This is a genomic window from Rhizobium sp. KNZ14-9A (assembly GCF_056755015.1).
Genome location: NZ_JBPGXB010000001.1, coordinates 839,676 through 952,657 on the forward strand (window position 1 = coordinate 839,676; position 112,982 = coordinate 952,657).

The window sequence follows — 112,982 nt, forward strand, 5'->3', positions numbered from 1 at the left end:
CTCGCTGCAGTGGTACTACAAGATACTCCAGCCACAGCCTTGGATGTCGGCGCTGATGAATAGCCTTATCATCGGCGTAGGCGCGACCGTCGTCGCAAGTGTCCTCGGCACGATCGCGGCCCTCGGCCTGTCGAGAGGCTATCTGCCCGCCAGATCGGCGATTCTCGCCGTCGTCATCTCTCCGATGATCGTTCCCGTGGTCATCAGCGGGGTGGGGATGTACTTCTTCTTCGCAAAGCTCGGCTTGGTGGCGTCGTTCATCGGTCTGGTTCTGGCCCACGCGGTTCTAGCGGTTCCCTTTGTCGTGATCACGGTTACCGCCACCCTCAAGAACTTCGACACGAACCTCGTGCGCGCAGCGGCCAGTCTGGGCGCGACACCGTTTCACGCCTTCCGGACCGTGACCCTTCCGCTGATCGCTCCGGGCGTTATTTCGGGGGCGCTCTTCGCTTTCGTCTTTTCCTTCGACGAGGTGGTCGTGGCGCTGTTCATCAGCGGTCCCGGCCAGCGGACGCTGCCCCGTCAGATGTTCGACGGGCTCAGGGACAACATCGACCCCTCTATCCTCGCGATGTCGACTCTGCTCGTCATCGTGTCGGCTGCCCTCATGGGCTTCGGGGCATTCGTTCAACACCGCGCGGCCACCAACAAGGCCCCGGCCACGTAATCGGAGTATCTCAGGAATGATTATCGTTACAGGTGCTACACACGGCATTGGCCGCGCTTGCGTCGAGGCACTCGCCGCGGCCGGCAAGCAGGTCGTCGCCACCGGCAGAGACAGCGCGGCGGGAGAAGCACTGGCCGCCGGTCCAGGCGTCACCTTTGTTCCGGGCGACGTAAGCCGGGAGAGCGACTGCGAGCTCGTCGTAAAAAAGGCCTTGGAGCTGGGGGGCGGTCGGCTCTCCGGCCTCGTCAACAACGCGGGCATGTCCAAGCGAATCTCGTTCGCGGACGCCAGCCAGGCGGACTGGGACGAAGTCCTGGCTGTGAACGCCCGCAGCGCCTTCCTCTTCACTAGGCATGCCCTCGAGGGGTTGCGGAAAGGGCGCGGCTCTGTCGTTAACATCGCCAGCATTGCGGGGAAGACCGGTGAGGAGGGGCTGGCAGTCTATTGCGCGTCGAAAGCTGCCGTCATCGGAATGACCGAAGCGCTGGCTCTCGAGTTTGGGGAAGAAGTGCGGTTCAATGCCGTGTGCCCTGGGCAGATCGCAACGCGAATGATGAACAAGATCATCGCTGATCCACTGAAGAAAAAGCAGCTTGAACTCCGTATTCCGGCGAACCGTTTCGGAACGCCAGAAGAGGTCGCGGACGTGGTTGCATGGCTTCTCTCCGACCACTCCAGCTATGTGAATGGAACGGTCATCACCGTCGACGGTGGTGAGACGGCGGGCTTGCGCACGCCGCGTGTTGCTGAAGTTGCAAACTGAGGCCAAGTTAACGGGAGCTAGGCTAGCTCCCGTTCTTCGAAATATCGCAAAAAGCTCGTTGATGCTCGCGTAATATCATTCTCGATCGCCGCCCTGGCCTTCTTCTTGTTCTTCAATCGAAGAGCTTCCAAGAGATGTTCATGCTCTTCCGCCCCGACGTAATCGTGTGGGATCTCGCGATAATACACATTCAGGATAGGTCCCATCGACACCCACATTGTCTCGATTTGTGCGATGAGCATCGGCATTTTTGAAAGACGATAGACGCCAAAATGGAAAGACCTGTTTGCCGATCTCGCAAACTCGAAGTCATCGGACTTCTCGCTTGCGACAAAAAAGTCGTGGAAGTTCTTTAGCTGGTCGATATCTGCTGCTGACACGTTCTCTACCGCCAGTTCAGCAGCAAGACCCTCAAGGGCAGTGCGTATCACTTTTATCTGCACATAACGATCCTGACTGAGTTCCGGCACCACGACAAATCGACCCGAACGAAGTTCGAATGCCTGTTCGCTCACAAGCCGCAAGCACGCTTCACGCACAGGGGTGACACTTGTGCCGAGCCTCTCCGCGAGTTCCTGCATCAAGAGCCGCTCGCCGGGAGCAAAACTCCCCACAATCAGAGCCTCGCGCAGCTTGGTATAAATCCTCGCAGACAGGCTACCCATCTCCCCCGGCTGCATGTCCATCACGCTCATCGTCTCAACTCCTAGTCCCTACTGCTGCAAACCTGAACCGGATCCTGCAACCAACCCACTTATATCTTATAACCCCATCATGCGCCGTAACGTGACGAATTTTATTCCAAAGCAAACAACAACAGTTGCCAACGCCACCTGATAACTTATAAGTTATAAAATACAAGAACGCTTTGGAGGCTATCGTGCTTAATTCGCTCAGGTCACGCGATATGGCGTACCATTTCCACTCACAGACCAATCCCCGTCGCCACGAGCTCGACGGGCCCCTGATGATATCCAAGGGAGAGGGGTGTTACGTCCTCGACGAACTCGGGAACCGCTATCTCGAGGGTATGGGAGGGCTGTGGTGCGCTTCGCTCGGCTTCGAGAACGACCGTCTGGCGGAGGTGGCAGCCGCCCAGATGAAGAGGCTAGCCACCTACCACACCTTCAATCACCGCTCCAATGACCCGTGCGCGGACGTGGTCGAGCAGATCGCGGAATTGTCTCCGATCCCGGGCAGCAGGGTATTCCTTGTGAATTCAGGGTCGGAGGCCAACGACACGATGGTCAAGCTCGCCTGGTACTACAACATCGCGCGGGGCAAGCCGTCGAAACGGAAGATCATCAGCCGCAAAGGGGCCTTCCACGGCAGCACCGTGATGGGCGCGGCTCTGGGTGGCCTGCCGCATATGCACGAGAGCTTCAATCTTCCGGGTCTCAACGTCGTCTACGCCGAGAAGCCCCATTTCTACAAGAACGCTCTACCCGGTGAAACGGAGGAGGCTTACTGCGACCGGCTGATCGACGAACTTGAGATGCTGATCGCCACCGAAGGTGCCGACACCATCGCCGCGATGATCGCGGAGCCGATAATGGGAGCGGGCGGCGTCGTTTCACCTCCGGCGGGTTACTTTCCGCGTGTCCGGGAAATCCTGACCCGGAACGACATCCTGCTCCTTTCAGACGAAGTCGTCTGCGGGTTCGGCCGTAGCGGAAACTGGTTTGGATCCGAGACGTTCGGGTTCGTTCCGGACATGATGTCCATCGCCAAGGGGCTTTCGTCCGGCTACATGCCGATCGCCGCAGCGGTGATAGGAGACCACATTTATCAGACGATAGCCGACGAAGCGGACCGCATCGGTGTCTTCGGTCACGGCTTCACCTATTCGGGACACCCGGTGACGGCGGCCGTGGCTGCCGAAGTCCTCCGCACCTACCGTGAAATGGATATTCCCGCCCGCGCACGCGAGCTTGGCAGGCACCTGTTCGGCAATCTCAAAGCCTCTATCGCGGACCACCCTATGATCGGCGAAATCCGCGGCGCGGGTTTCCTCGCGGGCATAGAACTCGTTAAGGACAAGCCCACGAGGACCCCTTTCGATCCCGCCCGTAAGGTGGGCGCGCTTGTCGAACGGCGTTGCCGCGCACATGGGGTGATGATCCGCAACATGGGGGATGTGATCTCCATCTGCCCTCCGTTCGTCATGACGGAGTCCCAGGTCGAGGAGCTGGTCGACGGTATCGCCGCAGCTCTCGACGACGCTTCGGCCGAACTGGGGAAGTGAGCGATGGCCATGGACGAATTCGTAGACTTCGATCTGACCGCACAGGCCGCATTGGTCAAATCCGGAGAAGTAACCGCTTCGGAACTCCTTGAGGCGGCCATACGCCGCGCGGAGCTCGTGAACCCGCAGGTGAACGCCATCGTAAGGCCGCTCCACGAAGAGGCGCGGGCCGAGGCGGAGGATGCCTCCCCGGACACTGTCTTCGCCGGAGCGCCCTTTCTGGTGAAAGACCTCTACTGCCACATGGCCGGTATACCCACGTCGGGCGCGTCGGAAATTACCAAAGACTTCGTTCCGCAGCATGACAGCGAACTGATGCGCAGATACCGGAAGGCCGGTCTCAGCACGTTCGGTAAAACGAACCTCTGCGAGTTTGGCACGCTTGGAACCACGGAGCCCAAATTGTTCGGCGCCACGCTCAACCCCTGGGACACGTCCCGTTCGAGCGGAGGTTCGAGCGGCGGAGCGGGTGCAGCGGTGGCAGCAGGAATCGTCCCCGCCGCTCACGGTGGCGACGGTGCTGGATCGATCCGCATCCCCGCTTCATGCTGCGGGCTGTTCGGCCTCAAGCCCTCGAGGGGAAGAATAAGCCTCGGTCCGGACCTCGGTGACAGCACCGGTGGGATCGTGAACGAGCACGTGCTTTCGCTCACCGTGCGCGACAGCGCCGCCTTGCTCGACGCGACAAGGGGCCCGATGGCGGGGGACCCGTATACAGCTCCCCCTCCGGAGATGGACTACGCTCAGACCCTCCGATCCGCGCCGCGCAGACTCAGGATCGCCTTCACGACAGAGTCGCTTCTCGGAACCTACGTCGATCCTGATTGTGTCGCCGCGACGGTTGCGGCAGCCGAGCTTTGCGAAAGCCTTGGACACGACGTTGTCGAGGCCCGTCCTAGTCTGGATGCAGAAACCTATCGGACCTATTACAAGCGCTTTTGGGCGATGACTGCGACCCGCGCGATCACCGCTCTTGCCCGCGGCAGGAACGTTCCCGCCGAGACACTTGTCCGGCAGGTTGAGACCTTCAACCAGTACCTTTTCGAAGTGGGTTCGAGGATCACGGCGGCTGACTACCTCGTGGACCTCAACTGGTTCCATGGCGTCGGCCGGACGATCGCGAACTTCCTCGGGGAGTTCGATGTCTGGCTGACGCCGACGCTCGGTTCACCGCCACCCGTCCTGGGCCACTTCGATGCGGACCTACACGGCGGGGAGGAAGTGATGGATCGGTTCCTTCAGTTCCTGGCATTCACCACATTCGCCAACATGGCCGGTCTGCCGTCAATGAGCGTGCCTCTGTACTGGACACCGGCCGGACTTCCAGTCGGCACACAGTTTACCGGTCGCTTCAACGACGAGGGGACACTGTTTCAACTTGCCGCTCAGCTTGAGGAAGCTCGCCCGTGGTCGGGCAGACGACCTCCGGTCCATGCAACGGCATAAGCGCATTCATAAAACGGGGAACCGCTATGTCATCTTCAAACTACGTGGAATTCATCAATGTCGACAAAAGCTACGACGGGCGCAATCTCGTCGTCGACACCCTCAACCTATCCATCTCTCAAGGTGAGTTTCTGACGATGCTGGGACCGTCAGGTTCGGGCAAGACGACAAGTCTGATGATGCTCGCTGGGTTCGAGGCACCCAGTGGCGGCCACATCCGCATCGCCGGTCGCTCTTTGGAATCCGTACCACCGCATCGCCGAAACATCGGCATGGTGTTCCAGAATTACGCCCTCTTCCCGCACATGACCGTGGGGGAAAACCTGGACTATCCCTTGCGCGTCCGCAAGATAGTCAAAGCCGAACGTCATGATCGTGTCCGCAAGGTTCTAGATGTCGTCCAGATGGGAGCTTTTGCCGAGCGGAAGCCCGCGCAACTTTCGGGCGGGCAGCAGCAGCGCATAGCACTTGCTCGTGCGATCGTGTTCGAGCCAGACGTCGTCCTTATGGATGAGCCGCTCGGCGCTCTGGACAAGAACTTGCGCGAGCATCTCCAGCTGGAAATAAAACACCTGCACGAGCGTCTCGGGATCACCGTGGTATATGTCACCCACGACCAGTCGGAGGCCTTGACGATGTCCGACCGTATAGCAGTGTTCAACGCCGGCAAGATCGAACAACTGGCTCCGCCAGCTGAACTGTACGAGCGTCCTGCCACTCCCTTCGTTGCAGGCTTCATCGGGGAGAACAACCGCCTTGCGGGGGAGATTTCCGGGCGGAACGGCGATGAATATGCCGTCCAAACAGAGACCGGTCACAGAATGATCGTTCGAAGCCAAATGGACTTCTTAGAACGCCAACGGGTCATGATATCGGTGCGGCCCGAACGGGTGCGGCTTGATACCACTGAGGCGTGCCTCAACACCTTTGGCGGAACCGTCGAAGAGGTAATTTATCTTGGCGACCACAAGCGCGTGCATGTCAGGGTCAGCGAGGCTTCCACCCTCGTTGCAAAGGTCCCCAATGCAGGCACCAACATCGACATCAAGCCGTCTCAGGCGTTGTCCCTCGGATGGGACAGCGGCGATGCGGTACTGATCCCGGCTTGAACTTCAGGACAGACTAGTATGGCTACCTTCCGAGACCTCCACCTTCGCAACCCTGAACTGATGCGTGATCGAGCCTTCGTGGCAGGGAAATGGGTCGAAACACCTTCGGTTGATCGCATTACCGTGACCGATCCTTTTGATGGAAGCGCTATCGCAGACCTTCCCAGCCTTGGCATGGACGCCGTGCGGCATGCGATCGACATCGCAGACGAAACGCGGAAGGCATGGGCTGCACGTCCCGCTCGGGAGCGCGCTGTGGTGCTCAAACAGTGGTACGATCTGATCGTGGCTAACAGCGACGACCTCGCACTCATACTAACGCGCGAGCAGGGTAAACCGTTGAGCGAGGCAAAGGGGGAAATCCTCGCCAACGCCAACTATATCGAGTGGTTCGCGGAGGAGGCCAAACGGATTGAGGGCGATATCATCGCCGCTCCGGTTTCGGGCCAGCGCCTGATGGTTCTCAAGCAGCCCGTGGGCACTTGCGCCGCCATCACACCGTGGAATTTTCCAAACGGCATGATTACCCGAAAGGCCGGTCCAGCCTTTGCAGCGGGCTGCAGTATGGTTCTCAAACCAGCGTCGCAAACGCCCTTGTCGGCTTTGGCGCTCGCCTTTCTCGCACAGCAAGCTGGCATTCCGGATGGACTGTTTTCAGTCGTGACAGGACCTGCGAAAGCCATTGGCGAAGAATTTTGTATCAATTCCAAGATCGCGAAGATCAGCTTTACCGGTTCGACCGAAGTGGGGCGCTGGCTGATGGAGCGCGGAGCTGCGCAGATCAAGCGTCTATCGCTCGAACTCGGTGGGAATGCGCCCTTCATCGTTTTCGATGACGCTGATGTAGATATCGCCGTGGAAGGCGCGATCGCTTCGAAATTCCGGAATGCTGGCCAGACATGTGTCTGCGCTAACAGGTTTTACGTACAGGAAGGCATTCTACCTGAATTCTCCAGAGCGTTGTCGAAGCGGGTAGCTCAGCTAAAGCTCGGCAATGGCAGCAATCCTGAAACGAGCCAGGGGCCGCTCATCGACCAGAAGGCTGTCGCCAAGATCGAGGAGCACATTGAAGACGCCCTTTCCAAAGGCGCGACCGTGATTGCTGGTGGGCGCAGAAGCGAGTTGGGCGGAAACTTTTTCGAGCCGACAGTAATGACTGGCGTAACCCAGGGGATGAAGGTGGCGAAAGAGGAGACATTCGCTCCGCTGGCTCCGCTGATCGCGTTTCGCAGCGAGAGCGACGTCATCGCGATGGCCAATGACACGGAATACGGGCTCGCGTCCTATTTCTTCACCCGGGACTATGCCCGAATATGGAGGGTGGCCGAGGCACTTGAAGCAGGCATGGTAGGCGTCAACACCGGGCTCATCGGAAGCGAGGCCGCTCCGTTCGGAGGGGTGAAGCAGTCCGGTCTCGGGCGAGAAGGATCGAAGTACGGGATCAACGAGTACCTGGAGATCAAATACGTTTGCGTCGCCGGGATAGGGTCGGCCGCCTAAGATGAAGGTGGTCTATTCCGACCTCCACAGGTCACACCTTCCTGGCGAGGTGGTCGAGAACGGCGTGCCTCGCCCCAGCCGCGACGTCCCCGAACGACTGGATGCTCTGCTGCGAGCCGTCAGGGAAGCAGGCCTTGAAGTCGTGTGCGCATTAGACCATGGGAGTGAGGCGCTCTTTGCTGTCCACTCGAGCGAATACCTGTCCTTTCTGGCATTCGCTCACAGAGAATGGCAAAGATCAGGCTTGCGTGGTCGCGTCGTGCCCTCAGCCTTTGAGACGCGGCCTGAGACCTATCGGGATGATTGGTCGATCGTTGCCAAGGCGGGTTTTTATCTGCGCGACCAGATCACACCGGTGGGTGAAGGGACCTTGGACGCTGCTTACTGGGCAGCTCAGACGGCTATCACGGCAGCTGAACTCATCGCGAATGGAGAACAGCAGGTCTACGCTCTTTGCCGTCCATCAGGACACCACGCCGGGCCAGACTATGGCGGAGGTGCAACCTATCTGAACAATGCCGCAATTGCCGCTCGGCGACTGGCTGCGGAGGGCAAACGCGTCGCGATCGTCGACTTGGATGTCCACCATGGGAATGGCACGCAGGACATATTCTGGAACGATGCGAATATCTTTTTTGCCTCTATCCACCGCAGCCCGGCAGGCTATTACCCCCACTTCACGGGTTTTCGTGAAGAGAGGGGTGGCATGTCTGCCGAAGGTGCCAACATGAACCACCCCTTAGAAAAAGAGGCGGGCGACAAGGAGTTCCTTCTCGGCGTCGAGGACATCCTGACCGCAGCGCTTAAACAAAAACCCGCGGCTGTGGTCGTGTCGCTTGGTTTTGATGCACTCGCGAGCGATCCAGCAAAGGGGCTGTCCCTGACCGAAGATGCATTTGAAAAGCTGGGTACGCTGCTTGGAGGTATCTCGCTGCCCGCGCTGCTGGTGCAGGAGGGCGGCTACGACCTGAACAAGTTGCAGTACGTCGCGTCTCGCTTTCTTGATGGCTTTTGCTCTCTTCGTTAGCGGCGATGAGAAACTTCATTGGCTCGTATAGATAAGGCTGATCGGCCAGCGTGGTCTGCTTGCGATCTTGCGCAACGAAACAAACTGCCGACTTGTGCAGAATTGGAACTGCTTCTGTCGGCGTGACCCGTCTTTCGGCAGTTGTCGGCAAGAATGCGCGCGAGACGGTTGATCAGCTATGTTCCTAAAATTGCTAGATAATGTCATGCGAAGATAGCCGCGAAATTCGCGGCTATCGATCTGCTTCAGCCTGACTTGATTTCCCAGTACGAGCGCCGATCGCCAGCGGTTCTGCGAGCCGGGGGCTCTTAGCCCGACGCGGCGCTTCGGTTCCCAGTCGCGGATCCCCGAGCAGCAGGCCAAGGCGCGAAACGCCGAGATCTGCCAGATGCTCATCGGGAATGCGGTCAACGATGCGATACGCGAATGCACGATCCTACAAACCTGACAGGTGGTCGGTCTCAGAGGCTTCAGTCCCTCAGCAGGTTGAGCGCGACTAGTGGCTGCCCGAAATGCTGAAGTGAACCGGAGGCTTTAAAACTGCCCAGGTCGGACGGCGCAAAGCCCAAGCGCGCGATCAAATCTGCTACCTTCTTGCTGGCCTCCGGAAAGTTACCTGATAGGAAGAGAACGCGCTTTCCGCTCGCTTTCACCGGATCGGCAGCCAGGACGGCCGCCGGGAGGGTATTGAACGCTTTCACGAGCTGAGCGCCCGGGAAGAGATCGGAGACGATTTCCGAAGACAGCCGACCACCAAGGTCGCGCGGTTTGAAAGCAGGGAAGTCGATCGCATTTGTCGCGTCGACGATGGTACGACCATCCCACACTGCGTTTCTGCGGGCGACCTCTGGTACGGCGTCATAGGGCACGGCCAGGATGAGGACGTTCGACTGAAGAGCCTGATCGAGCTCGACCGCCTTCACTGTAGCGCCAAACTTGTCTGTGATTGTTTGAAGCGACGCCGGACCGCGGGTATTGGCGATAACGGCATCCACGCCTGCGGCATGAAAACGTTCAGCAAGTGCAGAGCCGATCGCGCCAGAACCGATGATTGCGTAGGTGGTCATGGTAGTTCTCCTTGATTGGATGGGATTTCAGTTGAAGTTGTCGGGGAGGGGAATGAATTCGTCGTCGCCTGGCACGCCGGGGAATTGTCGCTTGCGCCACAGGTCGGCAGCATGGCGAATGCGCTCCTGGTCAGTGGCCACGAAATTCCAGCGGATAAACCGCTTTTCAGGAAGCGGCTCGCCTCCGAAGGCAAGAAACCGCGCTGGTTCGTTAGCCTTCACGACGATCTCTGCGCCGGGCTTGAACACGATCAGACGATCCGGGCCATACGTACCGTCTTGCCCGATGATCTCGATCGTACCGGTGACGACGAAGATCGCTCGCTCGATATGCTCACCGTCGATCCTGTAGCGCGCTCCAGCCTCAAGCTGGATCTCTGCAGAGAAGAGATCAGAGAAGGTGCTGGCCGGTGATCGCCGTCCGTGCAGCGTGCCGGCGAGAAGCTTCATATTGATGCCTTCGCCATTGGTCGTTGGCAGTTCATCGGCGCCGATGTGCTGGAAGAGCGGTGCTGTCTCTTCTGATTGCTTGGGAAGAGCGATCCAGCTCTGCAGTCCCGTGAGCTTGCCTCCGTCCTTGCGGATATGTTCCGGGGTCCGCTCGGAGTGAACAATGCCGGAACCGGCGACCATCAGATTGACTTCCCCGGGGCTGATCGACTGCACGTAGCTTTCACTGTCACGATGCAGCAGCTCACCTTCGAGAAGGTAAGTGAGTGTCGAGAGACCAATATGCGGGTGAGGACGGGTGTCGATGCCTTCGCCAGCGCCGAAGCGAACCGGTCCGAAACTGTCGAGGAAAATAAATGGCCCGACCATCTGGCGCATAGTCGCGGGCAAGGCTCTTCGGACGGAGAAGCCTCCAAGGTCACGGGTCGAGGGCAGGATAACCTGTTCGATGTCAGCGTTAGACAAATAGGACATTTTCCGCTCCGGCGGTTAAATTCTATGGAATGAAGGTAGGCCCTCTAGACGTTTCGGAAAACTCAGATAATTTCGGCGAAAACGTTCGAGGAATTAGAAATGTCAGACCCCGGCCAACCGACGCTGGATCAGCTCAAAGTTTTGATCACAGTCGTCGAGACCGGCAGCTTTGCGGCCGCGTCCAGGAAGCTCAACCGCGCTACTTCAGTGATCAGCTACACGATCGCCAACCTCGAAGCGCAGTTGGGCGTTACGCTCTTCGACCGACTTTCCACGAAGAAGCCGCAGCTGACTTTGGAGGGAAGGACAGTCCTTGCCGAAGCCAAAAGCGTCGCCCACGGCATCGATAATCTTCGAGCCAAGGTGAAGAGCATGCTCCGCGGCGTAGAGCCGGAGGTGCACCTTGCGCTGGACGTCATGCTTCCTGCCGCCCGCGTCATGGACGCGCTGAAGGCGTTTCGGAAGGAATTTCCGAGCGTTTCCCTTCGCCTTTATGTCGAAGCTTTGGGTGCCGTGACACAGATCGTGCTCAATAGAACCGCCGCGATCGGCATTAGTGGCCCACTCGATGTTGAGATCGCGGGGTTGGAGCGGATTGGGGTGGGCTTCGTGAAGCTCATTCCTGTCGCTTCGCCGGACCATCCACTGGCGGGCGGATCGCATCCACCGGGCGCAGCTCGGGGCCATATCCAGCTAGTCCTGACAGACAGATCGCCTCTGACCCAAGGCCACGAGTTTGCTGTCGTCGGAAACCATACTTGGCGTCTAGCCGATCTTGGCGCCAAGCACATGCTGCTCAAGGAAGGCATCGGCTGGGGCAACATGCCGGAACCGATGGTGCGCGATGACATCGAATCAGGTCGCCTCGTCCAACTTGATCTTCCTGACTGCAAAGGCGGCCCTTACCGTCTTCAGGCTGTTTATAGAACGGACACACCTCCCGGACCGGCCGCTCGCTTTCTAATCGACCATTTCCAGAGCCAAGATATCGATGATCCGATAGCGGCCGGCTAAACAAATGCAGGATCAGGCAAGGCGCGGTAGCAACGGCCTACGGGCCCGTTCATCGTCCTGGATATTCAACGCTTGGTCAGTGGGTCGACGGTTCGTATTGGTTCAAGGCGACCATCCGACCGTCAACGCGCAAGCGCCGCGATAAATTCCTAGGATTTTTTGAGCAACTCCGCCGCTTCAACCTCCAAGACGGTTGCCAACCGATCCACCACTTCAATAGTCGGGCTGTATACGCTTCTCTCCAAAGAACTGATGTATGTCCTGTCGAGGTCCGCTCGATGGGCAAGTTCCTCCTGGGACAGGCCTTTGGCCTGTCGGAGCAGCCTAAGATTCCGAGCGAATGCTTCGCGTATATCCATAAGCTGAGCCAAGCAGCTTGTAGAGTATTCAACTACGGAGTATACTCTACAAACGACACGCGGCGGCCCGGTGCATCCGATCGTTTGCTGCGATTTACGGGGGGCATATCAACGAATGGAACTACGCCAGCTATCCTACTTCGTCGCGGTGGCCGAGGAGCTGCATTTCGGCAGGGCGGCTGCCAAGGTGCATATCGCCCAGCCGGCGCTGTCGAACCAGGTGATGGCGCTCGAGAAGGAACTCGGCGTGCAGCTCTTCATCCGCACCACACGGCGGGTGGAGCTGACGCGGGCAGGGGCGGCCTTCTACGAGCGATCGGTGAGGATCCTCAGCGAAGTAGACCTGTCAGCCGAGATCGCCCGGTCGGTTGCCGGCAAGACGGCGAAGAGGATTGCGATCGGCACCGTCTATCCCGCCACCATCGGCGTGCTGCCATCCTTCCTGTCGCGCATTGCCCGCAAATATCCCGATATCCGCCTACATATCGAAAGCGGCACCACCGATGACATCATCCGCCATATCGAGGCCGGCCGCATCAATCTCGGCTTCATCCGGCCGGTGGAGAATATCGGCTCATTACGCTTCTTCTCGATTGCCCATGAACGTTACCTGCTGGCTGTTGCCAAGGAGAGCCCACTATCGCTGAAGAGCGAGATCATTCTCGAGGATCTGCGCAGTGAGAAGATCATCTCGTTTTCCCGCCAGAACCTCTCCTACAGCGAAAGGTATTTCGCGGAGAAATTCGAGGAGCACGATCTGGCCGACAATGTCGCCTACACCTGCGACGACACCTTTTCGCTGGTGTCGCTGGTCTCAGCCGGACTTGGCATCGGCTTCGTGCCGGAATGGACGCAGGATCTGCCGAACCGCGGGTTTGAACTGAAGAAGGTGCGGGGGATCGATTTCAAGATCGGGCTCGGTGTCGCCTGGAACCGCGAGGATCCGACCGCCTCGCGCGACGACATCATCGATATCGCACGGTCGCTCGCGCGGCCGGGCAGGTGAGGGAAGGCAAACCTAGTTGCCTTCCCCGGTATTTACTGGCGCCTTTTGCGCCAGGGCGCGTTCTTCTGCCAGTCGCCGGCCATGATGCTCCCGTAGGGGATCACCTCGTCGACCATTCCGATGGATGATCGTCAGCGTTTGAAGTCAGCCAATTCGAATTTCGGTCCTTTAAGCTCGCCATTGCAGGCGAAAAATTGAACGTCGGCGGTCCACTGCTCCGCGCGGCTTGCGCATACAACAGCAAAGCCGTCCCCGGGAAAGAACCTTGCCTCGACCTCGCATGCATATTCGGGTCCGCTCGGATTAACAGGGTCGCAGAATGCGAAGACCTCGTTCGCAATGAAGTTTTCCGGCATGCTGTTGGCAAACGGATACGGCGCGTAGAGCGGTGAGCTATGCACAGAATGCAACACGCACTGCTTGAGGCCGTCCTGTCGCGTAACGGTTGCTCTGACAACATTGCTCAGATGATCATCGCCGGACATGAAGATCAGGCCCTTGATTTCATTGTCGCATGCGAACTTCAGCAATGAATACAGAGAGTTTGGGTATCCGTCCCACCGATCAGAATGGAGCGCGCTCGCTGGATACTCGGACACCCCTATGGTGCGGGGCAGAAGGGCGGATCCCGTGAGGACAAATTTCGGCAGATCGGCATAGCTCGGGGTCGTAAGCCAATCACAGACCTCGTTGAATTGCATGGTCGACATGATAGCGGCGGAGCGCCAATTGAGTACGTTTCGGCCATCTCGTTCCGTGCGCGTGTCGCCGATAAAGACAGGCAAACCTTCATGTTCGAATTTGTGCCAGGCGTTGCGAAGCGGTCGCTTCAAAGCGCGCTGATATTTGAAATAAGCCGCCTTGCCGAGCTCGATTGCTCCTTTGTCGCCGAACTCGAGGTCGATAGGGTCATTGGGAGCCCAGTTGTCACGGATCTCGTGGTCGTCCAGTATCATCTCCACTCGCGGACACGCCTGCTGCATGACGGCCTGGATGCCCCGGCTCTGAGCCCTCCGCTCATAGGGAACACGATATCTGCCGTCCTTCACTTTCGGATCGAACAGGCCAGCTGTCGCGTCGACATAGACCTGATCTCCCGCAAAGAGCAGAAGCGTCGGAGCTCCAGGCGCTACGAGAATTTCGTTCAATGCGAGCAGAGAGGCGTCTGCAGGGCTTTTTGTTGCAAAATCATCATCAGGCATTCGGTCGAAGATATCGGCGGGATACAGGCAGCTGGCAACCGCGACGGAAACATATTTCTCGCGATCGACAATATCCGGCTGGCTTTTCGTGATCGTACCGGTGATCAGTCCTCCCCTCATATCGGCGATCGTATCGTGCTTCAGCGCATGCGCCACGGCGTTGGCCACCTCATTTGCCAATGCGACTTCGTCACCATGCTGAGCGGCATCCGGAAACTTGCCCTCTTGGCGATAAATATTGACCGGCCGTGTCCTGCCACCGATACCGCGAGCCTGCAGGTACAGAAGGAGGACAAGGATCTTTGTCGTATCGTCTTTGGGCCAGTCCGCAATCGGAACGTCGAAAAAGTATGGAGAAACGCCGTGGACATCGCAAAGGTAGGAAAGAAAGATGCTGGCGTCGAACAGTCCCTGACCGTCGAATTCTCCCAGCGGTTTACCGCTTCGATCGAGGAGCCGCAACCGATCGCCGTTTTGCTCGACACGCACAATTACGACGGCGTGGGGGCTCCCCCGTCCGCCGCTATCGTGGACGAGCAGTCTTAAGAAAGAGCTCATTTCGATCGCCCAAACCCCATAGGCGGGTGGCCAGGCTTCAAACGGAATCGGTTCCATGTCCCGCTCCCACGGGTTCAACCTGGTGAGACTTTGTTATCGGCTTCTGAGGAATATTGTTCGGCGGAGGGTCGGCACGGCACAGATATCGGGCAATGACGCCACATATCCGATCCGCGTCTTTCCCGATCAGACAATCCTGATGGCCATGGCCTTTTATCCGCCAGGTTAGCAAGGAGGCTCGATCCGGCGCCAAGCATGCTTCGTCGATGATTTTTTCGATTTCATCGCGCGTCTGATGTGTTTCAACGGCATTCCAGTGACCGTTGAGATATTCAGCCTTCGGGTTGCCATCGTAAACGACCACGATGTTCCGCATGAGCGCCAAGGTCGCCACGTCTACGAGGCCATTGTCCTCTCCATGGATCGACATTATCGGAAATTTCATCCGCTCGCGGACACGCTTCGGGCTAACGTATTGGTTAACGCCAAAACGATCGGTGACGGTACTGAAGCCAGAGAAGTGTATGACTTGCGAGACCGTTTCGACGCTCAGTGGACCAAAGAAGTCGTCGATGTGAGCGAGGACTGACTTCGACAGGTTCTCAAGCGAGAAGGTGCGCGAATACAGAGCGTCCATACGATGCCGAGTAACGACCCACGGGGTTGCTTTGCCTGGAGGCCATAACGGATTCTCCCGCAGAAATTCTGCCCGGGGAACCGGTATTGCCGAAAGCGCACGGTCAAGCAGTTGCCCGACAAGCGTCTTTTCCCCCGCGGGCTGAATTCGTATCGCTCCAGTGGCAGGAAATTGCGCGTATAGCGCATGACATAGGCCGCCAGTACGTTGGCGGAACTCAGCATCATCACCGGGCCGACCTGCGAGAAAACAACGCGTCCGATCTTTTCGTGCAGTGTGTTTGGATGGCCGTTTCGATCTCGCTCGCTGAGGATCGCCATGCTGAACATAGCTCCGCCCATACAGTGCGTGACGACATCCACTTTCACGGCGTCGCTATAGGCGGCTCTGACATGTTTAATGGCCAGGGGAATATCATTCTGTGCCATCTGTTCGAACGCCCAGTCCGCGGTAGCGGTCTCAAGCCCAGTGCTGGAGCGCATATCCAGAACCCAGACGTCGCGGCCTGCTTCCACTAGTTTCTGGACAAGATTTCCCTTCACGGAATGGTGGGCGAATGTGGTGCCGCTGGCGCTATACCCGTGGATGAGCAAGACGGGTCGGTCAACGATGGAGGGTGATCCCGGCCGACGCCTGCCATCGTAGCGCGCCAAGCGAATGTAAACGGGTCGATCCTGCGCACGATCGACGACGATGTGATCGATCTGAGGGAGAGCTATGCCGGCAAGGATGCCTGGCAGACGGCGCGGTTCGCGTTCGGCTGGCGCGTCGGGCATGCGAAAACTGAGGGCATGTACCTGCAGGAGAACGCGAATAATATAAAGACCGAATGACGCCAGGTCGACCAAGGCCGCCATTCGATCCTGTTGCTCCACGATCCGGATGAGCGGCACCGTTTTACGGGCGATATATCTCGGATTGAAGGTCATAGTGGGCGCTTTGCACCACCCCAGAAACGAACCTGAAACCAGTCCCGGAAATCGCTCCAGCCTCATCTCCATCAACTGGGCCCACGGGCTTGAGCAGCGTGCATAGGTCAGCCGTTTCCGGCCGCTGATCGGCTGCTTGTCAAACGATGTCGGGTCGATCACGCTGCAAGCATTGGGTACCTGTACATCGTGAATTGTAAATTCGTATTCGATCGACCTGATTGATCCTGCACGGGAAAAGAGCCGGACGAAGTCGCGGATTTTGTCGGAGAAAGGCTGCCGCGGAAGATCGGCCTTCTCTACCATTGTGAGCTTCTGGCGGAGCACTTGAACCAAGGTCTGCGTAATATCGCGCAAACCGCGATTGCGCAGCCAAGCCCAGAAGGCTGTCAACACGCGGAAAGTCGGCCGCGAGATCACAAAGAGACGGATGTATCCGTCGATGTCGGCAATCAGAGCAACGTCTTGAGGATCGGCGTCATGGGAGATGGGGTCGAACGTCTTGTCCGGCAAGAGGATGCGCAAATGCCCTCCGGCTGGTTTGCCGCCGCTGGCTGGCGGTATTTTGAATAGTCGTCCGTTCGATGCGTTGAAATTAATAAGATCCGAAATGGCGACAGGTTCCGTGTTCAGAGTCAGTTCGACCTTGTGGGTCCGTATCTTCCCATCGGCACCTCGCATTTCGATGTCGCCACGCATTTGCTCGATGAGCTCAATCTTCGTCGGGACAGGATTGGCCAGATAGCGCGGAACGGAGAATATTGGTCTTTGGTCCGGCTGCTCGTCAGGGGGAGGTCGATCAAGTCGGCCACCGGCGAGGTTCCATTTTCTCTTTAGTTCGAGGATCGCCCTCAGCGAAAGCGCTCCGATCGTCAGCGCGGGATTGATGCCCAAAGATGTTGGGACGATCGAACCATCCAGAACAACGAGGCCGTCATAAGTACTGGTCGGTGAGGATCTCGAATTGTCGAACACGCGGCCGCAGTGATCCGTGACCCCTTTGCGGACGTCATCAGCCATGATGCAGCCGCCAAGCGGGTGGACCGTGACGAGAGGCCCCCGTTGTGCACCGAATACGCGTTCAAGGCGATCCGAAAGAGGGCTCCACATCGGATTCTTTACGACCCTGCCATCGAGGCCGGAATGCTTCAGAAGCTCGTCGAGCCGTTCGTGGTGCTTGGAAAACCTGGTGTCGCGACGCAGGTCGGGCCAGCGCACAGTGAGCAAGCCATCAGCATTGAGAGCTATCGGGGGATTTCCGGCGGTGAGCGTCCCCGACGCCGTATCCCTTCCGATCATTGCCAGCAGCAGAGACCTGCTGAACGCCGCGGAGTCCACCGCCGCATCGTCGGGCGATGGACTGGGTTGATCCGTCGACGTACTGGCCACCAGCCGATTGAGGACGTCCGTCGTCGTAAAGCTCTCTTCAAAGAGCCGCCTGAGCGGTCCCGGGACGGCCAAATCCTGGATCACCAGGTCGCTTTCGGGGTCACCCGTTCTCAGATCAATCATCCCCGTTATGGTCGGTCCGATTGCACGAACGCCTTCCGCTGGATCGATGGTCTCGTCGGCCACGCCCTTCGTATGGGCGGCGCGCAGGTCGTGAACAGCCGCGATCATGTCTCCGTTTGCCGAAAAATTGCGCCCGAGATGGCTCGACAATTCGAGCTTCACCGACCGCATTAGAATTTCGGTGGAGCCGAAGGTGCCGGCCGCCAGAATGACCCGCCGTGCCCGTACGACGAATGGTGTGATCTGGCGATCCCTTAGATGTGCATCGGTGTGATTAACGTTGACGCGCCAACCCTTTCCGTTTTCTGCCGGATCAACCGAAATCACTGTAGCACCTGTCACGATCCGGGCACCGTCCCTCCAGGCTAGCCGCAACAGATTGCGGTCAAGCGAGTCCTTGGCGTTGTGATTGCAACCGGTTGCGCAGTCGCCGCAGAGGTTACAAGCAGTCGTGAACACGCCTGCAGCGTTGTCGATTCCCTTTGGACGATCCGGTCCTTGGGGCGGAGCGAGCGAAACCTGTACGGGTCTGACGGGCTCTTTGCCAGATAAGCGATTGAGGACCGAATATTTGCTGAAATCGAGGGGATTCAATGCATTGGCACCCAACCAGAGCTGGAGGTTTTTCGCAAGTTCCGTCATGCCACCATCGGCGCGGAGCGCTTTCGGCCAGCGGGATTCTTTAAAAACGTCGGGATGCGGCATTTCCATTACGCCGGCATTGATCAGTGAGCCCCCGCCAACACCGGATGCAAGGACGGCAACAACATCATTGCCCCAGCGAATGTCGAATAAACCGTCATAGGCTCCGGTCTGACGTTGCGCGAATGGTGTTGCAAACCGGACATGCCCGGGCAAATCCGCAAGGCGCGAGGGGAACATGCCCGACAGATATTCCTTGCCTCGCTCAAGGACACAAATGTTCAGAGAAGCGCCATCCTCACTGCAGGCGCTCAATTCGGCGGCGGCGATCGAGCCACCATATCCGCTGCCAATGATGACCACATCGAAATCGTAGTCGCCGTCCGCCTTCAACTGTGGATCGCCCATCCACCGGTGCTCGTCTACTAGCGTCTCCAGGCCGTGCGACACCCATGTCGATGCGCGTTGCGACTTTATGATGTCCACAGAGCGCGCCCCTCTAGCATAGCTGGAACTTTACTATAAAAAAATGCTGCGGATAAGTGATTTTGTAGTATAAGTTGTAGGCTATTTTTAAATTATCGCGCACCTGCAAACTCGGAGGCACATCGTGAACTCGAGGGTGCTCTTCGAAAGCTTTCTTCCCTTGGAAATGCTCTGCCGGCTCCATGGAGGACATGGAGAACGACCCGGTTCCGTTGAGCTTTCGGCGGCAGTGATCTTCGTCGACGTGTCGCGATACACGAATCTGGTCGAACAACTTGCGCATCGAGGGCAGGAGGGACTTCACCAAATCCCCAACCTGTTAAATCGTTCATACTCCAGATGCGTGGATGAAGTTTGCGATCGCGGGGGAGAGATAGTCTACCTTGTGGGTGATGCGATGCTCGCTTATTGGCCGGCAGAGAACGATAACCTTGCAGCAGCGGTCAGTGCTGCAGTTACCTGTGCCGATGCGATTTGCAATGATCGAAGGGTGCTGCCTGATAGTGTCACGGAAGATGTCGGTCCCGCACTTCATATTGGTGTAGGCGCGGGCGCAATTTGGGCTGGTGCGATCGGCGGACCGTCCGTATGGAACCTTATCGTTGGTGGCGAGGCGATTTTGCAAGCGACCGGTTGCCAGGCTTTGGCAAGGCGATGGCAGTACGCGGTCTCGGAGCAGGCGCAGGCGGCGCTCAACGAGATAGGCTGGTTAGGAAAGCTGACAGAGAGTGGGCGAGTCGAGACGGTTGTGAACCGTCCAGGGGTGGATTGGCTGTCGGGTTTTCTCGCCCCTCAGCTTCGAGAAGCTGTCGTCGATTGGGAGACAAGTGATGATCTCTGGGCACGAACCGCTACGGACCTCACGTTTGCCCGGCGGTTGGACGACCTTACTGAGATTAGGCCTGTCACGGCGCTTCTGGCACGCATCGTCGGGCTTGATCACCGAAGTGCCCAGGCATTGGCTCAGTATCATACTCTATGCGAAGCACTTCAGACGGAACTGAATGCGCGCGAAGGTCCACCCGGCGCCTTGCACATTGATGACAAGGGTCTGGTCTACACGGCAATCTTCGGGTCGAGGGGAAGCTTTCATCGCGATGACCCCTACCGCGCGGTTGCCACAGCATGCGCAGTCACTCGCGCCACCGATGATCTGGGTTTGACGGCGTCGATTGGTGTTTCGACAGGAGAGGCCTTGTTCCGCGTCGTTGGGACCACGCGACGTCGCCAGCTTCTCGTTCTCGGTGCACCGCTCAATCGCGCGGCGCGGCTGATGACGGCCGCCTCTGGAGGTGTCTTGTGCGATTCACCGACGGAACGTGCCAGCCGCAGCCGATTTTCGTTCGAGCAGGAAGGCACCCTCCAGCTGGATGGGCTGGAGGATGTTGCAGCCGTTTTCCGTCCTTTGGAACCGCGCGCGGCCAAGTCAGCCAAGGGGAAGCTCATTGGCAGACGCGCTGAGTTGGATTTTCTCAGGCAGGCTTATGACGTGACCCGAGCTGGCGGAAAACAAATGGTCGTGATCTCCGGCGAGCCGGGGATCGGCAAAACGTCACTCGTCAGTGCATTCGTCGATGAGTTGCAGGAGACCGCCCCGGTTTGGGTCGTTCAAGCTGAACGCGACGACCGGAGACGGTCGTTCCTGCCTTGGCGGCGGCTGCTGGCCGTCCTTGTAGATCTGCCCCCTTATAGCGATGGTGCGACGTTGCTTGCAGCGATCTCCGAATCCTTCCAGCATCGCGAGGACGTCATAAAGAGGCTGCCCCTGTTGGGCTCGGTCCTCAGTGTGGAAATCGCTCAAGATCAAGTGACGCAGCACCTCCACGGAGCGCACCGCGCCGACGCCACTATGCGCTTGCTGCGAGATGTGTTCCTAGCCCTTCTCCCCCAGCCGTGCATTCTCGTGTTCGAGGATAGCCAGTGGTTTGATTCCGCATCCTGGCGGCTAGCCGAATGGATCTTTTCGGCGGAGCTCTCGATACTCGCTGTTTTTTGTGTCCGTGCCGAGGAGATCCCCCAAGAACTGCGAAAACTGCAACACCGCAAGAAGTCAGTGCAGACGAACCTGACCACCATCAGCCCGGATGACCCGGCGCGATTCTGCCGCTTTTTGGATCTCGATGAACTCAGTGACCCCTCCATTCGGGAGCTGGTCGCTCGAACGTTGGGCGATGCTCGTCCTGAACAGGCGCTCGCCGACCGTATCGTTCTGCTCGCCGGTGGCAATCCGCTTTTTGCCGAGGAAATAGCCCTGACATTGAAAGCCAACGGATTGATTTCCGTGCGGGAAGGATTATGGCGATCGCTTCGGCCTCTCGACAGCCTTCGCTATTTCGAAGCCGTCGAGCGCGCGGTTCGGGAGCGTCTGGATCGTCTGGAAACCGCAATTTCGGATGTCCTGAAGGCTGCCTCCGTGGTGGGACGCGCGTTCACGGGGGCCACCTTGAAGTCGCTTCTGAGGGAGAGCATGAACGACAACAAGGTGGAACGCGTGCTTGAGGCGCTTGTTGATGCGCGTTTCATCCGCCCTGGGACGGATCCGGGAAGCTTCGAGTTTCGCCATGAGCAAATCCGCGACGTGGTCTACAATTCGCTGCCGTCAAGCGCTCGCCGCAGACTCCACAAAAGCCTCGCGGACATGATCGAGATGAGCCATGCGTCCGGAACTGTATCTGACATCGCGGTGCTTGTTCAGCATTTCGAGGCGGCCGGGACCAGGGACAAGCTGGTAACCTACGCTGATCTGGCAGCGTCGAATGCACTGCAAAGCGGGGCGTATCGGGAAGCAGTCGCGTTTCTCGAAATCTGTCTGAGTCAGGAACCCCGCCAGAAACCTCGCTATGCCATCGAAACCTTGGAGGCGGTGCGACGTCGAAGACAACTTGCCGAAGCTCACTATGGTTGCGGTGATTTGCGAGCTCAGGGCGATGCAGTACGCGATGCGCTCTCCCTTGGAGGCTATCCAGCCCCTGCTTCCAGACGGGACGCGGTCTTTCGCCTGCTGAAGGTTGGATTGCGACTTGCAATTCAGCAAATGCTGTCTACGCCGCCTCGCAGAATGGAGCGTGAGGGGCGTTACGCATGGAATCAGGAAATCGCGCGATGCCTGAGCTTAGCTGCCGTTGTCGACTATTTCGAACTCAGATTTTCAAGTGGATTTTGCAATCTCGCTGCTGCCGTAACACATGCGGAGCGCACCGGCTCGACAATTGAAAACGCTGTCGCTTCAGCGCAACTCGCCTGCGGATTGGGCATCCTTGGTCGCAAGCGTGCCTGTGCTTATTTTATGGTAAGGGCGGAACGAACTGCGAAATTGATCGGGGATCCCGCTGCTCTTGCCTATATCTGCAATTTGGACGCTCTCTGGCGGATAGGGTATTGCGACTGGGAGGCCGTTGGCAGGCGTCTTGATCAATGCCAGCAGCTTTGTCTGGTAGCCGGGGACCAGCTTCGCTGGTGCAATGCCCAGGCGGTTCGCTTCTGGTCACTCTATTATCGGGGCGAGCGCGGCGGCGTGCTCGAGCAAACGGCACAAGAGCTTTTGTTGAGAGCGCAAAATAGCGGCAATCTCCAGCAGGAGGTCTGGGCGCTCCGGCACAAGGCGCTCTGCGTGATCGATGTGGATCATCCGCGTGAGGCGGTCGAAATCCTCGAATTCATCACGAAGGCGATGCGGGAATCGGGCGACGTGGGCGAGAATATCTGTACACAGGGAATGCTTGCCCTTGCCCTCGCTCGGATCGGCCGGAACGGCAAAAGCATCCGCGCCGCTGCGGAAACCTTGCGCTTATTGCGCAACACCAATCGGCCAACGGGACATGTCACGCTTGTGGGCATCTCAGGAGTTTGCGAAGTACTTTTGAGAGGGCGAGAGGCGGGCCTCTCAAACAGGTACGGTCAATGGCGCGAATGGGAGCGCCAAGCCCTGTACGAGCTCAAACGCTATCGCCGCGTATTTACAGTCGGCGAAGCGCAATACGGGCTTTGGAACGGTGTTTCCCATTGGCTCGACGGTCGAAATTCTCTTGCGATCTCAACTTGGAGCAACGCAATTGAGTCTGCTCGGCGATCATCTTTGAGACGAGACGAAGCGATGATCGCCGCCGAGATGCGGCGGCGCTCATAGCTCGGTCCGTTGTGAGAGGCAAACCAACTTGGGCATCCGGAAAGCCGTGACATGGGACAGCAACTTCCCGCGGATTGCGAACCGGCTGCTCTGCCAATTGCCGATGGCGCCAGTCCCCTTTCCGAACAGAATTCCCTGGGATAGCTAAGTTGGTGCAGTTGGGCAATTTGTGCGGGCCTGGCAACACGCAAAAGGCTGCCTTCGCCGCTGCCGCGTTGTGCGTTTTTGAGACTGGAAGTCATTCGTAGCAGCAGGGTCGTTGGTCCAGATCCCATATGTGGACGGCCCCCGACTCGCAAGATATTTCGAGATAATCTGATCGTATCGCTTGCGTCCATATGTCCGGCCTGTTGTTGCGTTCGCACATGAACGCTGGCCAAGATGGTTTCCGCAACACAGGTCCCAAGCATCAAGACGGCCTCTAGCTGCCAATGGGATCACCGGGGTATCCTGTGTTCCGGATCGATCGATCACACCATCTGCTCCTTATCCTGCAAGTGTTGACCTCGACAAAGGAGTAAGGATCACGGCCTCTTCGGTTCTTGCTCGCCGATCATCATGCCGCGCAGCCCTGTGGAGCAGACGCCGGTCTTGCGCTGTATGTCTCGCCGGAGACCATCAGCTTCCAGGCCATACGCGCCATCTTGTTGGCGAGTGCTACTGCTGCCACTTTAGGTGGCTTGCGCTTAAGCAATGCCGTAAGCCACCGAGAGGCATTACCAGATCGCCGTGCATGCTGAATGACAGCGGTTGCTCCAACCACCAAGGCTGCCCGCAGCGCTTCATCGCCGGCCCGCGTGATGCAACCAAGACGCAGCTTGCCGCCGGTCGAGTGATCCTTTGGCGTTAACCCTATCCAAGCTGCGAACTGGCGGCCAGATTTGAAGAGCTCTGGAGCAGGTGTCTTCATTATCAAAAGAGCCGAACTGATCGGGCCAATACCGGGAATGGTGTTGAGACGTATGCTGCGTTCGTCGTTACGCTGCCATGCCTTTAACTTCGCCTCCACGTCAGCAATGTTCTTTTCAAGTTGAGCGTATTCCTCGGCCTGGCTCATGAACAATTCCTGCGCGAGCTCTGGCACAGTTTTCTCAGCTTGCACCCTTTCGAGCAGCATCGGAATATGTGCCAGCCCCTTGGCTGCGGAGACACCAAACTCATTGGCGTAACCCCGTATAGCGTTGGCGAGTTGGGTGCGCTTGGCTATCAGGCGGGTACGGACGCTGATCAGCATGAGTGCCGCTTGTTCATCAACTGTCTTAACCGGAACGAACCGCATCGTTGGGCGGCTCATCGCCTCGCAGAGCCCTTCGGCATCGGCAGCGTCATTCTTGTTCCGCTTGACGTAGGGCTTGGCGAGTTGTGGCGCGATCATTTTTACCTCATGTCCAAATGAGGTGAGTAAGCGCGCCCAATGATGCGAACCACCACAGGCCTCGATCGCGACCAAAGTTGGCGGGCAGGTCGTGAAGAAGTCGATCATCTCCTTACGTCGCATTTTCTTACGCAAGACCGGTTTCTCTCCGGCATTCACGCCATGCAACTGAAAGACATGCTTTGACGTATCCATGCCAATACGAATAATCTTGTCCATGGGCGGCCCCTTCGATTGAGATCTTAACAGCTCATTCTGGCACATTTCGATGCCGTTCAGGGGCCGTCCACTCCAACATCAAGGCGATAGGGCTAGCATCCTATCTTGCGGCCTATTCTCTCGACCGTTATACTGTTTTTGAAAAACGGTATAACGCCGGAGCCAAGCCTATGAAGCCCATCGACCTCATGTATCAGACGATGCTCGCCGAGCTAGGTCAGCGCTCGCTCGACGCCGCTTGGACGGCCGATTTCCCTCCGGAAGGTCGGTTCACCCCGGCGAACATCAAAGGGCGCAAGTACTGGTACTTCGACATCCCAGATGGACATGGTGGCACGAAACGTCGTTACGTCGGTTCTGCTGATGATCCGGATATCGCGCAGCGCGTAGCTGATCATAAGCGGGACAAGGACGATCTACGCGCTCGCAGGCGCTTGGTAAATACCCTCACCCGCGAAGGCGGGATGATTGCCCCTGACGCCATGTCGGGCGACATCGTCGAGGCTCTTGCCGATGGCGGCCTTTTCCGGTCGGGAGGTTGAAGACAGCCTACCCCCGATCGTTGAGCTGCTGCAGGGCGTCGACGCCAGCTTCCGGCCAGTTCCGCATCGATCGGGGTCCGCGGCCTCGTCGGCGTTTCAGAATGCGGACGGCTACCGGGTCGAATTCCTGACGTCTAACCGCGGTTCGGATGACTACATCGACCAGCCGGCGAAGATGCCCGCCCTTGGTGGCGCCAGCGCGGATCCATTACGCTTTCTCGACTTCCTCATAAGGGAACCTGTCAGGACAATGCTGCTCCACCGAAGTGGTGTCCCAGTTGTCGTCCCTGATCCGTCCCGCTATGCGGTCCACAAGCTCATCGTCGCCAGTCGCCGACACACTGACGGGCAGGGGCCGGCAAAGCAAGAGAAGGACATTCGTCAAGCTGCGTTGCTCTTTGAAGCCCTGCAGCAGACAAGGCGATCTGCTGACTTGGCGTTCGTCTACAACGAAGCATGGGAGCGCGGGCCCGCGTGGCAAGAAGGTATTCGAACCGGGGCGGGAATGCTACCGGCACAAGATGCCGAGCGGTTCAGCGCGGTCCTGGTCGAGGGCGCAAAAAAAATCCGCGAAGAAATTGAACTTCCGTTTGGGGAATAGGCCGTCCTCGGCTTCGAAAGCCAAGCAGTTGATTTCATTCGAAGTGGAGACAAATCTGGTGCCGAGAGTTCGAGTCCGCTCAAGAGCAGCGAGCTGAATAGCGCTAATCAGTTGCTGTTGCGGAGAAGCAGACGCTCGTCGTTCGACGATATCGAGAGTCCGAACTTCAAATCTACTTAAAACGATCCTCGCTTTCAGAGCTCGTTGCCACAATATCGAATGGAGTTGACGCTTCAACTTGCTGAGGTATCCGTTCTAATCGGCAGAATACGCGCCATATTTTCATCAACTGAGCTGGCAAAGGACTTAGGCTCAGAGCACCGAAACAACAGCCTTGGCGAGGTCGTCGAGCCGGTCTTCCCTGAGGCCCGCGACATTGAAGCGGGAATCACCAACCATATAGATGCCGAACTCATCTCGCAGGCGGTCGACCTGCGCTTCGGTCAGGCCGAGCCGCGAGAACATACCCCGGTGGTCGGCAATAAAGTCGAAGCGCGAGGAGTTGGACCGGCGACGGAGCGCCTCGGCAAAGCCCTTGCGCAGGTTGAGCATACGAAGCCGCATAGCTTCGAGTTCAGACTTCCAGTCGGCGCGCAGCGCATCGTCCTCGAGGATAAGGCGGACGGCGGCGGCGGCATGGTCCGGCGGCATGGAATACAGCACGCGAGTGGTAGCGAGCGCCTGACTGCCTGCGATCTTTACGCTTTCTGGGTCCTTGCCCATCAGGATGACGGCGCCGACGCGGTCGCGGTAGACCGAAAAATTCTTCGAGCAGGAGGTGGCGACGGCCATTTCCGGCACCTTGCTTGCGAGCAGGCGAACAGCGGCGGCGTCTTCCTCCAAACCGTCGCCGAAGCCCTGATAGGCAAGATCGATGAAGGGGAAAAGGTCGCGTTCGACAAGAAGATCCACGACCGGACCCCACTGCTCGATCGTCAGATTGGCGCCGGTCGGGTTGTGGCAGCAGCCATGCAGCAGGACGACGTCGCCGGCCTTCGCCTGCTTTAATCCCTTGAGCATGGCATCGGCCTTCACCGTGCCGCTGGCTGGATCGAAATAGGGATAGGTCGCGGTTTTGAAACCAGCAGCCTTCAGGATCGGCACATGATTCACCCAGGTCGGGTCGCAGAGCCAGATGGTGGCGTCCGGCCGGGCCTTTACCAATAGGTCGGCGATCGTGCGAAGCGCGCCCGAGCCGCCCGCTGTCTGGCAGGCGAACATGCGTGAGAGATCGGCTTCCTCGCCAAAGACCAGCCTCAGCATGGCCTTGTTGAAACCTTCATCGCCTGCCATGCCGACGTAGGTTTTGGTCGTCTGGCTTTCATAAAGGCGCTTCTCGGCATCACGCACTGCTCGCATGATGACGGTCGCACCCCGCGAATCCTTGTAGACGCCGACGCCGAGATCCATTTTCGTCGGCCGCTCGTCGTTCTTGTAGAGAATCGAGAGGCTGAGGATCTTGTCCGGCGGGGCGGCAGTGAGAGTTTCGAACATGGCTTTTCCTTCGAATTGAGGTCAAATGCGGAGCTGCTTCAGCCACCCCGCATTGGCTGAATCAATGCTCCAACTCACTTTGCGATCCGGCGCGGATTGCAGAAAGCACCTGCTTTTGAAGCGCAACGAATTCTGACGAGGCAATCATATCCTGGCTGCGTGGGCGGGCGAGGCCGACATGGAAGGTCGCGTTGATGCGTCCCGGATTGATGCTCATCGCCACGATACGGTCGGACAGGTAAACGGCTTCTTCGACATCATGCGTGACGAACAGCACGGTCAGCCGATGCTCTTCCCATATCTGGGTCAGCAGTTCCTGCATCTGGTGACGGGTCAGAGCGTCGAGCGCGCCGAACGGCTCATCCATCAATAGCATTTTCGGTCGATAGGAGAGGGCACGTGCAATGGCGACGCGCTGCTTCATGCCACCCGACAGTTGCGACGGAAATGCATCGGCGAACTTGGTGAGCTTCACCAGTTCAATGTGGTGGCGGGCGACATCCCGGCACTCGGCCTTCGGCAACCCGGCCGCCTGCAGGGCGAATTCAACATTCTGCTGCGCGGTCAGCCACGGCAACAGCGTGTAGGATTGGAAGACAACGCCGCGATCGAGCCCGGGACCGACGATCGGCGCTCCATCCGTCAGAAGAAGGCCATTGTCGAAGCCCTGAAGTCCGGCGACGATCGACAGCAGCGTACTCTTGCCGCAGCCGGAAGCACCGACCAAGGAGACGAATTCGTTGTCGGCGAGTTCCAGATCGATATTGCTGAGGGCATGAACGCGGCTCTTCCTGCCACCATACCATTTGTTCAGACCCTCGATCTTGAGTTTGGGATCGCTCATCTCAATGCCTCGAAGCGTAACGGAAGAAGACGCGCTCGAGGGCCTTCATGCTCTGGTCTGTGATCAGACCGAGCAAGCCAAGGAGCAAGATGTAACCAATGATCGTCTGCGTCTGGAAATATCGCTGAGAGACGACGATTCGATAGCCGAGGCCGGACGTCGCCGCCACAAGTTCTGCCAGCACAAGCCAGGTCCAGGCCCAGCCGAGGCTGATGCGCAGCGTGTCCCAGATGCCGGGGAGGGCAGACGGCAGGACGATGCGGCGCAGGATCCTGGTTTCTGACATTCCGAGCGTACGGCCCAGTCCGACGAAGTCGGTCGGCACACGCTTGACGCTGTCCATGACCATGAGCACCTGCTGGAAGAAGGTTCCGATAAAGATGATGACGAATTTCTGAATGTCGCTTGTTCCTGCCCACAGTATGGTCAGCGGAACGAAGGCGACAACCGGCATGTAACGAACGAAGTCGACAAACGGCTCAATAGCCGCTTCCCACGTCTTGAAACAGCCGATCATGATCCCGATCGGGATCGCCAGGGCCGATGCAATCAGAAAACCGACGAGCATGCGATAGATACTGATCCCGGCATCGGTCCACAGCGTGCCATCGGCCGCCAATTCCACCATCTTGGCCCATACCGCTCCGGGCGAGGGCAGGAAAATCGGTTTCACCCACCCGGTGACGGTAGCAAGCCACCACACGACGAAGAGCAGGGCAAAAACGGCAACTGCAATCATAAAAAACGACTGACCGCTGATCGGATCCCCGATCCGAAAGGCACTGGGTGGTCTACCGACACCCGCGCGCGATTGCGCGCGGGGCCTTTCCTTCGCTGTCGACGACAATTCTGAGCTAGACATTACGGTCCCGTTGGTGGCCAGAGGTTACTTGTTCGCTGCATCGACAAACGATGTGTCGATCATGCTGTCGGCAGAAACGTCCTGGGTCACGAGGCCGGCTGTCTTGGCCGCCTTCAGAACGTCGGCGAAGGTCTTGGTCTTGAAGTCACCGGCAAAGGCCTTGGCTGCTTCAGCAGAGGTATAGTATTGGACACCGTCGAAGGCCGTTTTCAGATCATCCGGGGAGGCGCCGACGGCCTTCGAGATGATGGTGCGATCCTCGTCCGTATTGGCCTTGTAGTCGGCCAGAGCCGCATCCCAGACCTTGATCATGGCCAGAACCTGTCCAGGCTTCTGCTTCAGCACCTCCTCGCGAACGACGAGAACGTCGGAGACTAGGCCCGGATCTTTGCCGGCTTCAAAAAGTAACTTGATATTCTTGTCCTGGGTCAGCGCCGTTGAAATGTAGGGTTCGTAGGTGACGGCGACCGGAACACGGCCTGCAATCAGTGCCGTCCCGGCATCAGCTGCCGGCATTGGCACGCGGACGATATCGTCGATCGTCATGCCGTTGCTGGCAAGCGCGTAATTCAACAGGATGTCGCTTGTCGTGCCTTCCTCGAAGGCGATGTTCTTTCCTTTAAGGTCAGCGACGCTCTTGATGTCGCTTCCGGCAAGGATTGCGTCCGCCTTCAGGCTGAAATCAAGCAGCGAGACGATCTTCACCGGCAAGCCGGCGGCGACCATACCCATGGCCGTGTGCGTGGCGATATTGGCAGCGTCGAGCTGACCGCTCGCAAGTGCTGCGTTGATGTCCTTGTCTTCGCTGAAGTTGACAAGCTCGACTTCCTCGAGGCCGGCTTTCTTGAACAGGTCCTTGCTCGCGGCGACGTGCCATTGACCGTAACCGAGCCACGGCTCGATGCCGATCTTAAAGGTGCCCGGCTCCGGCTTGGACGGGATTTGATCCTGGGCGTTTGCCTGCGCACTGGCAAGAACGCCGACGATCCCGAGCGCGATCGCTGCGCGGGAAAACTGCTTGCCGATGGATTTGTAGTTCATTGGGAACCCCTCTTTTGATGATTTTAACGGATCACATAGCTTGCATCTTCTTAAGTTTGACGCCCGACCATCAAGCTCTTGGCGGGCGGACATCCTGTGTGAGTACGTGTCTCCTTTCGCCGGCGTTAGCGGTTACTGTTTTAGTATGAGGTGCGAGCCACGTTCCTTGAGGTCGGCGATCGAGCCGACGCCCATCAAAGCCAAGGTAATCGAGATCTCGCGGCGCAATGTCTCGATCGCACTGTCGACGCCTGCCTGGCCGGCGGCTGCGAGACCATAGGTATAGGCTCGTCCCAACATGACGCCGTCGGCGCCCATTCCAATTGCCTTGACAATATCGCTTCCCCTTCGCACGCCCCCGTCGAGCATCAGAGAGAAATCCGGTCCGACCGCGGCCCGGATGTCCGGAAGTGCGGCGATCGTGCTCATGGCACCGTCGAGTTGGCGGCCGCCATGGTTCGAGATGACAATGCCGTCGACGCCGATCGCCTGTGCCTTTTTGGCATCCTCAGGTGAAAGGATGCCCTTAATAATCAGTTTGCCTTTCCACCGGTCGCGCAATGCCTCGATGTCCTTCCATGCGAGCCTTTTGTCGATGCGCCTGGAAAGATTGGCGGCCTGTTCGAGCGCTCCCCTCCCGAAGTCTGTGCGATGCTCGACCGCCCGAACGGAGGGCATGCCGCCGCGACCGATATCGAACAACCAGCCAGGCTTCCGGCATAGACTGGCGAACAGTCGAGGTGTGACACGCGTAAGAGATCGGAAGCCGTTTCGCACATCACGTTCGCGGATGGCGGTGATGGCCGTATCGACGGTCACGTACAGCGCCTCGACACCGGCCTCTTCCGCAGCGCTCAGAAACTCCTCGCAAAGCTCGCGGTCGTCGAGCACGTAAAGCTGAAAATGTAGCACACCGTCTGTCGCCTGCCGGAGGTCTGCCAGCGACGCGATCGAGAAGGTCGAAAGGCAGAAGGGGATGCCGGCAGCGTGAGCGGCACAGGCTGCCTTTTGTTCTCCGTTTCTCGCGTAAAGGCCAAGAAAGCCGACCGGCCCCAGCATGAATGGAAGAGGATGGCGTCGCCCGAGGTATTCGGTCGCCAGATCAGGCTCGGCATAGTTGCCGAGGACGTTCTGACGCAGTTGCAAAAACGAGAAATCGTCCCTGTTTCGACGATAGGTTTCCTCCGCAAAGGAGCCGCCGTCGATGTAGTCAAAGAAGAGCTTCGGCAATCGCTTGCGAGCGGCCAGCCGGAGGTCATCGATATTGACGATCGTCACGATCTAGCCCTCCGGATCTATCGTTGCGAGGAAGCGGGTCATCAGGTCCTCGCCCTCATCAGGCTGCGAGCCGACCATCATGGCCACAGAAAGCCCGATCAGGGAGGATGTCGGATTGTGGCTTGTCGCACCTGCGCGCAGGTTCATGACAAGCGTCGGGCATAGGAAAAGCCCGAGCCGGACAACTTTTCGCCAGTCTTGAGGAAGCATGTCGCGCTGTTTGAGGGCGGCAAGCAATGGCTTCCACATTGCTTCGGCCTTCGTTTCCAAAAGCGCCTTGCGAACCGGGGTCAGCTTCCAATCGAAATCCGCAAAGAGACGGCCGTTCTCGTAGTTGGCTGTGGCCTTGAATTTCTGTTCGGCAAGAGCCGGATCGTAGAGCCAGTAGGGATGGGCGAGGACATTGTGGAAGGTCGTCTTCACCTCCGCCAGAAGCGTCGGGATGTGCTCGCCGGCAAAGGCTGGGTCAAAGAAGGACAGGCTCGCGCGCCCTTCGCGCCGTTCGAACCAGACATTGGCGTTATGAGCGTCGCCGTGTGCCGTCACCCCGCCACTATCGGCCAGACGGACAGGGTTCAGTCTTTCATGCGCGGCGTCGAAAAGTTGGCCGAGAGTTTCGCGATACTCGATGCCATTGATGACAAAGCGGGCTTTCGAGAGCGAATCCCAGGAAAGCGTGACGCCTGGAAACTCAAATGTCTTGCCGACATAAAAACTCGCCAGCCGTCCGCCAGGGTAGGTCCCTTTCGGGGCTGTCACCAGTCGATCGTAGAATAGCCGGTGGACCGGCTCTTTTGCGACTTGATCAGGCGTGACCGGATGCAGCGTCTTCAAGTAGACGGACAGGACGGCCTCATTGAGCCGGCGCTCCGCATCCACGGCCTGACTTACCATTTGCTCATCATGAAGCTCGTCGAGCGCGCGCAGGACATCGGAAAAGCGCGGATCCGTCCTGCGCCTGTAGACAAGGATCTGTTCGCCCGGAAGGGTCGACATCATGATCGGCTGATCTACCGGCAGGCCGGCCTTGGCAAGGATATCGGCACGATAGTACTCGCCGCTCATCTCCTCCTCATTTTCCTCCTGATGGAATTTGAAGAAGTAGGGCTTTCCGTCGGCCTCGAAGAAGCCATTCAGCGAATTGAGGCTGTATTGGTCGTGGTTGATCGCCAGATCGCGTGCTTCGATCCCAAACAAATCTCGCAACAGGTCCGCAAGCATAGCCTCGGCGCCACCATCGCGTTTTTGGGCCTTCTCCCGGATGGCTGCGGTCCGACTGTTGGGCTGCCCCATGATTTCTCTCACTCCTGGAATGACACGAAGGCTGTTCATTTTTTCGGCGGTAAGTATCTGCTGCCAAGCGAATAGCGGCTGCCGACATAGGTGAAGGTATTGACCGTTGCGATCGTCTGCCCTGTCCATGTTTTTCGGTTTAGAACCAGGCAGCTGTCGCGCTCACGAATATGTAGGAGGCGTGCATGTCTCTCAGTCGCTGGGATGGCGCTGATGAGATGCTCGACTTCGGTGAGCGGCGTACTGTGCTGCAGGTAATCGTAGGTGCCGATCGACGTAAAATCCTGATCGAGATAGTTCTTCACGAGCTCTGTATTGACGTATCGCTCCTCCAGTTGAACAGGGACGCCATTCTCGTAGTGAACGACCATCGAGTGATCGACGGGGCAGAGCTTTTTGAACTCGAACGCGTCCAATAGCATTTTATCCGGCCGCTCGATCCGCTCGAGCAGGATCACCTCGGCGCGGTGTTGACTTCCACGCGCTTTGATCTCTGTGATGATATTGCTGATCTCGATGAGGGTCGACTGTGCCTTCGGAGGCGAGACGAATGTTCCGACGCCCTGGACCCTTCGCAGATAGCCTTCAGCGGTCAGTTCACGAAGCGCGCGATGGACCGTCATGCGGGATACGCCGAGCGAAGACGTCAACTCGTGCTCGGACGGAAGCTTCTCGTTCTGTGGCCAGTTGCCGTTCCCGATATTGTCGAGCACGAAGTCCTTGACCTTTTCGTAGAGCGGCAGCGCGGTGTTTGAAAGACCGGGCAATTTCTATCTCCGTCTCACGCCGAGGCGTGTGCTCGATCAATCGGCTATTCGAATGATCGTCTTTATTTTGGTTGAGCGACCATCGATCAGTCGGTGGTATGCATCAGGAATTCCGTCGAGTGACTTCAGGATCTCGCTAAATTGTAGAAGTGCAGGCTGCAGCTTTGGCAACATCGCGATGGCATCGGCGAGTTCGTCTTCAAAGGCATGGCAGCCAATCAGGGAAATCTCACGCTCGACGAGGACATTGGGATCCAGATCCAGTTTCCCATGACTAATACCCACAAGAGCGAAGGCGCCGCCCCCGTCCAGAAGTTCGATGCCTTGCGCGATGGCTTTTGTACTTCCCGTTGCATCCACCGCGTAACGCAGTCGCGCGTCGCCGAGTGCAGTCCTTGCTTGCGCCTTATCCAGTGCGACCACCGATCCTCCGCAAATCGCCGCCACCATCTCGGCACGGCTGCCATTCAAATCTGCAAACAACAACTTTCCATCGTGGAGATGTGAAAGCAGCAAACCGCAGAGACCGCCTATCGTCCCGCAGCCGACTAGGAGAATCGCCTCGCCTTGGGGTGGTTTAAGCCGTCGTATCGCATGAAGGGCGACAGCCAAAGGTTCGGCCATGGCCGCCACTGCAGGATCAAGTGACGGCTCGTGTTTGAAAACCAGACGAGCGGGTAATTGGGTCTGTTCCGCAAATCCTCCGTCGCATACCTCGCCGACGAAACCGAGATGTTCGCAGATATTGGTGCGGCCTGATCTGCATGCTTCACATTGGCCACAGTAAAAGCGGGAGTCAGCTGCGACGAGGTCACCGATCGCGAGACCTTCGACACCCTCACCAAGCGCGGAAACGCGGCCGCAAAACTCGTGTCCAGCGGTGGATGGGCTCCTGCTGATCCATTGACCGGTTCGGTAGTTGTGAACGTCCGAGCCGCAGATGCCCGCGGCGCGAACGTCGATCGTCACGTAGCCCGCGGGCGGCGACAGAGGTTTGTCGACTTCCTCGACCCTGAGATCAAACGCGTCGTAAAGCCGAACCGCCTTCATCCTATCAGCCTCGCTTTGGCAGATAGTTGTCGCGGACCGCCGAGACTGCGTGCGCGTGGGATGAGAAGCCTTCATATTCCGCGAGCTTGTGGGCGCGCTTTGCAAACTCGGGATAGGCCGACGCTGTCACGTAGCCGATCGAACTGCGCTTCACAAAATCGGTCACCGACAGCGGGCCGAACGTGCGCGCCCAGCGGCTCGTCGGCAGCACGGCATTTGGACCGAGGCAGAAATTGGCGATGCTGACAGGCGTATGCGGACCCATGAGGATTTCCGCAGCCTCGGTGATCTGTCCGAGATGGGCGAAGGGATCCTGTGACAGGAGTTCGAGATGTTCGGGTGCGTAAGCATTGACGAAGTCGTAGCTTTCCTCGACCGAGGAGGTGAGGATGATGCCACCGCATTTGCCTGAAAGGACGGCGCTCGAGAACTGAACCCTCTGTTCCGTCATGCGTGCCCAGTGTTCGGGCAATGCGGCGAGTGCCTCCTCGGCCACACGCCTGCTATGGGTCACGAGATAGGCCGAAGAGTCCGGGCCGTGCTCGGCCTCGATCAGGAGATCGAGTGCTGCGAGGCCGCCATGGACCGTGTCGTCAGCGAAGATGATCGCTTCCGAAGGTCCTGCGGGCAGGCCCGTATCGATGATGCCTGATAGGCTTCGCTTGGCTGCGACCACCCAAGGGCTTCCCGGCCCGACGATCTTCAGCGCCGGCTTAATCGTTTGCGTCCCGTAGGCGACAGCTGCAACCGCCTGAGCGCCGCCGACCTTGTAGACAGTTTCCACACCGGCCAGACGTGCTGCCACCAGCGTTGCTGCGTCCACACTACCGTCCGGGGCTGGCGGTGTGACGATCGCCAGGTTCGGAACGCCTGCCACAACGGCCGGGACAGAGGTCATCATCGTAACGGACGGAAACGAACCTTTGCCGCGCGGGACATAGAGCGCAACGGACTTGATCGGGGTGAAGCGGTCGCCAGCGAAGGCGCCTGGCTTGATCTCCTTCAGCCACATGGCTTCAGGTTTCTGTTCCTCATGGAAATGACGGATATTCTGAATGCCGAAGGTGATGGCTTCGATCACGTCCTCGCTGACTAGCTTGAACGCCGCATCGAACTCGGCATCCGTCACCTTGATCGTTGCTTCTGTGATATCCGCCTTGTCGAGCTCCCGGCCGAAGCGGGCGACAGCGCGGTCGCCTTCGGTGCGCACAGCCTCGAGGATCGGCGCCACTTTCTCGACGAACCCGGAAATGTCCGTTTCGGATCGGCGCAAGAGCGCAGCCTTCTCATCGGGCCCAAGCTTCGAATATTCATGAAAAGTGACTTCGGTCATTGCTCATATCCTTCTTGGCGCACAAAGGTGCACGCAACGGCAATCGTCCGCACCCTGACGGCACGACGTTCCAACTTGCTCACAGTTCATGCTGAAACGCACCGCAAGTCGGTGGCCGCCAGCTTAAATACCTGCAATTTGCTTACTCGAGGAAGCCGGATATGGTTATCCGGCAAATTCCCAGGAAGTCGAAGACTTCGTTCCCGTTTTTATTGTCTATAGTTGTCTATACATTTATAGACAATATGATCATTCGTGTGCTGTCAAGCGTCATCTTTCGTTTCTAGATCGACGCCAAAAAACCGCCGTCGACAGGAATACATTGGCCGGTAATGTAGGCCGATGCGCCACTTGCGAGGAAGACGACGGCGCCGCCGATGTCGGAGCCATCGCCGAACCGTTTTTGTGGGATCTTGTCCAGCATTTTGGCCGACCAGCCCTCATCCTGATAAAAACCCTCGGTCATCGCTGTGCGGAAATAGCCCGGTGCCACTGCATTCACGCGGATGCCCAGCGGCGCCCATTCGGCCGAAAGCGCTCGTGTCATACCGAGCAGTCCCGACTTCGACGAGCCATAGGGCACGGCCGTCGGGATGCCGATATAGGAGGTAAGTGAGCAAAGGTTTATGATGCTTCCGCCCCGAGGCTGTTTTGACATCCGCCGCGCCGCGCCTTGCGACCAGAAGAACGCGCCCTTAAGGTTGGTGCCGATGATCTTGTCCCAGATCTGTTCGTCGACGTCGAGTGAGGGAGAGACCTGTTCGTACCCGGCATTATTGACAAGAATATCGACAGCGCCGGTGATGTTTTCGAACTTGCCTAGCGTTTCGTCAATGGACGAGATGTCCGTCACATCCTGAGCGCTCGTGATGCAGGTCCTGCCAAGGGCTTCGATCCTCCCTTTGGTGTCACTTAGCGAATTTTGGTCGCGCGCCGTAACGCAAACATCGGCACCCGCTTCGGCAAGCGCCAGCGCAATCCATTGGCCCAGGCCGCGGCTCGCACCGGTCACAACTGCCACTCTTCCTGCCAGATCGAACATCGTATCGGCCATGATGATCCCCTAGCTTTTGCGCGATAGAACCATCATTCAGCAGTAATGTCTATACATGTATCAACAATGAGACCTTCCGATTTTGGGATCGGGACAAGAACGGTTCAAAATCCCACGCTGAAGTCGAACGGACGATAACATCGGACGTCCGCGAGGCCATCACCGATGGGACGCCGACCTGGAGACATGAGTTCACCCGCGCGGGTTGAACCCCGATCGCTCTATCGTCAATCCGCTCCATCACACGCCCGGACCGAATGGCTAGTTCGGCTAACGTTTATTTCACGGTGCGGAGGGCAGCTCGCCTGGACTGCGTCGTCGGAGCAGCTTGCCCCATCCCAACGTTGTACAAAGACCGGCCAGGAGCACGAAGACGATCCCAATGGCCTGGACTAGGCTGATTTCCTTGGAATAGAAAACATAATCGCTAAGCAGCGCGGTCACCGGGTTGAGGAACGCGCAGACCCCGATCGTGGCCGTCTGAACTTTTGGGTAGTTCGCGTAGAGCAGAACGTACACGACGCCCGTGTGCAGAACCCCAAGGCCAACGAGCCAACCCCAAAGCGGCAGCGCTGCGTTCCGCAGCGGTTCGAACGCCAGGAACGGCGCGAAGAGAACAAGACCTATTAGGCAATGGATGATCGTCAAGACTGATGAGTCGACCCCTCGCAGCCGCCGTGCCGTCAATGTGGAGCCTGCGTAGAGGAGCGAGGCCAGAATGGCGAAGGCCACCCCTTGGGTCCAGGAACTGTTGCCCATTATGTCGCCGACATGGGGCCATACGACCAGCAGCAGTCCACCGAAGGCCACAACCAGCCAAAACAGCTTGTCTCGGTGGAGGGCTTCGCCGAGAAAAAGAGCGCTGATGATGACGATCCAAAATGGTTGCAGGTGATAGATTATGATCGCAAATCCAATCGAAGTCGAACGGAATGCCTGAAACAGCGCAGCCCAATTCAGGACCAGGCACAGACCGCTGACAATAGTGAGCCCAATCAGTTTCCGATTTATTCGCCAGATCCCGTGGAAGGTACCACGATACAAGGACCAGGCGATGAGCGACAACGCACCAAAAAGACAACGGAAGAACACGATGTTCAGTGTTGGCTGCCCGGTTTGGATCGCAAAGACACCGACAGTTCCCGACAAAGCCATTGCGCCGGCGAGGTAGACTGTGGGACCCAATCCTCCGCTTGTCGTTGGAGCCTTGGATGCGACTGCCTCGGGATGCACGTCCTTAACGTCGGCTTTCATCAGGCGCCGATCCATGTGATCGTCTCGTCGCCATTGACGGCCAGGCTCGAAATTTGAAACATGATTTTTCCGTTGATTGGTGAAACCGCCGAGCCGATCGGCTCGCCAAAATGATTGCGAATGGTCCCAAGAACAGTATCGGTGTCGACGACATCGCCGACGGCGTGGGTCGGATACCACAAGCCGGACGCGGTTGCGGTCACACTGGAACAGCGGAGCACCTGAACATCTAGTTTCGATGGGTGGTCCGAACTGTCATCCAGTAAGACGTGCATGGCTCTCAACAGTCTGTGGAGACCGATGACGAGGGTTTGAATAGCATCTTCGTCGTACTTGCCGGCCCCGCCCGCTTCGGCGATGATTGCCGGCACTCCCGCCGCAGCCGCGCCGGCAATCATCATGCCCCTTGCCGGACTTGCGATTGCGTAGGGAAGCCCAAAATCTCTAGCAAGGCGCTCGGACCGTTCGTTTCCCTCACAAAAGATCGTGAACGGCGTCAGGCTCTCGCTCAGGTCTCCACAATGCAGATCGACGAGCGCATCGGTATTCGAGAAAACCTCATCGATCAGCCACGCGGCAAGTCTATCACTTGCGGTGCCAGTCGCGCTGCCAGGAAACACCCGATTGAGGTTTTTCCCATCTGCGGGATTTATATAAACGCTTCTTTTTGCAAAGGCTGCGATGTTGACCATCGGCAGTATGATCAATGTCCCTGCCAAGTTCTCGTATGGAAGTTTCAGAAGCCGTTGGGCCGCCTCAATGGCGCAATATTCTGAGCCGTGAACGCCCGCGCTCACGCAGATACTGGGGCCTGCGGAGAGTCCCTTAATGATAACGATCGGCAGGACATGATCCTCGATTGGCCAACACTCGACCTGTGTGACGCCTGGCGGTGCCGATTTGATGATTTCTCGAACGGTAGCGCTGCGCTCGGCTAAATTGGGTATCGTAATGGTCATTGGCTCTTTCTTGTAGGGATTGGATGTATATTCGGCACAGCTTGCCGCACGAGCTGCCGTAATCTCCCTGGTTCCGTTTATGAAAGATGCTCGACGACCCGTTTCGAAAGGTAGGGAGATAAAAACCCCTGAAGCATCGCTCGATACTTGAGATCAAAATAGATGGACGAGCCGATGCGCAGGCTCTCTGCCGAACCTGTGACGTCGATGACAGTGTAATCGGAATTGGCAGTCACGATCCTGACCCCGGCTTCGCGCGGAATAAGTGCTTTCGGGTCCGCGTCGACGACTCCAAAATCGAGAATGGCCCGCTTGCGGATTTCTGAAGTTGCGGCAACGCCTAGGTCCGCGACGGCGCCGCCTCCATCGATACCGGCCGGCTTGTCCTGGATTTCGACGATGGTTCCGCAAAACCGGAGGGTGTCGGTTCGTAATCCGACAAAGGGCTCGTCAGCGACCGGTATCGTTCCCAGCAATGCTGCTTGTCCGATCCTGACCTGAGTGGGCCAACTGGCCAGGATTTCTGAACTCATCCAATGAATAATGGAGGAGCCTCCAAGGGATATCTTCGGTACACTGATCCCCTCTTGCCCGAGATCGCGCGCCAGCCGGTAAAGACAGCTTAGATTCGAATGGGAGGGTTGGACCCCGTTGGCACAGGCATAGTTGGTTCCGAAGCCCTCGAAGACAAGGTTGCGATGGCGCTTGGCAAGGATCGCTCGCATGACGGCAGGTGCCTCATGCGGCAGCACCCCCTCCCTCAAGTCGCCGACATCGACCATCAGGAAGTAGCCGTGCTTCACGCCGTGCTTTTCGGCAGCGCTGTCGAGGGCATCCAGAATGCTCGGATCGGAGTTGAGGCTGGCCTTCGAATAACGAACGATATCCTCCGCCTGCAGCGCTGTCGGAAGGCTCGTGGTCATCACCGGCGTCTTCAGCTGCGCGGAGAAATTCCTGGCGATTTGAATCTTCGACATTCCGAGATAGGCGGGAGCCTGCCGATCGACAAGCTGCAGGATCGGTGCGTAGTCGTGGCAGGGCTTGACCACGAAAACCAGTTCGAGCCCGTTTCGGTCGGCGTCAGCTTTGATAAATTGCAGGTTTGCTTCAATGGATTTCAAATTAACTGCGAGCTCAGCCATTCTATGGTCCTCGAGTTTGATGGGTCGCTAAGCGATCTGCGGTTCCGTCAATGTTTTGCTGCCGTCCTCAATCATGCGAAGCCTCAATTCGCCAAGTGCCGACGGCTTTCCTTGGCTGCCGAAGAATAGGCCGACACTGCCGTGGTTGGCGTATTCGGGACTGTCACGCTTCATCAGATTGTCGACGGCTGGCAGATAATTCCAACGAACTGCGGGAAAGAGGGAGTGCGCGAGATGATAGGAATCGCCGTACGGAAAAACATTGTGCTTGACGATAGCGCCGACGACGCCTGGGAAGTCGGTCGGCCGCCCGAGCGCAAGTTCACGTTGATGATAAGGAATATCCGTCTCGCAGGTGGCAAACCAACGATGCAACGCGATATGGGCCACCCAGTAGAAAAGCGGATAGGTGATCAAGACCGGAACGACATAAAGGAACAGCAACTCGGTGTAGAAGCCGAAGTACGCAAACAGCGCGATCACGGTTGCGACTGACAGAAGGCGCAGCGCTAGGTTCCAGTTCCACATGTCTATCGCGATATAGCCCCAGCATTCCTTCAACCGATCAACAATGCCGAACGGCGTCAACGGCCGGAAAACGCCAAACCAGTATTGCCCTGCCGTAATGCCGGGCACAAATCCTCTTTCGACCATTTCCAGTCGGTCGGGATCATCTTCCGTGTTGACCGAATGATGATGTTCGACAACGTGGACCTGATGGCGCCGCCTTATTTCCGGCATGAATGCCGGAAACTGGTAAAGCAGGTTCGTGATGATTTCATTGATGCGCCGGTTTGGACCCAATGAACCATGAGCGGCATGATGACCGATTTCCTGCAGAGCTCTAAACCGGCCCGTGACAAACAGAATCGCCAGCAGCTTCAAGGCCCAGCTGTCGGTGTGATGAAATGCAAGGATGGCCGCCAGAATGAAGAGGTAGGACCAGACGAAGGCCATCGGCCCAAAAAGCCAGTCTAGCGGCTTGTAGCTCAAACCTTTGAAGTATTTGCGGTAATGCCGAACAGCATCGGCGCCTTCGGCGGGACGTGGGACATGGGAGAGATCGACCCGATGGTAAAAGGCATCGGCTGCGAGCATGAGGCCGGCAACTGCGAACAATACAACTGCGATAACCATATCATTGCCTTTTTCAAATTAAGAAATGACAGGCCGACTGTCGTCAGCGCTGTCAGAGGGCGAGGGCACGCAAGAAGACCTCTTGGGCATTGATCCAAGGGGGCGTCTTGGCCCCGTCGAGCAGGGAGAAAAGCAGTGGTGTCATTTGGGACGAGAAAGCCTGACTGCTTTCAAGTGGTGTTATGGCCGGCAGATGATCGATGGCGATCACGTAGACAGGCCTGCCGTTTGTCGGAACTTCGTAGATCGGCTCGTCGATGCTCGAGAGAGGGCCTCTCAAAAGGATCGGATTGTTATTGTTGGTCTCGCATCCGATATCCGAGACGATCCGAAGCTTGCTGTCGGATCCGATGTTTTCGGGGCTCAGGAATTTGGGCGTCGTTTCATCGACGGCCATGCAATTGACGATGATATCGTAGCTTGAGAGCGCGTGATCGACGTCAGGATCAAGAAGGGACTGACGTGAGAGGCTTGTATAATCCAGCCCGAGTTCATTCAGCACCATGACGGCACCGACACCACACTGGCCGCGGGTCCCCAATAGGGCAATCGACGGGTGCCGGCAGTCGTTGAGGCCTGAATGCGCTCGGCCCAAGAGTTCGTCCAATTGGGTCGGCGCGGTGAACAGCCTTGCGGGGGAGCTTGCCTCGGCCCCTCGATCTCGGACCAGAGGATTGCGGCAAGGACTGTCCCGACTTTTCCAGCGATGGTGCTGAACGCAGGCACCTTTGCGCCCGTCTCGTCCGTCAAGAACTCGGTATCGTAGTGGGTTCCGCCTCCACGCGTAAATCCCTCGAGCATCTTGAGCGCGGTCGGTTTCTCGTGAAGAATCCGTGTCTTGGTATATTGATGGGCATAGAAGACATGCTCACCGTAGAACGGCTCGCCGGTCAATTCCGGCAACTTGATGCCGACGGTCACCGTATCCTTGCGTTGCTGGCGCCAAGTGTCGCGCGGTTCGATGATGCAGCCATGCCTTTGATATTCGCTGTCTGAAAAGACACGTTTTGGTGCCGTTTCGACATGAACTTCATATCCGCGGTCGATCAGCCTGGAGGCATCCTCTGGCGTAAGCGGCGCTCGGCGTTCATTGGGGTTGACTTCTCCACGGACCCATATCGTTTTCATTATCCACCAAAGCTGTTGTGAAAGCGCGCCACGACCCTCGGTCCGGTGCAAGGGGCGCCGGTTCCGTGAGATAATTCATATTGCAAAGTACGTACTATGAAGTACGCATAAACAAAACCGGAAGTTGAACATGAGTCAAGCGTTTTCTATTGAATGCGAAGTTTTTCTCCCTTTCGCGCCTGTGCCGCGCTACAAGACATCGCCATGCAGAATCCGGAGGAAATTGATGCGACGGCCTCTGAACAAAAGGCGGCAAATTGACCGTAGCGCCGAAACCCAGCAACTGCTCATTGAAGCTGCCATCGAGATGCTGTGTGAAAAAGGGTTTGCCGGTGCGACCACGGCAAACATCGCGGCTTCGGCGGGCGTCACGACCGGCGCCCTTCATCATCACTTTGCAACGAAGGACGACCTGTTGTTCGGCGTCCTCGATTATGTCTCGGAGCGTATCGTTCTGGAATTTCGTCTCTTCGGCCGCAAGAGCAGCGGGCAGCCTATTGATCTTCAACTGCTTGTCAGGCAGCTTTGGAGCATTTACGGCGGCCCGCAATACTGGTCGATATGGGAAATCATCATGGGTTCGCGGGAGGACGAGCGCATGCGTGAGCGTCTTCTTCAACATCGCGAGCGAACGATGGAAGCGCTAAACCAGTGTTGGCTCACCCTGAACCCGAGCCTGACCACGATCGATCAAAGAACAGCCAGAGTGCTCGATCTTCTGCTTTCTTCCATTCGAGGTCTTTGTATGGACCGCTTCATGAGAACCGACGAGCGATATTTTCATGAGCAGTTGACGCTCCTAGTCGAGAGCATCGAACCAATCTTTGCCAAGAGCTGATTGCCACGCGCCAGAACAACTGAACAGAGATTTCCTAGTCAAGGGCATTAAAACCTAAGCGCGATGTTTCATCTAAAATGAATCTCGCCAATTGACATACTAACTAATATGTATGTTATTTTGAAATCGCAATAAGGTGGAAATTGCCTTTGATTATGGTCCGGTGCGCAAGCGGACCGGGTCAGGCTCCGGCACACTCTCTGTTGTGAACAACCAAGCTGAAGGGTCGGCGAGATGAGCATGGACGCTTTGAATGGCGTAACCGCTGCGAACAGCCAAAGATCAGATCGAAGGGCCAAGACGCTCGTCGGCGGTTCGATCGGCCATTTCATAGAATGGTACGACTGGTCAATCTACGGGCTGCTAGCAGGGGTGTTCGCAGCACAACTCTTTCCCGCTGGGAGCGAAGCAGCATCCCTTATGACGAGCTTTGCAGTGTTTGCGATAGGCTTTGCCGCTCGTCCGCTCGGCGCTTTCATATTGTCGCCGATGGCCGACTGAACCGCCCCGGCTTTGCCGGAGACCGTTTGGTTTAAGTTATGCGGCCATGGCTGGTGCATCCAGCATGGCGTAGTAACGTTGTTCGGCTTCGGCTGGCGGGATATTCCCGATGGGCTCCAGAAGACGCCGGTGGTTGAACCAATCGACCCATTCGAGGGTGGCAAACTCCACGGCTTCGAAGTTGCGCCAGGGTCCTCTCCGGTGGATGACCTCGGCCTTGTAAAGACCGTTGATCGTTTCGGCCAGAGCATTGTCATAGGAGTTGCCAACACTTCCGACGGAGGGCTCGATGCCCGCCTCTGCCAGTCGTTCGGAATAGCGAATGGACACGTATTGAACACCGCGGTCGGAATGATGAATGAGCCCGCCGCGATGGACGGGCCGCCGATCATGAAGCGCCTGGTCCAGAGCATCGAGGACGAAACCCGCATGAGCGGTCCGGCTCGCCCGCCAGCCGACTATCCGGCGGGCGAAGGCATCGATCACGAAAGCGACGTAAACGAAGCCCTGCCAAGTGGCCACATACGTGAAATCGGAAAGCCACAGCCTGTTTGGCGCTGGAGCCTTGAACTGGCGGTTGACGCGATCGAGCGGGCATGGTCCGCCCTTGTCGGACACGGTGGTTTTGACGGGTTTGCCGCGAATGATGCCTTGAAGGCCCATCGCCCTCATGAGCCGAGCGACGGTGCAGCGGGCGATGTCGTAACCCTCTCGCTGCAACTGTCGCCAGACTTTCCGCACGCCATAGACCTGGAAGTTCTCGTTGAACACCCGGCGTATCTCGACTTTCATGGCGATATCATTCCGCTCGCGGGCCGATAAGCGGCCCACGTCCCTGCGCTTGGCAATGACCTCATAGTAGGTGGACGGGGCAATCGGCAGCAGTCTACAGATCGGCTCGACCCCGAGCACCGCGCGGTGTTCGTCGATAAAGGAAATCATCGCTTCAGTGGGCGGTCGAGCTCCGCCTGGGCAAAATATGCCGACGCCTTGCGCAAAATCTCGTTGGCCTGACGTAGCTCGCGGTTCTCCCGCTCCAGAGCCTTCATCTTCTCGGCCACATCGCTCGGCAGGCCTGCCCGCTTGCCACTATCGACCTCCGCCTTCTTCACCCACTCATTCAGTGTGTGCGCCGAGCAGCCGATCTTGGCCGCAATCGAAGATACTGCCGCCCATCGAGAACGATGCTCGGCTTCATGGTCCGCCACCATTCGAACGGCACGGGCGCGGACTTCAGGAGAGAATTTGTTCGTCGTCTTGCTTGCCATAGACCCTACTTCTCACGAGTTGGGGTCTCCGGTAAATCCGGGGCGGTTCAGTCCGCGATACGCCAGACGGTGGACGCAGTCACAGAATGCCGTGGGTACGAGCGCTGCGCGATGGCGGATATCGGGTGATCTTCCTTCAGACAAATCGAGATCTACGCGAAGCGAAGGACGACTTCTCGTCGGAGTTTCCTTGGGATGACGGCTACCCGGAAATTGATCTTTTGTTCCTGGAATGGCGGTGGCCGATTCCAGGTAGGAACACGGGCGTTTCGAGAGACGATCCCGGTTACACCCCGGATCTCGACCGCCAAGATGATCTCATTCAGTACTATACCGTTGGTCGTAAAACACCGACCATCATTTGGGACAAAGACCTCCAGCTATCGGATAATCACTGGATCTCCAAGTTGGCCAATGTCCGAATTGCGCAGGCAACCGCCGAATGCCGGCAACCGGTCTTCCCGTTGCTCTTTCCGATTGCGGATGAGTGGTTTGAGACTGTATTGGCTGACCTCTCTTCAGCGGGTTTTTCGGTTCCGGAGCGAGATATCGTCTACATTGGCAATCGCTACGATAGAGATGATCATTTCGAGCGATTTCTGTGGCCCCTTTCCAAGAGCTTTCAGGTGGATGTCTTTGGCAAATGGCAGGATCCTACGCGATGGCAAACGATCAATTTCAAAGGACGTTGTGAATTTTCCGATGTAGCCAGTATTTATGCTCGATCGCCGGTGACGCTTCTCTTATCTCTCGCACGTTACCGAAACGCGGGACAAGTAACGCAGCGTATCTTTGAAGCGCTTCTCAACAAATGCATGGTGGTTGCTCCGTCGGATATCAATGAGATATCTAGATACCTGCCCGAGCGCTATATTGTTAATAATGCGAACCAGGCCGAATTGGCGTGCCGGCGTGTCATAGAGATGAGACAAAGCGGCGGGCTTCAAAACGAGCTTGTCGAATGTCTGGATAGGCTTCGTCCGATGTTAGCCAGCCAACAAATTAAAAACTTTGCCGCCATTGTTTCCTCGGTAAGTCGATAACAAACGGGGTCGTGCGCTAGATATCTGCGATCGGAATTTTCACGAATCTAAGGATTAATTAATTGGTTTCGCTAGCACTTTTTGTATCAGGATTGGCCATGGCGATGATTATGCCCTATCAGGCGATCGTCGGGATTGAGATTTTTAAGGTCGCGGCGTCCGAATACGCGGTAATCGTCTTCGCGAGCTCGCTCATCTCGGTGGTTGGATCTTTGGCGCTGGGATTTGCCTCTGATCGATGGGGTAACCGATCGCAACTCTTGCTTATTGCATGCAGTCTGGTGTCGGTGGGATACGGAGTTGTATGGGGCGTGCATTCCTGGCTCGCGTTTACCTTCGCTCACGTCATGCTCATCCCATTTTTAGGTGGCGTATTTGCCCAGCTTTTTGCGGTAGTCAAAGCTTCGGTCCGCCCGGGGCAGAGGGCCGCCGCGGCGATAACAAGGGCGCGAACAATCTTTGCATTCTCGTGGGTGATCGCACCGGCCGCCGCGGCATTCCTTATATCGACTGGAATGCCGCTTACTGATGTTTATCTGTGTGCCGCGATCCTGATGCTGGCACTCCTTATCTTACTGACAATCAATTTCTTCCGGGAGCGCCATACGCAAGTACCTCCCCAGCTATCCGCAAACGGGTTTGCCGCGAGTATGCGAGAGATCGTTTCCCCTGGCGTGCTCATGCCTTTGGTTATGGTCAGTGGTGCTTCTGCGTCCACCCGGCTCTTCCTCATGTTGTCCGGTATCCTCATTGCCGGCCTGGACCAAGGAAGCACACGTCAGGTTGGGCTCTATTCAGGCATCTTTGCCCTCATAGAAATACCGTTCATGTTGGCGATCCCGCATGTTCTGAAGATTCTTCCTCGGGGTACGGTGCTTGCGTACGGCTGCGGGCTGTTCGCTGTATATATGGCTCTGCTTTCACAGGCGTTTTCCGTTGGTTACATGTATGCCATCATGGCTTTCGGGGCCGTTGGAAACGCCATTATTGCCAGTTTGAGCATCAGTTTCTTGCAGGATCTGCTTGCACATCGGCCGGGACTTGGCGGTTCGCTCCTGACGCTTTCGGGTGTCCTGGCTGTCGGTATCAGTTCGCTGATTTTCGCGTTCGGCGTTGCCGTCGACGGTTATGCGGCAGCGGCCTTTGGGGGGAGCATCCTCGCTGCGGTCTGTGGAGGCGGCCTGTATCGTTTGGAGCGGCGACGGCCGACATCAAGCGCAATATCACAAGAGGCGTAATTCCGACTGATCAACGGAGGCTTCCCAATGGCTGCCACCACGACAATTCATACGTTTATACAACCTTTAGTAGGAAAACGTGGAATGATTACATTTGAAGGTAATAGCCTGAGCCGAATTTATCCTGAAATCCTCGCAGAGCTTATCAAGAATGGGCGCCCGGTTGCTCCGCGTGGGGTCCAGACATTCGAAGTTATGCCAGCCGTTGTGACACTCCGAGACCCGCTGGATCGCCTGATCCGTAGTAAAGCGCGTGCCATAAATCCCGCCTTCGCAGGAGCGGAGGCCCTCTGGATCTTAGCAGGATCGTCTACGAGCTGGATTTTTGACTACAACCCGCGACTAGCGCGCTATGCCAATGATGGTGTTCTTATGGGAGCATATGGCCCACGCTTGCGGAACTGGTCCGGGCGAATCGATCAGCTTCGTGGTGCTGTAGAAAAGCTCAGGGCAGATCCCCAATCGCGACAAGCCGTCATTCACATCTATGATCCTGGAAGCGTAGAGCCGTGGCACAAAGATATACCGTGTACAATCGGGCATCGCTTTTATATCCGTGACGGCGCTCTCAATATGATCACCACCATGCGAAGCCAAGACGTTTGGCTCGGCTTGCCCTACGATGTATTTGCAAACACGGTGATGATGGAGCTTGTTGCCAAGGAGCTAAATGTCCCGCTCGGCACCTATCATCATTGCTTAGATTCGCTCCATATCTACGAGTCAAATATGGAGGCAGCCAAACGGGTCATCGCAGAGACAAGCCCCCCGGTTTTGCGTTGTGCTCCAATAGATCTCAGCCTCGGTGAGATCGAAGTAGTCGCCCAGGCCTCATGGGTGGATAGCGATATCGTTAGTGCCATCAGCCCCGTCCTGTCGAGGGTGATGCAGGTATATGAAATGCATCGCGCCGGAAAAATTGACGAAGCGAAACAAGCGGCGGCAGCGTTACCTAGCCCATATCAAGAGCTTTCCTTTGATTGGCTTGAGAACCGCACGGCATGATTCGTCGGCGCCGCAGAGCAGCCGATATCATTACTTCCCTAGCTCCATGTTTCCCGAGATTTTCCATGAACGACCAGAAATTTCTTGCCCTCGCTGAGCATATAGCCTCCTGGAGCCGCGATAACGGCCGCCATGTTGGTGCTGTGATTGCGGACGCTGCAATGGGGATTAAAGCGGTCGGGTATAACCGCTTTCCAAAAGGGGTGCGTGAAGACATTCCGGAGAGGCACACTAGACACGACGGAGCGAAGTATCTCTGGACCATTCACGCCGAACGCGCCGCGATATGTTGTGCGGCAAAGGATGGGAACCCGCTGCTGGGTTGCACAATGTACACATCGTGGTTTCCCGTTGATATCCCGATGATAGAACAAATATTTATGGAAGCTGGAGTCGCTACTCGTTTGATCAGGAAACCGGTGGCGTAGCCTGCCCCTGCCTTTCGATTGGCCTCGCGCGTATGCAGGCGCTCAGGCTTCCGACTCCCTTGTGCCTAATTGGTGTCAGCTGCGCAAAACTCAAGGGTGCCCCGGTTACATGAAATGTATCGGTGCGGGATTCATGCAGATAAGTGATTGAAAAATATGGTAGGCGGTACAGGATCCGAACCTGTGACCTCTACCGTGTGAAGCCTCGCCCAATGGCAGAAGGTCGAGCCAGCGGGTGAAGAGCGGTGTTATCACGAGGGTCACCGCAGCGACGGCCACTGCGACCGTCGCTTGCGTCGGAGTCGTGCTGTGTGTCGAGCCCGCCATCCATTGTAAAACCCCAAAGATCTTTGGCAGTCCCGTACCGAGCAGGATCGCGACCAAAGCGGCGAAAGCCGTATTGATCGCAATGCCGAAGAGCAGCAAGTGCTCCGGATTATAGCGGCTCCGATACCCCATCAGGAGGACGGCGACCAAGCTGACGGTTGCGCCGGCAGCAGCGGCCCCACGTTGTGAGATGGGCGTGTAACTCGGCGCAAGCAGTACGAGCAGGAGGATGCCGAAGGCGGCCCCGTGCTGACGCCGATGACTTCCGGGCTCGCCATCGGATTGCTCGTCATGCGCTGGATGATCGTTCCCGAGAGTGAGAAGAGAATGCCGGCGGCAGCGGCAGCAGCGAGACGCGGAAGCCGCCAGATCAGCAACGATTGCATCTGTGAAGGTGACGCAAAGCTCCAGCCGTTCAGCGATGGGCAAAGGGACAGGGAAACCCAGATCAGCGCAAGCAGCACGATCGCCGTGATCGCCAGGTAGAGGAGAGGGCGATGGTTGCGCTTCTCCGCGATCGGTGACGCAGGGGTTTCCACGACCGGCATCCGTCTCAGGAAGACGGCGATGAGCGGTGCGCCGAGAAGGCCGGTCGCGGCACCAGCAGGGATTTCGCGCATGAAGCGCGCAGCCTGCTGCAGGGCTTCATCGGCGGCAAGCAGCAGGATTGCGCCGATCGAGACGCTGGCGATCATGCGCTGCGGCAGTCTGCGGGCAGCTGCGGCGCGGGCGATAAACGGCGCTGCAAATCCGACGAAGCCGATGACGCCGACGGCGCTGACGGTGAAGGCGGCGAGCAGTACAGGCATATTCGTTGAAGTTGTAAGTACGCAGCGGATTGGTGGCATCGGAGGATTGACCATGGCTGGGCAGATCGACGGCGATGATCCGGTGTTTTCCGGCAAGGGTCTCGATCTGAAAATGGAATGTTTCCTTGCAGACGGAATTGGCGTGGATCATGAGGAGGGGGATTTCGTCGCCAGGTGCGTCATAGAACGCGATCTGGCCATGGGATGTTTCGATCGTTTTTTCATTCATCATCGATGCTCCGCGTGCACCTTCGAAATCTCGTTCTGAGCGTGTCGCGAGAGGACCTAAACGATCTATATGACCACAATCTGAACCTCACCTCAGAGGCCCCCGCCCGCCCACTATCCGTTGCAATAGTGGGCGGGTGACCGATTGAGTTTTCCAGATATTGGGCAGACGAGTTGACTTTTACTGACCTGTTGCAGGCTTTCTTAAATCCACAAGGTTCATAGAAATCCATATTTCTCACGGTGATATGGATGCGTCGTATTGTAGAAAAGTCGATTGTAACCGGCTTACTATCGGTGTTGGCCTCGCTTGCGATCTCGTTCAGCATTGTGCCATTGTTAGGCGGGCAAGTGGCGGGCGCGGGTCTGTTCATGACCATATTGTGTCCGCTGGCCATCTCGGTCCCGGCGTCGGCGCTGCATTTCACTCAGTCGGAAAAGGTGCGACGGGCAGAGGCCGCGACGAAAGAAGCTCTGAACAAACTGGCCGAAGCTTATGAAGCCCTCCGCATTCAGTCTCGCAGTGACGGCCTGACCGGCGTTCTTACAAGAAGCGCTTTCATGGAAGATCTGGATATGATTTGCCAACGAGGTGGGACCGGTGTCCTGCTGTTTCTGGACTTGGACCACTTCAAGTCTATCAACGACCGGTATGGTCATGCCACCGGTGATGAAGCTCTTCGCTGCGCCGGGCTTGTCCTCGCCCGTTACCAGAGCCGATCGGATTTCGCGGGGCGTCTCGGGGGTGAGGAATTCGGGCTGTTTCAGAGCGATCTGGCATTCGAACAAATGCGCGGTCGTTGTGAGGAGGTTCGGGAGGAAATCTCCCGCATTGTCTTGAAAACACCTTCTGGCACCGAGGTGCGGATCTCCACGAGCATAGGGGCGTGTTATTGCCCTCGTGGATTTGATCCATCAGATTGCCTGAAGGCAGCGGACGAAAATCTATATCAGGCGAAAGCCCAGGGCCGAAACAGGGTCATTGCGTAAACATCGTTGCACCTCTTCGCGCGACTGGAGTTGATTTCCGTTGAAGCGCAAGTCACCGAGGCCGTCGACAGGGTAAACCTTGAGCGGCCGGCGGGGCAGGTCGCGACCACCAAGAGGGCACGCTCGTGAGCAACTCGCATTGCACCAACCGTTACGCCGATCCTTCGGGCAAGGGCCTGATCACCACGTCGAATGACCAGGTCCGTGAAGGCGTCCAGCTTGTCGGAGACACGGGCAAGGCACTGACGACGATCGTGGCCGAAGTCCAGGAGATCAACCGGCATGTAACGGCGATCGTTGAATCGGCGCAGGAGCAGGCCTCAGGTCTTCAGCAGATCAACACGGCGGTCAACCAGATGGATCAGGACACGCAGAAAAACGCTGCAATGGTCGAGGAGAGCACAGCCGCCAGCCATAGCCTTGCGAAAGAAGTCGCCTCGCTCAATCAGCTTCTGTCCCAGTTCCGTTTGTCGCAGGGGGGCCAGCAGAATAACGGCTCTGTCCCGGTTCGCGAGGCGTACGGTCGCGACACTCCTATCCGTTCGCCAGCCCGCTCTCTCGGTCGTAAGATTGCATCGGCCTTCTCCGGTAACGCGGCGATTGAAACCGGCAAAAACGAGTGGGAGGAATTTTGATGAACGCCAGCCTCCCACGCGCCAGCAGATCGAAGCCGAATTTGCGGTGACGAAGGCGAAGCCTGCGGAGGAAGACGCCGCATTCGAAGCAATGATCAATGACGAGCCGCCCCAGGGGGCGGCTTTGTCGTCTCGTGTCGCCCTCCCAAACGGGCGCTCCTTGATGCTGGGGGCAGAACAAGATTAGTGCGAAATCATATGTTTAGCCGATAAAGTGATGCTTGAGATCGATTTTCATTCTAGAAATGGGGTCCTAAATAGCATTTCACCTTAAAACTTCCTATTCAGCACAGACGGCAAACTGCTGAAAATATGAACAAATTCGCTTGGCGTACGATTTCGCACTAATCTTGTTCTGGCCCCAGGAGGGGACATCGAACCCAGGAGGGACGCTACGACAGGTGCTGCGACAAACGTCACCTCGTTGAGGGTCGCCGCGATGCCCAGGGATTTGAGCAAGCGTTCGGGGCCGGTGATGTAGTTCAGGATGGCGCGCATGTAGCCGCTGGCCGCTCCGTTGACGAAACCGGCAGCAGCCCCCGCAATGATCATCAGGACGAAGGGCGCTTTCCAGGCCGCCAGAAAAGCGATCGCGGAAAACGCAAGTGTCCGGATGACGACCAAGAGTTTCAGGTATCTGACAGCATTATAGGTGCGGCCGAGGCGAGCGACGGGGACCGCGCCCAACACTTGCGCAGTGGTCATTGCCATGACAATGGCCGCACCGCTTTTCGCGTCGCCGGTCAGAGGTAGCACCAACAGAGCAAAGGCAACCGGCGCGGCAGCCTGGGGTGCAGCCAGCAAGGCATTCGACGCAAACCAGCGACCGAGAACATCTCGCATCGCGGGTGGATTGGTGGTGATATCAAGTTTGATGGGGATCTTGTCCTATGGCGAGCAGGCGTTGGAAACTTCACTCTGTACCGGCTAGGTGCGCGATGTTCAATTTGTCCGGTGTCATTAAATCGACTCCGAAGTCGTAGAATGTTTCAACACACGACGTGCCAATATTCGGGCATCTCAGCTTGTTTAAGCCGTCTCGAACACTTCCGGTCGCAGCTTCCCGGCCCTTAGGAGGTATTGAAGGGTGTACGAGACCGAAAGCGCATCATCGAGTGCATCATGGCCCTGCAGAGGGGAATGTTCCACGTTGGAGTAGTCGGCGAGCTTGTTGCTGGGGGTCTTTGCCAGATCCTCGACCGGCATCCCGGCCGCGAGCAGGAGCTTGACGGCGTTATCAAAACGCCGGGCCGGGATGGGAGTATCAACGCTGGCAATATAGCAGCTGATCGCCACCATATTCAGTTCATCCTTGCCCCACGACCAAAACCGGGCCCCGGCGGAAAAACTGTCGATGCCGGATAGTGCATCCAGCAACGTAACACCTTCCTTCTCGATAACCTCTTCAGTGATCCCGGTGAGCTTCGTGAAAAACGGGTCGAGCGCATATCGCTTTCCAAACCGATCGATCGGTTGGACATAGGTCTTGTAGGTGCCAAGGATCGGAAAGTCACTTTCCAACCCAAGCTTTACCGCGCCCGGGACACCGACCGGTGTGATGGTATCTTGCGCTGAGGACAAGTTTTCGGGGCCACCGACTTGGGAGGATATCATCGGCAAGACGATCGATCATGAGCGTCGGCGGAACCTTTTCGCCGATCTGAGTTATCTCAGCGAATTGGTCAGTGACGATAGTGCCGATCTGCACGAAGAAATTCGTGTTTTGCTAGACGATTGGCTCGACAAATACGATAGGGATGCCCGCCGTCTTATGTTCGGCACTGATTGGTCGATGATGGCGCTCGAGAAAAACTACAACTCCTATGTTTCAAGGATCAGGAGCGAACTGACTCTTGCCGGCATCAGCGAGGACCATCAGCAGAACATTTTTTGGCGAAACGCCTCCCGTTTTCTCGGTCTCGACCGACCGGGGAAAGCTCGCGACCGATTGATGTCCTATTGTCGCAAACACGGCCTGGGCGATGCTTGGCTTTCCGAACTTGCGATCGCGTGAGACCAAGATGCTTGCTGACCAGATTTGGGTGTGAGATCTCCTGATCATCTGTGCCGCTGTCAGCTCAGCGGACTAACGGAGAAATATACCAGCGACCAGCCCCAGTGCGCGTGGAGCGCTAGGAAGCCCAATCTTCTCGCCTGTGGTTCATTGAGGAGTGAGGGGTCTAGAACGTTGTCGAGATACGCATACACATCAGCTGACACAGGCGTCAGCGCGAGTGCCAAATGTCGATTCTCTGTCAAGGCTTGCAGTCCGGGGAAGCGCAACCATCGCAGATCGGCTGCGATGGCATCGATACCGGCTCGCCAGATGCGGCGACCCCATTAAGGCCTAATCTAGGTCTGATTTTCGTTTCAGCAGCAGACGGGCGCCGGTGTAGTCTCCATTGGTAATCTCGACGCCGCGTGCGGCATATGCCGCTTTAATTTTCTCTTTGGTAGTTTCGGTAGCAACCCCAGTCGCTTCAAATCGATGCACTGTCGAGAAAGCCACTCCAGCGTGGTCAGCGAGCTCTCGTACTGACCATTTGAGGATAGCGCGGGCTGCCCTGTTTGCCTCCGGAGTGAGTGCTGCCATTTAAGTCGACCAAAAAAATGAATACAGGTGTAGCGAAAAGTGCTTGACGGGGGTCTGACAAGCATCTATGACTACGCTTGTAGGCATTGCATGGCATTTTGGCCAGAGCAACCACGCCTTTCAACACCCGAATTCCATCTTCAATCCGCCGTTTTTGCGCGCGGAAGCGCCGTGCCGTCCATTCATTCCGGTGATCCATCATGGAACTGCGCCAGCTATCCTACTTCGTTGCGGTGGCCGAGGAACTGCATTTCGGCAGGGCAGCAGCCAAGGTGCATATCGCCCAGCCGGCACTGTCGAACCAGGTGATGGCGCTGGAGAAGGAACTCGGCGTGCAGCTGTTCCTCCGCACAACACGGCGGGTGGAGCTGACAAGGGCAGGGGCGGCCTTCTACGAGCGTTCGGTGAGGATCCTCAGCGAAGTCGACCTGTCGACGGAGATCGCCCGGTCGGTCGCTGGTAAGACAACGCGCAGGATTGCGATCGGCACCGTCTATCCCGCCACCATCGGCGTGCTGCCGTCGTTCCTGTCGCGCATTGCCCGCAAATATCCCGATATCCGCCTGCATATCGAAAGCGGCACCACCGATGACATCATCCGCCATATCGAGGCGGGCCGCATCAATCTCGGCTTCATAAGGCCGGTGGAGAATATCGGCTCCTTACGCTTCTTCTCGATTGCCCATGAGCGTTACCTGCTGGCTGTTGCCAGGGAGAGCCCGCTATCGCTGAAGAGCGAGATCGACATCGAGGATCTGCGTAGTGAGAAGATCATCTCCTTTTCCCGCCAGAACCTCTCCTACAGCGAGCGCTATTTCGCGGAAAAATTCGAGGAACACGATTTGACCGGCAATGTCGCCTACACCTGCGACGACACCTTCTCGCTGGTATCGCTGGTCTCAGCCGGTCTTGGCATCGGCTTCGTGCCGGAATGGACGCAGGATCTGCCGAACCGCGGTTTTGAACTGAAGAAGGTGAGGGGAGTAGACTTCAAGATCGGGCTCGGTGTCGCATGGAACAGGGAAGATCCGACGGCCTCGCGTGACGACATCATCGATATCGCACGATCGCTGGTGCGTCCGGGCAGGTGAGGGAAGGCAAACCTAGTTGCCTTCCTGATCTTTACCGGCGCTTTTTGCGCCAGGGCGCATCTTTCTGCCAGTCGCCGGCCATAATGTTCCCGTAGGGGATCACCTCGTCGACCACTTCGGCCAAGCCATAGTGCTCGATCTGCGACCGCGCGTTCGCAGCACTCTTGTAGGCTCTCGGCAGTTCCCACACGGAGAAGAACCGCGCGTCGAGGCCGCTTGTTCGGCGATGTCAGCTCGGTCGTGCCGACGGCGCAATGTTGGACGCCGGCCTGGGCGATCGGCACCAATCCGCACACCTGGCAGGTCGTTGCACAGGGCAAGAGCCCGGCCGCACACAAGGTGATGGCACACGCCGCAAAGACGCTGGCCGCGACGGGGCTTTCTCTGATTGCATCCCCGGACCGGCTTGCAGTTGTAAAGGTGGAATGGGCCGAGAAGACCGACAGTAACGCCTATCACTGCCCTATTCCTGATCATATCAGACCGCCAACGCCGTAATTGGTCCAAGATACATTCCGACGTCGACTTTACGATGAGCTGTTAAAGCATACGTCCAAAGAGGCAGCCCACGTCGGTGACCCCACTCGACGCGAGGCCGATGCCTTCTGAGCCACTTCGCTCCACAATTCGCCGTCGCCGGGTGTATACGAATGAAAGAATTGGAAGAGGGTACGATTGCTCGTTCTAGCTCTTGTTGACATCGGTTGATACGACTGCACCTCGCAAAGGGTGCGTCGCTTGGACTTCTACCGGGCGCGGCGAGGCAAGGTGCAATTTGACAGGAGTTCCTGCCGCGTCGCATAGGAGCCGAATAGTGTCATCAGGTCGCGCGCCTGTTTTTCATCCAGGTTTTTTTGGCGGGCGAAATCCCTGACGCTGAGAACCTTCCTCAGTCGATCAGTTACAAGTGTCGATGGATGAAAATGTGTGCTCATTTAAAAGGCCCTTGGTGGATGCGCCCTAGAAATGCGGCCGTCTGAAAATCGTTCCATTCGATACAAGAAACCCTAATCGGCCTCACCTGCGTGGCGCACTCGATGGTTACCTGCGTGGCACCCTTCGCAGGCGGCGGGGCGGCGAGGCATCTCGTACAGGGAAGAGCGGCTGCGATGAACATGACCATGCTGCTACAGCAATCACCAAAATTGGTCAGGAACTGCAACGCGCTGTCGTAGTTGTGCTCACAGCCAAGGAGGAACTCATGAACAACGATGAAATCAGACGCCGCGCATATGAGAAGTGGGAAGCGGAGGGGCGTCCTGAGGGCGAGCACGAGCGCCACTGGACCGAAGCAGAAAAGGAAGTCGGCGGCGGTGAACTCCCGCAGACGTCCTCGCCTGCCCATCATAGCGGAGTAAACGTTCCGGAAGGCAATGGTCAGACAACGTCTGATGCGGTCCCTTCGGGCAGCGGTCAGCCGGGAAGCTTCAAGCCGGGCGAACTCGCTTCTGAGAACAAGTAGCCCCGTACGTTTCCGAACAAACAGAGGCCGTGCCGGAACAACGCAAACGTCTGCGCCATTTCATTGGTCCCCAGATTGCATCGAGCGCCTCGACAACAAGGCCCTCAGCGCACAGATTGCGATCTTCAAAGGCGATCACCTTCAGCATCTCCACCTGCTCAACGAGATGGCGCGGGAACTTGGAATCGAAGCTCCTAGCGAAGGCGACATGAAGAAGATGCTCACAACCGGAAAGATTGCACTCGCTGACATCTTCGGCGACGCGGCTATATTGAAGGCGATGAAGACGAACGAAGACGACACTGTCACCGCCTATGAGAGGGCTATCCGTCAGGAGGACGCGATCCCGGCATCGAAGGCCTTCTTCATGAAGGCTCATCGGGACGAAGAGCGCCATCGCGCCTGGATGGAGACAACCGCGAGTAGCCTGTGACCCTGGGCGCTAGCTCTGGCTTTTGGGAGAGCTCATTGCAACCGTCGCAATGCCGCTAAAAAATCGACGTCGCTCTATTCGAACTGCATCATCCTAACAAACGAACGTCGTAACCGCGAGGTTGCGTCTTCGCGTGCGTTGGATGAAGAGGGCGCTTCACCGGGGCGCCCTCGACCAATTCTTCAATTTCCAGCGAGTCTTGATGCCGTCACACGACCGCCTAATCGTCTTTCTGCATGGCATCGGTGCCTCGGGCGCCCAACTCACGCCATTAGCGAACTCCTGGAAGACTGAGCTGCCGAACAGTCGCTTCGTCGCACCCGACCCCCGTTTCACCACCCGTATGGACGCCAGCGGTTCCGGGTGGACGGAAATCCGCTGGATCCAAGAAGGATAGGGGCTGCCCGCGAGGGCTTCGACAAGCTCGTGATAGAGGTCATCGAGCAGGAGGGTTTCAGCAATGCTCTCGAGCGGACTGCGTTCGTCGGCGTTTCCCAAGGCGCCATCATGGCGTTGGATGCGGTCGCGTCCGGACGTTGCCAGGTCGGTGCTGTGGTCTCTTTCGCAGGCTTGCTCGCGCCGCAGCCGATTTCTTCGAAGAGTAAGCACACACGCATTCTGCTCGTCCACGGAGCAGCCGACAATCGGATCCCGTCCATGGCATCGACCTTCGCGGCTGCACAGTTTGGCACGGCAGGCTTTGCGGTCGAACTCGAAATCGAGCCGGGGGTAGGGCACACGATTTCGTCTTTAGGCGCGCAACGGGCTCTGACGTTCTTGAAGAAGGTGATGAATTAGACAGCAGCCCGACCGGTCCGTCTATGATGTTCATTCCATCGAGCAAGGTTACGTTTCAGGGCGATGTTTCCGATAGTGCAGCGAAGCAACGGCCTGGGACACGGACAGCGTGGAGCGCAGCGTGGCGGCATCCAGATCCGTGTTGTAGCGTACGATCCGGCGTTGCGGGGGAAGAACTACGGGTCTCTATCGTTCACTTCCTGAGACCGCGAGCGTGTCAACTGGGCACGACAGGGATGGTGAACATGATGATTTTTCCAGTTTCTCGTCATGGCCGGCAAACGGCAGCCGAGCGCCCAACCTGTCCGCCGGGGTCACCACCGCCTGAAAGCGGCTGGTGGAACCGAAAGCGATCGTTTGAGTTTCAGCGAAATGAACCAGATCATCACCGAGATCGATACAATCGCAGCCGAGGCCAAGCTCACGTCAGGCCTCGTCTACGTCCCCGGACTAGAGACGGGCATCACCCGCAAACTGGGTGCGAAGGGCTTCCTCTACTACAGACCCGACGGTCGTCGGATTACCGAGGCTTCCGAGATAGCGCGGCTAAACGCGCTTGCCATCCCTCCCGCCTACACCGATGTTGTTATCTCGACGAACCCGTTTTCACACTTGCAGGCGATAGGAACCGACGCCCGAGGACGGCGCCAGTATCGTTACCACCCGGACTGGCACGCCGAGCGCGGAAAAGCGAAGTTCGAACGGCTCGGCAATTTCGCAGATCGACTGCCGGATTTGCGCGAGAGGGTCGATGCCGATCTTCGTTCGCGCGGCCTCAACATGGACAAGGCGCTTGCGACGGTCGTCTGGATGCTGGACAATCTCTACATTCGCATCGGCAACTCCGCGTATGCCGAAACGAACAAATCTTTCGGCCTGACGACCCTCCGCAACCGCCACGTTAGGGTCGAGGGTGGCAGCGTGAAATTCCGTTTCAAGGGAAAGTCCGGAAAGGAATGGAATCTCGCGCACAGCGATCGCAGGATCGCGAACGTGGTGAGGAAGCTGCAGGAGCTTCCCGGCCAGCACCTCTTTCAGTACGTCTGCGACGAAGGCGGCTGCCGTCAGATCTCGTCGAACGATGTGAATGCGTACATCAAGGAGATTACTGGGCAGGATTTCAGCTCTCGGCAGTTCCGGACCTGGGGCGCGACATGCATGGCGGTGGAAGCGCTGGCGCCGATCGAAGTCGCCCACACGCCGCGGGCGCTGGCCCGCCAGCTCAACGCGGCAATCGACCAGGTGGCCGCCAAGCTGGTCAACACGCGTTCCGTCTGCCGTTCGTCATACATACATCCGGCAGTTTTCGAGGATTTCGAGGCCGGGCTGCTGCGAGACATTTTCAAGCTCAAATCAAAGAGCGAGCGTCTGCTAAGGTGGATGGACGACGATGAAATTCGTGTTCTCAGGTGGCTCCAGAAGCGAGCGCCCTCGCAGGCTTCAACAACAGCACCCTAATCATGGTGGCCGGGAACCAAGTCGGCAACGCGGACGTTGCCTTCTCGCATTCTAGCAAAGGAGAATTTCCAATGATTTCTGCAGAACAGGTTCGCGAACATATGGAAGTAATCGGCGCAGACGGCACCCACGTTGGCACGGTCGACCATATGGACGGCTCGTCTCGGATTAAGCTCACAAAGTCGGATGCCGACGATGGTCAGCATCATCTAATTCCTTTGGATTGGGTGGATCACATCGATGAACACGTCCATCTGAGCAAGAGCGCGGACGACGTCCGCCGTCAGTGGTCGTCGATCAACTGATTGCGTTGGGAGCCGCTGATGAGGCGGCTCCTTCTGCCGGAATGATCCCTCCCAGTCGAGACTGCCCAACGTCCATGCTAAGGGTTGAACTCTCTGGCTAAATCAGTTTCCTTGCCGTGTTCCATCCTTTGTTTCCGAACTCATGCAGGCCGCCAACGACGTCGATCACCTCTCGAATCCCGAGATCCAAAACCTGCTTATGCGGGCAATAACGACCATCCGCGTCCTGGTGGCTCAGAAGGCACTCGCTTTTCTTCAGAGGACCTTCGCGTGAAAATGGAAACCGAAGAGTCGCAGGTCCGTTACCATTCTATGAGCGACCAGCAGACAGGTAAAAGCGATGCATCCCGGTCGAACGAAGGATGATCAAGTCGGGCATATCGACAATTGACTGTCGACCTCTATGTCGCCAACGATCTATACAGGAGTACTTGTATGCACATCGACGGCTCGTGCCACTGCGGACTGGTACGATACGAAGCGGATGTCGATCCTGGCGAGGTGACGATCTGCCACTGCGCGGACTGCCAAAGGCTGACGGGTACCGTCTATCGCGTGACTGTGAGTGCGCCGCGCGAGAACTTCCATATCATCTCGGGCGACCCGAAGGAGTATGTGAAGATCGCCGACAACGGCCGTCGACGAATGCAGTATTTCTGCTCAAACTGCGGGTCGCCTATCTACACGACTGGAGAGCTTGAAGACGCCGAACAGGTCGGCATTCGACTGGGAACGATAAACCAGCGTCAGGAACTCAAGCCGAGCGCTCAGTTCTGGTGTGCGTCGGACCTTTCGTGGGCGCAAGACCTGCATACGCTGCCACGTCACAGCGGGGATTGAAGAGATCATCAGACCGGGCCCTGTGAAAAAGCATAAAAATACGCAACAACGGCGCGCTCTGAGAGTTTCGCATTGATCGAAACACTGGGAGATCAATCATGGCAGACGAGAGGACGGTCACCATCCGCGCCAACTTCGAAACGCGTGAAGCTGCAGACCTCGCGGTCGAGCACCTCGTGCAGCAGCTTGGCATTTCCAGGCCGGACGTCTTCGTTCGATCGGCCGCGGCGGAGAACACCTCGGGATCGAGGGCCTCCGGCGGCGACGCTTCCCATCAGGGCGCGTCGCGTGACGACGCTCCGCTTGTTGGCGATATCGAGGTTTCCGTCGACATCGCGGCCAAGCAAATACCTGCGGTCAACCGAATCTTTGGAGATCTGGGAGCGATGCGCGTGTCGAGTCGCTGACTGATGACAGGCATTAATTAGAGCTGGCAGCCGTATCTTGGTGCTCGCTTCTGGCGCCGAAGATTTCAAACTGCTCGAGTACGACGCGACTAAGTCATAGTGCGGAAACGGTGGGTTGCAACAGCAACCGTCACAAATAAATCATTGGAACCTATGCGTTTTCCGGGTGTTTCCACGTCATCCAAATAGGAGGAAATACCAATGAAGAAAATCGCCATTCTCTGCGCGGGAATGCTCCTCGCCGCATCCGGTGCCTTCGCCCAGAGCGAAACGCCGACTACCTCGCAGACCACGCCTGCGGTCAACACCGAACAGAACCCCGGCGCGCCGATCGCGGGCAAGAACAGCTTTACCGAAGCCCAGGCGAAGTCTCGTCTCGAAGATGCCGGCTACACGGACGTGACCGGGCTTAAGCTCGACGACCAGGGTGTCTGGCGCGCGACCGCTTCCAAGGATGGCAAGCCGGGCGACGTAGCGCTGGACTTCCAGGGCAACATCACGCTCGCCAAGTAAAATAAGCAAGGAGGATTCCCATGAGAACCATTACAGGACTCTACGATAGCTACGACGACGCCAGGGCAGCCGTAACGGCACTTGAGGATGCGGGCGTTCCCTCTGACGACATCAGCATCGTCACCAACAAGGAAAACGGTGTAGATGTCGAAGGACAAGGCAACCGCGCCGGTGAAGGCGCCGGAACCGGTGCAGGCATTGGCGCTGTCGCGGGCGGCGCTGGCGGGCTGCTGGCCGGGCTCGGCATGCTTGCGATTCCGGGCGTCGGCCCGGTCGTTGCTGCTGGCTGGCTTGTCGCGACAGCGGCTGGTGCTGTGGCCGGCGCAGTTGCCGGCGGCGCGGTCGGCGGTATCGTCGGTTCAATGGTCGAATCCGGTGTGCCGGAAGAGGATGCCAACTTCTACGCCGAAGGTATCCGTCGCGGCGGATCGGTCGTGACCGCTCGTGTCGACGAGAGCCGAGCCGCATCGGCGGAGACGATCCTCAACAGTTCGCCGCGCGTCAACGTCGCCGAGCGCCGGGCGCGCTATGCCGAGGAGGGATGGACCCGTTTCGACGAGACGGCGGATCCTTACACGGCCGAACAGATCGCTGCCGAGCGCGAGCGGTATCGCGTGGATCGTCTGTAATTCGCCTCAGCGAAAAGCCGTCAGAAAGCCTCGCAGTGATGCGGGGCTTTTTGCTGCTTGCCGCCGGGACTTTTTGGCGTCGTCGGCGGCAATCAGGGAGCTGCCACTGCGCTCGACGCAGAGAGCTTCATCTTGAAGAAGCCAAACTGATTGAAGCCAACGCTGCCCGTTATGCCGTCCAACAGGGTTATTGCGCCAATGTGAGCAACTGCTCCAGCGCTGCTATCGACCTCGCGATTCTGATCTGCTGGTTTCCACGCACAACTGGGCCGGTTAGTCGTATAATTTCCGTTGAGAATAATAGCGGTGAATACCGGTCAGTAAGATAATCGCCCATTGTCGTCGGCGGTCTTGGTCAAGTTCGAGTTGACTCGGGTTCCTTCTCCGCCGCGCGGCGCGCCCGGATCGCCGCCGCGATGAAGACGCGCGACAGGCCGTGATAGAGCGGCTCGCGTGAAAGGATGCGCGAGGTTACATAGCCGATCATCGACACCGCCATGATCGGGATGACGGCCTGATGGTCGCCGGTCATTTCCAGGATGATGACGAATGCCGTCATCGGTGCCTGTACGACGCCCGCGAAATAGCCAGCCATGCCAAGGATCGCTGCCAGCGCGATGCTCGTGCCGAGCAGAGACCCGACAGTGCTGCCGAAACCGGCGCCGACGGCAAGCGACGGCGCGAAGATCCCGCCAGGAATACCTGAAAGCATCGAGAGGAAGCTGGCTGCAAGCTTTTCGAGGAAGAACAGCAGGGGCAGGGCGTTGCCTTCGACGGCGCCGCGCGCCTGCTCGTAACCGGTGCCGAAGGTCGTGCCGCCGGATGCGACCCCGATGACCGCGATTGCCAGCCCGCACACGCCCGCAAACGCCAGCATGCGTTTGAGTGGTTGCGGTTGCGCCCAGCGCCGGATCTTCTGGCCGAAATGCAGGGCGAAGCCGCTGAAGGCGGCACCCAGAGCGCCGCCGCCGATACCGCAGATCAGAACCAGTCCCCAGTCGCGAAGCTCGGTCGGGGCAGCAGACGCCATGCCGAAATAATTATAGCTGCCGGAAAGCCCGAGCGCCGCAAGGCCAGAAAGGATGACGGCTGTCAGCACCAGCCCGTTGGCGCGCGATTCATAGGTGCGACTCATTTCCTCGATCGCAAAGACGATACCGGCAAGCGGCGTGTTGAAAGCGGCAGCGATACCCGCCGCCGACCCTGCAAGGATCAACCCGCGTGCCTGCGCCATGCCGCCAAAGCGAGCGACGGCAAGCATGATCGACGCGCCGACCTGCACCGTCGGCCCCTCGCGGCCGATCGAGGCGCCGCAAAACAGCCCGAGCACCGTCAGCACGATCTTGCCGAAGGCGATCTTCAGCGACAGTAGCCGCGTCCGATCCTGGGTGTCGTGCAGATGCCGGGCGGCAATTGCCTGCGGAATGCCGCTGCCTCCCGAATTCGGAAACAGCGTCACCGCCAGATAGGCCGAGAGCACGAATCCGGCCGGCGTCAGGATCAAGGGCAGCAGGAATGCCAATTCGCTGGAATAGGTGAGTGATCCGAATGCCTTCTGCGCCAGATCGGCAAGCTTGGCAAAGCCGACGCTAATCAGGCCGATCGCCAGGGCTCCACACCAGAACACCATCCTCGGCTTCCATAGCGAAAACGAACCCCAGATCACACGGGAACGGCGAAGGAGCTTGGAATAGCGATGACGGCTTGGCATGACGGACTCGATACGTGACGCAGGATATGAAGCCTTCTAACGCCAAACGCGCGCGAAGATCATCCCCTCAATTGAAAAGGTACTGGATTGGGGTAGGATCGCTTCATGTCGAAGGATGGAGGACGCTATGTTCAGCGCATTCGGAATTGGACCGCCGTCCCTTGGGCCAGACGACGTTTCCGTGATGCAAAACCTGGTCAAGGACTACTGCTTGACGAAGGAGATCGAACTGGACAGCGAGGAGGGGCGGGATGTCGCGCGCGAACTGCTCAAATGGTTTCAGGTCGGCGTGACCGATAAAAGCAGATTACAGGAACTGCTCGCATCCCGCACTTGACGCCAACAGGGCCTTGCCGTCAGCGGATCGACACTGATGGTCGCCTGCCACGCCATCCGGACTGCGGTCCTGGCAAAGCCCGAGGCAAATCCGCCCCATATTCGGCAGACAACTGCCTCATATGTGCGCTACGGGTAAAGTTGCGGCCGGCGCAAGCGTCCGTCGGGTGCTGAACCGGCAAGCCGGAGTATCGTGATTGACCCGATGAGCGGCGAAGCACCCAACCTCCGGTTCGGCCGGAACGATAGGGGCGATCGAGGTGCTTGCCGACATGCCTTCCAGGCCGAGGCGGCAGAGGTGCTCCAGGAGGACGTTGGTTCGCCATCGAGTGTTTCCGATAGCCTGACGGCGCCGATCTGGTCATTCCTTGGGCCGTTCAACGTGTCCTCGAGAAGGTGGCGGCGCGATCGGTATAGGCCGTCCGGACGTTCGTGAAATAGCCGAGGTCTTCGTGGAGGATGTTGCGGGCAATGGCGGCGTCGATCGATGCCTGGCTGTTTGCCTCGACATTCCGGATGGCATCGAGCCTTATCTTCAGATCGGCCTCGGCCGACATCTTTTCCATCATTTAGCCCCGCTTTGAACCCTCGGATATGTTCGCGGTCAGAAAGCGCTTGTCTGTCGGGGCTTACACTTTGACCTTCCCTAATTCTTCCACCGCAATGCCGAGCGCGGTCGCGAACGCTTTGCGGCCGGGGTCGGGCAAGCCCTCCAGTCCCGCGGCGATGCCCTCCTGCCACGATTTTCCCCGATCCCATGCCTCTTGGTAGGCATCGGCCAAAACGTCGCCTTGGCGTATCTCCACGAGTGCCTGTGCGAGCAAGGAGGACTGGTATGCATCCTTGTCCCGCTTTGCGCGTCCGAGCGCGTCTGCGAGCCGTCTGGACGCCACGATAAGCTTATGGACGGCATATCGCTCGGGAGCGGGGACAATAACGCTGACGCCTTCCTTGTGCAGCAACACGGTCCTGACAGGCTCGTAGATCAGGTAATCGAGAAACCGCAGGTTTTCCGCCGACGCGCCGCCGAGGGCGGGCATGGGCGAAGGCTTTCCCGAGTATTCGTCCGATCCACGGTTCCCCGTGAGGAATTCTACCCGGTAGCCCTTGCCATTCTGGAAGGCCGCGACTTTGGCCTTGTCCGCCTGGTGCGGGACGGCGCGGAATCCGGGATCGACCGACTGGAGGACTTCCAGCACCGGAGGCAGGCTATCCCCGACCTCCGAGGAGATCGCGAAATCTTGCGCGTAGTCCGCGTCGCCCGTCTGCATCACCGTCGAAGGCATCCGCACGCCAAGGAGGCCGGGATAGCAGCTGAAGGCAACCGAGCCGATCAGGACCGCCCGCAGGCGGAACAGGCCAGCTTCGGCAAGCGCCTTGGTGACGTCGCCTGCAAACGGATCGGGACCAGCCAGTCCACCGCCGCGCTTCAGCGTGCCGACGAGGCGGCGGCGCTCCTTGATGTCGTCCTTGATTTCCTTGTGGGCATTGACGCGAGCCGTGATCTCCTTGTCGCTGTGTGGGCCGACATAGCGGCGCTTGTCGCCGTCAGGAGTAGGGAGATCGAAATACCAGTAGTCCTTGCCCTTCACGGGAACCGTCACGAAACGGCCTTCGAGGGGAAAGTCCGCCTGAAACTGCGCATCGAGAGAGCGCTGCGCCAGTTCCGCGAACATGGTGCGGTAGGTGATGTCGATCTGCTTCATAAGCCCCGTCCTTTCTGGGGTGCCGCGAGTTCTTCTTTCGTCGCCGCCAGACCCGTCTCTGCCTCCCGCTTCTCGATGAAGTAGCCCTAGTTACTCATCGGCATCTGCCCGTTATAATGTTCTGGCAAAAACATTATAACTCTGCTCGCCCTTGTCAATTATAAAAGCCCGGCAAACCGAGGGTTGACCTGTTGTTGTCTACGATTCGCGACAAGCGCAGTGGTTATAATGTTCTTGCAAAAAAATTATAACGCTCGCATGCTCGTAATAGCGCAAGGGCAGATCTTCGCTGAAGAACCTGGGCGACAGCTACGCCATCAGCGGAACGGCCGGCATCCGCATCAAGGGTTCAGTCGGCTTTCTGATACACCCTGACGTAGTCGATATCCATGCTGACGGGGAAGATCTTGTCGTTGATCTTGCCCGCCATGTCGCCACCGATTGCCAGGTTGATGAGCAGATAATGCGGCGTATCGAACGGCCAGCTTTTCGTACCCTTGCCAGGATTTTGGTAACTAAAGTAGCGGCGCTCATCGACGCCGATCGAAATCTCCTTCGGCGTCCAGGTCAAATTGTATGTGTGGAATTTACCGCAGACATCGCGGATGGTGGTTTCACCACCAACGCCGAATGTTCCCTCAGTAGCCTTGGTATGGATGGTACCGGTGATTTTGCTTGGGGCGTTGCCAACCTGCTCCATGATGTCGATTTCGCCATTGTCGGGCCAGGGGATCTCGTCGGGACCGAGCATCCAGAAGGCTGGCCAGGTACCGGCACCGCAGGGCAGGCGGGCGCGGATTTCGTAGTAGCCGTAGGTCCAGCTAGCCTTGCCGCGTGTGATCAGACGCGCAGATGTATAGGCCTGTCCGCCGTAATCTGACGCCGTCGTCAGCCTTTCCTTGCGAGCGGTAATGACGAGCTTACCGTTTTCCACCTTGGTGGTTTCGACCCGCTTGACGGCATAGTATTGCTTTTCGTTGTTGTACCAGCCTGTTTTGTTGGCTTCTGTGTCGTACACCCATTTTTGCGGGTCGGGCAGGCCGTTCCCATTGAACTCGTCCGACCAGACAAGCCGATAGTCGCTCGGCACTGAACTGCTCTGCGCAAGGAGCGGTGTGACGTATAACGAGAAAGCAACCGCGAAGGACATTCGGGCGACAGTGTGGATACTCAAATCAGCTTCCTTTCGTCGTTATTCGTTTTTACTGGATCGGCGAGAAGTAGTGGCTACGCGGAAGGGACTTCAGATGCTCCGTCGGGCGAGCTGACTGGCTGCCTTTTCACCCAGCGGCAAAACCTGTGGGGATTACGAGGTAATCTCCGCGGTTGGATGACGGCCTCCGGTGCGGGCTCCTGAGTTCTCGTTCGGGGTGCTTCCGATAAGCGCTCGTTAGCTCAAAGGAGTTCTTGCTCCTGTTCATTTCGTTGGTGAAGACCGTGCCGTGAGTTTGTTGCCGTCCGGATCGCGAAGATAGGCGACAAACGCCCCGTTCGGACGCTCCACAGGCGGGGTTTCGATGGACGTGCCGCCGTTGGCGGTGCCGGCGACATGCCACGCCAGAACATGGTCGGGACTTGCGGCGGCAATTCCTATTGTCCCACCGTTCGCCGCAGTCGCCGGCTTGCCGTCAATCGGCTTCGTGATCATCAACCTGCCACCCTCATGGACATAAATCAGCCTGCCTCGGGCATCCATCTCGCCGCGCTGCCCACCAAGAGCAACGAACGTCGCGTCGTAAAACGCCCTGGCCTTCTCCAAGTCGTTACTGCCAATCATGACGTGGGTGAACATGCTTGGTCTCCGATTACGATGAGGTCGGTTACTATGGCACTCCAACGAAGGCCCAGGATAGGAGGTCGGCCACTATCGGGACGAAGTCAATGTCATCTCACCGAACTTAACCTACTGACGCTAGACCCGGGCCGACACCCTGTCTGGCGCCTGCGCATTGGTGTTCTTCCAAACCTGGATTTCGACGCGCGATAGATGGCGGGGAATTGCATCAGCAGGCATGATCGGCGAAATAGGGCGCCATGGTCTGCCCTCGTTGCCGTTAGGTTGACCCCTCGCAGCTACAGTCGGTGCGATGACGGTGGGTGGCATGTGTCAACCCATCCTAGCGATCATCCGCTACAACTCCTGATTGGAGATTTTTTCGAACTCGCACGGAAATTGTTTGCTCGCTGCAATTATTAAGCGTATCTTCATATACTTCGCCAGCCATGCAAGGGCCCTGGCGCTCGGGAGAGTATTTGGCTTCCGCCCCTGGAGAGCACGATGATCGGCCAAAATGTCAGCCTCTTTAAGAACCGTTCGGTCCGCAGGCTTTCGCCTTTCGATTTTGGGCTCCATGTTTCCACTCTTGAGAAAGTGCAGCTCAGCCGTCAACTTGTCGAGCTGACCACTGGTATTGTTGCGGCCTATCTGCAAAGGCACTTTGTGCCAACCGCTGAACTGGCAAACCTGATTGCCGATGTGCACGGAGCCCTAGATGATACCCAAGCTTCGAGCACTGCAGTTGTGGCGATGCCCCGTAAAAAACAAAAGCCTTCAGTCTCCATCCAAAAGTCAGTCACTGACGAGTTCATCATTTGCCTAGAGGATGGAGAACGGTTTAAGTCGATGAAAAGCCACCTCGGCAGGAAGTACAATATGACCCCCGATGAATACCGCGCAAAATGGGGCCTATCTGAAGACTACCCGATGGTCGCACCGTCGTATTCCGACAAGCGTTCCCGTTTAGCTCAAGACCATAGCTTTGGGAAGAAGCACTCGCGCAAGAATGCCTGACGCTCAGGAGGCGGGATGCTGCACCCATCAGGCTTGGATTACTCCTTCGGCGGCCCGCCCCGCCGCTCCAGCGCCGTCTTGCGGATGGTCTCCGTGATGTCAGGACTACTGCTCGACAACATCTGGAAATCCACGACGTAGAGCGACAGCAGCGATACCTCGGTTGCTGCGCTGACCGTCGCTGAGCGCGGTTCGCCGCTGATCAGCGCCATCTCGCCAAAGAAGTTTCCGGCACCGAGTTCCACTGGATGGTCGGGTGTCGCCACGGTGACCCGCCCCTCGACATCGCCAACATCGCCCTTGCGGCAGATCACGGCACCTGTGGGGACAATGCGCGGCCGCAACGCCCGAACGATCTCGATCAGTGCAGCGGAACCAAGCTTCTGGAACAGGGTAGCGCTTGGCGCCGTCTGAGGACCCGTGACCGGGCAACGGCCCAAAGGTACGAAAGCAGTGTTTGAACCTCAGGCGGCCAGCCGAACGCTCAGGCGTCCACCTGCGGATTGCGTCGAGGTTGTCGCCCCCAGCGTGAAGCGAGAGACTAGGTCACGTAGCTTGGCGGCTTCCTCGGCAAGCTGGCCGGATGCCGCGGTGGATTGTTCCACCATCGCCGCGTTCTGCTGGGTCACCTGGTCCATGGAATTGACGGCGGTGTTGACTTCGGCAAGGCCGGTCGACTGCTCTCTTGCCGATACGGCGATTGCATCCATGTGCTGATTGATGCGGCCAATCTGTTCGCTGATCGCCTTCAGAACCTGGCTGGTGTCGAGAACCAGTTTGACGCCGCTTTCCACTTCCACCGAGGATTTCTGGATGTGGCCTTTGATTTCCTTTGCCGCCTGAGCCGATCTCTGGGCAAGCTCGCGCACTTCCTGGGCGACGACCGCAAAACCCTTGCCGGCCTCTCCGGCGCGTGCCGCTTCGACGCCGGCGTTCAGCGCCAGCAGATTGGTCTGGAAGGCAATTTCGTCGATCACGCCGATGATGCTGGAAATCTGTTGCGACGAGGCCTCGATGCGGCGCATGGCCTCTTCGGCATGCGAGACGACCTCGGAAGACTTGGCGGCATTGCGGTTTGCATCGGTCGCCTCAGTGCGCGCTTCGTGGGTCCGCTTGCTCGAGTTCGAGACATTGGCGGTGATCTGATCAAGCGCTGCGGCGGTTTCTTCGAGCGAGGCTGCCTGCTGTTCGGTGCGTTTCGACAGATCGCCCGCACCGGCTGCGATCTCCCTTGTGCCTTCGTCGATCGCGGCGATGGCGGTCGCGATAGCGCCGAGCGTCTGATCGAGCTGCCTGATCGACATGTTGAAATCATGCCGGAGGTTCTCAAAATCGGGCGCGAACGGCTCGTCGATCTGGAAGGCGAGATCGCCGGATGCAAGCCGCTTCAAGCCTGCGGCGAGGCCCGATGTCGCCACCCGCAGCCGTTCGGCGGCCTCTTCGTCAGCCTGCTGGCGCGCCGTGACCCGCGCGGTTTCGCTTTGCACCCGGGCTGCCTCGGCGTCCTGCTCAAGCTGCCTGTTGGCAATGGCTGCTTGGCGAAAGACTTCGACGGCCGATGCCATCGTTCCGATTTCGTCGGTGCGGCCGATCCCGGTGCAGGCAATGGCTGTATCACCACCGGCGAGCCTTTGCATGTCGTTGGAAAGCGAAAGAACAGGCTTGGTCACAGTCTTCCGAGTTAGGAAATAGAGGCCGAGCGCGAACAGCGCGGCCAAGCCCAGAAGTGCTTTCAGAGCGATATCGACCGAAGCTTTTATCTCAGAGCTGTGCTTGGAAATATCGTCCGACGCAGCTGTAATCTGATCCCCGGTCTGTTCCATGGCTGTTTCCAGCGTCGAGAATTGCTGCATGAATTCTGGCAGCGCCTTCAATGCTGCAGACGGATCCTTATCGGCAAGGTCGACCAGTTTCGTTGCGCTTTCGATGTAAACGATGAGGGGAGCTTCGACTCCGGCAAGGATTGCTTTGGTCTTGTCGTCTGTGGCCAGGCCCTTATTGGCATCAATCATCTCGCGGAACGACGACTCGTGCTCCACCAGATCCGCCTTCACCGCGGCCACGTCTATGCCTGCTGCCGGATTGGACGCCAGCAACGATGCAAGCACGTCCGCGCGTAGTGCGTCATGCATCATGTCGGCCTGCATGTGGTTTCGCAGGATTTGCGATGATCGAGCAACCTCGGCGCTGTTGGCCGAGAGGATGGACGCAGACCAGATGCCGACACCGGTCGCACCGGCGGTTAATCCGAAAATCGCTAGGCTGGCAACAATTATCTTATGCTGGATCGACGCCATGACAGTGGTCCCCAAATAACTGCATTTAAGGATATCCAAAGATGCTTAATTAATTGTGTCAATGCCACCCGCTCAACAGCTACAGGGGCAGCCATATATCAACGGTCCCCACTGCCGGAGGAAGAATGCGATGTCTTATTTTGATTGTTACCTCATTCCCGTGCCGACCACGAAACTAGATATGTATAAGTCGTTTTCAGAACGTATTGGCAGGGTTTACCGCGAGTATGGAGCACGTGGCGTCGTCGATTGCGTCCTGGATGAAGCAGTCGTCGATGGGACGCAGTTTCACGCTGAGGGAGCCCAAGCTCAGGTTCAGGACGCCCTACTTCGCGACTTCAAGGCGGCAGCGGCTACCAAGGAGGGAGAAACAGTCATCCTGTCGTGGACGGAATGGCCGAGCAAGGAAGCGCGCGACAGGGACTTGCCGCTTGTTCTAGCGGACCCGCGTGTTCAGCCGCAGAACAATGAGGAGACCATCTTCGAGGGTGCCCGCCTGATCGCCGGCGGGTTCTTCAAGCTTCTCGAAACTTGACGCATAGGTTTCTGTAGGACCCGCCGTAGGTTTATATCCCATCAAGGCGACGCTTCCGCCTGACCTTATTGAGCCAAAGGATTCGGAAGCGCAGGACCTCGGCGACGGCGATCTTCTCAGCTGCTTCAGCGCCTGAACTAGCGGATCGTTTTCTCAAGCTCTTCTTTCAGACGTTCGGCATCCATCGGCACACAATAAACCGGCCTGTCGCGCTCCAATCGCCACCCCTCGGCAAGGAGGCCGGCATCCACTGCGTCGAAGCCGAATTGGTCATAGAGCCCTGCGACAACTGCCTTGTCTGCAGAATTGTCGCCGGCCAGAGGCAGGGCTCGCCGTTGAGACAGTCCTGCCAGTCGTCCACCCTTTTCGAGATCGTCCATGACGATGGCGTTGAACGCCTTGACGATCCGTGAGCGCGGCAGGTGGCGCGCCAGCATTTCGCTTGTCGTTGTCTCGCCTGCGTCCAGTTCCGGGATGTTGCCGTCGCGTTCGAGGTAGTAGTTGTTCGTGTCGATCACCAGTTTGCCCTCGAGTGGCTCAACTGGAATAGACCGATAGGCTGCCAGTGGAATCGCGACGACAACAAGCGCGCCGAACGCAGCGGCCTCGTCGACGGTTCCGACTTCGCAGCCGATGCTGCGGCTCAGACTGAACAGGGTCTGAGGGCCACGCGAATTGCTCAACATGACAGAGTGGCCCGAAGCGACGGCGAGCTTGCCGATGGCACGGCCAACCATGCCTGCCCCTATGATTCCAATTTTCATGATGTTTCTCCAGTGAAGTCGCAAACAAGGGTTTAATTGATCGTGGCGATCGGATAAATCGCGAATTTAACCAGATATTCCCAACCATAAGGAGGCAATCGTGGATAGGCTTTCCAGCATGGCCGTTTTCGTAAAAGCCTCCGAGCTCGGCTCCTTTGCCGCCACAGCAGAGGCGATGGCAATGTCACCCCAAATGGTCGCCAAACATGTCGTGTTCCTGGAAGACCGACTTGGGACGGCCTTACTTCACCGTACCACCCGGCGACAAAGTTTGACCGACGTGGGCAGGGTCTTTTATGACCGCTGCAAGCAGCTCCTTTCAGAGGTCGAAGCGGCTGAATCCGTTGCGCTTGATATGCGTTCACAGCCAAAAGGCGTGCTGCGGGTCAATGCTCCGGTGACCTTCGGTGCCTATAGTCTGGCGCCGTTCGTGACGCGCTATCTCGACCGCTACCCAGACATGCGAATAGACCTGACTCTCAACGACCGTTTCGTTGATCCGTTGGAGGAGGGGTTCGAGGTAATGGTAAGGATCGGCGAGGTCGAAGACGCGTCGTTGATCGCGCTTCCTCTTGCTCCCTATCGGCTGATTGCCTGCGCATCTCCGGAATATCTTATCCGGCGGGGCACCCCCCGAATTCCGTTGGATCTGGAGCAGCACGATTGCCTTGCCTATGGCGACGGGCCGTCTTCGATTCCCTGCCGCTGGCAGTTCACTCGCGGCGGCAAGACCGAGGAGGTACGCATCAGTGGTAGAATCCGCAGCAACGATTGGAAGGCCTTGTTGCACGCTTCGATCGCGGGCTATGGCATCACGTTGGGACCGGAAAGTGTGCTGAACGCGGAAATTTCTGCCGGGCGACTTGTTCAAGTCCTGCCCGATCATGAGGGTCCGTTTCGTCCAATGCACGTGATCTACCCCGTGGGGCGCCGACCTACCGCCAAGGTGAAAAGCTTCGTAGACGCGCTAATCGACGAATTCGGGAAGGTCGAGACCAGGCAGGCAGGGCAGGCGTTCTAGCAACTGGTGAGTTCCGCAGAGTGCGAGTGAACATACTGGGTCGGTGGTTCCGATCCTTTCACGACTTCAACGGCAAGAACGCATAGACCGCTCGTCCGGAGAATGAAGTGACCGACTTCGAGCGGGAGGTTTTACTTCCTAAGAGATAGCCGGACGGTAAACCAAACTGCGTCTCGGATGATCAGCCCTGCCGTGAATGGGCTGCGCTATTGTTCCCCGTGGATTTGGCGCCTGACTGACCGTGGCGCGGTGAACGGTTACTGTTCGTTAACCATGGTCTGTCACTCTTACCTTACCGACGCGGTTCTCCTCCCACCGTTGTCGATGAAAACCTGGGCCGCGAGACATTGTCTCCGGCCCTTTTTTATGTACTTCGGCCCCCGGGCTCTTTGAGGTGATCGAGTAAATTAGCTATCTACCGCCAGAACGGAGAAGCATTGAACTGACCGAGCGGTCCGCAGCGGAATCAGGTGACCAGCACCCGGCACGAAGGTTCCCCGGGTGTGCCAACTTTCTAAAGCGCGACTGGACGCTTTCACTGGCACGCAGCGTACACCCTCCGCTTGCTCGTTCGAGAGCAGTCAATGAGGCGAATACGCGGAACCTCACCGTCGAAGCGAAGTTTGTTATCGAATTCTCGAAAAGGAGGAAATGATGGAACCGAAAGCTCCCCTTGTTTCGCGCCTAGCCGTTGCAGCCGCGGTGATCTCGCTTGTACACCCCGCAAGCGCTCAAACCCTCGACAAGCTGACGAACAAAGCCAAGGAACTGGTTACTCCGATCACCGGCCAGACCGACGATCGGCTGCAGAAGGTTGCAACGTTTGACCATCAAGTGACCGGCGTCACGGTGTCTGAAGATGGCCGGATCTTCGTGAATTTCCCGCGATGGTCGGAAGACGTGCCAGTGTCGGTCGCCGAAGTGATGAGCGACGGTACGATCAAGCCTTATCCGAACGACGAGTGGAACGCTTGGCGCAACGCCAAGATGTCGGAACTTTCGCCAAAGGATCACTTCGTTACGGTGCAAAGTGTTGTGGCCGATCAGAAGGGATTTCTATGGGTCGTTGACCCAGCTGCTCCCAACAGCGAAAAGACAGTCAAGGACGGCCCAAAGCTGGTCCAGATCGACCTCAAGACCGATACCGTCAAGAAGGTCTATCCCTTCTCGCCGGACATCGCGGGCCCAGCAAGCTATCTGAACGACGTCCGCATCGCGCCTGACGGCGCCTACGCCTATTTTACCGACTCCGGCTCGCCGGGCGGCCTGGTTGTGCTCAATCTTGGATCTGGTAAGGCGTGGCGGGTGTTGAGCGACGATCCCTCCACGCAAGCCGAAAAGAACGTTATTGTCGAAACCGATGGAAAGCCACTGCGCCGGCCGGACGGACGGCAACCGCAGTTCAACGCCGATAGTATCGCGCTGACGCCTGGCGGTAAGACCCTCTACTGGAAGGCGTTGACAGGTAAGACGATGTACCGGGTCTCGACCGAGGCCCTGCAGAAGGCGGAAACCGATCCCGGTTCAGTGCGCCCCGAGAGGGTTGCCGAGACCGAGCCGACGGATGGCCTTTGGATCGACCAGCAGAGCCGCATCTATCTCAGCACGATGGCGAACAATGGCATCAAGATCCTCAGTCCCGATGGCAAGGTAACGCCTTTGCTCGAAGACAGCCGGCTGCGCTGGCCGGATACCTTCGCCCAGGGACCAGATGGGACGATGTACGTCACCGCATCTCACATTCAGGACTCGCCTTGGTTCAACCAGGCTTGGACCGATAAATCCTTCACCCTCTTCAAGTTTGCTCCGCCGCAATGACATGCGCCTGAGGAGCGACGAGCGAAACCTTAATGAAGTCGGCGATGCCACGAGAGTTCTGGCGCTGAAAGCGAGGGAAGTCTGTCAATGTCGAAGGAGCGCTTTTGAAACGCACTGCGATCTGAACGCTGGCGGTCGGGCAGCCTCTGATATCTTCAGGCCAACGAAGCAATGCATCTCCTCCCGCAAAGCTTCGTGTTTCAGGCGACCCACTCCTCCTCCCAGCCGTTGTTCAATTCTTTGAAAAAGCCTGCCGCACCTCCTCCCGCGGCAGGCTCCTTCGTTTCGATACAAGCCCGCGATTCAGCGGTCGAAGCAGACTGCCCTGTTCCACCACTGAGAGATCGCCGCATTCAGTCGAAGTCGATATCCGCAAAACCGTTATTCATTTGCGTAGAACGAACGTGATACCGCCCGCCTGATAAGGGGTGCCGCGCCGACTGCTGACACGCTTGGTAGGTCAACGCGCTTGATTTTCCCACCGCCAAACATTTGTCGTGGTTAGCGCGTTCGTTAAGTTGCGGCACAATAGTGTGTCGAGGAGGTGGTCATGACCAAATTCGCGCTCTACGTTCCGCTCGAGGCAAAGCCCGGCAAGGAAGAGGCGGTCGCCGAATTTCTGCGATCAGCGATACCGCTGGTCAATGCCGAGCGTGGGACGATTTCCTGGTATGCGATACAGGAGGGGCCAAGTTCGTTCGCAATCTTTGATACGTTCGACGATGAGGACGGAAGGGATGCCCATTTAAACGGCCAAGTCGCTGCGGCCTTGATGGCAAAGGCAGAGGAAGGGGAGCTGTTCGCTAAGCCACTGCATATACACAAGCTGTCGATCCTTGCCGACAAGCGGTCATAAGTACCTCGTTACATGCGTACCATGCGTGAAGCGTTACGGCCCTAACGCCCAACGTTCGATTGGTTTGTTTGCCGGTCGGAAGGAAAATTTCGCTTGAGATATGGCGCTGTCCTGCTGTTTTTTGCGAGGGCAACGTGTTCCGGCGTTCCGCTTGCGACTATCCTGCCGCCTTCATCTCCCGCACCGGGCCCGATGTCGACGACCCCGTCGCTCGCCGCAGCGAGGGTCATGTCGTGATCGACGACAATCACGGTGTTGCCAGCGTCTACCAATGCATTGAGCTGTGCGATCAACCTCTCGACATCCGATGGATGCAAACCCGTCGTCGGCTCGTCCAGCACATAGAGCGCGCCACCTTTTTGGGCGCGCTGCAATTCCGTCGCCAGCTTGATGCGCTGGGCTTCGCCTCCAGAGAACTCGGTTGCAGGCTGACCAAGCCGCAGGTAACTCAGTCCGACTTCCCTAAGGACCTTCAAGGATGCGCGAACGCTGGGGGCGTCGTTGAAGAAGTCCGAGGCTTCCGCGACCGTCAGCCCCAGGACCTGCGAGATATTCTTGCCTCGGTACCGGATCTCCAAGGTTTGCGGGTTGTAGCGGGTGCCATGGCAAGTTGGGCACGGGGCATAGACGCTCGGCAGGAAACGCAGCTCCACCATGACGAAGCCTTCGCCTTCGCAGCGAGGGCAGCGGCCCTTGGCGACATTGAAGGAGAACCGCCCGGCATCGTAGCGGCGCTTCTTCGCTTCCGGTGTGGCGGCGAACAGCGAGCGAACATGATCGAAGAGCCCGGTATAGGTTGCAAGGTTGGATCGGGGCGTTCGGCCGATCGGCTTCTGGTCGACCTCGATGAGGCGCCGGATTTTGTCGAGCCCACCTTCGATTCTGCCCTGCGTCGGCATCCTCGGCTCCACCTCTAGGGAAGCGTCGTTTTCCGCATCGGTTTCCGCACGACCGGGAGCCGACAGAAATCAGATGGAGCTGCTATCCTACGCGCTGCTTCGTCTATGCCGCCACCTCTCCGGAAGCCACCTCACGCCGGAAGAGGTTTCTTTCGCCCATCACCGCAGTGGCGACCTGCGACTCGTTCGGAAGCTTTTCGGCTGTGACGTGACCTTCAGCGCGCCGGCCGATCGCATACGATTTTCCGAGAGCGTTTCGAAGCTTGGCGTCGTCCAAGCCGATTCTTACCTGAACACCCTCATGGATAGAATGTGCGACCAGGCCCTGGATGCGCGGACTGGAAAGCGCGGCAGCTTCCGCACCGCTGTGGAGAACATAATAGCGCCACTGCTTCCACACGCTGAGGTGAGTGCCTCCACCGTGGCTGGGAAGCTGGGCTTGACGGAACGCACTTTTGCGCAACGTCTTTCGGAGAATGGAATAACGTTCAAGCAGGTTCTCGACGAGATGCGCAGAGACCTCACGTCGAGCTACCTCGAACAAGGAGTGTCGATCAGTCAGATTGCGTGGTTGCTGGGGTACCTTCAGGCCTCGTCGCTCAACCATGCGTGCAAGCGCTGGGTTGGTAAAAGCCCTAAGGAATGGCGTCGCTCGCTTACACCGCATTAATTGTCGGCCTCTTGAGCGCTCGCATCATCAACGCTTCTCCTGTGTGCTGGTGCCAGGCCAGCAGTTCGGCTCTGCTTATGGCCGTTGACGATGGCGGTGAGCGTGGCGGTCAAATAGGCCAGCGGATCGACAGAATTGAGGTTGCACGTTTCGACGAGTGCGGCCGACAAGAGCCCAGTTCTCGACCCCTGCATTGTGACCAGCGAAGAGTGCGTTCTTTGAGGGTGCGGCCAGGTTAGTTTCATGTTGCGGGAGACGAGGCCGCGATCGTCATCGCCTTGATATCAATCCAGGTCCCCCGATCCCTTGGTTTTGCTATGACTACCGAATCGGCGCACTAGCGTGTTGTCTTCCTCAATTGTCGGCCCGGATTATCTCAGGAGCCTTTCCGAATTTGGCGACGGAGGCATCCCGAAATTCGATAAAGTCCTTTGCGGCGAGCGGCTTGGAGAAAAGCCAGCCTTGTCCGAACGAAACGCCATGTTCGCGAAGATAGGCGGCTTGCGCTTCAGTCTCGACACCTTCCGCCACGGAGAACAGCCCAAGCTCCTTTGCCATCTCGATGATGTGCAGGGTTACCGAACTCGTCGCCGCGCCTCGTCCGATCGTATCGATAAACGACTTGTCGATCTTGAGCGCATCGACGGGCAAACCTTGAAGATACTGAAGACTTGAATACCCCGTGCCAAAGTCGTCAATGGCGATCGAATGGCCAGCCTGTCGCGCTTTGTCCAAATTGGCGCGGGCGGCATCGACGTCGATGAAGCCCCTCTCGGTCGCCTCCAGCCAGATTTGCTCGTTGCGAATGCCCGTGTGCTGAAGCTTTTCGGCTACCATGTCGATAAAGCGGCCCGACTTGATGTCTGCCGCGGAGAGATTGATGGCAATGTGCAGCCCTCTGTCGCCAACCAGAACAGGGTTCAGTTCTCGAATGACCTCGTCGAGTACCTGGTCAGTGATCGGCACGATCAGTCCCGTTTGCTCCGCCAGAGGAATGAAGAGATCAGGCCTGACGAGGCTGCCGTCTCGCCGCTTCCATCGCACCAGCGCTTCGGCACCCACGCAGATGCCGGTCGCCAGTTCGACGATGGGCTGATAGTGCACGATGAATTGCCGCTTGTGGATCGCAAACTCAAGCTCGGCACGTGGCGACAGCCTGCCTCTGGAAAACACCACGACCATAACCACGATGAACGTGGCAATGAACAGGCCGACCGGGAGAAACAACGCCAACTCGCGACGGAGCTGACCGTAAACCATCCTTGTCTGCTCTGATGCCACTGCGACGACGCCGTCCCCCACTACCGACGCGAACATCCGCTCGCCATCAATCCCGCTGTCATCATTGCTCAGATGATGGCGCGCAAACGAAACATCGGGATCATTGAGCCCGTCGATCAACAATCCACTATTACTAAAGAGGGCGAGAGATATCCCGGACCCCAGTTCGACATCGACAAATCTCGAAGGCACGACCAAGGCATTGTAGCGGCCGAGCGAAAGCTCCGTCATGGATTTCCCACGGCTGATAAGCGGAAGAATTCGCAGATGCACCTGTACGCCGTCAGAAGTGGTATAATCTCCATCTTCCTTGCGGATATCGGCTTCCGTTATACCCCATGAGGTGCACTTTAACCTGCCGTCCTCGAAGTAGCCGATCTCCTCGACAGATACGGTATTCATTGTCATCTTGCGCATCAGCGCGATGTGCTCCTGCGAGCATGGAGCAACGTTTGACCCATTCATCGCGACGAGCGCTTGGCGCGCGTCAGAAAACGTGAACTTCGCGCGCTCGGTGACGTTGACGGCGTGCTCCCGAAGGACAGACAGTTCCTTGGCTATCGCCATCTGCCAGGAGGCGTAAGCCATGGCGGCGAGCGGCGCGACAGCCCCGACGACGGCAAGAACAATGCCTAGCGAGATAACGCGATACCGTCTTGCTTGCATGAGTCACCCGTAACTCAACCACAATACAATAGACGGCAATCGTTAACGAAGTGGGGATACGCGGACCGCGGACTCATGTGCGCCGATCGCGATCCATCTTGACCTGCAGAAGCATACTGAAGCCGGCGACGATCAGTTCAACCAGAAACGAAACCAGGGACAACATCAATGATACGATCGCGCCGCCGAAAAACCAGACGAGGTTTTCTGGTTGCAAACGTATCGCCAAGGCACCCGACAGAAGGTTGAGGATTGCGCAGCACGTGCAGATGCCAGCCACCGCACCAAATATGACGGCTACCTCCAAGATCAGCGTACGACGTTGCAGATACGTCAGTTGCCGTTGACGGTTCTGCCTTGGCAGAGGGTTGTCGGTAACCTCGTTCAGCCTGTCTGACACCCTTCCGAGACGAGTGACGTAAATGCCGACAAAACCGCCGGTGCCCGCCAGGAGGAATACCGGGGCTAACGAGGTTTGGATTACTTGGGCGTAGTCCACTATGATTTCGGGGGTATCCATTCACGCTCCTGAGACCCTGTCGATCGCGAAGCCATGACCACCACCTTTTGGTTGTCATTTACGATCCTATTACCATTGCGCGCTTCACAGCTGGTCAGGATTGTGTCACCGCTGTTATTAAGCATATGCTAAATAACAAACTGTCTCCAGACTGCGCATGATGGCGTGCAATTCACGGTATTTCTCGACGAGGAGCGGCAATGACAGGTGCAAACGCGGATATCATGCGCTCCCTTGAACCTTCTCCGGATCAGGTCAGGGAGCAACTCGGACGCATGTTGAGCAGTCGGGACTTCGACCTACCGCAGCGGGCAGGACGATTTCTGCAGTTCATCATCGAAGAAACCCTCGATGGGAGAGAAGGATACCTCAAGGCTTTCACGATCGCTCAAGTGGTGTTTGGTCGGAATGCTTCCTTCGATGCCCAGAGCGACCCGTGTGTCAGAATAGAGGCTGCTCGCATCCGCCGCGAGTTGGAGCGGTACTACCTGCTTGCAGGGGTGGAAGATGAGATTGTCATAAGCGTCCCCAAAGGGACCTACGTGCCCAGCTTTCTGATGCGCGAGGTGTCGGACGACCAGGCAACCGCTCCAGCGCAGAAGGCCACGCCCACGCCTGTGGACGCGACGTTTACGCGCAATACCACCTTCACCCTCCCACAGTCGTGGCAATGGCTGGTGAGCGCAGTGACCACAGGGGCTTTCGTTCTGGCCCAGGCATGGGTTTGGCTAGGCGCACCGAAGGCGGCCGCGACGCAGACGGAACCATCGATCCTCGTCGAGCCGTTTGAGCCGATATCGAAAGACCCGGCAGCGTCGCGCATGTCTCAAGGTCTTTCGTACGAAGTTGTAAACAAGCTGGTTTCACTGAAGACCATGATCGTAAAGGCCGATAGCGCGTCGAGTGCGAGAGATAGTGTCTATGTGCTCCAGGGCACCGTGCTGATGGACAGAGAGCGACTACGCTCATCGGCCCGGCTGGTGAGGCGCTCCGATGGCGCTGTCGTCTGGGCTGAAAATTACGATGGCGATCTGGGCGAAGAGACAGTGTTTAAAATCCAATCTCGCATTGCGGAAAGCATCGTTGCGTCGGTCGTGCAGCCGCGCCCTGTCATTGATAAATGACAGGGCGCGTAATCTACCTGTCAGGCTACTGACTCTCACGCCATCCACCACGCAGTTTCGCACCAAGCTAGTCCTACGAGCGAGGCGTACGGGGAACTCCGATCGGCTCGAGTGCCAGCGTGAAGGCAGCGGGAGGACGAAGGGTGTCCGGGTCACGGGAATGAGTATCACCGATGAACACGCGGTGACACCTCGTAACAATGCTTAGAGGATGTCCGCAATTCTAATCTGTCTGCCGACCACATAGCCTCGTCGATGAAGAGGGCAACACGTGACAGCGAACTTCAATTCTCAGCCGAGAACTGCAACCCGTTCAATGCCCCAGTTACAGCGGGCAGACCTGAATCTCGTCCGGCTGACGAGTTGGTCTACAGGGAGGATGACCTTTCGAACCTCTACTACATCGAGGTAGGGACGGTCAGGATATGCCGCCTCCTGCCGAACGGACGTCGCTACATCCTGTCTTTTCACTGCGCAGGGGAATGGTTCGGGCTTGAGGGCGGTGAGGGGCGGGCTGCATTCGCCGAGGCTATCTGCGATTTTCACCTGACCAAGTACGCCCTTTTTCAACATGCGCGCCTTACCGATCGATCTGATCGACTTGATTCGGGGCACGATGGCAAAACGTCTGGTGATGATGACGATCTAATCGTTAGTTTCAGTGATCGAATGAATGATACTGTACTTTCTCTGGGGTGGACCGATTACCTGCAAGTAACTTGAGCTTGATGGAGTTGTCGGACCGCAAACCGCGAAAGCGCTCGGCCTCGCTTTCCCGGTTGTGCCATCCGCGGCGATCGTTCAAGCGTGGGATGCTCTGCGTCAAGACGCTGTTCAGGTACTACCCGATCCTCCAGCACCGCCTGCAACAGCGGGGAGCCGCGCTATCAAACGCTTCCTGAAGGACGGTTCAAAACACTCCGTAGAGTTTACCGACGGCTCGGTATTTTTCGTCGGGACGGAGGTTCCGTATTCCGACGATATGCATCGGCGCGGTCTTTATCAGGACAGGAACCTGACCGATATCAAGCATATAGGGACGTACGCGCCGGCAGATTATCTCGCGCGTCATCAGAAATGGGCGTATTTCATCCGCCCCACGATTAAGGCCGAAAGCGCAGGCTATTTTGGGCGCCTTAACAGCTACGATCGCGCTGCCTTCACCTTCGGCGCTACGCAACTTGCCGCCCATACGCCGGATGAGAACCTGATCCTGCTGTTTCGCAAGCTTTTGGCATTGCCGAATGCCACGGACTATTTCCCGGAGCTTTCGCTGAATGGCGGCAAGGTTACCTGGACCAAGGATAGTGGTTCGACGGTAGATCTTGAAAAATCAGTGCTCTTTACGCGGCCCAATGGGAAGAAGGAGAAGCAGCTGCGTAATTTCATGGAATATCTCAATCCCGATCCCGTCAAGGTCGATCCGGCCGAAGTGTCAGCCGGCGCCCGGTTGATGGCATGGACCAAGGACGATCCGGCAGCCAAGCTGGCGCAGATCGACTTGCTCGTGGCTCGCGCCAAAGGATTGATAGCCGACGCAAAGGCGAACGTGTCGCAGTTTAACGGTAGCGACTGGCGGATTGCCCTATGGATCGTTGATATTCTCTACCAGGGCAGGGGCACGTTCACTGCGATCCGCTCGGCGCTGTCGCAATCCGACCCGCTCGTAGCTCTGTCCGAAATCGGCGGCTCATACAAGGAGCGCCTCAAAACTGTCAAAGCCGATATCGCGGCTCTGGAGGCAGATGGTGTCCTCAATGGTTTCATCATTTAGCCGTAGCTCAGTTTCGAAGCAGAGATCTACGATGAAGTATACAATTTATATAGTCTTATACTTGCTGGTCATCATTAGTGGGATCGGGTGGACGTCCAACGCCGCCGATGCTCAACAGACTCAGCCAGAGGCTTCCACAGAAGTACCGCCGCAGAACAAAAAGCCTCCATCCGAGGAGGCTACGGTGCAGGCTTCATCGACCAGCAATTTTTACCTGTTGCCCCCGTCTCCGACGCGCACTGGCAAGGATGTATGCGGAAATCCAAGCGGAACCACCTACGGTGAGGGATACCGTTGTCCAGACTTGGAGAAGCAGGAAGGTCCGTACATTACGTATAAGTCTCCTTGGGAAAAATCACTGAACATAGTTGCTGCAATTCTGGCTGTTGTTTTCGCTGGCATTTATGCGGCCTTTCACTGGTTTGGTGGCAGTAAAGCGGAGGAATGGGCGGCCAGAAATCTTATCGTCATCCTGATCATCGGAAGCGCGGTGTTTATCCTCACTGCCGGCTATGACGATAAGCAGGCCGCGCCGCTCTTCGGTCTGCTCGGTACGGTGGTTGGATACCTCTTTGGCCGTGCACCACAGGAAAGACCTGCTGGGAAGACGGATGAAGACAAATCTAAGCAACCCAATGCGGATCCTGGCCAAAAAAGCGGAGCAGCTGAAGGTAAATAAACGTGTTGAATGCGGTACGGAATTTGGACGGTGTGGAGGTGACAATGCGCTTCAATGTGATCTGTTTCTTCTTGTACGTATCGCTGGTTACTGCATCTGCCAGCCAGGCCCAGCAACTGGACATATACAAAGAGGGTGGTAGCGGTATCGACAACATAGGGAAGACATGGAGCCAACCGCAGATCATTCTTCAGCCGGTGACTTCGCAGTCGCAGTTGCAGCCCGATTACGGCGACATTGCAAAGAAAGTTTTGGATGGCAAAGTGACGCTCACCGAACAGCAGCTTAAGGAGCGCTTAGAAGAATATATGAAGCCGGTATATGGTCCGACATATAGTCCCGGTGGACTCGTGTTTATGGCGCCGGCCAGTATCCCCGCCTCCGGCAATCCGCTGCTCCCGCATGTTGCCCCTCCTTCGGCTGAGGTAGCAGCGATTTCTTCTGTGGTCGTCGCGTTTGTGAACCGCACCGGTGGGCCGTTTGAATTTCAATTTACGATTGGTGCGGTTGCGAGAAAAGAGAAATTGCTCTCGAATGAGTTTCGAACTTACGAATGTTTGACGGACTGCGTAAGTGGAGCGGTAGTAAAGTTCGACACATCTGTATCCTCTATTTTTGGCGACCTAAAAGTAAAGGGAGGAGAAGTATATGCGGTAAGCTACACTGACTCAGGTGGTTGGGCTGTGACAAAAGTAGATAGGATCAGCTATCTTTTACCAGAGTGATTCACTGAGGCGGCGCGTTGCAGATCAAGGCTCGATGACCTTTGCGAGGCCTAATTAATCTTCGCGCCTCTTAAAGACAAAAACCTCGTTCGGATCGGCACGAATTATTGCAGGGGCGTCCACTCTTGTGCAGCTTACAGCTACGTCTTGATCAGGAAAATGAGACATGATCTCTGTCTCAACTTCACTCATATTTTCCTTATCGGTTTCGCTGATAGCCAAGTCAAATATTGCACGCACTGTAATACGAGAATCGCTCCAAGAGCACGTCACCGCTCGTAAATTAGGGCCAACGCTTCCTAATAGCGACTGCTGCACAGCCAGCAAAACCCGGACCCGCAATTCAATTTTTTCTACCATGATCATGGCCTCGACGGTACAATATGCACTCCCTTGGAGCCATAATGAATTATTCCTTTTGTCGTCGGTATTTTCTCACCGGTAGCCGGATCGACATAACTGCCGATAACCTTCCCAAAATCGACGCGTTCTTTTGAACCAGGTTGCCCTACCGGGACGTTGCCAACTTGCTGGCCGGTCCCAGCGTGCGCGTCAACCAGACCTTGAGGATCAGGATCATCCAGTTCACTTCTGCCCGGAGTATGATTATTATGGCCTGGGATATGCTTCCCTTGCTTCCCTTCCTCAATCTTGGGCGTTGTTCCGCCCCCCGACCCGCTTCCCTGGTTGTAGACGATAAGGACGCCTTTACCTGCGCTGTTGATCTGTCCAATGAAACTGCCAATTACATCAGGAGCAAGTGGTAAACCATCGGCTCCATAAGCAGACTCGACGGCCAATTTGCCATATGTTCCCGTCAAACCCAGTTGGATGATTGCTGATGTTTTGTCAGGATATTGGATGCTCAGGATCAGATAGCCGTTATCGATATTTCCGCTCAGTTCGCCTTTCAGTCCGCCGCCGAGTGAGATCGTCTTGCTGGTGAATTGCTCTCCGGAATTTGTGCCATAGAAATAGGCAACCAATCCCACCGCGATCGCTGCAGCTGCTGTTGACCAAGCACCCGCGAGAACCCTTGCGGTGTCCGAGGTGAGCGGGATAACCTCCGAATAGCCATACATGCTTTCAGACGTCTTGATCTGGCAAACGACGCCGCTGGCCTGTTTTGCGCATTCGGCCTGCTGCTTCTGAACTTCCGGATCACTGGCATACTGCTGAAGCTTATTGAGTGACTGCACGTCCTCCGCCGAGATTTTTCCGTCTTTCGCCATTTTGGCGAAGGCTTCGGAAAGCGCATCTGCGATGCTTTTGCCTGCATTGATCGCCGCCGTGACGCTCTGCACCGAGACATAGATATCCAGATCAATATGCTTGTCTCGCGTGATCTCATAAGCCTTGCCAGGATCGCGGTTGAGATCGTCGAGTGGTGCGGTGGCGGCGGATTGCTCCAAGGCCGCCTGCTTCTCCTCGTTACGAATGGTGACGGTGCCAGGACCGACGGTGGCGCGGACGGTCTGGCGCGTGTCATCGAGCTGATACGTGCCTTCGAGGGTGTTGTTTGCCGGCGGCGCACCGGGCAACTCTTTGCCGGGAATCTCGATGCCGATTTGGGCGCTAAAGCCCTCGTAGGCTTTCTGGCCGAGAAAATCACTATAGGTCAGGGTATCGGTCGAAAGCGCCAGGTCGCCGCTCTCGGAAATGATCTTGCCAGCCTGAAGATCGGTATTGCCGCCGACCTCGATATCCATCTTACCATTGGAAAGCAGGCCGGATTGTTCGTTGATCCAGTTCGTTGCACCCGAGCCGAGACCACCGCCGAATTGCAAGCCGGAGAGCTGAGTGGTCAAAGGCAGAAAGTTGCTTCCTACCACCCCGCTCAACGAGAAGCCGGCAGAGGCAGAGCTGTTGGCGCTGCTGCTGAGATCGGGAGTGGAAATGATGCTAAGATCACCGCCGATATCGGCCGTGATCGTGTCGCCGGAAACGACAGCGCCCTTGAGCGTCGTATCGTTGCCGGACGTGATCGTGATGTCGCCGCTACCGGTGACATGGCTGTTGATCTGCGTGACCGAATTCGTATCGGATTTCGACCTTCCCGCGCCGGCGCCACCGGTAACGCCAATGCCCAGGCCCTTCAGGCCGACGCCCGCGCTCACGCCGAAGTTGGCGTTCGCCGACTTGCTGTCACTCCCGGTCTCATTGGTCTCCTGGGCGCTTTCCAGCGTGATATTCTGGCCAGCTTTCAACGTGATATCGCCGAACTTGTCGTCGCCAACCAAAGCGGCAACGCCATAATCAGATCCTGCTGCTATCTGTGCGCCGTGCCCGGTTAGATCGCCAGAAATTGCTTCGATAGTGACTGATCGTCCAGCCTCCACGCTGGTGACGACGGGCGTAGAGGTGGACGCGGAGGCGCTGCTCTTTTCGTAGCTGAAGCCTGCTGTCAGCGATACGGACGCTATGTTGCCACCGTCTTTGGCGATGCTTGAGAGCTGCTGTAGCGCGTCATAGGCTTTAAGCGAAGCAAAGGCAGCATTGGCTGCTGTGTAGCCGTCCGAAATACCGGCGATCTTCTGCGCAGCGCCAGCAATGCTCTGACCTGCACTAACCAGCCCTGTCGAAACCGACAGCGTCACACCGGCAAAGAACTGTTCGTGCACGCTCTCGTAGTTCGACTTGTCTTCCGCGCTCAGCAGATTGACGTCGCGCTCCGCAGTGATCGCCACGTCGCGATCGGCTGAGACGTCGGCGGCCTGCAGGTTGGCGTCACGCGCGGCCTTGATGGTCAGGTCGTTTCCGGCGGAAAGGGTGGCCATCGCGTTGGTCTGAGAGCCTTGCTTCGTCGTGTCCGAGACGGAGGACACGCCGATGCCGACAGAGAAGCCACCGCTGCTCGAACCGAAGGAAATGCCAAAACCGGACCGTTTTTCCTTTTCTTCGGAAGAGGCGCTTTCGGCGCCTGGCGTTATGTTGACGTCGCGGGCGGCATCGAGCGTGATGTTCTGGTCGGCATAGATCTGTGAGCCGAGGATGTTGATGTCGATGTCGCGGGACTTGAGTGCGACATCCGTTCCGGCAGATAGCACCGATGCCACGTTAAGCTCTGAGGCCTGCTTGCCACTGTTCTGCTGGCTGCCGTAGATCGAAATGAAGCCGCCACCTCCGCCCACCCCGAAGCCGGACTTCTTGCGGGTGATCTCAAGCTCGTGTTGCTCGGAAGCGCCGATGACGGAGACACTTTCGCCCACAACGGAAATCGAGCCGTCGGCATAGGCTTGTGAACCGGCGATGACCGCCGCACCGCCGGCACTCAAGCTGATATTGCCAGATGCGCCGAGCCCGGAGCCAACCGTCGTCTCGTCGTAACTCTTGTAGCTGGACGAGCCCTTGGACAAGAAACCGCTGCGCGATGCCTTGTCGTCCTTGGCGCTGGTGTCCTTGCCGGAGGCGATGACGAGGTCTCCGCCAGTCGTGATGTTCAGGTTCGCCGTGCCGGCACTCTCCTCATTGCCGGCTTCGATCCCAGATGCAGAGATGACCGTATCCTTGCCGGACTCGATATCGACACCGCCACCGCCCGTGATGGCGGAGCCGATGGCCGTCGTGGTTTCCAGATGGCTTGTCGTCTTCTCGCTCTTGCCGAGGAAACCGCCCTTGATGCTCAGCCTGGTGTCGAGGGTCGCTGTGTCCGTGGCTTCGGCGATCGTCACGTCGCCATCGGCCTTGAGAGCCACCTTGCCGTCGGCGGCAAGCCTGCTACCAACGATGTTGAGGTCGTGATCGCCGCTGCCGTTGCCTGCCGTCACCGAGAGATCGCCGCCGGCCGATACTTCCGAGCCGACATGGGTGATCGACGAGGCGGATTTCTTGCCGAAGGTCGATGCGGAATGCTCCTGCGCGGCGGTGATGTTGATATCGTCACCGGCGGCAAGCGCGACATTGCCGTCGGCTTTAACGGAGGATCCGGAGAGCAGGACGTCGTCACCGGCCTTGATCGTCGCATTCGCACCAGCGGAAAGCTGCGACTGCTGCTGGTCGGTGGAGAGGGTCCTGGTGTAGCCGGATTGGTTGTCGCGGGCGACATCGGTCGACACGACGGCCACCGAGCCGTTGTCGGCGCTCACATCGAGCGCTGTGCCGGCATTTGCCGAACTGCCGATGATGTTGACGTTGTCGGTCGCCTTGATCGTCAATGCCTTGCCGGTGGCGACTTGGCTACCAGTCGCATTCTGCTGGCCTGCATTATCGGCCTTGGCGACATCCAGCGTCACATTTTTGCCGGTGAGCGAGGCATCGCCCGTGGCATTAACCTTGACGCCCTTGAGGGCGAGATCGGCCGTGCCGCCGGCAAGCTGCAGGTTGCCGCCTGCCGTCACACCGGCATTGGTGTTGACAAGGTTCTGGCCGCCGATCGTCATCGTCTGGGCTGCGAGCGCGATGCCATTGGTGGCATTGAGCGCTGTGTCGCCGCGCGACAAGAACGTACCGCTGCCCTGGATGGAGCTGCCGGAGACGGTAAGGCCGCCATTGGATGCAATCAGGCCGGAATTGTCGAGATTGCCGACATCCATATCGACTGAACCGCCCGCCATGGCGGCGCCGGCACCGGTCAGCTTCTCCCGGTCGGCAGCGGCAACATACACGACGGGCGCCAGCACCTGGACGCCGTCTACAGTCTGCCACTGGTAGAGGATGATCGACTTGGTGAGAGCCGCCGCCTGTTCCGGCGTCAGGCCCTGGCCGACCTCCAGATCGTGCGCCTGCGCATAGTCGGCGCCATTGTCGAGCAGCGTCTTCATCTGCTCGATGGCGTCACTACCGGCAAGGAAGGTGCTTCTGCCGAGCCCTTCGCCGACGAGTTGCCGCAGCTGCGTGTCGATCAGCTGGTTCTCGAAATAGGCATCACCGAGGAACGGAACCGTCGTCTCCGGCTGATAGCCGATGCGGTCCATGAAATAGCCGGAGCCATAGAAGGTACCGACATCGAGGAAATCGCCGCGGGTTTCGAACAGGAAGGTCTGATGGGGTATGTTGCCACCGACGCCGCCGGAGTTCGGGTTGGCGGGAGGTAGGAGGGCGGCACCGCCGAGGCCCGAATTGACATTGAACAGCGCGCCGCCGGCGGTCAGGCCTGACAGCGCCGAGAGCGGGTCACCGGGATTGCCTGCCGCCGCCACGCTGGCGCCGCCGGCCATCGAGCCGGCTGCAGACGTGTTGCTGACACTTCCGAAATTGACAGAGAGGGCGCCGCCCGCCTTGATGTTGGCCGATACACCGCCGATCGCCTCGACCGAGCTAACGATCGACGTGCCGTTGGCGATATTCTTCGAGGGATTGGCGTTGCCGTTGGCGTCATAGGCCGTGCATGCGCCCTGCGCGCTGCAGGTGGTCGTCGTCGTGCGAAAGAGGGTGATGCCGGTATTGTTGAGTGTCGAACCTTGCAGGTCAGCATTGCCGCCGACCTCGATCGAGCTGTAGGCATTGGTGAGATCGGTGGCGTCGATGGTGAGGTCGCCACTCGCTCGGATCGTCGCTTCCGGGCTGAGCGCGCCGACCAACCGGTCTTCGTAGACCGACTGGCTGAGGTGGGACGACCAATCCCAGGTATAGGTGGTGCTGGTGTCCGAGCCGCCGGAGTTTACCTCGTCGACGATGAAGTATCGCGACGGGTTGTTCGGATCGACGACAGGATTGCCGTTCGCGTCCTTTGGAACGCGGTCCATGATCCAGTCGAAGATCGGCTCGACCCTCGTCGGTCCGTTGCCCGATACCCACGTCCAAGCATGGTAGACCGTTCCATCCGCTAGCGTCGCCTTCGACCAGAGCAGCGGTTGATAGTCCTGCCACAAGCCAGGATCAACACCAGCATAGAGCTGGTACATGTTCTGATCGACCGTCTCGAGATAGCCGAAAGGCAAGCCGGCGGCGACGGGGTTGAGCGTGAAGCCGGCAACAACACCTGACGATACCAGCGTCCCTGTCGTCCATTGCGGCGTGGCGGCCCGCTGGTTGGTCAGATTGCTGGTCAGGATGGACATGTCGTTTCCAGCCTGGATCAGCCCGGAAACATTGGTGACCGCAGCATTTCTCTGTAACGCCGTCACCCCTGCAATCCTAAGATCGTTGCCTGCGATGATTGCGCCCTGATTGTTGGTGAGCACGCCGCCGACGAAGAGAGCGGCATCGTGGCCGGCGTAGGCAAGTCCAGTGGCGCTGTTGGTGAAGTTGCCGGAAATGTTGAAGGTGAGATCGTGGCCGGCGGCCAATTGTCCGGCATTGGTCAGCGACGGCAGGGTTAGGGTCAGGTCGTGGGCGGCGAGCAGCGCCGTGCTGTTTGACGTGGACAGGCCGCCGGCATTGATGTCGATATCGCCGGAACCGCCGGCATTGGTGACGGCATTGATCCTGGTGCCGCTGAGATCGGCAGCACCTGAGAGGTTAAGGGTCAGGCCTCCGAGAATGAGGCTGTTGTTGCTGAGATTTGCGCTATCGGCGTTAAGCGTCAGCGTCCCGCCGGCCGCGATGTTGCCCGCGCCGCCATTGGAGAGATCGATAGCGGTGGTGGTGAGTGTCAGGTTGCCCTTGGCGTTGGTCGGATTGCCGTAGCCAATCTGGCCGGAGGCGGAGAGATCGGCGTCGCCGAGGCTCAGCAGCTTGCTATAGGTGAGATTCCGGCTTGCATCGGCCGAAAGATCCCCGCTGCTCATCAGCGCATTGGAAACGGTGATCGAACCATTCGTGGCGAGAAGGCTCATATCGCCCGCAGGCTGCAGCACCAGTGCGGCATTGGCAGATTGGGCGGTGGCGGCAAGATCGACGCCAGAGGCGATCGTGGCGGCTGCGATCGAGCGGCCGGAAGCCGTCACGGTGCCCCCGGCCAGGACATCACCCGATATGGCGATGTCGGCGCCGGCGGAAAGCGTGAGATTGTTGTCGCTGACAAGCGAGGCTGCGGTGATCGCGCCCGATGTCGCAGTCATTGTCAGCACCCCGGCGCTCTTTACCGCACCGGCAATCTGGATGTCGCCCGAGGTGGTCGACAGGGTGAGCGCATCACCGGCAACCACGCTGCCGGCCGCAATATCGGCGGACGACGTCATCTGGACATTGGCGGCGCTGTTCACCTCGCCTGCGACACTCAACAATCCGCTGCCGGTGGACAGCAGGATGTCGTTATCGGCAGCGACGGTATCGAGGGTGATGCCCTGGTTCGCCTGAACGGCGACCTTTGCCTTCGAGGCGACCTTGGCGGCTGTCACCTTCGCCTTCGAGGAAATCGAAACGCCCTGCTGACCGGAGACATTGCCGAGCGAAATCTTGCCGTCGGCCGATAGTGACAGCTCGCCCGTATTCGCTGCCATGTCGCCGCGCATACGAACACCTGCGCCCCGCTCGGTCACGACCATCTTGATGCGACCGGCCTGCATGGCGCCAAGCGCCGAACCGTCAATCGCATATTCCGGCGTGCCTGATGTTGCGGCAAGCGGCGTGGCGTTGCCGGTGGCATAATCGAATTGATTGCGGCCGGCCGTGATGCGAAGGTCCCTGCCGTAAACAGGGCCGTTGACGGTGACTGCGCGCGAGACGATGTCGAAGAGGTCGACTGCGCCAGGCCCGGCGGCGAAGTTGCTGCCGTTCGGTCCGATGGTGACATCGCCGCCGTTGACCGTGAATCCCTTCAGCGCGCCGTCCGCGCTGATATCGGGGACGCCGGTGGTCAGCGTCGCATGCGGCGTGTTGATGAAGCCGCAGCCGTCGCAGGTGATGCCGTTCGGATTTGCGATGACGACATCGGCGCGCCCACCAAACACCTCGGTCGGCCCGTTCAACGCCGAGCGATTGCCGCTGGTAACTTCGTTGAGGATTACCGATGCCGGCCCCGACGTGTTGAGATTGGCATTGCCCGGCGTGACGCCACCAAGATTGGAGGTGCCGATCTCGCCCTTGAAGTTGTTGAGGATGAGGCCCGGCGTGCCGACGTTGAAGTTGTCGTATTTATTATGCGACAGGCCCCGGCTGTTCGGCGTGACGATGTCGATGAGCGGCACGCCGTTCGGCGCCGTGCCGACGCCCGGCTGGTTAGCCGCCGGCGCCGTGGTGCTTGCCGAGACCGACTGGGCATTGGCCAGCATCGGCTGAAACACGAGCAGACCGCTCAGCAGAAGAACGAGGGATTGCTGGGCGAAAGGTCGGAACCTGCGAACGGATCTTCTATCGGCACCGGCAACGTCATGTGTTGTCGCCGTCGATTTGCCTCGTTTATTGCCCATCGTGTGTTATCCGCCGCCCGCGTACGCGGGGGATAAATCCCGCCGCAGTTGTAATTTCTTACGATGACCGAGAACCATAGTCGTTGGTCCCGGTCAACTTCCGCCTGTGCTTGAGGTAAATGCAATCCAAACAAAATGAGTGCGATTTGGCACTGTCAGCAGTTGTCCCGCTCCATTACCAATGAGCCGATGCGCTGAAATAAAAGAGGCCGCCGTCGACATGGTCGAGGCTGCTTGCAACGATGTCGGAATAGCCGAGGTCGGCGCTGATATTGCCGCCGACGGTCCTGATGCCGACCGTCCAGCTGGCGAGATCGCCGCCCGTCATATCGAATCGTTTTTGCGCGTAGACGTGGCCGTAATCGAAGCCGAGATAGGGGCGCAATTCGCCGAATGCCTTGGCGGCCGCGCCGCCGCCTTGATTGGACCCCGTTCTCCAGACGATTTCGTTGTGGCTGAACATGCCGTTATTGCCGAAAAGCACGCTTTCGCGCGTGCCGCGGACATTGCTGTAGTTGCCCAGGGAGATCTGTTCGGCGCCGAGCAGATTGTCGGGGGAATATTGGCCGCTGATGAGCGACGTCAGCTCGAACTTCTGGCCGATGGCCTCAAATGGCTCCGTGGCGCTGACGGTGGCGTTGAATTTCGAAAAGCGCGGATCTGCGTCTCCGGCCCCGGGCTCTCCCGCCTTGACCGCATCGAAGAGGCCGAGCCCCTTGTCGTAGCTGACATCGAAGACCCAGACACCGCCGAGCATCCGCCTTGAATGGGAAATGCCGAGATCGCCGACCGTATAGCGGCGGCTGCCGACCTCGATCAGATTGCCGAGCAGGAAGTTGTTGGTCTGCTTGTAGGTCAGGCCGCTGCGGACAGTGGTGATCGAATCCTTGTCGCGGAAGATAACCCGGTCGATGCCGAGACCGGCTTGCCCGGAATTGCCGGAGGTTTCGAGCGTGCTGAAGTTTCCTTCGACGGCACTTTCATACTGGTACCAGGATCCGTTCAGCGAAACAGTGGAGTAACCGTAGGGAACGCTGACGCTGCCGGAATAGCTGTTGCCAAAACCTTTTCCGTCGTCGGTCCACGGATAGTCCGGGCCGCTATGTTCGTATGAAAAATTCCACTGATCGTTGATATCGAGCAGATCGTCAAAACCGAGCGACGCCGAGCTTCTGGAAAAACCGGTCGTTTCCTGGCCCATATTGTTGTTGCCGAAGGAGACGTGCCATGGACGGGCCGGATGGTTTTCGATGTTGAGGATGGAGGTTCCGTCCTTCGGGCCGGGCAGCATGGCGGATTTGGCGTCGTTGGCCTGCAGCCGGTTCATCTGGTCGAGCCCCTGCTCGATATCGCGGATATTGGCTACGCGGCCGATCAGGCCGGGAAAGGCGGTCGCCAGCGAAGTGTTACCGGCGACTTTTTGGCCGTTGAGATAGATGTCGGAAAGCGTGCCTTCGACGACGAGTAGTCGGAGGATCCTGGTCTTGGCGATATCCTGCTGCGGCACATAGGCTCTGGAGGTCACATAACCATGATCGATATAGAGATGCGTGACGTCTCTGAGCACCGCATTAATCTCGGAGAGGCCGACGCAGCGATTGCCGTAGGGCGCCGTCACTTTGCCGATCTCCTGCGCCGAGAGCAGCTTCGCCCCATCGATCTCGACCCGGGTGATGTCGAAGCAGGCGCCATTCCCGCCGCCGGTGGGCAAAGCGCCGTTTTCCGTCCCCGCGCTGCCGCCCGGTGTCGCGCGGCGAAGGGCATCCAGCCGCTGCGTCTGCGATTGCTCCTCCTGGCGGCGGTTGAAGTCGTCGGCCGGCGTTTGCGCGTGGGCGGGGGCGATCGCCACCGCGAGGGCAGCGCCGGCCACCAGAACGTATCGAATTTCTGTGGTCATGAGTGACATTCGGTCACTTCGCGGGAACGGACTGAAGTTGGTCGAGGGCCGGCTTCAGCCCTTTCAACGAGAAACGGATATTGACGTCCTGGCCGTTCATCAGCCACACCAGCCCTTCGGCGGAAGAGCCCTTCTTCAGCGCCGCAGCCGTCTTGGTATCGAGCACCAGCTGCGCCCAGCATCCGGTCTGGTTGCAATTGCGGTAATCGAGCTTGGCGACGGGTTTGCCGTCTGCCTTGATAGCCATGCCGGAGGGCAGGAAGACATTGAGCGGCAGGAGAGCCGTCAGCACCAGCCGCGACTTGCCCTTGTCGGCCGGCCCGGCCGGCGGCGCCGATATCGCCAGCGTCAGGACATTGACGGGCTTGCCATCTTTGGCGACTTGCGCGACCTGGGCGACTTCGCAGACCTCGGCGTCTCCAGACCCCGTGCAGCGATAATACCAGTCGTCGAATTTCTGCGACTTTATCGCCGGCGCCGCTTGCGCCGGGGTCTGTTCCGGACGAACGGGGGATTGCGCAAAAGACGAATTGGCCGAGGCAACGGATATCAGAACCGGGGCGATCATCTGAATGCCGCGGCTCATGCCGCTTTTCAAAAATTGTCTCATTGACAATGCAAAGAGTTCGATCAGGTGTGAGGCCATGTCGCTACAATTGATTTCGCCCGTGCTTGTCGCACGCCGGCAAATTATCGATGTCATGAAAAAAGCTCAGAGAGCGAGGCCAATCATCGGCTCGATAGCGTCATAGCAGAGTTCAGCGCTATACATCGAGAGGTAGTGCTTGCTTTGATCCGATTCACGCTCGTTTTCGGAGAGTTGTGTAGTTAGTGCAACACATGCGCTAACGTCTTGCGGTAGCCTGCACACGGAGCGTTGCCAATGGGAACGGCGCGAGTGAGCGCCGACAGGCTCGGCCTTAGCCGGCCGAGCGGTCCAGCACCGGGGTTCCCGACGACCAGTCCAGGTCCGGGCCAGTCCTTCCGAGACCAGGATATCGCCGAGGATTAGGCCATTTCGCACCAGAACCCGAAGGGTGCGGCCGTAGCCGTCCGTGTCGCGCCCCGGCCAAGCCTGAATTTCGAATGGACCCTGGTTGACCAGCTCAATCAATCGCTCGGTGGCGCGGTCGGCGAGAGCAAGTTCCGAGCGCATTCGGAACGATAGTTGGCTCGACTAAGGGCGGCTGGCTAATGGCTCGCTATAGATGGCGACATGGATCCCGATAAGCCGCCGCATATCCTGCACATCCTGAGCGGCATACCGCAGCCCCCGCATGCCATAGGTGAGCGTCAGGGCATAATCCTCGGGAGAAACGGGCATCGGCCAGTTTTTTATATTCGCTTGGAGGATCTCGACGACAGAGCCTGGAAGTTTCGATAGACTTGGCGGACGGCGGGAAAGCTGGGACGACATCGTCATCGTTCGCTATCGGAGCCTTTCGGATCTGCGCCGGATCACCGAAACCGCGCGCCACGCCGCGCCTCATCGTCTGGCAGCCATCGCGGCCTGGCGGTTCATCGCGACCCGTTCGTGAATTGCAGCTGTCTGCGGGCTGGTCCAAGCGGCAATTTCCGCGCTATTGGTGCGTCACGGCTTGTCGACGACATGCGATCCTGGACGGGCGCCATGACATGAAAGGCTGCGCATGGATTGGAACGACCTTCGTTATTTTCTGACTGTTGCGCGCACCGCGAGCCTCACCCAGACCGCGTCGGAACTCAAGGTCAGCCAATCCACGGTTAGCCGACGCATCGTCGAGCTTGAGGAAAATCTTGGTATAGCGCTCTTTCAGCGCCACCAGACCGGCTATTTCCTGACGGATGAGGGGAGGGAGGTGCTTCGCCACGCCGAGCGGGTCGAGGACAGCATCCTGGCGCTGGAGCGCGGCGCAGCCGGCCTCGACAAGGATCCAAGCGGCGTCGTGCGGCTTGCAACATCGGAAAATCTGGCGACCGATTTGATTATCCCCGCACTTCCGGCCTTTCGCGACCGTTATCCCGGCATTTGCCTCGAGATCATCACCAGCACGGTCGCCGCCGAACTCGGTCGGCGCGAAGCGGATATCGCGCTGCGCGTCGTTCGGCCGACGCGGGGCAATCTGACGGTCAGGAGTGTCGGCCATATGACCTATTCGGTCTATGGCAGCCGGGATTATCTCGACCGCCATCCCTGTATCGAGGGAGAACCACTCGGCGGCCGCCATTTCATCACCTGGGACGACAGCCATGCCTTCATGCCGGCCGCGGCCTGGCTGAAGCGGGAGCATCCCGGTTGCAAGATCGCCCTCGTCACCAGCAGCCTGCCCTCGCAAATCGTTGCCGTGCGGGCCGGTCTGGGCCTGGCCGTCATCCCCGACTTCCTGGCCGTTGGAGACGATCTCGTTCCGGTCGTTCCGTCGGAGCGGATGTTCAGCAACAAGGTCTGGCTGGTCACCCATGCCGATCTTGTGGCATCGGCGCGCGTGAGAGCGGTCGGGGATTTTCTGGCCGATCGGGTGATGCGCACCAATCTCGATCTCTCCAGACGCGCCCCCGCCGGCTGAGAGCCAGCCACGACGGCGGCGTGCCCGTATTGTCTGCATCAATCGGGCTGGAAGGCTTTCCAGAGCCCGTAGGAATCCTCGATGAAATTATAGGCGCTGACCTTCCCGTCGCGCACGGAGCAGATCGCCGCGAAGTCGCTCGCGAAGATCTTGCCCGTGCTGAGGATGCGATGCCGGAAATAGCCCGTCACGACGGCCGTATCGCCATTCTCGAAAATCCGCTCCACGTGAAAATCGAGCGGCTCGAAATGATCGGGGAAGAGCGCCATCCAGGCGCGCACTGCATCCTTCCCTTGGCGGATGCCGATCGTGGGAACGTCGGGCGCCCCCTGCACCTTCCAAACAACGTCGTCGGTCAGGCACTCGAGCGTCTTGTCCACATCTTTGCGGAAGAACGTATCGAGATAATGCTGGACGACTTGTCCGGCCGTCCTCTCCATTCCGTCTGTCATCTTGAAATCTCCGGGCCGCGTGGCGGCGTTTTAAGTTTCGAAATCAGCGATGGCCGCCGGCAAAGATGAAGAATTCGCCGGTCGTCCAGCTCGATTCGTCGGAGGCGAGGAAGATTGCCGCCGGCGTCACGTCGTCCGCCGTGCCCAGCCGTTTGAGCGGCGTCCTGGCCGTCACCGCCGGGCCGAAGTCCGTCTTCAGGAAGCCGCCGGCCTGGACGCCTTCGGTGTCAACCACACCAGGCTTGATCGCATTGACGCGGATCCTGCGGGGCGCGAGCTCGTTGGACAGCGCCCGCGTCAATCCATCGATCGCGCCCTTGCTGGCCGTGTAGACGGATGCGTTTTCCGGGCCGAAGATCGTGACCGTCGAAGACATGTTCACGATGCTACCGCCCTCCGGCATGTATTTCACGACCTCCTTCACGGCGAGCAGATAGCCGAAGACGTTCAGCTCCATATGCCGGCGGAAGAGCTCGATGGAGAGGTTTTCGAGCGGCTGGAAGTCGTAGACGCCGGCATTGTTGACGAGCACGTCGACGCGGCCATAAGTGCGGTTCGCCTCGGCAAAGAGCGCCTCCACCTGTGCCGGATCGCTCATGTCTCCCTTGACGGCAATAGCCTGGCCGCTTTTCGCCTCGATGTCCGCCACCACATGGTCGGCGGCATCCTTGCTGGCGGCGTAATTGACCACCACCGAGGCACCCTCAGCGGCAAAGCCTCTTGCAATCGCTGCGCCGAGGCCCTTGGAGGCGCCGGTAACGACGGCGACCTTCCCTTTCAATCGATCTGTCATAATCCCTGTCCTCTTGGCTTGGTTGTGGCTAATCGGGGCCTTCCCGCCTGTCGATCAGGAGGTCTGGGACGTCTTGCCGGCCCAGAGATCGACGGCGCCCATTCGGTCCGCGCCCTGCGTGGCCAGCATCCAGCCCGGATATTCCGGCGGCAGCTCGCTGACGGCGTCGAGCCTGGCGATCTCGTCTTCGGTGAGTTCGATGTCCACCGCGGCGATATTGTCCTCGAGCTGGCTCAGCCGCTTCGCGCCGACGATGATGGAGGTCACGACGGGCTTGGAAAGAAGCCAGGCAAGCGCGATGCGGGCCGGGCTGCAGCCATGGGTTTCCGCAATCGGCTTCAGCACGTCGATCACGTTCCAGGCGCGCTCCTTGTCGACAACAGGGAAATCGAAGGAGGAGCGGCGCGAACCCTCGGGCGACTGGTTTTCCCGGCTGAACTTGCCAGACAGTAGGCCGCCGGCAAGCGGGCTCCAGACGAGGAGGCCCATTTTCTCGGCTTCGAGAAGCGGGCGCAATTCGCGCTCCAAATCGCGTCCGGCGACCGAGTAATAGGCCTGCAGCGTCGTGAAACGCTCCAGATTGAGGCGGGCGGAAACACCCAGCGCGGTCGCAATGCGCCAGGCTTGCCAGTTGGACACGCCGAGATAGCGGACCTTGCCCTGGCGCACCAGATCGTCCAGCGCCCGCAAGGTTTCCTCGACTGGCGTCAGGATATCGGTGGCGTGGACCTGATAGAGATCGATATGATCGGTCTGGAGCCGCTTGAGGCTGGCGTCTACGGCATCCATGATGTGGGCGCGCGACGCGCCGACATCGTTTCGGCCCGGTCCCATGCGGCTATAGACCTTGGTGGCCAGCACGATCTCGTTTCTGGGAATGCCGAGATTCTTGAATGACTGGCCGAGCGTGCGCTCGCTGGCGCCGGCAGAATAGACATCGGCAGTGTCGAAGAAGTTGATGCCGGCATCGATGCTGGCCTTGACCAGTTCGTCGGCACCGCTCTGGCCGACATCGCCGATATGCTCGTAGATGCCGGTGCCGTCGCTAAACGTCATGGTGCCCAGGCAAAGCTGCGAGACCAGAAGACCGGTATTGCCGAGTGGCTTGTACTTCATTTTACTCTCCTTGAGACGCGTCAATCCGTTCGGACCGGATGGTCCGTTCCACGTCGGTGGTGATTGATGGGGGTGTAGAGCTGCCTAAGCGCTCGTCGCGATCAGGCGGCGTCGCTTCTGTCGGGCGTGCCGAATATCTCGTTGATGTGCAGCGAGTCCGTGAATTCCTTGCCGCTTGCGATCTTCCCGTCCCGGAAGCGCAGAAGGAAATGATAATTGTTCCGGCAGTGCCGGCCATCCTTCATCGGCAGATCGCCCTTGGCGACGATCGCCAATCGATCGCTCTCGCCGGTGATTTCGTGATAATCCATCTTGAGCGGGCCGGAGGCGTTCTCCAGAAGAAGCTTGGGCAGGTTTGCGAGATAGGATGTCTTGGCGTGCAAACCGGAAAACCTGTTTCCGGGCATGATCCACCAAGTCATATCCTCAGTGCTGAGCTTCGACATCGTGTCGGTATCGCCTCGTCCAAGTGCCTCCAGAAAGGCCTTGGCAACGTCCTCTTGCTGCTTTCTATCCATGGCATATCTCCTTCCTAGCCATTGGTCGTGACCTCCCACCACCTGACTTAGGCGCTCGCGTTGCGAAAAAAACGGCAAAAAATGCTCAACCGTTTTCTATATTTGGAAAACGGACCGATACCAGACGCCAGCTCAGCGTGACATTCCGTCTCTGGACCTTTTCGCCGGCCCGAGGTCCCACGTTCGAGATCGGAATGGCCGCGACCACGCTTGACTCCATGGGCCGTCGCCTAGGCGAGCGCTTGTGCTGCGGAAGTCCTGTGCGCGTTCATCGCGACAGCCTCCTTCGGCGTATGCGGACGGCGGTCGAAGGCTATGTTCGACAGTTAGAGCGGACCGTTGAATAGCGGGTGGGCCGTTCGAATCTTGTCAAGGCGTCGGATCGCGCAACAGGAGGCGGGTCCCGACATCCACGATGGACCTGATCGCGGGGAGGAGTTCCTTTCCTAATTCGGTCAACGCATATTCCACAGTCGGCGGGGATGTCGGCATCACCTTGCGACTGAGGACCCCGCGCTGTTCCAGATCCCGCAGCCTGCTCGTCATGACCTTCGCCGAAATGAATGGACAGTCCCGGCGCAATTCCGAAAACCGGCGTGGCCCTTCGCTCAGAGACCAGAGCACTTCCGGCGTCCAGCAACCGCCGAGCAGGTCCATGCACTTCGACATTGGACAGCCGGGGAGTGCCGTCACCTTCTTTCGCACCTTGAGGACCATCACGCTTCCTTGGTTGGCAGTTTCCATCTGGTTACTGGAAAATGGACGTTACTACAAGATACGTGGTTTCCCATGGTAACGATGGCCGCTATCAAAGGCTCTTCCATCCCACAACCAAGAAACGGACTGACCCATGTATGCAGTGACTGGAGCAACAGGAAAACTCGGCCGCCTCGTAATCGAGGCGTTGCTGAAGACCAATCCAGCAGAGAGGATCGTCGCGGCCGTTCGAGATACCGCAAAGAGCAAGGATCTCGCCGAGCGCGGCGTGATCGTTCGTGAAGCTGACTATAGCCGCCCTGAGACGCTCGGTCCGGCATTGGCCGGGGTCGAGAAGCTGCTGCTGATTTCCTCGACCGAGGTCAGTGGCCGCCTGCCGCGTCATCGAGCCGTGATCGACGCCGCCACGCAAGCCGGGGTTTCGTTGTTCGCCTACACCAGCATGCTGCACGCTGACACCTCGCCGGCGACGCTCGCGGTTGAGCATCGCCAGACGGAGGAGTTGATCGTCGCTTCCGGCCTGCCTGCTGTCATCTTGCGAAACGGCTGGTACACCGAGAACCATCTGATGGCGCTCCCAATAGCGCTTGAGCATGGCGCCTTCGTCGGCGCTGCGAGAAATGGTCGTTTTTCGTCTGCGGCGCGGCAGGATTACGCCGAGGCTGCAGCCAAGGTGCTTGCGACCGAAGGGCACGCCGGAAAAACGTATGAGCTTGCGGGCGACCATGCCTATTCCCTTGCCGAGCTGGCCTCAGAGGTCTCGCGGCAGTCGGGCAAGACTGTCATTTACAACGATCTGTCCGAAGCTGCTTTTCGCGATGTGTTGACGGGCGCCGGGCTCCCGTCCGATCTCGCGAGCCTTCTGGCCGATGCCGACACCGCTGCCTCGCGCGGGGCGCTGTTCGACGACGGTGGTGCGCTAGGACGGTTGATCGGTCGGCCGACCACGGTCTTGCAGAGCATGGTCGCGGCAGCCTTGCGACACTGAGCCAACGCCGGGACGATGTTCCCTCGCCGCAAAGGTCAGACAAAGGGAAAGTACTCGGTCGACTTCCCCGCGGCAGGCGGGGCGTCGATGAGAGGCCGGTTGGGCCGACGCCGTCAGTCCATGATACAGGATGGCGCCCGCTCAGCCGTCTTCGCCCGGCATGCCTGCCGGCTCAGGAGAGCAACTCAGCTCGCGGTTTTGCCGCTGGCCCGGCGAAACTCCTCTGACGTCTCGTCCAGGAAGACATAGAGCGCCGTGATCTTGCCGTCGCGGACGGTGATGACATCCCAGCCCGTGTACTCGGGCGCCTCACCGAGCGGTCCGGAACCCCAAGATAACCGCCCCGCATTATGAAGCACCTGTGGCTTGCCATGCGGTGTGTAGACATAGTGGGGGTGCGTCGCCCTGAGATCACCAGCGAACTTATTGATCGCGTCATGCCCGATGATGGCGCCTGGGGGTACGTAGAGGGTTCCGTCCGCTGCCCACAGTTCGGCAATCGCGGCACGCCGCCGGGCGTCGTCGCCCTCGCCGAAGACCTCCTGAAGGTTCCGGTCGAGCAGTTCGCGGATACGCTCCGCAGATTCGCTAGACTGTATCATGACATATCTCCTTGAATGAGTTGGACGAGTTGGAGCCCTAGGCACCCATTGAGTCTAAGGGCTTGATGGGAAGGATTAGATCTGCGCCTGGCCGCCATCGACGAAGAGTTCGATACCGTTGACGAAGCTTGCGTCGTCAGATGCGAGGAACAGCACAGCCTTGGCGATTTCGTCTGGCTGGCCGACACGGCCGGCGGGGATCAGGCTTGCGAGATAATCCCTGGTACCCTGCGCCTGCGCGCCGCCACCGAACAGTTCGTCCAGTCCTGCCGTGTCGGTGACGCCGGGGCTGATGGCATTGACGCGAATGTGGCGATCCTTCAGGTCGAGCATCCAGTTGCGGGCGAAGTTGCGTATCGCCGCCTTAGTCGCCGAATAGACGCTGAAGGCCGGTGTGCCGGAGATACTGGTGGTGGAACTGGTCAGGATGATAGAGGCGCCGTCTTTCAATAGCGGCAGCGCCTTCTGAACCGTGAACAGCACGCCCTTGACGTTCGTGTCGAACGTGCGCTGATAATGCTCCTCCGTGATCGCGCCGAGCGCGACCATTTCGCCGCCCCCGGCATTGGCGAATAGCACGTCGATCTGTGCATGCTTTTGCTGGACGGCGTCGTAGAGCCGATCGATATCGGTGAGATCAGCCATGTCGCCGCGCACCGCGGTTACACGACCGCCAATCTGCTTCACCGCCGCGTCCAATGCCTCCTGTCGGCGTCCCGTGATGAAGACGGAGGCACCTTCGGCTGCAAAGGCTTTTGCTGATGCAAGACCAATGCCGCTCGAACCACCGGTGACCACCACGACTTTGTTGTTGAACCTGTCTGTCATCGTATTTCTCCTTAAAGTCTCGGCCAAGCGCCGTTGTCCTGATATGTACGAGAGGAACGATCAGCCTTGTAGTCAGCGAAATTGACACGTAACGTTCCATCAGAGGAACGCCGATGCGCATCAACTTGAACGACTACGCCTATTTCGCTGAGGTTGTGGCCCATGGCGGCTTTGCCGCCGCCGGCCGCGCATTGCGCGAGCCCAAGTCAAAGCTGAGCAGACGGATCGCAGCGCTTGAGGAAAGGCTGGGCTTGCGCCTGATCGAGCGATCGAGCCGCCGTTTCCGGGTGACGGAAACCGGCCAGGCATTTTACCAACGATGCCGAGCAATCCTTGCGGAAGCCGAACAGGCGGAAGCCCTGGTCGCACAGGCGCAGGCTGAACCGCATGGCCGCATCCGCTTCAGTTGCCCCACGGGCATGGTCGCTCCAATTTCGGGCCTGATCTCATCTTTCCTGACACGCTTCCCGAAAGTGCGGCTTCAGCTTGTGGCAACCGACCGGGCGGTGGACCTGATCGGCGAGCGCATTGATCTCGCCCTTCGTGTGCGTGCGAGCCTGACCTCAGACGCCGCCTTGACCATGCGATCACTGGGGCGATCGACCCGTATTCTGGTGGCCTGCCCTCAGCTTGCCAGCCAGGTCGGCAGCATTGTGCAACTGGCCAACTTGCCGACGCTCGCAACCAATGATGCGGAGGACGATCTCGAATGGCATTTGGAGGCAGAAGATGGACGCAAGCACGTGGTTCGTGTGCAGCCGCGCATGGGGTGCGAGGAAATGGCGACCGTGCGCGATGCTGCAATCGATGGCCTCGGTATCGCGCTCCTGCCGGATCATGTCTGCCGCCAGGCGATGGAAGCGGGTAAACTCGTGCGCCTATTGCCGGATTGGCGTGGGGTGCAGGGGATTGTGCATTTGGTCTTCACGACGAGGCGCGGCCTGTCACCTGCGGTGCGCGCGCTGATCGACCATCTCGCCGCCGGCTTTCCTCGGGATGTTCTCGGCAACAGGGCTGATCCCATTGGCCATCCTTAACTCTGATCCGCCAACTGGTTTTCATAACGCAAGGCCCAGTCCCGCAAGGTCGCGAAGGTCGGCATAAGATCGACCCCGGCCTGCGACAGCGCATACTCCACACGTGGCGGTATCTCTGCGTAAGCGGTGCGGATGACGATGCCGTTGCGCTCGAGGTCGCGAAGCTGCTCGGTCAACATGTGCTGAGTAATACCCGGCAATGCACGACGCAGTTCGCCGAAACGCATCGGGCCGGCAACCAGGCTGCAGACGATCTCGATTTTCCACTTGCCGGTGATCGCCCGTATTGCCCGCTGGAAGCGCATGACGTCGATCGGCTCCGGTCCGGTGCAGCCATCGCAATCTTCGCCATATATGCGTGGTTCTATGGTCTGGTTTTTCATACTACCTCAGGAAATTCATCCTACTTGCCAATTTTCATATGCTTCGCAATGACTGGTCGCAAGGACAAGTGAAGGTATGGAAAATCATATGAGCAAGATTCTTATAACGGGTGGATCAGGGTTTCTTGGCAGCCATTGCATCGTCGCGGCGCTCGCCGCAGGGCATGAGGTTCGCACAACGCTGCGCAGTCTCGACAAAGCAGGCGAAGTCAGCGCCATGCTCGCGGCAGCCGGTGTCGATCCGAAGCGCGAGGTCGCATTTTATGAAGCTGATCTGGGGAATGACGAAGGTTGGAGCGACGCTGTCGCCGGCTGCGACTATGTTCTGCACACTGCATCTCCGTTTCCGTCGACCCAGCCGGATGACCCAAACGATGTGATTGTGCCGGCGCGCGACGGGACGTTGCGTGTTCTCCGCGCAGCCAGTCATGCTGGCATGAGGCGCGTTGTCCTCACATCCTCCTTTGCTGCCGTTGGGTATGGCCCGGAGGCACCGAGCCATGTCTTTACTGAGGACGACTGGACGCCGATCGATGCACCAAACCAGCCATACGTCCTGTCGAAGGCCATCGCGGAGCGTGCCGCATGGGATTTCGTCAAGGACCGCGGAACACCGGAGCTGAGTGTCGTTAACCCGACCGGAATATTTGGACCCGTACTCGGCCCTCAGCTTTCGACATCAATTCGAATTGTCAAAGGACTGCTGGACGGAGCCTTTCCACCTGAATTGCCGGATATGTGGTTTGGTGTAGTAGACGTGCGCGACGTCGCAGACCTGCACCTGCAGGCCATGATTGATCCGTCCGCGGCGGGCGAGCGCTTTATAGCCGTCAGTGGTGAGCCAGTGTCTCTGTTAATGGTTGCCACCATATTGCGCGAGCGCTTTCCGGAGTTTGCCGCCAGAGTTCCCAACCGCGGTGCCTCTTCCTCACGCAGCGCAAACCATAGACGTTCCAGCAGCAACAAGGCGAGGCAGAGGCTCGATTGGAAGCCGCGCACAAGCGTAGAAGCAATTGTCGCAAGTGCCGAAAGTCTTATTCGATTGAGATTGCTTGAAACCCTCAACTAACTTTAAAGGTCCGGAATATTGAGAAAGGAACCGAGCATGGAGCGCGCAGTTCAACCTCTCCAGAATTTCATGATCGATAAGGCGGGCGCCCATAGTTTGGCAACGACCGTGTGGGGGAGGCTGTTCGCTTACGAGTAAGTCGGACTCAAACAAACGGCGCATATACGATGTTAGATTATTATGCGCCGGCAAAGTTTGGTCCACCGCGACACGTTCATAGACAGGACGACGAACTATTCCTGATTGTCGCTGGGTTTGTTCTGATATGGACACCTGACGAAGTGCAAACCGCTGAAGCTGGAGACACCGTATTTCTACCGCGCGGTAAGGAACATACGTGGAAGGGTTATGGCGATGATCCCATCCACTTGCAGGTCATTGTCTCTCCCGGTGAGTTCGAGTGTTTCATCCCAAAGATTGTGCAGCAGAGGCTGACCGCTGAAGACATTGAAGCACTAACGCGAGTGGCGGATGAGGCCGGCATGGATATTACCGGGCCGCCGATCAGTGATACCGAGCTTGCGGAATACTTGGCGGCACCTGCCTGAAATAGAAGCGAAGGCGAAGCCCTTTAGGATCAGTGGGCCATAGATTTCCGCCTCCTGCCTTCTTTAATCTAAAACCAGTCGTCCTCTTGGTCGGTAGGCCGCTGACGTTGTAGGTGGCGAGCTTCGCCGACGGTTCCGCCAGCGCTTGCGGTCGCCCCTGTCACCCTGACCCGGCTTTGCATCGCGGTTGGCGTCGTGGCGTACATCTGCGGACAGCGACCGGGATACATCGACGCTTTTGATCCGTGGTCGAGGCAAAGATCTGTGAGGGGTTTCTTTGTCTCCTACCCCTCTTGCCGGTAGATTGGAGTCATCGGTTCCCCACGAGATGCAAACACAAGGCGATAATCCGGGGACGATGTGTTCGGTTCCTCTGACCGTTGAGGTAGGGCCTAGGCGAGGGGGAAAAATGCTCTGCTCGGGAGGTCGCATGATGAGACGGATAAAACCTTGCCAGGTGTCGGGTTTTTGCATATATACGTTGTCGGGTTTTTGTAACAACGAGGTTGACCGTGAGCCAGCCGAAGACATTGAAAAAGCGAATTGAAAATCGCGTCGCCAGGACCAGGAAGACCGACGTCTTCTTGCCTCGCGATTTTGCCGATCTCAGTGGCGAGGATCAGGTTCTTCGCGCTCTGCGTTCGCTTGTCAAGGACGGCAGCCTGATGCGCCTCGGCTATGGCGTCTACGCCCGCGCGATGCGGTCTCGGATATCGGGCCGGCCGATTATTTCGAGCTCGAATGGTTTCCATAGTGCGGCACTTCAAGCCCTTACCAAACTCGGTGTCGCCTGGGAGCAGAGCGACAGCATCAAGGCTTACAACGAAGGCCGCTCGACGCAGATTCCGGTCAATCCGACGGTCAAGGTCAAAACGCGTTTTAACCGGCGTCTCTCTGACGGCCGCACGGAGCTTCGCGTTGAAAGGTAAGCCTGATCGTCAGACGCTTCTTGAAGTGCAGGAGTATTTCGGACTCCCGTCAGCGACATTGGTCGAGAAGGACTGGTTTGTCGTTCAAGCGTTGGCAGCGATTCACGATGTCGAGGTCGATGGCCTCACTCTTGCGTTCGGCGGTGGGACCGCGCTCGGTCGCGCCTACCGCCTACTCGAGCGCATGTGGGATCGAACACATGGAAGGTGATCTGCCGTGCTCGGCCGCTCAGTCGCACGGTGCGAGTCCCGGCGCTTTGAAGACGGCCGTCCTTCAGCCAGCGATGTCGTTCACCTGCGGAAATTCCTAGGATGTCCTGGATTTCGCGCGGAATGACCGGCAGGCTTTCGATTCCTTCCAGCGCCCGACTAACGGCGGCTGTGGTCGAGGCGAAATCATCCTGGCTGTCTTCCGCCATCCCCAGGACAAGAGCCATGCCGTCCACATCGAGAGATTTCCGGACGGTCAAGGGCAGACGTGCCCGGACTTCCAGAAGAATACCCTTGGCGCGGACAGCCGAGCCGAACGTGGCGGCGGGCAATAGCGGCCAGGTCTTCACGAGTGCGGGGGGAACGATGATTTTCTGTTTCGGCATCCAGCTTAACTGTGTTTGGCGTGGCTTGGCGTCGGACCATGCGACGTGGACGACGGGATGATCGAGCTTGCCGCGCAGGTCGCTTAAACCGCCTAGCGGTCTTCGCCAGGTCGCTCCGAACTTGAATGTCCACCATTGCGAGATATCGGGCCCGTTCACGGATTTCGGCTGCGACGCACCGTCAGGAGATGCGCGGTCGGCGTCTATTATTGCTAGGAGAATCCGAAACGGATGGCGACCAGAGAACTGCCCGCCAGTCTTATGGCGCTCCTATGCATATCGCTTCTTTATCTTTCGGGATGCGGCGGGCATCCCCGGGGTGTTTTCTAATTCATTTCAAAGCGACGTGCGCTCCTGTTGTCTTTCACGAAACGATACCCTCTTCGTTTGATATGGTGTGATCTTCTCGCAATGCAGTGTTGACGACTAGTTCCATGCTGATCTGAGCGATCTCCTCGAAAAATACGCTGTGGTAGTCGTTGCGATAGGTGATGAAATATTCGAGGTTCGGAAGCTTCATCTCCGTATTCAAAATGCGAAGCCGCCCATCCGCGACGTATTTGCTGAAGAATGCTTTTGGCAGAATGGTGATGCCGAGACCGAAAGTGGCGAGTTCGGCCAAAGCCGCCATGTTGTTACACGATATGGTTTTGGTGAACGGTAGCTTTGGATTGTCGATCACGTCGTGAAGGATGGGACGCAGGATCGAGCCGGCAGACTGGATCAGCAATGGATATTTCAAAAGCTCGTCGTTGGTCAGAACCCGATCGCTGTTGTTGGTTTTGGGGCTGCACATCCAGACCAGTTCGATTTCGCCCAGGCGCCTGTTGATGAATTGAGGATGCTGCAACAGGCGCGGACAGATGACGAAGTCTATCTTGCGATCGTTCAAGCGTTCCAGCAGCCCCTTTGTCAGGTCGATCTCCGGTTCCAAGGTAATGCCGGGATATCGCTCCACGATCGTCGCCAGAAGCTCCGGAAGCAATGAGATCGCCACAAGATCGCTGACCCCTAGCCGAAACTTCAGTGGCGTCGAGATAGACCGCGCCGCTAGTTTCAGTCGATCGTGCAGGCGCAGCATCTGTTCCGCGATGTCCCTGACGTCATTGCCCTGTGGAGTGAGCACCGATTGCCGAAGTGTCCGGTCAAAGAGCGGCGAGGCGAACCCGGCCTCCAATTCCGCAATGCGCTTCGAGATCGTCGATTGCGTGAGATTGAGGTAGGACGCGGCGGCCTCAAAGCTTCCTAAAGTCGCCACCCAATATAGCGCTTCCAACTGCTTCAGCGTAAACATCGCCATTCCCATGAAGTTTTTCGATTTATATAAATCTATATTTATCGCTTTTTTGCGCGGCGTGGCAATATTATAAATCCGTGACATCAAGGCCGTGGAGGGCTTTGAAGGAGGCTTCATGATCATTGCAGAACACCCGTCCGCAGAGCAGGTCTCCTCGGCCCTTGTTGCGGAATATCGCGGCGTTGCGACATCCATCATCAGCGACAACCTTTCTCGACTGCCCGGCGCGACCGGCATCATCCCCTACCATAAGGGTGGCCATATGATCGGCACGGCGTTGACCGTTAAGACGCGGGCAGGCGACAACCTGGCGATCCATGCAGCGCTCAAGATCGCGCGGGCGGGCGATATCATCGTCGTTGATGGCGGAGGCGATATCAGCCAGGCGCTGATTGGCGAAATCATCCTGACGCATGCGGAATCCCTTGGCGTAGCCGGCTTCATCATTGATGGAGCGATCCGCGACGTGGCGGCGATCCGCGCGTCGGATCTGCCCTGTTATGCACGCGGCGTAACCCACAAAGGTCCATACAAGTTCGGACCTGGCGCCCTCAATGTTCCGGTTTCGATCGGAGGTCTTGTTATTAATCCTGGGGATCTGATTGTCGGCGATGAGGATGGGATCGTCGCGCTCGCGCCCGCCGTGGCTGCGCAGCTTCTTCCGGGGGTCCGGGCGCAGGAGGAAAATGAACGGGCGAAGATCGCAAGGTTCAGGGAGGCGCGCTTACAGCTGCAGGGCTGAATCACACAAGACCTAGACAGCTTAAAGGGAGGATAAGTCTGTGAATTTTTGGAAGACACTTTTACTGGCGATCTCTGCGACGGTCATCGTTCCGTCCGGCACGGCATGGGCACAGGCGGCAAATTCCGTCACCATTGTCCTGCCCGCTGCACCGGATCGGCTCGATCCGTGCGAAACGCCACGATCGGTGATTGGCCGTATCATCAAGCAGAACGTCGTCGAGACACTGGTGGAACTCGACTACGGCAATGGCAAGATCCTGCCTCGGCTGGCCGAAAGTTGGGAACAGCCGTCGCCGAACGAGTGGGTGTTCAAGCTCCGCAAGGGCGTCAAATTCCATGATGGCGCACCTTTCGACGCGAAGTCCGTAGTCGATTCGCTAGAGCGCACGAACGACCCGAAGCTTACCTGCATCACTCGCACCAAATATCTCGACGGCACGAGCATCGTCGCCTCGATCATCGATGACAACAAGGTGAAGTTCACCACGAAGACCCCGGTGCCGATCCTGCCGACGCTGCTGGCACAATTGGCTATTTCCTCGCCCAATACCCCGAAGGGCGAATATACCAACAAACCGATCGGCACGGGCCCGTACAAGTTCGAAAGCTGGACACAGGGTACCAGTGTCGTCATCGTGCGCGACGACAGCTATTGGGGCACCAAGCCCGCCATCGAAAAGGCGACCTACGTCTGGCGCAGCGAATCCTCGGTCGCGGCCGCAATGGTCGAAACTGGCGAGGCCGACCTGGCTTTCTCGATCGCGCCTCAGGATGCGACCAACAAGACGACGGACAAGGTCTATCCGAATTCCGACACATCCATGTTTCGTCTTTCTGTCGACGTGCCGCCGCTCAATGACGTGCGCGTCCGGAAAGCGATCAACCTTGCGATCGACCGCAATGCCTTCCTCGGCAGCGTCATCAGCTCCGAAGCCCAGCTTGCCACACAGCAGGTCGGCCCGAGCGTCCTTGGCTTCAATCCGAAACTGAAGCCTTGGGAATATGACCCGGCTGAAGCAGAGAAGCTTCTGGCAGAGGCGAAGGCAGATGGCATCGACGTGACGCGAGAAATCCGCATGGTCGGCCGGGCGGGCATGTTTGCCAATTCCAACGAGTTCGTCGAAGCGGCTGCCGAAATGCTGCGGCAGGTGGGCCTCAATATCAAGCTCGACAATCTTGAAATGTCACAATGGCTGCAGGTGGCGAACAAGCCATTTGCCGCAGATCGTCAGCCGAACATATTCCTGACCATGCATGACAACAACAGTGGCGACGCTGCGTTCACGGCCTTCTTCAAGTATCATTCCAGCGGCCGTCAGAGCGAGCTGCACGACCCTGAACTCGACGCTCTCATCGACAAGGCGGGCACGGAACAGGGCGACGAGCGCGTGGCTGACTATCAGGAGGTTTTCCGTCGCATCTACGAGGACAAGGTCGCCGATGTGCCGCTGTTCCACATGGTCAACTTTATGCGGGTTGGCGCGCGGATCGATTTCACTCCGACGATCGCCAACGCAGTCGAGCTGCAACTGGCCAGCGTCAAGCTGAAATAGCTGCTAGGGTGAGCGCCAGCCAGCCGCCGCTTACCCTCTTTCCGTTCGACGCAAGGCATCAATCATTCCCATCTGACGGAGGAGCGGGATTTTGGGTACGTTCATCTATAAGCGCTCGCTGCAAAGCCTGCTTTCGCTCATCGGGCTTATCGTTCTGGTGTTTTTCCTGGCGCGCATGACAGGCTCTCCGGTCGATCTCTATCTGCCGCAGGGCGCCTCGCAGGACGTCCGCAACCAGTTCAACGAGCAGTTCGGTTTCAATGACCCTCTCTACATCCAGTTCGGTCGCTTCATCTGGGGGATTGTTCATCTCGACATGGGGCAGTCGCTGCAATTTTCGCGGCCGGCAACCGAGGTCGTTCTGCAGGCTTTCCCGACGACGCTGATGCTTGCGGCGGTGACAATGCCGCTGGTTATCGTGATTGCGGTGGTGACCGGTTCGCTTGCGGCATTCAAGCCCGGCGGCGTATTCAACCGGCTCGCCAGCTTCATCTCGCTGCTCGGCGCCAGCACTCCCAACTTCTGGGTAGCGATCGTCGGCGTGCTCGTCTTTGCGGTGACCTTGCGCGTGCTTCCGACATCCGGCACCGGAACGCCCCTGCATTGGGTATTGCCCGTCGCTGTGCTGGCCTTGCGGCCGGCTGGGGTTCTCGTGCAAGTGGTGCGTACCTCCATGTTGACCGCGCTGTCGTCGGCCTACATCAAGACGGCACGCGCCAAGGGGGTCGGCTCGCGCACCGTCGTGTTCATTCACGCGCTCAGAAATGGGCTTCTTCCGGTCATCACAGTCGCAAGCGATCAGACTGCCGGGATCGTCAACGGCGCAGTGATCGTCGAGACGGTGTTCGGCTTTCCTGGCATCGGCAAACTCATGATCGATTCAGTCATGCTGCGCGATTTTGCCGTGATCCAAGCTGCCGTTCTCGTGACTGCCCTTGCGGTCTTCATCATCAACATCATCGTGGACATCGCCTATGCCATCGTCGATCCGCGCATCCGGTACAACTGAGATGGCCGTACCAGTCGTCGCCTCGGCAAAGCCGACTGCCAGAACATCCGCCACCCGAGAGGTCGTCTGGCTCCTCTGGCAGGACAAGGTTGCCTTCGGTGCCGCCATTCTGCTGCTGCTCGTTCTCATCTGCACCATCTTCGGCCCCTGGCTGCTGGCGGATCAGGCGCGTGCCCTTAACCTTCCGGCACGCAACGCCAAACCTTTCTCGCTTGATAAGGGCTGGCTGTTCATCCTCGGCGCCGATGCGCTTGGGCGCAGCCTACTTGCCCGCATCATCGTCGCGAGCCAGAAGACGATGCTGATCGCAGCCAGCGCCGTGGTCATCTCCACCGTCGTCGGCGGGCTTCTCGGGCTCGTCGCGGGCTATAAGGGCGGCTGGATCGGCGCAACGCTCCTTCGACTTGCCGATGCGATCATGAGCTTTCCATCGATGCTACTGGCGGTTATCGTACTCTTCGTCTTCTCTACCGGGGTCAGTAACGTCATCCTGGTGCTTGCCATCTCCCGCGTTCCGATCTTCCT

The 112,982-nt window shown here is 58.1% G+C and carries 103 protein-coding genes, 11 pseudogenes and 1 other annotated feature (2 of these 115 cut by a window edge); of the genes and pseudogenes, 55 read left to right on the plus strand and 59 right to left on the minus strand.

Annotated elements, in window-relative coordinates; all coding sequences use genetic code 11:
• Both ACR9ZQ_RS04390 and ACR9ZQ_RS04395 read left to right on the plus strand, forming a co-directional pair.
• Window positions 1-667: the 3' portion of an ABC transporter permease gene (locus tag ACR9ZQ_RS04390; protein WP_481426988.1), read on the plus strand. 86 nt of this gene lie to the left of the window's left edge; only the last 667 of its 753 coding nucleotides appear in the window; the start codon falls outside the window, past its left edge; the stop codon is at window positions 665-667.
• Between the two features lie 16 nt (window positions 668-683).
• A complete protein-coding gene (locus ACR9ZQ_RS04395) occupies window positions 684-1,430 on the plus strand; it encodes an SDR family NAD(P)-dependent oxidoreductase (protein WP_481426989.1) in 747 nt (248 codons plus the stop codon).
• A 17-nt stretch (window positions 1,431-1,447) separates the two neighbouring features.
• On the opposite strand, the gene ACR9ZQ_RS04400 is transcribed toward ACR9ZQ_RS04395, so the two are convergent.
• On the minus strand, window positions 1,448-2,125 hold the full coding sequence (locus ACR9ZQ_RS04400; RefSeq protein WP_481426990.1) for a GntR family transcriptional regulator: 678 nt from the start codon (window positions 2,123-2,125) through the stop codon (window positions 1,448-1,450).
• 185 nt (window positions 2,126-2,310) lie between these two features.
• On the opposite strand from ACR9ZQ_RS04400, the gene ACR9ZQ_RS04405 reads away from it, so the two are divergent.
• From ACR9ZQ_RS04405 to ACR9ZQ_RS04425, 5 genes are read left to right on the plus strand one after another with little or no spacing between them, the layout of a single operon-like run.
• Entirely contained in the window at window positions 2,311-3,675 is a 1,365-nt protein-coding gene (locus ACR9ZQ_RS04405; protein ID WP_481426991.1) for an aminotransferase, read from the plus strand.
• Window positions 3,676-3,678: 3 nt separating this feature from the next.
• On the plus strand, window positions 3,679-5,121 hold the full coding sequence (locus ACR9ZQ_RS04410) for an amidase (protein WP_481426992.1): 1,443 nt from the start codon (window positions 3,679-3,681) through the stop codon (window positions 5,119-5,121).
• Window positions 5,122-5,147: 26 nt separating this feature from the next.
• Entirely contained in the window at window positions 5,148-6,230 is a 1,083-nt protein-coding gene (locus ACR9ZQ_RS04415) for an ABC transporter ATP-binding protein (protein WP_481426993.1), read from the plus strand.
• 18 nt (window positions 6,231-6,248) lie between these two features.
• Window positions 6,249-7,730, plus strand: a complete 1,482-nt coding sequence (locus tag ACR9ZQ_RS04420; protein WP_481426994.1) for an NAD-dependent succinate-semialdehyde dehydrogenase — start codon at window positions 6,249-6,251, stop codon at window positions 7,728-7,730.
• A gap of 1 nt (window position 7,731) precedes the next feature.
• Window positions 7,732-8,757, plus strand: a complete 1,026-nt coding sequence (locus ACR9ZQ_RS04425) for a histone deacetylase family protein (RefSeq protein ID WP_481426995.1) — start codon at window positions 7,732-7,734, stop codon at window positions 8,755-8,757.
• 55 nt (window positions 8,758-8,812) lie between these two features.
• On the opposite strand, the pseudogene ACR9ZQ_RS04430 reads toward ACR9ZQ_RS04425, so the two are convergent.
• From ACR9ZQ_RS04430 to ACR9ZQ_RS04440, 3 genes and pseudogenes are all read right to left on the minus strand, one after another.
• Window positions 8,813-8,908: pseudogene (locus tag ACR9ZQ_RS04430) on the minus strand (hypothetical protein); the annotation flags it as partial.
• A gap of 319 nt (window positions 8,909-9,227) precedes the next feature.
• Window positions 9,228-9,845 (minus strand): NADPH-dependent F420 reductase, encoded by a 618-nt coding sequence (locus tag ACR9ZQ_RS04435; RefSeq protein ID WP_481427279.1) that lies wholly within the window; start codon window positions 9,843-9,845, stop codon window positions 9,228-9,230.
• A 6-nt stretch (window positions 9,846-9,851) separates the two neighbouring features.
• On the minus strand, window positions 9,852-10,748 hold the full coding sequence (locus ACR9ZQ_RS04440) for a pirin family protein (protein ID WP_481426996.1): 897 nt from the start codon (window positions 10,746-10,748) through the stop codon (window positions 9,852-9,854).
• 99 nt (window positions 10,749-10,847) lie between these two features.
• Between ACR9ZQ_RS04440 and ACR9ZQ_RS04445 the strand changes: the two genes are divergently transcribed.
• Entirely contained in the window at window positions 10,848-11,762 is a 915-nt protein-coding gene (locus tag ACR9ZQ_RS04445; RefSeq protein WP_481426997.1) for a LysR family transcriptional regulator, read from the plus strand.
• A 149-nt stretch (window positions 11,763-11,911) separates the two neighbouring features.
• Here the strand turns inward: ACR9ZQ_RS04445 and ACR9ZQ_RS04450 are convergent, their stop codons facing one another.
• The gene (locus ACR9ZQ_RS04450; protein ID WP_481426998.1) at window positions 11,912-12,121 is read right to left on the minus strand and encodes a helix-turn-helix domain-containing protein; all 210 of its coding nucleotides are present in this window, start codon (window positions 12,119-12,121) and stop codon (window positions 11,912-11,914) included.
• 115 nt (window positions 12,122-12,236) lie between these two features.
• Between ACR9ZQ_RS04450 and ACR9ZQ_RS04455 the strand changes: the two genes are divergently transcribed.
• Complete coding sequence (locus ACR9ZQ_RS04455; RefSeq protein ID WP_481426999.1) at window positions 12,237-13,127, plus strand: LysR family transcriptional regulator; 891 nt, start codon at window positions 12,237-12,239, stop codon at window positions 13,125-13,127.
• Between the two features lie 131 nt (window positions 13,128-13,258).
• Here the strand turns inward: ACR9ZQ_RS04455 and ACR9ZQ_RS04460 are convergent, their stop codons facing one another.
• Genes ACR9ZQ_RS04460 through ACR9ZQ_RS04470 form a run of 3 tightly spaced genes read right to left on the minus strand, consistent with a single transcriptional unit; the run spans window position 13,259 to window position 19,015 of the window.
• A complete protein-coding gene (locus tag ACR9ZQ_RS04460) occupies window positions 13,259-14,944 on the minus strand; it encodes an alkaline phosphatase D family protein (RefSeq protein WP_481427000.1) in 1,686 nt (561 codons plus the stop codon).
• A complete protein-coding gene (locus ACR9ZQ_RS04465; protein ID WP_481427293.1) occupies window positions 14,925-15,524 on the minus strand; it encodes a hypothetical protein in 600 nt (199 codons plus the stop codon). The genes ACR9ZQ_RS04460 and ACR9ZQ_RS04465 overlap by 20 nt, the downstream gene beginning before the upstream one ends.
• Complete coding sequence (locus tag ACR9ZQ_RS04470) at window positions 15,437-19,015, minus strand: GMC family oxidoreductase N-terminal domain-containing protein (protein WP_481427001.1); 3,579 nt, start codon at window positions 19,013-19,015, stop codon at window positions 15,437-15,439. Before ACR9ZQ_RS04470 ends, ACR9ZQ_RS04465 begins: the two co-directional genes overlap by 88 nt.
• 202 nt (window positions 19,016-19,217) lie before the next feature.
• Between ACR9ZQ_RS04470 and ACR9ZQ_RS04475 the strand changes: the two genes are divergently transcribed.
• The gene (locus ACR9ZQ_RS04475; protein WP_481427002.1) at window positions 19,218-23,219 is read left to right on the plus strand and encodes an AAA family ATPase; all 4,002 of its coding nucleotides are present in this window, start codon (window positions 19,218-19,220) and stop codon (window positions 23,217-23,219) included.
• Between the two features lie 556 nt (window positions 23,220-23,775).
• Here ACR9ZQ_RS04475 and ACR9ZQ_RS04480 read toward each other — a convergent pair.
• Window positions 23,776-24,813, minus strand: a complete 1,038-nt coding sequence (locus ACR9ZQ_RS04480) for an IS110 family RNA-guided transposase (protein WP_481427003.1) — start codon at window positions 24,811-24,813, stop codon at window positions 23,776-23,778.
• Between the two features lie 170 nt (window positions 24,814-24,983).
• Between ACR9ZQ_RS04480 and ACR9ZQ_RS04485 the strand changes: the two are divergent.
• Window positions 24,984-25,956: pseudogene (locus ACR9ZQ_RS04485) on the plus strand (nucleotidyltransferase family protein).
• 312 nt (window positions 25,957-26,268) lie between these two features.
• On the opposite strand, the gene ACR9ZQ_RS04490 reads toward ACR9ZQ_RS04485, so the two are convergent.
• The 16 genes from ACR9ZQ_RS04490 to ACR9ZQ_RS04565 all read right to left on the minus strand — a co-directional run bounded on the left by ACR9ZQ_RS04490 (window position 26,269) and on the right by ACR9ZQ_RS04565 (window position 42,643).
• Window positions 26,269-27,450: an amino acid aminotransferase gene (locus tag ACR9ZQ_RS04490; protein WP_481427004.1), complete on the minus strand. Its 1,182-nt coding sequence runs from the start codon at window positions 27,448-27,450 to the stop codon at window positions 26,269-26,271.
• A 61-nt stretch (window positions 27,451-27,511) separates the two neighbouring features.
• The gene (locus tag ACR9ZQ_RS04495) at window positions 27,512-28,294 is read right to left on the minus strand and encodes an ABC transporter ATP-binding protein (protein ID WP_481427005.1); all 783 of its coding nucleotides are present in this window, start codon (window positions 28,292-28,294) and stop codon (window positions 27,512-27,514) included.
• A gap of 1 nt (window position 28,295) precedes the next feature.
• Window positions 28,296-29,156, minus strand: coding sequence for an ABC transporter permease (locus ACR9ZQ_RS04500; protein ID WP_481427006.1), 861 nt, complete (start codon window positions 29,154-29,156; stop codon window positions 28,296-28,298).
• A 24-nt stretch (window positions 29,157-29,180) separates the two neighbouring features.
• Window positions 29,181-30,197, minus strand: coding sequence for an ABC transporter substrate-binding protein (locus tag ACR9ZQ_RS04505; RefSeq protein ID WP_481427007.1), 1,017 nt, complete (start codon window positions 30,195-30,197; stop codon window positions 29,181-29,183).
• A gap of 132 nt (window positions 30,198-30,329) precedes the next feature.
• Window positions 30,330-31,475 carry an alpha-hydroxy acid oxidase gene (locus tag ACR9ZQ_RS04510; protein WP_481427008.1) on the minus strand — a complete coding sequence of 382 codons (1,146 nt, stop codon included), beginning with the start codon at window positions 31,473-31,475 and terminating at the stop codon, window positions 30,330-30,332.
• Window positions 31,476-31,478: 3 nt separating this feature from the next.
• Entirely contained in the window at window positions 31,479-32,768 is a 1,290-nt protein-coding gene (locus ACR9ZQ_RS04515) for a hypothetical protein (protein WP_481427009.1), read from the minus strand.
• Window positions 32,769-32,803: 35 nt separating this feature from the next.
• Window positions 32,804-33,535 (minus strand): histidine utilization repressor, encoded by a 732-nt coding sequence (hutC, locus tag ACR9ZQ_RS04520; RefSeq protein WP_439018638.1) that lies wholly within the window; start codon window positions 33,533-33,535, stop codon window positions 32,804-32,806.
• 36 nt (window positions 33,536-33,571) lie between these two features.
• The gene (locus tag ACR9ZQ_RS04525; RefSeq protein ID WP_481427010.1) at window positions 33,572-34,585 is read right to left on the minus strand and encodes a zinc-dependent alcohol dehydrogenase; all 1,014 of its coding nucleotides are present in this window, start codon (window positions 34,583-34,585) and stop codon (window positions 33,572-33,574) included.
• 4 nt (window positions 34,586-34,589) lie between these two features.
• Window positions 34,590-35,918, minus strand: coding sequence for a histidinol dehydrogenase (hisD, locus tag ACR9ZQ_RS04530; protein WP_481427011.1), 1,329 nt, complete (start codon window positions 35,916-35,918; stop codon window positions 34,590-34,592).
• A gap of 283 nt (window positions 35,919-36,201) precedes the next feature.
• Complete coding sequence (locus ACR9ZQ_RS04535; RefSeq protein WP_439018635.1) at window positions 36,202-36,972, minus strand: SDR family NAD(P)-dependent oxidoreductase; 771 nt, start codon at window positions 36,970-36,972, stop codon at window positions 36,202-36,204.
• A 282-nt stretch (window positions 36,973-37,254) separates the two neighbouring features.
• Window positions 37,255-38,241 carry a DMT family transporter gene (locus ACR9ZQ_RS04540; RefSeq protein ID WP_481427012.1) on the minus strand — a complete coding sequence of 329 codons (987 nt, stop codon included), beginning with the start codon at window positions 38,239-38,241 and terminating at the stop codon, window positions 37,255-37,257.
• Entirely contained in the window at window positions 38,226-39,185 is a 960-nt protein-coding gene (locus tag ACR9ZQ_RS04545) for a succinylglutamate desuccinylase/aspartoacylase family protein (RefSeq protein WP_481427013.1), read from the minus strand. The genes ACR9ZQ_RS04540 and ACR9ZQ_RS04545 overlap by 16 nt, the downstream gene beginning before the upstream one ends.
• A gap of 77 nt (window positions 39,186-39,262) precedes the next feature.
• Window positions 39,263-40,327 (minus strand): alanine racemase, encoded by a 1,065-nt coding sequence (locus tag ACR9ZQ_RS04550; protein WP_439018632.1) that lies wholly within the window; start codon window positions 40,325-40,327, stop codon window positions 39,263-39,265.
• A 27-nt stretch (window positions 40,328-40,354) separates the two neighbouring features.
• Entirely contained in the window at window positions 40,355-41,212 is an 858-nt protein-coding gene (locus ACR9ZQ_RS04555; RefSeq protein ID WP_481427014.1) for a fatty acid desaturase, read from the minus strand.
• Between the two features lie 304 nt (window positions 41,213-41,516).
• Window positions 41,517-41,969: a Rossmann-fold NAD(P)-binding domain-containing protein gene (locus ACR9ZQ_RS04560; RefSeq protein ID WP_481427015.1), complete on the minus strand. Its 453-nt coding sequence runs from the start codon at window positions 41,967-41,969 to the stop codon at window positions 41,517-41,519.
• Complete coding sequence (locus ACR9ZQ_RS04565) at window positions 41,960-42,643, minus strand: Rossmann-fold NAD(P)-binding domain-containing protein (RefSeq protein WP_481427016.1); 684 nt, start codon at window positions 42,641-42,643, stop codon at window positions 41,960-41,962. The genes ACR9ZQ_RS04560 and ACR9ZQ_RS04565 overlap by 10 nt, the downstream gene beginning before the upstream one ends.
• A 79-nt stretch (window positions 42,644-42,722) precedes the next feature.
• Between ACR9ZQ_RS04565 and ACR9ZQ_RS04570 the strand changes: the two genes are divergently transcribed.
• Together ACR9ZQ_RS04570 and ACR9ZQ_RS04575 are read left to right on the plus strand one after the other, a co-directional pair.
• On the plus strand, window positions 42,723-43,430 hold the full coding sequence (locus ACR9ZQ_RS04570) for a TetR/AcrR family transcriptional regulator (RefSeq protein ID WP_481427017.1): 708 nt from the start codon (window positions 42,723-42,725) through the stop codon (window positions 43,428-43,430).
• Between the two features lie 240 nt (window positions 43,431-43,670).
• Complete coding sequence (locus ACR9ZQ_RS04575) at window positions 43,671-43,931, plus strand: hypothetical protein (protein ID WP_481427018.1); 261 nt, start codon at window positions 43,671-43,673, stop codon at window positions 43,929-43,931.
• 36 nt (window positions 43,932-43,967) lie between these two features.
• Here ACR9ZQ_RS04575 and ACR9ZQ_RS04580 read toward each other — a convergent pair.
• Window positions 43,968-45,199 (minus strand): IS3 family transposase gene (locus ACR9ZQ_RS04580; RefSeq protein ID WP_481427019.1). Its coding sequence is split into 2 segments (ribosomal slippage): window positions 43,968-44,908 and window positions 44,908-45,199, totalling 1,233 coding nucleotides; the frame shifts between segments, so codons are not numbered across the junction.
• Window positions 44,799-44,915 (minus strand) — a sequence feature (AL1L pseudoknot). It overlaps the preceding gene by 117 nt.
• An 86-nt stretch (window positions 45,200-45,285) precedes the next feature.
• On the opposite strand from ACR9ZQ_RS04580, the gene ACR9ZQ_RS04585 reads away from it, so the two are divergent.
• From ACR9ZQ_RS04585 to ACR9ZQ_RS04600, 4 genes are all read left to right on the plus strand, one after another.
• The gene (locus ACR9ZQ_RS04585; RefSeq protein WP_481427020.1) at window positions 45,286-46,242 is read left to right on the plus strand and encodes a glycosyltransferase family protein; all 957 of its coding nucleotides are present in this window, start codon (window positions 45,286-45,288) and stop codon (window positions 46,240-46,242) included.
• A gap of 62 nt (window positions 46,243-46,304) precedes the next feature.
• Window positions 46,305-47,480, plus strand: coding sequence for an MFS transporter (locus ACR9ZQ_RS04590; protein ID WP_481427021.1), 1,176 nt, complete (start codon window positions 46,305-46,307; stop codon window positions 47,478-47,480).
• A 27-nt stretch (window positions 47,481-47,507) separates the two neighbouring features.
• Entirely contained in the window at window positions 47,508-48,485 is a 978-nt protein-coding gene (locus ACR9ZQ_RS04595) for a thymidylate synthase (protein WP_481427022.1), read from the plus strand.
• Window positions 48,486-48,550: 65 nt separating this feature from the next.
• A complete protein-coding gene (locus tag ACR9ZQ_RS04600) occupies window positions 48,551-48,913 on the plus strand; it encodes a cytidine/deoxycytidylate deaminase family protein (RefSeq protein WP_481427023.1) in 363 nt (120 codons plus the stop codon).
• A 105-nt stretch (window positions 48,914-49,018) separates the two neighbouring features.
• Here the strand turns inward: ACR9ZQ_RS04600 and ACR9ZQ_RS04605 are convergent.
• Window positions 49,019-50,103, minus strand: a pseudogene (locus tag ACR9ZQ_RS04605) (iron chelate uptake ABC transporter family permease subunit).
• On the opposite strand from ACR9ZQ_RS04605, the gene ACR9ZQ_RS04610 reads away from it, so the two are divergent.
• From ACR9ZQ_RS04610 to ACR9ZQ_RS04620, 3 genes and pseudogenes are all read left to right on the plus strand, one after another.
• On the plus strand, window positions 50,102-50,317 hold the full coding sequence (locus tag ACR9ZQ_RS04610; protein ID WP_481427024.1) for a hypothetical protein: 216 nt from the start codon (window positions 50,102-50,104) through the stop codon (window positions 50,315-50,317). The pseudogene ACR9ZQ_RS04605 and the gene ACR9ZQ_RS04610 overlap by 2 nt on opposite strands.
• A 212-nt stretch (window positions 50,318-50,529) precedes the next feature.
• Window positions 50,530-51,267, plus strand: a complete 738-nt coding sequence (locus ACR9ZQ_RS04615; protein ID WP_481427025.1) for a GGDEF domain-containing protein — start codon at window positions 50,530-50,532, stop codon at window positions 51,265-51,267.
• A gap of 170 nt (window positions 51,268-51,437) precedes the next feature.
• Window positions 51,438-51,902 (plus strand): annotated as a pseudogene (locus ACR9ZQ_RS04620) (methyl-accepting chemotaxis protein); the annotation flags it as partial.
• A 270-nt stretch (window positions 51,903-52,172) separates the two neighbouring features.
• Here ACR9ZQ_RS04620 and ACR9ZQ_RS04625 read toward each other — a convergent pair.
• Entirely contained in the window at window positions 52,173-52,745 is a 573-nt protein-coding gene (locus tag ACR9ZQ_RS04625; RefSeq protein ID WP_481427026.1) for a hypothetical protein, read from the minus strand.
• A gap of 186 nt (window positions 52,746-52,931) precedes the next feature.
• Window positions 52,932-53,444, minus strand: a pseudogene (locus ACR9ZQ_RS04630) (3'-5' exonuclease family protein); the annotation flags it as partial.
• 16 nt (window positions 53,445-53,460) lie between these two features.
• On the opposite strand from ACR9ZQ_RS04630, the gene ACR9ZQ_RS04635 reads away from it, so the two are divergent.
• A complete protein-coding gene (locus ACR9ZQ_RS04635) occupies window positions 53,461-53,916 on the plus strand; it encodes an amidohydrolase family protein (RefSeq protein WP_481427280.1) in 456 nt (151 codons plus the stop codon).
• Window positions 53,917-54,249: 333 nt separating this feature from the next.
• Here ACR9ZQ_RS04635 and ACR9ZQ_RS04640 read toward each other — a convergent pair whose 3' ends face one another.
• On the minus strand, window positions 54,250-54,495 hold the full coding sequence (locus ACR9ZQ_RS04640) for a helix-turn-helix domain-containing protein (RefSeq protein ID WP_481427027.1): 246 nt from the start codon (window positions 54,493-54,495) through the stop codon (window positions 54,250-54,252).
• Between the two features lie 200 nt (window positions 54,496-54,695).
• Here ACR9ZQ_RS04640 and ACR9ZQ_RS04645 point away from each other — a divergent pair, with 200 nt between their 5' ends.
• The gene (locus ACR9ZQ_RS04645) at window positions 54,696-55,586 is read left to right on the plus strand and encodes a LysR family transcriptional regulator (protein ID WP_481427028.1); all 891 of its coding nucleotides are present in this window, start codon (window positions 54,696-54,698) and stop codon (window positions 55,584-55,586) included.
• A 31-nt stretch (window positions 55,587-55,617) separates the two neighbouring features.
• Here the strand turns inward: ACR9ZQ_RS04645 and ACR9ZQ_RS04650 are convergent.
• Window positions 55,618-55,812 (minus strand): annotated as a pseudogene (locus ACR9ZQ_RS04650) (RtcB family protein); the annotation flags it as partial.
• Here ACR9ZQ_RS04650 and ACR9ZQ_RS04655 point away from each other — a divergent pair.
• The 11 genes and pseudogenes from ACR9ZQ_RS04655 to ACR9ZQ_RS04705 all read left to right on the plus strand — a co-directional run.
• Window positions 55,809-56,084, plus strand: a pseudogene (locus ACR9ZQ_RS04655) (amidohydrolase); the annotation flags it as partial. The pseudogenes ACR9ZQ_RS04650 and ACR9ZQ_RS04655 sit on opposite strands and share 4 nt — an antisense overlap.
• 703 nt (window positions 56,085-56,787) lie before the next feature.
• Window positions 56,788-57,048 carry a DUF2934 domain-containing protein gene (locus ACR9ZQ_RS04660; protein ID WP_481427029.1) on the plus strand — a complete coding sequence of 87 codons (261 nt, stop codon included), beginning with the start codon at window positions 56,788-56,790 and terminating at the stop codon, window positions 57,046-57,048.
• Between the two features lie 208 nt (window positions 57,049-57,256).
• Window positions 57,257-57,481 (plus strand): hypothetical protein, encoded by a 225-nt coding sequence (locus ACR9ZQ_RS04665; protein ID WP_481427030.1) that lies wholly within the window; start codon window positions 57,257-57,259, stop codon window positions 57,479-57,481.
• Between the two features lie 202 nt (window positions 57,482-57,683).
• Complete coding sequence (locus ACR9ZQ_RS04670) at window positions 57,684-57,878, plus strand: hypothetical protein (protein WP_481427031.1); 195 nt, start codon at window positions 57,684-57,686, stop codon at window positions 57,876-57,878.
• A complete protein-coding gene (locus ACR9ZQ_RS04675; RefSeq protein WP_481427032.1) occupies window positions 57,845-58,279 on the plus strand; it encodes an alpha/beta hydrolase in 435 nt (144 codons plus the stop codon). Before ACR9ZQ_RS04670 ends, ACR9ZQ_RS04675 begins: the two co-directional genes overlap by 34 nt.
• A gap of 372 nt (window positions 58,280-58,651) precedes the next feature.
• Window positions 58,652-59,737, plus strand: coding sequence for a DNA topoisomerase IB (locus ACR9ZQ_RS04680; protein WP_481427033.1), 1,086 nt, complete (start codon window positions 58,652-58,654; stop codon window positions 59,735-59,737).
• Window positions 59,738-59,808: 71 nt separating this feature from the next.
• Window positions 59,809-60,042, plus strand: a complete 234-nt coding sequence (locus ACR9ZQ_RS04685) for a DUF2171 domain-containing protein (protein ID WP_113322606.1) — start codon at window positions 59,809-59,811, stop codon at window positions 60,040-60,042.
• 435 nt (window positions 60,043-60,477) lie between these two features.
• Window positions 60,478-60,882, plus strand: coding sequence for a GFA family protein (locus ACR9ZQ_RS04690; RefSeq protein WP_481427034.1), 405 nt, complete (start codon window positions 60,478-60,480; stop codon window positions 60,880-60,882).
• A gap of 98 nt (window positions 60,883-60,980) precedes the next feature.
• A complete protein-coding gene (locus ACR9ZQ_RS04695; protein ID WP_481427035.1) occupies window positions 60,981-61,289 on the plus strand; it encodes a hypothetical protein in 309 nt (102 codons plus the stop codon).
• Between the two features lie 231 nt (window positions 61,290-61,520).
• Window positions 61,521-61,802, plus strand: a complete 282-nt coding sequence (locus tag ACR9ZQ_RS04700; protein ID WP_481427281.1) for a PepSY domain-containing protein — start codon at window positions 61,521-61,523, stop codon at window positions 61,800-61,802.
• 20 nt (window positions 61,803-61,822) lie between these two features.
• Complete coding sequence (locus ACR9ZQ_RS04705; protein WP_481427036.1) at window positions 61,823-62,431, plus strand: general stress protein; 609 nt, start codon at window positions 61,823-61,825, stop codon at window positions 62,429-62,431.
• Window positions 62,432-62,786: 355 nt separating this feature from the next.
• Here the strand turns inward: ACR9ZQ_RS04705 and ACR9ZQ_RS04710 are convergent, their stop codons facing one another.
• The gene (locus ACR9ZQ_RS04710; RefSeq protein ID WP_481427037.1) at window positions 62,787-64,142 is read right to left on the minus strand and encodes a chloride channel protein; all 1,356 of its coding nucleotides are present in this window, start codon (window positions 64,140-64,142) and stop codon (window positions 62,787-62,789) included.
• A gap of 127 nt (window positions 64,143-64,269) precedes the next feature.
• On the opposite strand from ACR9ZQ_RS04710, the gene ACR9ZQ_RS04715 reads away from it, so the two are divergent.
• Window positions 64,270-64,479 (plus strand): acetyltransferase, encoded by a 210-nt coding sequence (locus ACR9ZQ_RS04715; RefSeq protein ID WP_481427038.1) that lies wholly within the window; start codon window positions 64,270-64,272, stop codon window positions 64,477-64,479.
• Window positions 64,480-64,696: 217 nt separating this feature from the next.
• Here the strand turns inward: ACR9ZQ_RS04715 and ACR9ZQ_RS04720 are convergent.
• From ACR9ZQ_RS04720 to ACR9ZQ_RS04740, 5 genes and pseudogenes are all read right to left on the minus strand, one after another.
• Window positions 64,697-64,892: pseudogene (locus tag ACR9ZQ_RS04720) on the minus strand (non-homologous end-joining DNA ligase); the annotation flags it as partial.
• Complete coding sequence (locus ACR9ZQ_RS04725) at window positions 64,856-65,047, minus strand: hypothetical protein (protein ID WP_481427294.1); 192 nt, start codon at window positions 65,045-65,047, stop codon at window positions 64,856-64,858. The pseudogene ACR9ZQ_RS04720 and the gene ACR9ZQ_RS04725, both read right to left, overlap by 37 nt.
• A gap of 60 nt (window positions 65,048-65,107) precedes the next feature.
• On the minus strand, window positions 65,108-66,184 hold the full coding sequence (locus tag ACR9ZQ_RS04730) for a nucleotidyltransferase family protein (protein ID WP_481427039.1): 1,077 nt from the start codon (window positions 66,182-66,184) through the stop codon (window positions 65,108-65,110).
• A 349-nt stretch (window positions 66,185-66,533) separates the two neighbouring features.
• Window positions 66,534-67,358 (minus strand): glycoside hydrolase family 16 protein, encoded by an 825-nt coding sequence (locus tag ACR9ZQ_RS04735; RefSeq protein ID WP_481427040.1) that lies wholly within the window; start codon window positions 67,356-67,358, stop codon window positions 66,534-66,536.
• Window positions 67,359-67,601: 243 nt separating this feature from the next.
• A complete protein-coding gene (locus ACR9ZQ_RS04740) occupies window positions 67,602-67,976 on the minus strand; it encodes a VOC family protein (RefSeq protein WP_310384100.1) in 375 nt (124 codons plus the stop codon).
• Window positions 67,977-68,462: 486 nt separating this feature from the next.
• Here ACR9ZQ_RS04740 and ACR9ZQ_RS04745 point away from each other — a divergent pair, with 486 nt between their 5' ends.
• On the plus strand, window positions 68,463-68,975 hold the full coding sequence (locus tag ACR9ZQ_RS04745) for a Ros/MucR family transcriptional regulator (RefSeq protein WP_481427041.1): 513 nt from the start codon (window positions 68,463-68,465) through the stop codon (window positions 68,973-68,975).
• Window positions 68,976-69,013: 38 nt separating this feature from the next.
• Here the strand turns inward: ACR9ZQ_RS04745 and ACR9ZQ_RS04750 are convergent.
• Together ACR9ZQ_RS04750 and ACR9ZQ_RS04755 are read right to left on the minus strand one after the other, a co-directional pair.
• Window positions 69,014-69,370 (minus strand): annotated as a pseudogene (locus ACR9ZQ_RS04750) (cyclic nucleotide-binding domain-containing protein); the annotation flags it as partial.
• Between the two features lie 69 nt (window positions 69,371-69,439).
• On the minus strand, window positions 69,440-71,272 hold the full coding sequence (locus ACR9ZQ_RS04755; protein ID WP_481427042.1) for a methyl-accepting chemotaxis protein: 1,833 nt from the start codon (window positions 71,270-71,272) through the stop codon (window positions 69,440-69,442).
• Window positions 71,273-71,402: 130 nt separating this feature from the next.
• On the opposite strand from ACR9ZQ_RS04755, the gene ACR9ZQ_RS04760 reads away from it, so the two are divergent.
• Complete coding sequence (locus ACR9ZQ_RS04760) at window positions 71,403-71,807, plus strand: DUF1428 domain-containing protein (protein ID WP_481427043.1); 405 nt, start codon at window positions 71,403-71,405, stop codon at window positions 71,805-71,807.
• A 137-nt stretch (window positions 71,808-71,944) separates the two neighbouring features.
• Here the strand turns inward: ACR9ZQ_RS04760 and ACR9ZQ_RS04765 are convergent, their stop codons facing one another.
• Window positions 71,945-72,571 (minus strand): NAD(P)-binding domain-containing protein, encoded by a 627-nt coding sequence (locus tag ACR9ZQ_RS04765; protein WP_113322250.1) that lies wholly within the window; start codon window positions 72,569-72,571, stop codon window positions 71,945-71,947.
• Between the two features lie 100 nt (window positions 72,572-72,671).
• Here ACR9ZQ_RS04765 and ACR9ZQ_RS04770 point away from each other — a divergent pair, with 100 nt between their 5' ends.
• The 3 genes from ACR9ZQ_RS04770 (at window position 72,672) to ACR9ZQ_RS04780 (ending at window position 76,266) form a co-directional block, all read left to right on the plus strand.
• Window positions 72,672-73,592 (plus strand): LysR family transcriptional regulator, encoded by a 921-nt coding sequence (locus tag ACR9ZQ_RS04770; RefSeq protein WP_481427044.1) that lies wholly within the window; start codon window positions 72,672-72,674, stop codon window positions 73,590-73,592.
• Between the two features lie 654 nt (window positions 73,593-74,246).
• A complete protein-coding gene (locus ACR9ZQ_RS04775; protein ID WP_481427045.1) occupies window positions 74,247-75,410 on the plus strand; it encodes an SMP-30/gluconolactonase/LRE family protein in 1,164 nt (387 codons plus the stop codon).
• A 550-nt stretch (window positions 75,411-75,960) separates the two neighbouring features.
• Window positions 75,961-76,266, plus strand: a complete 306-nt coding sequence (locus ACR9ZQ_RS04780; protein WP_481427046.1) for a putative quinol monooxygenase — start codon at window positions 75,961-75,963, stop codon at window positions 76,264-76,266.
• A gap of 41 nt (window positions 76,267-76,307) precedes the next feature.
• Here ACR9ZQ_RS04780 and ACR9ZQ_RS04785 read toward each other — a convergent pair.
• Window positions 76,308-77,210, minus strand: a pseudogene (locus ACR9ZQ_RS04785) (AAA family ATPase); the annotation flags it as partial.
• A gap of 28 nt (window positions 77,211-77,238) precedes the next feature.
• Here ACR9ZQ_RS04785 and ACR9ZQ_RS04790 point away from each other — a divergent pair.
• Window positions 77,239-77,835, plus strand: a complete 597-nt coding sequence (locus ACR9ZQ_RS04790) for a helix-turn-helix transcriptional regulator (RefSeq protein ID WP_481427047.1) — start codon at window positions 77,239-77,241, stop codon at window positions 77,833-77,835.
• Here ACR9ZQ_RS04790 and ACR9ZQ_RS04795 read toward each other — a convergent pair.
• From ACR9ZQ_RS04795 to ACR9ZQ_RS04805, 3 genes and pseudogenes are all read right to left on the minus strand, one after another.
• Window positions 77,832-78,069, minus strand: a pseudogene (locus ACR9ZQ_RS04795) (transposase domain-containing protein); the annotation flags it as partial. The gene ACR9ZQ_RS04790 and the pseudogene ACR9ZQ_RS04795 sit on opposite strands and share 4 nt — an antisense overlap.
• A 120-nt stretch (window positions 78,070-78,189) precedes the next feature.
• The gene (locus ACR9ZQ_RS04800; protein WP_481427048.1) at window positions 78,190-79,782 is read right to left on the minus strand and encodes an EAL domain-containing protein; all 1,593 of its coding nucleotides are present in this window, start codon (window positions 79,780-79,782) and stop codon (window positions 78,190-78,192) included.
• Window positions 79,783-79,855: 73 nt separating this feature from the next.
• Window positions 79,856-80,302 carry a DUF2721 domain-containing protein gene (locus ACR9ZQ_RS04805; RefSeq protein ID WP_481427049.1) on the minus strand — a complete coding sequence of 149 codons (447 nt, stop codon included), beginning with the start codon at window positions 80,300-80,302 and terminating at the stop codon, window positions 79,856-79,858.
• A 200-nt stretch (window positions 80,303-80,502) separates the two neighbouring features.
• Between ACR9ZQ_RS04805 and ACR9ZQ_RS04810 the strand changes: the two genes are divergently transcribed.
• From ACR9ZQ_RS04810 to ACR9ZQ_RS04830, 5 genes are all read left to right on the plus strand, one after another.
• Window positions 80,503-81,426: a hypothetical protein gene (locus ACR9ZQ_RS04810; protein WP_481427050.1), complete on the plus strand. Its 924-nt coding sequence runs from the start codon at window positions 80,503-80,505 to the stop codon at window positions 81,424-81,426.
• A 255-nt stretch (window positions 81,427-81,681) separates the two neighbouring features.
• Entirely contained in the window at window positions 81,682-82,149 is a 468-nt protein-coding gene (locus tag ACR9ZQ_RS04815) for a cyclic nucleotide-binding domain-containing protein (protein ID WP_481427051.1), read from the plus strand.
• Window positions 82,150-82,408: 259 nt separating this feature from the next.
• Window positions 82,409-83,200: a hypothetical protein gene (locus ACR9ZQ_RS04820; RefSeq protein WP_481427052.1), complete on the plus strand. Its 792-nt coding sequence runs from the start codon at window positions 82,409-82,411 to the stop codon at window positions 83,198-83,200.
• A 31-nt stretch (window positions 83,201-83,231) separates the two neighbouring features.
• A complete protein-coding gene (locus ACR9ZQ_RS04825; RefSeq protein WP_481427053.1) occupies window positions 83,232-83,879 on the plus strand; it encodes a hypothetical protein in 648 nt (215 codons plus the stop codon).
• Window positions 83,880-83,923: 44 nt separating this feature from the next.
• Window positions 83,924-84,604, plus strand: coding sequence for a hypothetical protein (locus tag ACR9ZQ_RS04830; protein ID WP_481427054.1), 681 nt, complete (start codon window positions 83,924-83,926; stop codon window positions 84,602-84,604).
• A 54-nt stretch (window positions 84,605-84,658) separates the two neighbouring features.
• On the opposite strand, the gene ACR9ZQ_RS04835 is transcribed toward ACR9ZQ_RS04830, so the two are convergent.
• From ACR9ZQ_RS04835 to ACR9ZQ_RS04855, 5 genes are all read right to left on the minus strand, one after another.
• Window positions 84,659-84,964 carry a MafI2 family immunity protein gene (locus ACR9ZQ_RS04835; protein WP_481427055.1) on the minus strand — a complete coding sequence of 102 codons (306 nt, stop codon included), beginning with the start codon at window positions 84,962-84,964 and terminating at the stop codon, window positions 84,659-84,661.
• Window positions 84,965-84,966: 2 nt separating this feature from the next.
• Complete coding sequence (locus ACR9ZQ_RS04840) at window positions 84,967-92,835, minus strand: hemagglutinin repeat-containing protein (RefSeq protein ID WP_481427056.1); 7,869 nt, start codon at window positions 92,833-92,835, stop codon at window positions 84,967-84,969.
• 175 nt (window positions 92,836-93,010) lie between these two features.
• The gene (locus ACR9ZQ_RS04845; protein WP_481427057.1) at window positions 93,011-94,732 is read right to left on the minus strand and encodes a ShlB/FhaC/HecB family hemolysin secretion/activation protein; all 1,722 of its coding nucleotides are present in this window, start codon (window positions 94,730-94,732) and stop codon (window positions 93,011-93,013) included.
• Between the two features lie 13 nt (window positions 94,733-94,745).
• On the minus strand, window positions 94,746-95,342 hold the full coding sequence (locus ACR9ZQ_RS04850; RefSeq protein ID WP_481427058.1) for an invasion associated locus B family protein: 597 nt from the start codon (window positions 95,340-95,342) through the stop codon (window positions 94,746-94,748).
• A 567-nt stretch (window positions 95,343-95,909) separates the two neighbouring features.
• Window positions 95,910-96,155: a hypothetical protein gene (locus ACR9ZQ_RS04855; RefSeq protein ID WP_481427059.1), complete on the minus strand. Its 246-nt coding sequence runs from the start codon at window positions 96,153-96,155 to the stop codon at window positions 95,910-95,912.
• A 226-nt stretch (window positions 96,156-96,381) separates the two neighbouring features.
• Here ACR9ZQ_RS04855 and ACR9ZQ_RS04860 point away from each other — a divergent pair, with 226 nt between their 5' ends.
• On the plus strand, window positions 96,382-97,278 hold the full coding sequence (locus tag ACR9ZQ_RS04860; protein WP_481427060.1) for a LysR family transcriptional regulator: 897 nt from the start codon (window positions 96,382-96,384) through the stop codon (window positions 97,276-97,278).
• Window positions 97,279-97,316: 38 nt separating this feature from the next.
• Here the strand turns inward: ACR9ZQ_RS04860 and ACR9ZQ_RS04865 are convergent, their stop codons facing one another.
• The 5 genes from ACR9ZQ_RS04865 to ACR9ZQ_RS04885 all read right to left on the minus strand — a co-directional run bounded on the left by ACR9ZQ_RS04865 (window position 97,317) and on the right by ACR9ZQ_RS04885 (window position 100,874).
• Entirely contained in the window at window positions 97,317-97,730 is a 414-nt protein-coding gene (locus ACR9ZQ_RS04865; RefSeq protein WP_477925000.1) for a nuclear transport factor 2 family protein, read from the minus strand.
• 43 nt (window positions 97,731-97,773) lie between these two features.
• On the minus strand, window positions 97,774-98,523 hold the full coding sequence (locus ACR9ZQ_RS04870; RefSeq protein ID WP_481427061.1) for an SDR family NAD(P)-dependent oxidoreductase: 750 nt from the start codon (window positions 98,521-98,523) through the stop codon (window positions 97,774-97,776).
• A 54-nt stretch (window positions 98,524-98,577) separates the two neighbouring features.
• The gene (locus ACR9ZQ_RS04875; protein ID WP_481427062.1) at window positions 98,578-99,639 is read right to left on the minus strand and encodes an aldo/keto reductase; all 1,062 of its coding nucleotides are present in this window, start codon (window positions 99,637-99,639) and stop codon (window positions 98,578-98,580) included.
• 101 nt (window positions 99,640-99,740) lie between these two features.
• Window positions 99,741-100,157 carry a nuclear transport factor 2 family protein gene (locus ACR9ZQ_RS04880; protein ID WP_481427063.1) on the minus strand — a complete coding sequence of 139 codons (417 nt, stop codon included), beginning with the start codon at window positions 100,155-100,157 and terminating at the stop codon, window positions 99,741-99,743.
• A gap of 369 nt (window positions 100,158-100,526) precedes the next feature.
• Window positions 100,527-100,874 carry a winged helix-turn-helix transcriptional regulator gene (locus ACR9ZQ_RS04885; RefSeq protein WP_113319398.1) on the minus strand — a complete coding sequence of 116 codons (348 nt, stop codon included), beginning with the start codon at window positions 100,872-100,874 and terminating at the stop codon, window positions 100,527-100,529.
• 133 nt (window positions 100,875-101,007) lie between these two features.
• Here ACR9ZQ_RS04885 and ACR9ZQ_RS04890 point away from each other — a divergent pair, with 133 nt between their 5' ends.
• Window positions 101,008-101,862, plus strand: a complete 855-nt coding sequence (locus ACR9ZQ_RS04890) for an SDR family oxidoreductase (RefSeq protein WP_481427064.1) — start codon at window positions 101,008-101,010, stop codon at window positions 101,860-101,862.
• Between the two features lie 185 nt (window positions 101,863-102,047).
• On the opposite strand, the gene ACR9ZQ_RS04895 is transcribed toward ACR9ZQ_RS04890, so the two are convergent.
• Together ACR9ZQ_RS04895 and ACR9ZQ_RS04900 are read right to left on the minus strand one after the other, a co-directional pair.
• On the minus strand, window positions 102,048-102,464 hold the full coding sequence (locus ACR9ZQ_RS04895; protein WP_458386821.1) for a nuclear transport factor 2 family protein: 417 nt from the start codon (window positions 102,462-102,464) through the stop codon (window positions 102,048-102,050).
• A gap of 75 nt (window positions 102,465-102,539) precedes the next feature.
• Window positions 102,540-103,292, minus strand: coding sequence for an SDR family NAD(P)-dependent oxidoreductase (locus tag ACR9ZQ_RS04900; protein ID WP_310235310.1), 753 nt, complete (start codon window positions 103,290-103,292; stop codon window positions 102,540-102,542).
• 113 nt (window positions 103,293-103,405) lie between these two features.
• Between ACR9ZQ_RS04900 and ACR9ZQ_RS04905 the strand changes: the two genes are divergently transcribed.
• On the plus strand, window positions 103,406-104,329 hold the full coding sequence (locus tag ACR9ZQ_RS04905; RefSeq protein WP_481427065.1) for a LysR family transcriptional regulator: 924 nt from the start codon (window positions 103,406-103,408) through the stop codon (window positions 104,327-104,329).
• Here ACR9ZQ_RS04905 and ACR9ZQ_RS04910 read toward each other — a convergent pair.
• Window positions 104,326-104,712 carry a winged helix-turn-helix transcriptional regulator gene (locus ACR9ZQ_RS04910; RefSeq protein ID WP_113319393.1) on the minus strand — a complete coding sequence of 129 codons (387 nt, stop codon included), beginning with the start codon at window positions 104,710-104,712 and terminating at the stop codon, window positions 104,326-104,328. The genes ACR9ZQ_RS04905 and ACR9ZQ_RS04910 overlap by 4 nt on opposite strands.
• An 88-nt stretch (window positions 104,713-104,800) precedes the next feature.
• Here ACR9ZQ_RS04910 and ACR9ZQ_RS04915 point away from each other — a divergent pair, with 88 nt between their 5' ends.
• From ACR9ZQ_RS04915 to ACR9ZQ_RS04925, 3 genes are all read left to right on the plus strand, one after another.
• Window positions 104,801-105,781, plus strand: coding sequence for an SDR family oxidoreductase (locus ACR9ZQ_RS04915; protein WP_481427066.1), 981 nt, complete (start codon window positions 104,801-104,803; stop codon window positions 105,779-105,781).
• 167 nt (window positions 105,782-105,948) lie between these two features.
• Complete coding sequence (locus ACR9ZQ_RS04920; RefSeq protein WP_481427067.1) at window positions 105,949-106,329, plus strand: cupin domain-containing protein; 381 nt, start codon at window positions 105,949-105,951, stop codon at window positions 106,327-106,329.
• 512 nt (window positions 106,330-106,841) lie between these two features.
• Window positions 106,842-107,258, plus strand: coding sequence for a DUF6088 family protein (locus ACR9ZQ_RS04925; protein ID WP_481427068.1), 417 nt, complete (start codon window positions 106,842-106,844; stop codon window positions 107,256-107,258).
• Window positions 107,259-107,383: 125 nt separating this feature from the next.
• Here the strand turns inward: ACR9ZQ_RS04925 and ACR9ZQ_RS04930 are convergent, their stop codons facing one another.
• On the minus strand, window positions 107,384-108,013 hold the full coding sequence (locus ACR9ZQ_RS04930) for an SUMF1/EgtB/PvdO family nonheme iron enzyme (RefSeq protein ID WP_481427069.1): 630 nt from the start codon (window positions 108,011-108,013) through the stop codon (window positions 107,384-107,386).
• A 205-nt stretch (window positions 108,014-108,218) separates the two neighbouring features.
• Window positions 108,219-109,274 (minus strand): LysR family transcriptional regulator, encoded by a 1,056-nt coding sequence (locus tag ACR9ZQ_RS04935; protein ID WP_481427070.1) that lies wholly within the window; start codon window positions 109,272-109,274, stop codon window positions 108,219-108,221.
• Between ACR9ZQ_RS04935 and ACR9ZQ_RS04940 the strand changes: the two genes are divergently transcribed.
• The 4 genes from ACR9ZQ_RS04940 to ACR9ZQ_RS04955 form a co-directional block, all read left to right on the plus strand.
• A complete protein-coding gene (locus ACR9ZQ_RS04940) occupies window positions 109,267-109,893 on the plus strand; it encodes an RraA family protein (RefSeq protein WP_481427071.1) in 627 nt (208 codons plus the stop codon). The two genes, ACR9ZQ_RS04935 and ACR9ZQ_RS04940, sit on opposite strands and share 8 nt — an antisense overlap.
• A gap of 40 nt (window positions 109,894-109,933) precedes the next feature.
• Complete coding sequence (locus ACR9ZQ_RS04945) at window positions 109,934-111,448, plus strand: ABC transporter substrate-binding protein (protein WP_481427072.1); 1,515 nt, start codon at window positions 109,934-109,936, stop codon at window positions 111,446-111,448.
• A gap of 91 nt (window positions 111,449-111,539) precedes the next feature.
• A complete protein-coding gene (locus ACR9ZQ_RS04950) occupies window positions 111,540-112,457 on the plus strand; it encodes an ABC transporter permease (protein WP_481427073.1) in 918 nt (305 codons plus the stop codon).
• Window positions 112,423-112,982, plus strand: partial view of an ABC transporter permease gene (locus tag ACR9ZQ_RS04955; protein ID WP_481427074.1) — the 5' portion only. It continues 400 nt past the right edge of the window; only the first 560 of its 960 coding nucleotides appear in the window; its start codon is at window positions 112,423-112,425; the stop codon falls past the right edge of the window. The genes ACR9ZQ_RS04950 and ACR9ZQ_RS04955 overlap by 35 nt, the downstream gene beginning before the upstream one ends.

Coding starts and splice junctions, on each gene's coding strand:
- ACR9ZQ_RS04570 (WP_481427017.1), top strand. CDS start 42,723: ATGAGTCAAGCGTTTTCTATTGAATGCGAAGTTTTTCTCCCTTTCGCG.
- ACR9ZQ_RS04905 (WP_481427065.1), top strand. CDS start 103,406: ATGCGCATCAACTTGAACGACTACGCCTATTTCGCTGAGGTTGTGGCC.
- ACR9ZQ_RS04670 (WP_481427031.1), top strand. CDS start 57,684: ATGCCGTCACACGACCGCCTAATCGTCTTTCTGCATGGCATCGGTGCC.
- ACR9ZQ_RS04410 (WP_481426992.1), top strand. CDS start 3,679: ATGGCCATGGACGAATTCGTAGACTTCGATCTGACCGCACAGGCCGCA.
- ACR9ZQ_RS04780 (WP_481427046.1), top strand. CDS start 75,961: ATGACCAAATTCGCGCTCTACGTTCCGCTCGAGGCAAAGCCCGGCAAG.
- ACR9ZQ_RS04940 (WP_481427071.1), top strand. CDS start 109,267: ATGATCATTGCAGAACACCCGTCCGCAGAGCAGGTCTCCTCGGCCCTT.
- ACR9ZQ_RS04395 (WP_481426989.1), top strand. CDS start 684: ATGATTATCGTTACAGGTGCTACACACGGCATTGGCCGCGCTTGCGTC.
- ACR9ZQ_RS04845 (WP_481427057.1), bottom strand. CDS start 94,732: ATGACCACAGAAATTCGATACGTTCTGGTGGCCGGCGCTGCCCTCGCG.
- ACR9ZQ_RS04455 (WP_481426999.1), top strand. CDS start 12,237: ATGGAACTACGCCAGCTATCCTACTTCGTCGCGGTGGCCGAGGAGCTG.
- ACR9ZQ_RS04495 (WP_481427005.1), bottom strand. CDS start 28,294: ATGAGCGATCCCAAACTCAAGATCGAGGGTCTGAACAAATGGTATGGT.
- ACR9ZQ_RS04450 (WP_481426998.1), bottom strand. CDS start 12,121: ATGGATATACGCGAAGCATTCGCTCGGAATCTTAGGCTGCTCCGACAG.
- ACR9ZQ_RS04910 (WP_113319393.1), bottom strand. CDS start 104,712: ATGAAAAACCAGACCATAGAACCACGCATATATGGCGAAGATTGCGAT.
- ACR9ZQ_RS04730 (WP_481427039.1), bottom strand. CDS start 66,184: ATGAAGCAGATCGACATCACCTACCGCACCATGTTCGCGGAACTGGCG.
- ACR9ZQ_RS04700 (WP_481427281.1), top strand. CDS start 61,521: ATGCTCCTCGCCGCATCCGGTGCCTTCGCCCAGAGCGAAACGCCGACT.
- ACR9ZQ_RS04920 (WP_481427067.1), top strand. CDS start 105,949: ATGTTAGATTATTATGCGCCGGCAAAGTTTGGTCCACCGCGACACGTT.
- ACR9ZQ_RS04710 (WP_481427037.1), bottom strand. CDS start 64,142: ATGCCAAGCCGTCATCGCTATTCCAAGCTCCTTCGCCGTTCCCGTGTG.
- ACR9ZQ_RS04880 (WP_481427063.1), bottom strand. CDS start 100,157: ATGGATAGAAAGCAGCAAGAGGACGTTGCCAAGGCCTTTCTGGAGGCA.
- ACR9ZQ_RS04470 (WP_481427001.1), bottom strand. CDS start 19,015: ATGGGCGATCCACAGTTGAAGGCGGACGGCGACTACGATTTCGATGTG.
- ACR9ZQ_RS04915 (WP_481427066.1), top strand. CDS start 104,801: ATGAGCAAGATTCTTATAACGGGTGGATCAGGGTTTCTTGGCAGCCAT.
- ACR9ZQ_RS04490 (WP_481427004.1), bottom strand. CDS start 27,450: ATGTTCGAAACTCTCACTGCCGCCCCGCCGGACAAGATCCTCAGCCTC.
- ACR9ZQ_RS04560 (WP_481427015.1), bottom strand. CDS start 41,969: ATGGTGCTGAATGAACTCGGGCTGGATTATACAAGCCTCTCACGTCAG.
- ACR9ZQ_RS04685 (WP_113322606.1), top strand. CDS start 59,809: ATGATTTCTGCAGAACAGGTTCGCGAACATATGGAAGTAATCGGCGCA.
- ACR9ZQ_RS04800 (WP_481427048.1), bottom strand. CDS start 79,782: ATGCAAGCAAGACGGTATCGCGTTATCTCGCTAGGCATTGTTCTTGCC.
- ACR9ZQ_RS04835 (WP_481427055.1), bottom strand. CDS start 84,964: ATGGTAGAAAAAATTGAATTGCGGGTCCGGGTTTTGCTGGCTGTGCAG.
- ACR9ZQ_RS04420 (WP_481426994.1), top strand. CDS start 6,249: ATGGCTACCTTCCGAGACCTCCACCTTCGCAACCCTGAACTGATGCGT.
- ACR9ZQ_RS04400 (WP_481426990.1), bottom strand. CDS start 2,125: ATGAGCGTGATGGACATGCAGCCGGGGGAGATGGGTAGCCTGTCTGCG.
- ACR9ZQ_RS04865 (WP_477925000.1), bottom strand. CDS start 97,730: ATGACAGACGGAATGGAGAGGACGGCCGGACAAGTCGTCCAGCATTAT.
- ACR9ZQ_RS04875 (WP_481427062.1), bottom strand. CDS start 99,639: ATGAAGTACAAGCCACTCGGCAATACCGGTCTTCTGGTCTCGCAGCTT.
- ACR9ZQ_RS04715 (WP_481427038.1), top strand. CDS start 64,270: ATGTTCAGCGCATTCGGAATTGGACCGCCGTCCCTTGGGCCAGACGAC.
- ACR9ZQ_RS04935 (WP_481427070.1), bottom strand. CDS start 109,274: ATGATCATGAAGCCTCCTTCAAAGCCCTCCACGGCCTTGATGTCACGG.
- ACR9ZQ_RS04810 (WP_481427050.1), top strand. CDS start 80,503: ATGACAGGTGCAAACGCGGATATCATGCGCTCCCTTGAACCTTCTCCG.
- ACR9ZQ_RS04415 (WP_481426993.1), top strand. CDS start 5,148: ATGTCATCTTCAAACTACGTGGAATTCATCAATGTCGACAAAAGCTAC.
- ACR9ZQ_RS04855 (WP_481427059.1), bottom strand. CDS start 96,155: ATGACGATGTCGTCCCAGCTTTCCCGCCGTCCGCCAAGTCTATCGAAA.
- ACR9ZQ_RS04540 (WP_481427012.1), bottom strand. CDS start 38,241: ATGGATCGGCGCCTGATGAAAGCCGACGTTAAGGACGTGCATCCCGAG.
- ACR9ZQ_RS04850 (WP_481427058.1), bottom strand. CDS start 95,342: ATGAGACAATTTTTGAAAAGCGGCATGAGCCGCGGCATTCAGATGATC.
- ACR9ZQ_RS04815 (WP_481427051.1), top strand. CDS start 81,682: ATGAAGAGGGCAACACGTGACAGCGAACTTCAATTCTCAGCCGAGAAC.
- ACR9ZQ_RS04425 (WP_481426995.1), top strand. CDS start 7,732: ATGAAGGTGGTCTATTCCGACCTCCACAGGTCACACCTTCCTGGCGAG.
- ACR9ZQ_RS04695 (WP_481427035.1), top strand. CDS start 60,981: ATGGCAGACGAGAGGACGGTCACCATCCGCGCCAACTTCGAAACGCGT.
- ACR9ZQ_RS04755 (WP_481427042.1), bottom strand. CDS start 71,272: ATGGCGTCGATCCAGCATAAGATAATTGTTGCCAGCCTAGCGATTTTC.
- ACR9ZQ_RS04550 (WP_439018632.1), bottom strand. CDS start 40,327: ATGGCTGAGCTCGCAGTTAATTTGAAATCCATTGAAGCAAACCTGCAA.
- ACR9ZQ_RS04610 (WP_481427024.1), top strand. CDS start 50,102: ATGGCTGGGCAGATCGACGGCGATGATCCGGTGTTTTCCGGCAAGGGT.
- ACR9ZQ_RS04725 (WP_481427294.1), bottom strand. CDS start 65,047: ATGATGGAAAAGATGTCGGCCGAGGCCGATCTGAAGATAAGGCTCGAT.
- ACR9ZQ_RS04500 (WP_481427006.1), bottom strand. CDS start 29,156: ATGTCTAGCTCAGAATTGTCGTCGACAGCGAAGGAAAGGCCCCGCGCG.
- ACR9ZQ_RS04760 (WP_481427043.1), top strand. CDS start 71,403: ATGTCTTATTTTGATTGTTACCTCATTCCCGTGCCGACCACGAAACTA.
- ACR9ZQ_RS04840 (WP_481427056.1), bottom strand. CDS start 92,835: ATGGGCAATAAACGAGGCAAATCGACGGCGACAACACATGACGTTGCC.
- ACR9ZQ_RS04900 (WP_310235310.1), bottom strand. CDS start 103,292: ATGACAGACAGGTTCAACAACAAAGTCGTGGTGGTCACCGGTGGTTCG.
- ACR9ZQ_RS04705 (WP_481427036.1), top strand. CDS start 61,823: ATGAGAACCATTACAGGACTCTACGATAGCTACGACGACGCCAGGGCA.
- ACR9ZQ_RS04890 (WP_481427064.1), top strand. CDS start 101,008: ATGTATGCAGTGACTGGAGCAACAGGAAAACTCGGCCGCCTCGTAATC.
- ACR9ZQ_RS04765 (WP_113322250.1), bottom strand. CDS start 72,571: ATGAAAATTGGAATCATAGGGGCAGGCATGGTTGGCCGTGCCATCGGC.
- ACR9ZQ_RS04645 (WP_481427028.1), top strand. CDS start 54,696: ATGGAACTGCGCCAGCTATCCTACTTCGTTGCGGTGGCCGAGGAACTG.
- ACR9ZQ_RS04745 (WP_481427041.1), top strand. CDS start 68,463: ATGATCGGCCAAAATGTCAGCCTCTTTAAGAACCGTTCGGTCCGCAGG.
- ACR9ZQ_RS04585 (WP_481427020.1), top strand. CDS start 45,286: ATGCCGTGGGTACGAGCGCTGCGCGATGGCGGATATCGGGTGATCTTC.
- ACR9ZQ_RS04690 (WP_481427034.1), top strand. CDS start 60,478: ATGCACATCGACGGCTCGTGCCACTGCGGACTGGTACGATACGAAGCG.
- ACR9ZQ_RS04595 (WP_481427022.1), top strand. CDS start 47,508: ATGGCTGCCACCACGACAATTCATACGTTTATACAACCTTTAGTAGGA.
- ACR9ZQ_RS04440 (WP_481426996.1), bottom strand. CDS start 10,748: ATGTCCTATTTGTCTAACGCTGACATCGAACAGGTTATCCTGCCCTCG.
- ACR9ZQ_RS04615 (WP_481427025.1), top strand. CDS start 50,530: ATGCGTCGTATTGTAGAAAAGTCGATTGTAACCGGCTTACTATCGGTG.
- ACR9ZQ_RS04460 (WP_481427000.1), bottom strand. CDS start 14,944: ATGGAACCGATTCCGTTTGAAGCCTGGCCACCCGCCTATGGGGTTTGG.
- ACR9ZQ_RS04480 (WP_481427003.1), bottom strand. CDS start 24,813: ATGGACAAGATTATTCGTATTGGCATGGATACGTCAAAGCATGTCTTT.
- ACR9ZQ_RS04600 (WP_481427023.1), top strand. CDS start 48,551: ATGAACGACCAGAAATTTCTTGCCCTCGCTGAGCATATAGCCTCCTGG.
- ACR9ZQ_RS04515 (WP_481427009.1), bottom strand. CDS start 32,768: ATGGGGCAGCCCAACAGTCGGACCGCAGCCATCCGGGAGAAGGCCCAA.
- ACR9ZQ_RS04465 (WP_481427293.1), bottom strand. CDS start 15,524: ATGGACGCTCTGTATTCGCGCACCTTCTCGCTTGAGAACCTGTCGAAG.
- ACR9ZQ_RS04820 (WP_481427052.1), top strand. CDS start 82,409: ATGCATCGGCGCGGTCTTTATCAGGACAGGAACCTGACCGATATCAAG.
- ACR9ZQ_RS04680 (WP_481427033.1), top strand. CDS start 58,652: ATGAACCAGATCATCACCGAGATCGATACAATCGCAGCCGAGGCCAAG.
- ACR9ZQ_RS04535 (WP_439018635.1), bottom strand. CDS start 36,972: ATGGCCGATACGATGTTCGATCTGGCAGGAAGAGTGGCAGTTGTGACC.
- ACR9ZQ_RS04575 (WP_481427018.1), top strand. CDS start 43,671: ATGGACGCTTTGAATGGCGTAACCGCTGCGAACAGCCAAAGATCAGAT.
- ACR9ZQ_RS04825 (WP_481427053.1), top strand. CDS start 83,232: ATGAAGTATACAATTTATATAGTCTTATACTTGCTGGTCATCATTAGT.
- ACR9ZQ_RS04525 (WP_481427010.1), bottom strand. CDS start 34,585: ATGAAGGCGGTTCGGCTTTACGACGCGTTTGATCTCAGGGTCGAGGAA.
- ACR9ZQ_RS04740 (WP_310384100.1), bottom strand. CDS start 67,976: ATGTTCACCCACGTCATGATTGGCAGTAACGACTTGGAGAAGGCCAGG.
- ACR9ZQ_RS04625 (WP_481427026.1), bottom strand. CDS start 52,745: ATGCGAGATGTTCTCGGTCGCTGGTTTGCGTCGAATGCCTTGCTGGCT.
- ACR9ZQ_RS04790 (WP_481427047.1), top strand. CDS start 77,239: ATGGAGCTGCTATCCTACGCGCTGCTTCGTCTATGCCGCCACCTCTCC.
- ACR9ZQ_RS04505 (WP_481427007.1), bottom strand. CDS start 30,197: ATGAACTACAAATCCATCGGCAAGCAGTTTTCCCGCGCAGCGATCGCG.
- ACR9ZQ_RS04860 (WP_481427060.1), top strand. CDS start 96,382: ATGGATTGGAACGACCTTCGTTATTTTCTGACTGTTGCGCGCACCGCG.
- ACR9ZQ_RS04870 (WP_481427061.1), bottom strand. CDS start 98,523: ATGACAGATCGATTGAAAGGGAAGGTCGCCGTCGTTACCGGCGCCTCC.
- ACR9ZQ_RS04885 (WP_113319398.1), bottom strand. CDS start 100,874: ATGGTCCTCAAGGTGCGAAAGAAGGTGACGGCACTCCCCGGCTGTCCA.
- ACR9ZQ_RS04445 (WP_481426997.1), top strand. CDS start 10,848: ATGTCAGACCCCGGCCAACCGACGCTGGATCAGCTCAAAGTTTTGATC.
- ACR9ZQ_RS04635 (WP_481427280.1), top strand. CDS start 53,461: ATGGTATCTTGCGCTGAGGACAAGTTTTCGGGGCCACCGACTTGGGAG.
- ACR9ZQ_RS04830 (WP_481427054.1), top strand. CDS start 83,924: ATGCGCTTCAATGTGATCTGTTTCTTCTTGTACGTATCGCTGGTTACT.
- hisD (WP_481427011.1), bottom strand. CDS start 35,918: ATGACCGAAGTCACTTTTCATGAATATTCGAAGCTTGGGCCCGATGAG.
- ACR9ZQ_RS04640 (WP_481427027.1), bottom strand. CDS start 54,495: ATGGCAGCACTCACTCCGGAGGCAAACAGGGCAGCCCGCGCTATCCTC.
- ACR9ZQ_RS04665 (WP_481427030.1), top strand. CDS start 57,257: ATGAAGAAGATGCTCACAACCGGAAAGATTGCACTCGCTGACATCTTC.
- ACR9ZQ_RS04660 (WP_481427029.1), top strand. CDS start 56,788: ATGAACAACGATGAAATCAGACGCCGCGCATATGAGAAGTGGGAAGCG.
- ACR9ZQ_RS04775 (WP_481427045.1), top strand. CDS start 74,247: ATGGAACCGAAAGCTCCCCTTGTTTCGCGCCTAGCCGTTGCAGCCGCG.
- ACR9ZQ_RS04895 (WP_458386821.1), bottom strand. CDS start 102,464: ATGATACAGTCTAGCGAATCTGCGGAGCGTATCCGCGAACTGCTCGAC.
- ACR9ZQ_RS04545 (WP_481427013.1), bottom strand. CDS start 39,185: ATGACCATTACGATACCCAATTTAGCCGAGCGCAGCGCTACCGTTCGA.
- ACR9ZQ_RS04805 (WP_481427049.1), bottom strand. CDS start 80,302: ATGGATACCCCCGAAATCATAGTGGACTACGCCCAAGTAATCCAAACC.